Source organism: Pseudoduganella ginsengisoli (assembly GCF_009720865.1).
In the GTDB taxonomy this organism is placed as follows: domain Bacteria; phylum Pseudomonadota; class Gammaproteobacteria; order Burkholderiales; family Burkholderiaceae_D; genus Rugamonas; species Rugamonas ginsengisoli.
Genome location: NZ_WNLA01000023.1, coordinates 1 through 91376, shown reverse-complemented (window position 1 = coordinate 91376; position 91376 = coordinate 1). Strand labels below are relative to the sequence as shown.

General features: G+C 59.9%; 79 protein-coding genes. 29 read left to right on the top strand and 50 right to left on the bottom strand.

Annotated features, from left to right (window positions below; translation table 11 throughout):
- From GM668_RS25195 to ndk, 4 genes are all read right to left on the bottom strand, one after another.
- Positions 1-770, bottom strand: a 770-nt coding sequence (locus GM668_RS25195) for a helix-turn-helix domain-containing protein (RefSeq protein WP_229499889.1), incomplete at its 3' end; no start/stop codon positions are given.
- Entirely contained in the window at positions 763-1521 is a 759-nt protein-coding gene (gene pilW, locus GM668_RS25190) for a type IV pilus biogenesis/stability protein PilW (protein ID WP_155441736.1), read from the bottom strand. The genes GM668_RS25195 and pilW, both read right to left, overlap by 8 nt.
- Positions 1522-1634: 113 nt before the next feature.
- Positions 1635-2807: a dual-specificity RNA methyltransferase RlmN gene (gene rlmN, locus GM668_RS25185; protein ID WP_155441730.1), complete on the bottom strand. Its 1173-nt coding sequence runs from the start codon at positions 2805-2807 to the stop codon at positions 1635-1637.
- Positions 2808-2927: 120 nt separating this feature from the next.
- Positions 2928-3353: a nucleoside-diphosphate kinase gene (gene ndk / locus GM668_RS25180; RefSeq protein ID WP_155441729.1), complete on the bottom strand. Its 426-nt coding sequence runs from the start codon at positions 3351-3353 to the stop codon at positions 2928-2930.
- Positions 3354-3593: 240 nt separating this feature from the next.
- Between ndk and GM668_RS25175 the strand changes: the two genes are divergently transcribed.
- A complete protein-coding gene (locus GM668_RS25175; protein WP_155441728.1) occupies positions 3594-4274 on the top strand; it encodes a Bax inhibitor-1/YccA family protein in 681 nt (226 codons plus the stop codon).
- Between the two features lie 146 nt (positions 4275-4420).
- Positions 4421-7132 (top strand): TonB-dependent receptor plug domain-containing protein, encoded by a 2712-nt coding sequence (locus GM668_RS25170; RefSeq protein ID WP_155441727.1) that lies wholly within the window; start codon positions 4421-4423, stop codon positions 7130-7132.
- Between the two features lie 88 nt (positions 7133-7220).
- Here the strand turns inward: GM668_RS25170 and rlmD are convergent, their stop codons facing one another.
- From rlmD to GM668_RS25135, 7 genes are all read right to left on the bottom strand, one after another.
- Entirely contained in the window at positions 7221-8618 is a 1398-nt protein-coding gene (rlmD, locus tag GM668_RS25165; protein ID WP_155441726.1) for a 23S rRNA (uracil(1939)-C(5))-methyltransferase RlmD, read from the bottom strand.
- Between the two features lie 111 nt (positions 8619-8729).
- Entirely contained in the window at positions 8730-9752 is a 1023-nt protein-coding gene (gene rpoS / locus GM668_RS25160; RefSeq protein ID WP_155441725.1) for an RNA polymerase sigma factor RpoS, read from the bottom strand.
- Between the two features lie 9 nt (positions 9753-9761).
- The gene (locus GM668_RS25155) at positions 9762-10703 is read right to left on the bottom strand and encodes a peptidoglycan DD-metalloendopeptidase family protein (RefSeq protein ID WP_155441735.1); all 942 of its coding nucleotides are present in this window, start codon (positions 10701-10703) and stop codon (positions 9762-9764) included.
- 54 nt (positions 10704-10757) lie between these two features.
- Positions 10758-11624: a protein-L-isoaspartate(D-aspartate) O-methyltransferase gene (locus GM668_RS25150; RefSeq protein ID WP_155441724.1), complete on the bottom strand. Its 867-nt coding sequence runs from the start codon at positions 11622-11624 to the stop codon at positions 10758-10760.
- Entirely contained in the window at positions 11621-12358 is a 738-nt protein-coding gene (gene surE, locus GM668_RS25145; RefSeq protein WP_155441723.1) for a 5'/3'-nucleotidase SurE, read from the bottom strand. Before surE ends, GM668_RS25150 begins: the two co-directional genes overlap by 4 nt.
- 78 nt (positions 12359-12436) lie before the next feature.
- A complete protein-coding gene (locus GM668_RS25140; RefSeq protein WP_155441722.1) occupies positions 12437-14305 on the bottom strand; it encodes a tetratricopeptide repeat protein in 1869 nt (622 codons plus the stop codon).
- Between the two features lie 24 nt (positions 14306-14329).
- Positions 14330-14935: a toll/interleukin-1 receptor domain-containing protein gene (locus GM668_RS25135; RefSeq protein ID WP_155441721.1), complete on the bottom strand. Its 606-nt coding sequence runs from the start codon at positions 14933-14935 to the stop codon at positions 14330-14332.
- Between the two features lie 145 nt (positions 14936-15080).
- On the opposite strand from GM668_RS25135, the gene GM668_RS25130 reads away from it, so the two are divergent.
- Complete coding sequence (locus GM668_RS25130) at positions 15081-16061, top strand: NADPH:quinone oxidoreductase family protein (RefSeq protein WP_155441720.1); 981 nt, start codon at positions 15081-15083, stop codon at positions 16059-16061.
- Positions 16062-16110: 49 nt separating this feature from the next.
- On the opposite strand, the gene GM668_RS25125 is transcribed toward GM668_RS25130, so the two are convergent.
- The 3 genes from GM668_RS25125 to GM668_RS25115 all read right to left on the bottom strand — a co-directional run bounded on the left by GM668_RS25125 (position 16111) and on the right by GM668_RS25115 (position 19125).
- Positions 16111-16773 carry a DUF6683 family protein gene (locus GM668_RS25125; RefSeq protein WP_155441719.1) on the bottom strand — a complete coding sequence of 221 codons (663 nt, stop codon included), beginning with the start codon at positions 16771-16773 and terminating at the stop codon, positions 16111-16113.
- Positions 16774-16854: 81 nt separating this feature from the next.
- The gene (gene yoaA, locus GM668_RS25120; protein ID WP_170305820.1) at positions 16855-18873 is read right to left on the bottom strand and encodes a DNA repair helicase YoaA; all 2019 of its coding nucleotides are present in this window, start codon (positions 18871-18873) and stop codon (positions 16855-16857) included.
- Between the two features lie 51 nt (positions 18874-18924).
- Complete coding sequence (locus GM668_RS25115; RefSeq protein WP_155441717.1) at positions 18925-19125, bottom strand: YdcH family protein; 201 nt, start codon at positions 19123-19125, stop codon at positions 18925-18927.
- A gap of 139 nt (positions 19126-19264) precedes the next feature.
- Here GM668_RS25115 and GM668_RS25110 point away from each other — a divergent pair, with 139 nt between their 5' ends.
- Positions 19265-20065, top strand: coding sequence for a PP2C family protein-serine/threonine phosphatase (locus tag GM668_RS25110; protein WP_155441716.1), 801 nt, complete (start codon positions 19265-19267; stop codon positions 20063-20065).
- Positions 20066-20112: 47 nt separating this feature from the next.
- On the opposite strand, the gene GM668_RS25105 is transcribed toward GM668_RS25110, so the two are convergent.
- From GM668_RS25105 to GM668_RS25080, 6 genes are all read right to left on the bottom strand, one after another.
- Positions 20113-20829, bottom strand: a complete 717-nt coding sequence (locus GM668_RS25105; RefSeq protein WP_155441715.1) for a hypothetical protein — start codon at positions 20827-20829, stop codon at positions 20113-20115.
- Positions 20830-20869: 40 nt separating this feature from the next.
- Complete coding sequence (gene zapE / locus GM668_RS25100; protein ID WP_155441714.1) at positions 20870-21967, bottom strand: cell division protein ZapE; 1098 nt, start codon at positions 21965-21967, stop codon at positions 20870-20872.
- Positions 21968-22040: 73 nt separating this feature from the next.
- Positions 22041-23474, bottom strand: a complete 1434-nt coding sequence (gene lpdA / locus GM668_RS25095; protein WP_155441713.1) for a dihydrolipoyl dehydrogenase — start codon at positions 23472-23474, stop codon at positions 22041-22043.
- A gap of 153 nt (positions 23475-23627) precedes the next feature.
- A complete protein-coding gene (odhB, locus tag GM668_RS25090; RefSeq protein ID WP_155441712.1) occupies positions 23628-24872 on the bottom strand; it encodes a 2-oxoglutarate dehydrogenase complex dihydrolipoyllysine-residue succinyltransferase in 1245 nt (414 codons plus the stop codon).
- An 86-nt stretch (positions 24873-24958) separates the two neighbouring features.
- Entirely contained in the window at positions 24959-27814 is a 2856-nt protein-coding gene (locus GM668_RS25085; protein WP_155441711.1) for a 2-oxoglutarate dehydrogenase E1 component, read from the bottom strand.
- A gap of 226 nt (positions 27815-28040) precedes the next feature.
- The gene (locus GM668_RS25080; RefSeq protein WP_155441710.1) at positions 28041-28952 is read right to left on the bottom strand and encodes a LysR family transcriptional regulator; all 912 of its coding nucleotides are present in this window, start codon (positions 28950-28952) and stop codon (positions 28041-28043) included.
- Between the two features lie 109 nt (positions 28953-29061).
- Between GM668_RS25080 and GM668_RS25075 the strand changes: the two genes are divergently transcribed.
- The 5 genes from GM668_RS25075 (at position 29062) to GM668_RS25055 (ending at position 34682) form a co-directional block, all read left to right on the top strand.
- Complete coding sequence (locus tag GM668_RS25075; RefSeq protein ID WP_155441709.1) at positions 29062-29928, top strand: MBL fold metallo-hydrolase; 867 nt, start codon at positions 29062-29064, stop codon at positions 29926-29928.
- A gap of 139 nt (positions 29929-30067) precedes the next feature.
- Positions 30068-30775 (top strand): YjjG family noncanonical pyrimidine nucleotidase, encoded by a 708-nt coding sequence (locus GM668_RS25070; RefSeq protein ID WP_155441708.1) that lies wholly within the window; start codon positions 30068-30070, stop codon positions 30773-30775.
- A 2-nt stretch (positions 30776-30777) separates the two neighbouring features.
- On the top strand, positions 30778-32106 hold the full coding sequence (locus GM668_RS25065; RefSeq protein WP_155441707.1) for a leucine-rich repeat-containing protein kinase family protein: 1329 nt from the start codon (positions 30778-30780) through the stop codon (positions 32104-32106).
- Between the two features lie 19 nt (positions 32107-32125).
- Positions 32126-32506, top strand: a complete 381-nt coding sequence (locus GM668_RS25060; RefSeq protein ID WP_155441706.1) for a BlaI/MecI/CopY family transcriptional regulator — start codon at positions 32126-32128, stop codon at positions 32504-32506.
- Positions 32507-32609: 103 nt separating this feature from the next.
- A complete protein-coding gene (locus tag GM668_RS25055; protein ID WP_155441705.1) occupies positions 32610-34682 on the top strand; it encodes a putative bifunctional diguanylate cyclase/phosphodiesterase in 2073 nt (690 codons plus the stop codon).
- On the opposite strand, the gene GM668_RS25050 is transcribed toward GM668_RS25055, so the two are convergent.
- From GM668_RS25050 to GM668_RS25015, 8 genes are all read right to left on the bottom strand, one after another.
- On the bottom strand, positions 34683-35177 hold the full coding sequence (locus tag GM668_RS25050; protein WP_155441704.1) for a DUF1444 domain-containing protein: 495 nt from the start codon (positions 35175-35177) through the stop codon (positions 34683-34685).
- Between the two features lie 99 nt (positions 35178-35276).
- Entirely contained in the window at positions 35277-36578 is a 1302-nt protein-coding gene (locus GM668_RS25045; protein WP_155441703.1) for a citrate synthase, read from the bottom strand.
- Positions 36579-36676: 98 nt separating this feature from the next.
- Positions 36677-36958, bottom strand: coding sequence for an FAD assembly factor SdhE (locus tag GM668_RS25040; RefSeq protein ID WP_155441702.1), 282 nt, complete (start codon positions 36956-36958; stop codon positions 36677-36679).
- A gap of 12 nt (positions 36959-36970) precedes the next feature.
- The gene (locus tag GM668_RS25035) at positions 36971-37681 is read right to left on the bottom strand and encodes a succinate dehydrogenase iron-sulfur subunit (RefSeq protein ID WP_155441701.1); all 711 of its coding nucleotides are present in this window, start codon (positions 37679-37681) and stop codon (positions 36971-36973) included.
- A gap of 16 nt (positions 37682-37697) precedes the next feature.
- A complete protein-coding gene (gene sdhA, locus GM668_RS25030; protein ID WP_170305817.1) occupies positions 37698-39476 on the bottom strand; it encodes a succinate dehydrogenase flavoprotein subunit in 1779 nt (592 codons plus the stop codon).
- A gap of 3 nt (positions 39477-39479) precedes the next feature.
- Positions 39480-39845 (bottom strand): succinate dehydrogenase, hydrophobic membrane anchor protein, encoded by a 366-nt coding sequence (gene sdhD, locus GM668_RS25025; protein ID WP_155441700.1) that lies wholly within the window; start codon positions 39843-39845, stop codon positions 39480-39482.
- Positions 39846-39847: 2 nt separating this feature from the next.
- Complete coding sequence (gene sdhC / locus GM668_RS25020) at positions 39848-40267, bottom strand: succinate dehydrogenase, cytochrome b556 subunit (RefSeq protein ID WP_155441699.1); 420 nt, start codon at positions 40265-40267, stop codon at positions 39848-39850.
- A 298-nt stretch (positions 40268-40565) separates the two neighbouring features.
- Positions 40566-41354 carry a GntR family transcriptional regulator gene (locus GM668_RS25015; protein WP_155441698.1) on the bottom strand — a complete coding sequence of 263 codons (789 nt, stop codon included), beginning with the start codon at positions 41352-41354 and terminating at the stop codon, positions 40566-40568.
- A 430-nt stretch (positions 41355-41784) separates the two neighbouring features.
- Here GM668_RS25015 and GM668_RS25010 point away from each other — a divergent pair, with 430 nt between their 5' ends.
- The 8 genes from GM668_RS25010 (at position 41785) to GM668_RS24975 (ending at position 52400) form a co-directional block, all read left to right on the top strand.
- Positions 41785-42774, top strand: a complete 990-nt coding sequence (locus GM668_RS25010) for a malate dehydrogenase (RefSeq protein ID WP_155441697.1) — start codon at positions 41785-41787, stop codon at positions 42772-42774.
- Positions 42775-42909: 135 nt separating this feature from the next.
- On the top strand, positions 42910-43905 hold the full coding sequence (locus tag GM668_RS25005; protein WP_155441734.1) for an HpcH/HpaI aldolase/citrate lyase family protein: 996 nt from the start codon (positions 42910-42912) through the stop codon (positions 43903-43905).
- Positions 43902-44393, top strand: a complete 492-nt coding sequence (locus GM668_RS25000) for a hypothetical protein (protein ID WP_155441696.1) — start codon at positions 43902-43904, stop codon at positions 44391-44393. Before GM668_RS25005 ends, GM668_RS25000 begins: the two co-directional genes overlap by 4 nt.
- Before the next feature lie 170 nt (positions 44394-44563).
- A complete protein-coding gene (acnA, locus tag GM668_RS24995; protein ID WP_155441695.1) occupies positions 44564-47272 on the top strand; it encodes an aconitate hydratase AcnA in 2709 nt (902 codons plus the stop codon).
- A gap of 130 nt (positions 47273-47402) precedes the next feature.
- Positions 47403-48671 (top strand): DUF2863 family protein, encoded by a 1269-nt coding sequence (locus GM668_RS24990; protein ID WP_155441694.1) that lies wholly within the window; start codon positions 47403-47405, stop codon positions 48669-48671.
- A gap of 141 nt (positions 48672-48812) precedes the next feature.
- Positions 48813-50276: an alkaline phosphatase gene (locus tag GM668_RS24985; RefSeq protein ID WP_155441693.1), complete on the top strand. Its 1464-nt coding sequence runs from the start codon at positions 48813-48815 to the stop codon at positions 50274-50276.
- A gap of 33 nt (positions 50277-50309) precedes the next feature.
- A complete protein-coding gene (locus GM668_RS24980) occupies positions 50310-51707 on the top strand; it encodes an alkaline phosphatase (protein WP_155441692.1) in 1398 nt (465 codons plus the stop codon).
- 27 nt (positions 51708-51734) lie between these two features.
- Positions 51735-52400, top strand: coding sequence for a hypothetical protein (locus GM668_RS24975; protein WP_229499886.1), 666 nt, complete (start codon positions 51735-51737; stop codon positions 52398-52400).
- Positions 52401-52528: 128 nt separating this feature from the next.
- On the opposite strand, the gene GM668_RS24970 is transcribed toward GM668_RS24975, so the two are convergent.
- From GM668_RS24970 to GM668_RS24955, 4 genes are read right to left on the bottom strand one after another with little or no spacing between them, the layout of a single operon-like run.
- Positions 52529-52987, bottom strand: a complete 459-nt coding sequence (locus GM668_RS24970) for a tetratricopeptide repeat protein (RefSeq protein WP_155441690.1) — start codon at positions 52985-52987, stop codon at positions 52529-52531.
- 35 nt (positions 52988-53022) lie between these two features.
- The gene (locus GM668_RS24965) at positions 53023-53832 is read right to left on the bottom strand and encodes an RHS repeat domain-containing protein (RefSeq protein ID WP_155441689.1); all 810 of its coding nucleotides are present in this window, start codon (positions 53830-53832) and stop codon (positions 53023-53025) included.
- 21 nt (positions 53833-53853) lie between these two features.
- Positions 53854-55242, bottom strand: a complete 1389-nt coding sequence (locus GM668_RS24960) for an RHS repeat domain-containing protein (protein WP_155441688.1) — start codon at positions 55240-55242, stop codon at positions 53854-53856.
- Positions 55239-57713, bottom strand: a complete 2475-nt coding sequence (locus GM668_RS24955) for a DUF6531 domain-containing protein (RefSeq protein WP_155441687.1) — start codon at positions 57711-57713, stop codon at positions 55239-55241. The genes GM668_RS24960 and GM668_RS24955 overlap by 4 nt, the downstream gene beginning before the upstream one ends.
- 382 nt (positions 57714-58095) lie before the next feature.
- Between GM668_RS24955 and GM668_RS24950 the strand changes: the two genes are divergently transcribed.
- A complete protein-coding gene (locus GM668_RS24950) occupies positions 58096-59397 on the top strand; it encodes an NHL domain-containing protein (protein WP_155441686.1) in 1302 nt (433 codons plus the stop codon).
- 37 nt (positions 59398-59434) lie between these two features.
- Here the strand turns inward: GM668_RS24950 and GM668_RS24945 are convergent, their stop codons facing one another.
- The 4 genes from GM668_RS24945 to GM668_RS24930 form a co-directional block, all read right to left on the bottom strand.
- A complete protein-coding gene (locus GM668_RS24945; protein WP_155441685.1) occupies positions 59435-59899 on the bottom strand; it encodes a CYTH domain-containing protein in 465 nt (154 codons plus the stop codon).
- A 3-nt stretch (positions 59900-59902) separates the two neighbouring features.
- Positions 59903-61027 (bottom strand): M14 family metallopeptidase, encoded by a 1125-nt coding sequence (locus tag GM668_RS24940; RefSeq protein WP_155441684.1) that lies wholly within the window; start codon positions 61025-61027, stop codon positions 59903-59905.
- A 67-nt stretch (positions 61028-61094) separates the two neighbouring features.
- Positions 61095-62561 (bottom strand): catalase, encoded by a 1467-nt coding sequence (locus tag GM668_RS24935; RefSeq protein ID WP_155441683.1) that lies wholly within the window; start codon positions 62559-62561, stop codon positions 61095-61097.
- A 104-nt stretch (positions 62562-62665) separates the two neighbouring features.
- On the bottom strand, positions 62666-63727 hold the full coding sequence (locus tag GM668_RS24930; RefSeq protein WP_155441682.1) for a patatin-like phospholipase family protein: 1062 nt from the start codon (positions 63725-63727) through the stop codon (positions 62666-62668).
- Positions 63728-63919: 192 nt separating this feature from the next.
- Between GM668_RS24930 and GM668_RS24925 the strand changes: the two genes are divergently transcribed.
- Together GM668_RS24925 and GM668_RS24920 are read left to right on the top strand one after the other, a co-directional pair.
- A complete protein-coding gene (locus GM668_RS24925) occupies positions 63920-64111 on the top strand; it encodes a hypothetical protein (protein ID WP_155441681.1) in 192 nt (63 codons plus the stop codon).
- A 79-nt stretch (positions 64112-64190) separates the two neighbouring features.
- Complete coding sequence (locus tag GM668_RS24920) at positions 64191-64484, top strand: PEP-CTERM sorting domain-containing protein (protein ID WP_155441680.1); 294 nt, start codon at positions 64191-64193, stop codon at positions 64482-64484.
- A 292-nt stretch (positions 64485-64776) separates the two neighbouring features.
- Here GM668_RS24920 and GM668_RS24915 read toward each other — a convergent pair whose 3' ends face one another.
- From GM668_RS24915 to GM668_RS24905, 3 genes are all read right to left on the bottom strand, one after another.
- On the bottom strand, positions 64777-65439 hold the full coding sequence (locus tag GM668_RS24915) for a PEP-CTERM sorting domain-containing protein (RefSeq protein WP_155441679.1): 663 nt from the start codon (positions 65437-65439) through the stop codon (positions 64777-64779).
- Between the two features lie 122 nt (positions 65440-65561).
- Entirely contained in the window at positions 65562-66446 is an 885-nt protein-coding gene (locus GM668_RS24910) for a dienelactone hydrolase family protein (protein ID WP_170305816.1), read from the bottom strand.
- A gap of 250 nt (positions 66447-66696) precedes the next feature.
- A complete protein-coding gene (locus GM668_RS24905; RefSeq protein ID WP_170305815.1) occupies positions 66697-67788 on the bottom strand; it encodes an AraC family transcriptional regulator in 1092 nt (363 codons plus the stop codon).
- Positions 67789-67888: 100 nt separating this feature from the next.
- Between GM668_RS24905 and GM668_RS24900 the strand changes: the two genes are divergently transcribed.
- The 4 genes from GM668_RS24900 to GM668_RS24885 all read left to right on the top strand — a co-directional run bounded on the left by GM668_RS24900 (position 67889) and on the right by GM668_RS24885 (position 71662).
- Positions 67889-68722 (top strand): SDR family NAD(P)-dependent oxidoreductase, encoded by an 834-nt coding sequence (locus GM668_RS24900; RefSeq protein WP_155441677.1) that lies wholly within the window; start codon positions 67889-67891, stop codon positions 68720-68722.
- 14 nt (positions 68723-68736) lie between these two features.
- On the top strand, positions 68737-69888 hold the full coding sequence (locus GM668_RS24895; RefSeq protein ID WP_155441676.1) for an acyl-CoA dehydrogenase family protein: 1152 nt from the start codon (positions 68737-68739) through the stop codon (positions 69886-69888).
- Position 69889: 1 nt separating this feature from the next.
- The gene (locus tag GM668_RS24890) at positions 69890-70942 is read left to right on the top strand and encodes a CaiB/BaiF CoA transferase family protein (protein WP_155441675.1); all 1053 of its coding nucleotides are present in this window, start codon (positions 69890-69892) and stop codon (positions 70940-70942) included.
- A gap of 75 nt (positions 70943-71017) precedes the next feature.
- Positions 71018-71662 (top strand): GntR family transcriptional regulator, encoded by a 645-nt coding sequence (locus GM668_RS24885; RefSeq protein WP_155441674.1) that lies wholly within the window; start codon positions 71018-71020, stop codon positions 71660-71662.
- A gap of 62 nt (positions 71663-71724) precedes the next feature.
- Here the strand turns inward: GM668_RS24885 and GM668_RS24880 are convergent, their stop codons facing one another.
- From GM668_RS24880 to GM668_RS24870, 3 genes are all read right to left on the bottom strand, one after another.
- The gene (locus GM668_RS24880; RefSeq protein WP_211923453.1) at positions 71725-72660 is read right to left on the bottom strand and encodes a hypothetical protein; all 936 of its coding nucleotides are present in this window, start codon (positions 72658-72660) and stop codon (positions 71725-71727) included.
- A gap of 2 nt (positions 72661-72662) precedes the next feature.
- Positions 72663-75299 (bottom strand): TonB-dependent receptor, encoded by a 2637-nt coding sequence (locus GM668_RS24875; protein ID WP_155441673.1) that lies wholly within the window; start codon positions 75297-75299, stop codon positions 72663-72665.
- A 207-nt stretch (positions 75300-75506) separates the two neighbouring features.
- A complete protein-coding gene (locus GM668_RS24870; protein ID WP_155441672.1) occupies positions 75507-76454 on the bottom strand; it encodes a helix-turn-helix domain-containing protein in 948 nt (315 codons plus the stop codon).
- 154 nt (positions 76455-76608) lie between these two features.
- Between GM668_RS24870 and GM668_RS24865 the strand changes: the two genes are divergently transcribed.
- Positions 76609-77238, top strand: coding sequence for a class I SAM-dependent rRNA methyltransferase (locus GM668_RS24865; RefSeq protein WP_155441671.1), 630 nt, complete (start codon positions 76609-76611; stop codon positions 77236-77238).
- Here GM668_RS24865 and GM668_RS24860 read toward each other — a convergent pair.
- Positions 77222-79294, bottom strand: coding sequence for a response regulator (locus GM668_RS24860; RefSeq protein ID WP_155441670.1), 2073 nt, complete (start codon positions 79292-79294; stop codon positions 77222-77224). The two genes, GM668_RS24865 and GM668_RS24860, sit on opposite strands and share 17 nt — an antisense overlap.
- A gap of 297 nt (positions 79295-79591) precedes the next feature.
- On the opposite strand from GM668_RS24860, the gene GM668_RS24855 reads away from it, so the two are divergent.
- Positions 79592-80356: a flagellar regulator YcgR PilZN domain-containing protein gene (locus tag GM668_RS24855; RefSeq protein WP_155441669.1), complete on the top strand. Its 765-nt coding sequence runs from the start codon at positions 79592-79594 to the stop codon at positions 80354-80356.
- Between the two features lie 67 nt (positions 80357-80423).
- On the opposite strand, the gene GM668_RS24850 is transcribed toward GM668_RS24855, so the two are convergent.
- Complete coding sequence (locus GM668_RS24850) at positions 80424-81398, bottom strand: SGNH/GDSL hydrolase family protein (RefSeq protein WP_155441668.1); 975 nt, start codon at positions 81396-81398, stop codon at positions 80424-80426.
- 94 nt (positions 81399-81492) lie between these two features.
- Between GM668_RS24850 and GM668_RS24845 the strand changes: the two genes are divergently transcribed.
- Positions 81493-83013, top strand: coding sequence for an alkaline phosphatase D family protein (locus GM668_RS24845; protein ID WP_155441667.1), 1521 nt, complete (start codon positions 81493-81495; stop codon positions 83011-83013).
- A gap of 137 nt (positions 83014-83150) precedes the next feature.
- Here the strand turns inward: GM668_RS24845 and GM668_RS24840 are convergent, their stop codons facing one another.
- From GM668_RS24840 to GM668_RS31345, 5 genes are all read right to left on the bottom strand, one after another.
- Positions 83151-83753, bottom strand: coding sequence for a DUF4231 domain-containing protein (locus tag GM668_RS24840; RefSeq protein WP_155441666.1), 603 nt, complete (start codon positions 83751-83753; stop codon positions 83151-83153).
- Positions 83754-83947: 194 nt separating this feature from the next.
- Complete coding sequence (locus GM668_RS24835; protein ID WP_155441665.1) at positions 83948-84166, bottom strand: hypothetical protein; 219 nt, start codon at positions 84164-84166, stop codon at positions 83948-83950.
- 121 nt (positions 84167-84287) lie between these two features.
- The gene (locus tag GM668_RS24830; RefSeq protein ID WP_229499884.1) at positions 84288-84827 is read right to left on the bottom strand and encodes a hypothetical protein; all 540 of its coding nucleotides are present in this window, start codon (positions 84825-84827) and stop codon (positions 84288-84290) included.
- Between the two features lie 123 nt (positions 84828-84950).
- Entirely contained in the window at positions 84951-85469 is a 519-nt protein-coding gene (locus GM668_RS24825) for a hypothetical protein (RefSeq protein WP_155441664.1), read from the bottom strand.
- Positions 85470-85528: 59 nt separating this feature from the next.
- Positions 85529-85852, bottom strand: a complete 324-nt coding sequence (locus GM668_RS31345; RefSeq protein ID WP_170305814.1) for a low molecular weight protein tyrosine phosphatase family protein — start codon at positions 85850-85852, stop codon at positions 85529-85531.
- Positions 85853-86409: 557 nt separating this feature from the next.
- Between GM668_RS31345 and GM668_RS24820 the strand changes: the two genes are divergently transcribed.
- Complete coding sequence (locus GM668_RS24820) at positions 86410-86751, top strand: TraK family protein (protein WP_155441663.1); 342 nt, start codon at positions 86410-86412, stop codon at positions 86749-86751.
- Positions 86752-87021: 270 nt separating this feature from the next.
- Positions 87022-90519, top strand: a complete 3498-nt coding sequence (locus GM668_RS24815; protein WP_155441662.1) for a PEP-CTERM sorting domain-containing protein — start codon at positions 87022-87024, stop codon at positions 90517-90519.
- Between the two features lie 127 nt (positions 90520-90646).
- Here the strand turns inward: GM668_RS24815 and GM668_RS24810 are convergent, their stop codons facing one another.
- Positions 90647-91171 (bottom strand): hypothetical protein, encoded by a 525-nt coding sequence (locus GM668_RS24810; protein WP_155441661.1) that lies wholly within the window; start codon positions 91169-91171, stop codon positions 90647-90649.
- Between the last annotated feature and the right edge of the window lie 205 nt (positions 91172-91376).

The following is a 91376-nucleotide window of genomic DNA, read 5'->3' as shown; positions in this document are numbered from 1 at the left end:
TCTGGTTTCGCCGCGGCGGCTGGCGCAGTGCCAGCAGTGGCTGGCGCCACCACAGGCTGCGTACCGGTGGCCGCAGGCGGCGCCGCCAGCGGCTGATTGACGGCAGGCGCAGCCACCGGCGCCGATGCGGCCGGCGCAACGCCCGTAGCCGGTGCGGAAGCCGGTGCATTCGGGTCAGGCTGCGGCGCCACGGACACCAGCGGCACATTGGTCGACTGGACCGGCGCGGAAGCCGCTACCGGCGGCGCCGCCACTACTGCCGGCGCGCTGGCGGCCGGCGCCGCTTCTTTCTGGCCCGCCGACAGGTGCGGGAACAGGCCCACGTAATACGCGCCGACTGCGGCCGCGATCACGGCAATCCCCGCTACGCCCAGCAGCCAGCCGCTCGGCTTGTTCGAACGCTCCGTCATGGTCGGGAAACGCGATTCCGTGAACGACGCGGAAATTTCGCGGCGCGCCGGTTGCGGATGTTCATGGCCTGCAATCGGGTTCACTTCAATCATGGCCACCAATGGGGCCGCATCCAGCTTCACCACCTTGGCATACGCGCGCACGAAACCGCGCGTCACCGCCATGTTCGGCAGCGAATCATAGTCGTCCGCTTCCAGCGCCACCACCTGGCGCGGCGCCAGTTTCAGCTGGTCAGCGATCTGTTCCACCGTCAAGCCCATGGCTTCGCGCTGGGCCGCCAGTTGCGCGCCGGGCAGCGCCTTCGTAGCCTTCGGCTGTTCCGCCCATTCGGAATTCATATTGGTACTCGTGTCACTCATCAAACGCCCCACGTTGATAGGCAGCATATTCAGGAGATCCGGCATGATGCCGGCGCAATTGCGTGGCCCAGGCGGCTTCCGCTGCGCTGTCGCCCAAATGATGCTGCACCCTGATCGCGAGCCAGAGGATGTCGGCGGACAGGCCATCCATCCTGGCTACCTTGCTTAGACGGGTAATGAAAAAACCGGCGCGCGCATAATCACGCCGCTCGAAGTAGATACGCGCCAGGCCGGCGTTGGTCACAGCCACGTCCGGCGCGGATTTCAGGGCCTGCAGTAAATACTTTTCGGCCGTATCGTAGTCTTTGCGTTTCAGCGCACAAGCGCCGGCATTGTTATTCGCACTCGCGGGCGACTGGTAAGCCGGGTTCGCCAATGCCGCGTCAAAATACTTGAACGCTTCCGCCTCGCGGCCGATGCCGCACAGGAAGGAACCATAGTTATTGCTGATGTCCGGGTTGCGCGGCGCCAGTTTCAATGCGCGTTGGAAATTATCTTCCGCCAATTCCCGCTCGCCCATCGTCATGTAAATCAGCGCCCGCATGCCATAGCCTTCCGCCATGTCGGGATCGGCCGCCAGCGCCAGCTTGACTTCATCAAGCGCCACGGTGTACTGGCCCTGCTGGAAATAGCCGACCGCCAGCTGCATGCGGATTTCCGCGCGCTTTTGCGCCGACGTCTGGTCCGACGCCGTCACCAGCTCTGCCTTGCCGGAACCTTGCGACGCACAGCCGCCGGCCAGCATGGCCATGCCCAGGCACGCCGCATAGACTGCAGCGCGCGTGCGCGCTGCCTTGCAGGCCCAATACGTAGCCGCCCGCGGGGCGGCGGCCAACGGGACGCGGCGGCCGGCCGTCCGTGTCATCAGGAACGGATCTCCACGATCTTGCCAAAATCAGCGCCAAACTTTTGCTGGTATTCAGCCATCTTGCCCATGCGCTCTTGCACGCGGGTGCGGTCTTGTACTTCGCCTGCCAGCTGGCCGCAAGCGGCATCGATATCGTCGCCGCGCGTCTTGCGGATGGTGGTGACGATGCCCGCGTCAATGAGGATTTGCGCAAATTCCTTGATGCGGGGATTTTTCGAGCGCAGCAAGCCCGATTCCGGGAACGGGTTAAATGGAATCAAATTGAATTTGCAATTGACGCCATAGTCGCGGTGGTTCACCAGCGCCACCAGTTCGCGCGCATGCTGGTCGGTGTCATTGACGCCGTCCAGCATGCAGTATTCAAACGTAATGAAGTCGCGTGGGGCGAACTCCAGGTACCGTTTGCAGGCGGCCATCAATTCCGCCAGCGGATATTTCTTGTTCAGCGGCACCAAGCCATTACGCAGCTCATCGTTCGATGCGTGCAGCGATACAGCCAGCGCCACCGGCACTTCCTGCGACAGCTTGTCCATCATCGGCACCACGCCCGACGTCGACAACGTCACGCGGCGGCGCGACAAGCCGTAGGCATTATCGTCCAGCATCATTTTCAGCGCGGTCGCGGTTGGCTCGAAGTTCAGCAGCGGCTCGCCCATGCCCATCATGACGACGTTGGTGATCTGGCGTTCGCCTTTCGGGCCCGGCTCGATGCCCTTGGTGCGGCGCAATTCGAATTCCGCCATCCACAGCTGGCCGATAATTTCACCCACCGTCAGGTTGCGCGAAAAGCCCTGCTTGCCCGTCGAGCAAAAACGGCAATTCACGGCGCAGCCGGCCTGGGTGGAAATGCACAGGGTGCCGCGATTTTCTTCAGGAATAAATACGGTTTCCACCGCGTTGCCATTGCCGACGTCCACCAGCCATTTGCGGGTACCGTCCGACGACGTGTGGTCGCTGATGATGGCAGGCGCATTGACACGCGCGCGGGTTTTCAGCTTTTCACGCAGCGATTTAGCCAGGTCCGTCATTTCATCGAAATCCGATGCGCCAAACTGGTGGATCCAGCGTTGCAGCTGTTTCGCGCGGAACGGCTTCTCACCCAACTCCGCACAGTAGGCGACCAGTTGCGCAGGATCGAAATCCAGCAAATTGGTGAGGGTCGTATCCATATTCATGCTCAAAGAAAATCAGTCCAGAAAAGGCCGTACCCCGGCCAATGGCCGGGGCGCGGGGTACTACATTTTGCAGTCTACTACTTGCCGCCACGAGTGGCCGGCAAATTAACGCGATTAACGCGAGTAAACGTTCAGTGCAGGGAAGAAGTAAGCGATTTCAACAGCTGCGGTTTCAGCAGCGTCGGAACCGTGCACGGCGTTTGCGTCGATGGAGTCAGCGAAGTCAGCGCGGATGGTGCCTTTTTCTGCTTTCTTCGGATCGGTAGCGCCCATCAGGTCGCGGTTTTTCAGGATCGCGCCTTCGCCTTCCAGAACCTGGATCATGACTGGACCGGAAACCATGAAGTCCACCAGATCCTTGAAGAATGGACGCTCGCGGTGCACAGCGTAGAAGCCTTCCGCTTCAGCACGGGACAGCTGGGTCATACGCGCAGCGATCACTTTCAGGCCAGCGCCTTCGAAACGGCTGTAGATTTGGCCGATGACGTTTTTAGCAACTGCGTCTGGTTTGATGATCGACAGGGTGCGTTCGATTGCCATTGAAAAACTCCAATAAAAAGAATGGTTTAAAACAAAATTGATGATTCAATCAACCCTTGATTTTACCATAGATCAAAGCACATAACGAATATCAGCTATGGCAGCCACGCAAGTTTTATGCTGTTTTCCCGTGCCTGCGGCTGGATTAAGCCGGGTTTAAGGCAATTTTTGCGCCACGTCATGACGGCGTGCTATGCTTTTAGCAAGCGGTTTTCCGCACTTTTTCACTATGGAGGCAACATGAGCAACTTGCAGAATACTTATGAGTGGGGCCACAGCAGCGCGGTGACCCGCCACAATGTGCTGCGCAATACGTACTGGCTGCTGGCGCTGTCGATGATTCCGACCGTGCTGGGCGCCGCCCTGGGCGTGATGATGCACATCCCGCTGCCACGCGGTTTCCTGGGTGCAATCCTGTTCCTGGGAGTCGCATACGGCTTTATCTGGGGCATTGAGAAGAACAAGAACAGTGGCGTGGGCGTGGCCCTGCTGCTGGGCTTCACGTTCATGATGGGGCTGATGCTGACGCCGCTCTTGCAGCGCACGCTGGGCTTCTCGAACGGCGGCCAGCTGATCATGATGGCGTTTGGCGGCACGTCGGCTGTGTTTGGCGTGATGGCGACCGTGGCCACCGTGTCCAAGCGCGATTTCTCCAACATGGGCAAGTGGCTGTTCGCCGGCGTGCTGGTGCTGATCGCCGCATCGCTGCTGAACGTCTTCTTCCAGATGCCGGCGCTGTACATCGTGATTTCCGTGATGGCCATCGCAATCTTCTCCGCATACATCCTGTATGACGTGCAGCAGATCATTAACGGCGGCGAAACCAACTACATCTCCGCGACCCTGGCGCTGTACCTGGACGTGTACAACATCTTCACCAACCTGCTGTCCCTGCTGGGCATGGGCGGCAGCCGCGATTAAACCATCGCAGCTTCAAGCACAAAGCCGGCTTCGCGCCGGCTTTTTTTGTATATACAAATCCTGTATAACAAAGCGCGAATCCATTCGTTCCGTCATCACATGCCCGCTTGTTAAGGTTGCGGCTTCCTTAACACCTGAGCATTTCAATGACATTGATCCCCGTCCGATTGAAACCGCTGCACGCCTGCCTGCTGGCAGCGCTGTGCAGTACGTCCTGGCAAGCGTCCGCCCAAACGCAGGCGCTTGTGGCAGGCCAGGCCGACGCGGCTACCACCGCTGTCACCATCACTGGCTCCCGCATCCCCCGCGCCAGCGTTGAAGGGCCGTCCCCTGTGACAGTCATCAGCGCGGAAGACATCACGCGCCAGGGCTACAAAAACGTGTTTGACGCACTGAACAGCCTGACGCAAAACAGCGGCTTCGTGCAGGGCGCCGACTTCGGCAACACCTTTACGCCGTCCGCCAACGCCATCAGCCTGCGCGGCCTGGGCCCCAACCATACGCTGGTGCTGCTCAATGGCCGCCGCCTGGCCGACTTCCCCATTGCCTACGAAGGCACGGTGAACTTCACCAACCTGGCCAATATTCCCGCTGCCGTCATTGAGCGCATCGAAGTCCTCAACGGCGGCGCGTCCGCTATTTATGGTTCGGATGCGATTGCCGGCGTCGTCAACGTCGTGTTGAAAAAACGCGCGGACGGCATCGAAGTCAATGCCAAGGCCGGCGCCACGTCGCGCGGTGGCGGCGGCGACCGCCGCGTGCAATTAGCGGGTGGCGCACAGCGCGGCCAGCTTGATACCGTGTTTGCCATTGAATTGTCGGAACGCGATCCGCTGTCCAGCCTGGAGCGTGATTTCATGGCGCGCCGTGGCGGCACGCCCACCAACATCCTGTCGCGCCGCGATATCAAGAGCAATAAGTATCTCGACCTGGGCAACACCTGCGCCAGCCTGTCCGATTTATTCGGCGGCAGCACCATCAGCTACACGGCGGGCAAGCGCGGCAGCTATTGCGCGTCACCGGCCGCCGCGCCGACGCATTGGACGGTGCAGACCGGCAACCGCAGCGCCAATGCCTATGGCAGCGCCAACTATGCCGCCGGCGACGACCATACGCTGTTTGCCGACTTCCTGCTGTCCCGCAATGACAGCTGGAACAATACGCGCGGGCCGAACTGGACGTCGGCATCGACCGGCAGCAGTTACTTTTACAACCGCAACCGGGGCGCATATGAAGCGTGGACGCGCTTCATCGCGCCGGAAGAATATGGCGGCGTGGACCGCTACAACCGCACGTGGGACGATGACGCCGTGGCTGTCACGTTGGGCGCGCGAGGCCGGCTGCCTGGCACCCGGTGGGATTACGAAGCCGCGTACAGCGCGTCGCTGTACCGCAGCAGCAACCATGTGCCGCGCGCACTGGCCAATATCGACAGCTTTTTCCTGGGACCGAAGCTGGGCGCCGATAGCGCCGGCATCCCGATTTACGCCCCCGATCCGGCCCGCCTGACCAGCCGCCTGACACCCGCGGAATTCGACAGCATCACGGGCCAGTCGGACAGCCGCGATGCATCGTGGACCAACACGCTGAGCTTTGCCGTCAATGGCGAATGGCTGCAACTGCCGGCAGGCCCCATCAAACTGGCGGCCATCGCCGAGGCGGGCCGCCAGGGCTATACCAACAAACCCGATGCGCGCATCAACCAGGGTTATTTCAATACCAATGTCCCTACCGTCGATACCGGCGGCACGCGCTCGCGGGCGGCTGTGGGCGTGGAAGCGAATATTCCGCTGATCAAGGAAGTTGCCGCCACGGTGGCGGGCCGCTACGACCGTTACGAGTTTGCCGGGCGCAGCGATGGCCGCTTTACGTACAACGGCGGCCTGGAATGGCGCCCTGCCCCGGCCTTGCTGGTGCGCGCCACGCACGCCACCAGTTTCCGCGCACCGGACATGAATTACATCTACAAGGCGCGCGGCACCGGCTATTACTCGTCCACCACGGATTACTACCGCTGCGCACTGGCGGGCCAGGCCATCGACCAGTGCGACTACGCCAACGTCTCGCCCGGCGCCGATTATGTGCAGATCGGCAGCCGCGATTTGAAATCTGAAAAAGGCAAATCGTCGGGACTGGGCCTCGTTTGGTCGCCATCGGCCGCGTTCGATACCTCGCTTGATTACTGGCGCTTCAAAATTGACGGCCTGGTGACGAATTTATCGGCCGATCAATTGCTGCGCGATGAAGCCAAATGCCGCCTGGGCCAGAGTGACATCACGTCGCCCACGTGCGTCGATACGCTGGCCCGCATCCAGCGCTACCCGCTGACGGCGCTGAATAAGCCGGGTGAAATCAAGGAAATCCGCGTCAACCCGATCAATGCCGCCAGCCAGGAAACCAGCGGCATGGACGCCACCGTGCGCTATGCGCTGCGCGGCACGGGCTGGGGCGACTTCACGTTGCGGGCGAATTACTCGAAGACGCTGGTGCAGCGCTATCAGCAATTCAATGGCGATCCGGTGGAAGACCGCTTGCACGCGCTGGACAGCACGGACTGGCCGGACAAGCTGGGCGCCAGCCTGGCGTGGACAGCGGGGCGGTGGACCAATACGCTGTCGGCCACGCGCTATGGCAAGATCCCGAACAGCGCGGGAACGGCGTACCTGTCGCCCACGACACTGGCGAACTGGTCCGCGGTGTACCGCTATAACGAGCGGCTGACGCTGTCGGCCATCGTCAACAACGTGTTCAACAAGATCAAGCGCGATGACACGGGCGGCTGGCCGTACTACCCGGTAGGCAATTACAGCCCGGTGGGACGTATCGGCTGGGTCGAAGTGAATTACCGCTTTAATTAAACCGGTCTCGCTCCCGTATCCTGGCCCCGCATCGCTATCGCAAGCCACCGAACGATAGCGCTATTGGGGCCAGGCCCCGAAATGTCGATTATTCGCCGACGGTTTCTTGCACGCGTGCCATCGGCAATTCGCTGACTTTGGCGTCCGGATCCAGGTTGAACACGGCCATCGATTCCACGTGCGACGTGTGCGGGAACATGTTCACCACGCCTGCCAGGTCCAGCTTGTAGCCGCACAAGTGCGTCAGCACGCCGGCGTCGCGCGCCAGCGTAGACGGGCTGCACGACACGTACACGATGCGCTTCGGCAGGTATTCCGGCGCATCTTTCTTCAATTCCGCCAGCGCCAGCGACAACGCCATCGCGCCATCGCGCGGCGGGTCGATCAGCATGCGGTCGAACTTGCCCAGCTTGATCAAGTCATCCTTGGTGATTTCAAACAGGTTGCGCGTCTGGAACGTGGTTTTTTCCGCCACGCCGTTGACTTTTGCATTGGCCAGCGCACGCTCCGTCAGCGCCGTCGAGCCTTCGATGCCTACCACTTCGCGCGCCTGCGTCGCCAGCGGCAACGTGAAGTTGCCCAGGCCGCAGAACAAGTCCGCCACGCGGTCTTCTTTTTGCACATCCAGCAGGCGCAAGGCTTTGGCCACCAGCACGCGGTTGATGTGGTGGTTGACCTGCGTGAAGTCGGTCGGCTTGAATGGCATTTTCACGCCGAATTCCGGCAGCAGGTAATACAGTTCTTTATCCAGCGGGTAGAACGGATACACGGTATCCGGGCCTTTCGGCTGCAGCCACCACTGGATCTGGTATTCGTCCGCAAACGCTTTCAGCTTGGTTTCATCGTCGGCCGTCAGCGGTTCCATGTTGCGCATCACCAGCACCGTGGTTTCTTCGCCGATGGCCAGTTCGATTTGCGGCACCTTGTCGAAAATCGACAGCGAATGAATCAGTGCGCGCAGCGGCATCATCATGTCCGACACATGCGGCGGCAAGATCTGGCAACTTTGAATATCGGCCACGTACACGGATTTCTTTTCATGGAAGCCCACCAGCACCGTGCCCTTCTTTGCCACGTAGCGCGACGACAGGCGCGCGCGGTAGCGGTAGCCCCACGTCGGGCCATACAGCGGGCGCATCATGTTGCCGGCTTTAACCTTCGACAGGTGCCACAGGTTATCTTCCAGCACGCGCTGCTTGATCGCCACCTGGGCGCTGGGCTCCAGGTGCTGCATCGAGCAGCCGCCACAATAATCGAAATGCACGCACTTCGGCTTTACGCGCATCGACGACTCTTTATGCAGCGCCGTCATGCGGGCCGCTTCCCAGTTTTTCTTTTTGCGGAAAGTTTCAAAGCTGACCTTTTCACCCGGCAGCGCGCCTTCGACAAACACCACCTTGCCCGGCGTGCCGTCTTCGTTTTCCAGGTGGCCGACGCCACGGGCGTCCATGTCGAGCGATTTGATTTCGATGATTTTGTCTTGCATAGCGGTCAACGTTTCAAGGGGAATAGGCCGGCTGGGCGGCTTGCGGAAGGGCGTAATGATAGCAGAAGCAGCCCGCCAATTGACATCGGCGGGCAGAGGACCATGGAGGGATTACAGCAGCGAGTCGCGCACCACGCCACGCGCCGCCATGGCGCGTTTCAATTTAACGAGGGCTTCCTGCTGGATTTGGCGCACCCGCTCGCGCGTGACGCCCATTTCCTCGGCCAGCGTTTCCAGGGTAGCGGGGTCGTCGTTATCGAGGCCGAAACGGCGCATGATGACGATGCGCTGCTTGTCCGGCAGCTTGGTCAGCCAGTCGCGCACCAATACCGTCATTTCATGGTGCTCGGCGCGCGCATCGGGACTGTCTTCCGTATCGCCCGGCAGCATGTCCATCAGCGATGACTGCGGATCATTGTCGAGCGGCGCATCGAGCGACGTCGCATGCTCGGACAGGGCCAGGATATCCTGCACTTCTTCCACCGGCCGCCCCACCAGTTCCGCAATATCTTCCGCCGTGGCGTCCTTGCCATTGTGGTGCTGCGCTTCCAGGTGGTATTTGCCGCGCAGGATCTGGTTCAATTCCCGCACCATGTGCACCGGCAGGCGCACCGTGCGCGCCTGGTTCATGATGGCCCGCTCGATACTCTGGCGTATCCACCACGTGGCATACGTGGAAAAGCGGAAGCCGCGCTCCGGCTCGAATTTATCGATGGCGCGCATCAGGCCGATATTGCCTTCCTCGATCATGTCGAGCAAGACCACGCCGCGGTTGATGTAGTGCTTGGCGATCGACACCACCAGACGCAGGTTGTGTTCGATCATGGTCTGCCGGGCACTGAAGTCGCCCTGCTTGGCCAGCGTGGCGTAGTGCACTTCCTGCTGGGCCGTCAGCAGCGGCCGCGTGCCAATCTGGTTCAGGTAGTGCTGCGTGGTGTCGGTGGACAGTTCCGCCGCCAGCACTTTCTTTAATTCGTCGACGCTTTCCAGCACCGTGCTGGCTTCGGCGACAGCGCCGCCATCTGCGCCGTCCACACCCTCACCCACATCGATTGCGACATCGTCGAGCTGTTCTTCCGAAAAATCTTCCGGCAGCGAATCGTCATCCAGTCGGTCGTGCGGCGAGTGTGTCATGGGCGGTAGCTAGCGGTTAGGCAAGAACTTCGATGGATCGACCGGTTTGCCCTGCTGCCTGATTTCAAAGTGCAGCTTCACGGCATCCGTATCGGAATCCCCCATTTCTGCGATCTGCTCGCCCTTCTTGACGCTCTGGCCTTCCTTCACGAGGATGGCCCGGTTGTGGGCATAAGCGGACAACAGGCTATTACTGTGTTTCACAATGACGAGATTACCATAACCACGGATGCCGCTGCCTGCATACATGACTTTTCCTGCACCGGCAGCCATCACATGTTGCCCCGGCTTGCCTGCAATGTCGATGCCTTTGTTCTTGCCTTCGTCAAAGGTGGCAATCACGCGGCCTTCCGATGGCCACATCCACGTCAATTCGCGGTCTTCCGCGCTCAGCTGCATGGCCGGTGCGGCGGGCGCCGGGGGCGTCACGGATGGCGCGACCGACGCCACCACGGCGGGTTTTTCAGGCCGTTCCGGCTTGTCGCTGTCCGGCTTTTGCATGTCCGCCAGCGCCCCTTCCGTGTAGGGCTTCTTGTCGCCGCGCGGCGACGTTTTGCGGGCCACGACCGGTTCCGGCTTCGGCGTGGTATTGCCCGGCGGCTCCACTTTGCCGATCACGACGCCATTTTCCGGCGGCAGCACGCGCAGCACCTGGTCCACCTTGATGTCATTCGGATTGGCCAGGTTGTTCCACGCGGCGATATCCATGTAATTTTGGCCGTGTTCCAGCGCAATCTTGATCAGGCTGTCGCCTTTTTTCACCGTGTATAAACCGCGTTCATCGCGGTCTTTGCGTGCATCTTCGCTGGGCGCAGGCGGTTTCACGACAGGATGCGGCGGCGCCGGCTTCAAATAGCGGTCCTCCACCGGCGCCTGCTGCGGCGGGGTGGTACAGGCGCTGAGCGCGCCAAGGGTGATGCTCAGCAATAACAGGGAACTCTTGTTAATCATATTCATTCTAAATTGTTCAACCCGGGGGCTTACCCCGTCCGCGCGGGCCTGTACTCAGACAGTGCCAGGGCGCAATGGCACAAAGTGGCAATCCTCCAGTGCTTCGCTGGTCCACTCGGCCTTGGCTACACGGGTAACCAGGTGTAAATGCTGGGTTCGGCCGCCAACGGGCGCCACCAGCCTGCCGCCTATCGCCAGCTGTTCCAGCAGCGCCTGCGGCACATCCATCCCCGCCGCGGCCAGGATAATGCCATCAAATGGCGCCGCCTGCGGCAACCCAAGCATACCATCTCCGTAATGCAAACGCAGGTTCGGCACCCGCATGGGCCGCAGATTCGCCTTGGCCAGCTCATGTAACGGCTTAATCCGCTCAATGGAATACACGTCTTGCGCAATACAGGCGAGCACGGCAGCCTGGTAGCCGCAACCGGTACCGATTTCCAGTACACGCTTCAATTGCCCGCCGTTGCGCATCACTTCGATCATGCGCGCCACGATATACGGCTGCGAAATAGTCTGGTGGTGGCCGATCGGCAGCGATGCATCGATATACGCCTGGGCGGCCAGCGCTTCATCGATGAAGTGGTGGCGCGGCACGCGGTCCAGCGCGCCCAGTACGACGGTATCTTTGACACCCTGCTTGGCCACCCGCGTGACCATGGCGCGGCGTACGGCCTCCGACACCAGCGGATTCTGGCGCGGCGCCGCCGCGGCGGCAATCAAATCCCGTTCCGCCTGCGCCCCGCGCAGCGGCGCCGGCGCTGCGGCCGGCGCAGGCTTTCCCGCATACGGCTGCGCACTGCGCGCATTTTGCGTTGCCGTCTGTGGCGTCGCAACCGGCCCCCGCACGGAGGCGTACGACGGCTTCTGGTCCACCACGGACGACAGCGGCAAGGGGAAGGAACGGGGTTTGTCGGTCATAGCAAAGCGTTGGCCAGCGAGGCGAGCTGGGTACGGTGGGTCAAGTCGATTTGCAGCGGCGTCAGCGATACCAGGCCATGGGACACGGCATGGAAATCCGTTCCCTCGCCGGCATCCTTGCACGCACCAGGCGGGCCGATCCAGTAAATTTCACGGCCACGGGGATCATGTGCGCGGATCACTGGTTCCGACTGGTGCCGCTTGCCGAGGCGGGTGGCCGCCATCGGGCCCATGTCGTCATATGCGCGGCACGGGATATTCACGTTCAGCAGGAAAGGCTGGTCCAGCGTTGCCACATGGCGCTCGACGATGTCGCGCGCCACGCGGGCCGCGTCATCAATATGCAGCCAGCCATATTCACCCTGTGAAAACGCGATGGCGGGAATGCCGAACAGATAGCCTTCCGTGGCGGCAGCCACGGTGCCGGAATACAGTGTGTCGTCCCCCATATTCGGGCCGTTATTAATGCCCGACACGACCAGATCCGGCTTTTCCGGCATCAGCGCCGTCAGCGCGATGTGCACGCAGTCGGTCGGCGTTCCATTGACAAAATAGAAACCATTAGCCGCCCGCTGCACGGACAGCGGACGGTCCAGGGTAAGGGAATTCGAAGCGCCGGAACGGTTGTTATCCGGGGCCACGACGGTGATGTCTGCGATGGCGGACAGCGCATTTGCCAGGGCAGTGATGCCGGGCGCCAGATAGCCATCGTCGTTACTAATAAGGATACGCATGCCGGGAATTTTACCTGAAGCAACGCCCGCGAAGCGCATGCCTGCGGCCGCTACAACAGATAAATTTCCGGCATGTCATTACGACAATTCTGCGCAGCCGGCACTGCCCTCCGGCTGGCCCTGCGGAGGCTTGCTGTCGCGCAGCGCGTAGACGTTGTCCGGGTGGCCGGCGCCTGCTGCAGCGACGGCTTCATAAGCGGGCACAGGCTGGCGTACGGCTTCCGGCTGTACGGGCTGGATCGGGGGCACGGGCGGCGCTTGCACGGACAGCAGCGCCACGGTGTGGGCCAGCGCGCCCGCCACCCGCAACGCCGCCGGGTGCTGCGCACCGGACAGCTTCGTGCGCGCCGCCAGCACTTGTTCCAGCAATTGGCGCGCCTGCTCCAGGTCGCCTGCCTGCAATAACAGTGCGGCACGCTGCGCCAGGCTATCGAGCGTATCCGTATGGTTGCCGCCCAGCGTACGCAATTGGATATCCAGCACCTCCAGCTGGCGCGCCAGCGCCGCCGTCACATAGCCCTGCCCTGCCAGCGCCTGCGCCTGCATCGCGCGGACTGCCAGCATCTCCGGGTGTTCCGGCCCCAGCGCCGCCGCACGGGCGTCGCCCGCTTGCCGCAGCAGCAGCCGCGCTTCATCCCACTGGCGGCGGCGCAACAGCAGCGCAGCCATTTGCGTCCTGGCCAATGCCGTGTCCAGGTGAGCGTCGCCCGCGTGGGCGGCGTACAGCGCGGCGCTTTCGCGGAAGGCATGCAGCGCGTGGGCATCGCGGCCGCTGTCGCGCTGTACGGCGCCCAGCCGGAACAGGCAATACGCCAGCTGGATGCACCGCGCAGCGCTGCCATCGAGCGCCATGCGCGCCTGCGCCACGTCAGCCAGCAGCGCCAGCTCGCTGCGGGCGCACCACGGCGGGTGTCCGGGTTCCAGCCAGGCCAGCAGCGCCTCATACGCCCGCCCGGGGGAGCAGCGGTCACCCTGGCCTTCTTCAGCGCCCGGGCCGGCGGAGGCAGCAGGCACGCCGCCGCCGGCGTCTGATGCGCAGTGGCCGCGGTGCCCGGCCAACTGTTCGCCGCCAGCCAGCTCGCGTGACTGCGGCAGCAGCACTTCACTGAAATAACTGTCCAGCGACAGATCCGCCACGCCATACGCGGCACTGAGCACGCGCTCAAACAATGGCTGGTAGCCCGGCAATCCGGCTGCCGGGTCGCCATGCCGCAGCCGGGCGCGCTGCACGCCGTCATCGGCCGCCATGCGCGCCGGCGCCGGATACATCATCAGCGCACGCGGCGCCGCGTCATGGCTGAGGCGGAACGCTGTGACCCGCTGCACCAGCGATTCCATCGCTTCCAGGCCGGGGCGGTTGGCGTCGAACAGCAGCACCAGCCGCTGCGGCAGCAATGCCGTGCAAATGCCCGCACCATCGCTGCGGCCATGGGGCGCATCGACCAGCACATGGCGGAAGTGGCGCGCCAATGTGGCGCCAAAACAGCGGAACAACGCGGGACACGCGTGAAACAGCGCTTCCCAGTCCAGGCCCGCCAGGCGCCCCGCATAGCCGTCATCAAACCGGCCCGCGCGCATCAGGAACAACGGGCGGCGCTGGTCCACGCGCACCACGCAGCGCTCCCAGTCCACCGCGGCCAGCACGGCGTGCGCCAGCGCTTCACCGCCATCGTCCGGCACGGCGCCGCCGCGGCGCTGCAGCTGGTCGCGGCACGCCATGAATAACTCGACCACGCCGGGCGCATCGTGGCCGGCCGGGAAATAATGGTGCAGCCCGGGTGCCTGCAAATCCCAATCCACCATCAATACCGGCGTGCCGGCCGCGCCCTGCCCGGCCAGCATGGCGGCAATCCGTGCCAGCGCCATCGTGCAGCCCGCGCCGCCCCGGTAGGAATAAAAGGTCGTGACGGCGCCGGATTCGGCAGCGGCCAGTTGTGGATGGTCCATGGTGTATCCCCTTCGTTCGCGCACTTAGCGCGGAAAATGCGGCGGTGGCGACGCGCGCCACTCGCCTGGAATGGGCGGCAGCTGGAAGTGGCTGCAATCGTGTCCGGGTGGAATGCAGCGCTTCAGGTAGTGGTAATGTGCGGCGATGCGCTCCACGATTTTTTCAATGGCGGGCAAGTAGTCCGGATTGGTTTTCAAGTCGCCCGTCGCCAATGTGTAGCGGGAAAAATCCACGTACATGCCCGGTTCCGTGATTTGCGGCGGCAAGCTGACAGGATGGCGCGTCATGATGACGGGGATGATCAAATGGCTGGGCAGCGGATACCACGCACGCCGTTCCGATTCAATCAATTGCATGGCCGCGAATTCGCGCCGCGTATAAGGATGCGCTTCGTACTTCGGCGTATAGATAACGATCATGCACACGCTTTCGCACAGCGCGGTGGCAATGCGGCGGTCCAGGTCGTCGCCGCCGCCCAGCTGTTCCGTATCGATGAACAGCTCGCGTTCCGTGTCGAAATGCGGTTCGAGGTAACATTTCAGCGCATCGGCAAGATCATTTTTGAACTTGCTCATATAGGCGTGCTGCCCGTGCGCATAACTGAAGAAACAGCCGTAACGGATGCCCATGGCAACCTCCACTACTGCCCTGCCGGCTCATGTTTACACTTTATTCGGCGGACTCCTCATGCATTTGCGGCAACGCAAAGCATAGACAAAGAGGCAGGATAGGCGCAAAATGGAACGGTCGTACTATTTTTAAAATTGGAGACCTATGAAAGCCATCGTATGCAAAGCGTGGGGCATGCCCGATACGCTGACCGTTGAAGACTTGCCGGATTTGCAGCCGGCCCCTGGCCACGTGGTGCTGGATGTCCAGGCCGCCGGCGTGAATTTCCCGGACGTGCTGATCATCCAGGGCAAATACCAGTACAAACCCGAGTTGCCGTTTACGCCGGGTAATGAAGTGGCCGGTACCGTGCGGGCCGTGGGCGAAGGCGTCACCAGCTTCAAGCCGGGCGACAAGGTCATCGCCTTTTCCTCACATGGTGGCTTTGCGCAGCAATTGGCCGTGCCCGCGCACGCGCTGATGCCGATGCCGCCCGGCATGGATTTCGATACGGCCGCGTCAATTACGCTGACGTATGGCACGTCGCACCATGCAGTGGTGGACCGCGCCGCGCTGCAGGCAGGCGAAACCATGCTGGTGCTGGGCGCGGCAGGCGGCGTCGGGCTGGCGGCCGTGGAAATCGGCAAGGCGCTGGGCGCACGCGTGATCGCGGCTGCATCGTCCGATGAAAAGCTCGCCGTGTGCAAAGAACACGGCGCCGACGTGCTGATCAATTACAGCCGCGAAGATTTGCGCGAAGCCATCAAGGCAGCCACGGGCGGCAAAGGACCCGATGTTGTGTATGACCCGGTGGGCGGCGATTTTGCGGAAGCCGCATTCCGTTCGATTGCCTGGCGTGGACGCTACCTGGTGGTGGGCTTTGCCAATGGCGAAATCCCGAAGCTGCCGCTGAACCTGGCCTTGCTGAAAGGCGCGTCGCTGGTGGGCGTGTTCTGGGGCGAATACGCCAAGCGCGAACCGAAAGCCAACCTGGCGGGCATGATGCAACTGCTGGGCTGGATGAAGGAAGGCAAAATCCGCCCGCACATTTCCGCCCGCTATGCGCTGGCAGATACGCCGCAGGCGCTGAACGATATGGCGGGGCGCAAAGTCACGGGCAAAGTCGTGATCCTGCCGCAGCAATAACCCCTTTAACCCCTTTAACCCGCAGCGTTGACGTAGGGCGGCCTGCGGATTAATGGATGCCTTTGTCATCGATCAGTAAGCTGTTGGGATCGGACCGCATCACCAGCTTCAAGTTTTCCACCGCCGCATTGCGCATGTTGTCATACACGGCAGGCGGCTGTGGCTGCTGCTGGTGGGATTTATAGGCCAGCGCCATGAACGCGCCAATCATGGCGCTCTGCTCGAACACATCGCGCACCTTGTCCGGGTCCTTGCTGTTGCCCAATTCCTGCACCTTGTCCTGCGCACGGAATTGCCGCGCCACGGCGGCAAACGCTTCATCAGATACGTCCGTATTTTTCAACACCATGTAATTGCCGACCACAAATGCCGCCATGCCGCCCGCCAGGTCGCGCGGCGTCCAGCCCATTTTCTTTTCCACTTTCAAGTAAATATCCATGCTTTGCACATAGATTTTTTCCATTTCCGCGCGCTTGTCAGCCGGGAAATGCATGGACAGTTTGCGGGCATTGGCCTGTATCGCCGGCTTGGCTTTGGCCACCGCCGGAGCCGGCGCCTTCTTTTTATCGGGGTAATGCGGTACCGGCACGCGCAAATCGGGCGCCGGCCACACGACGACATTGTCGTAGCTCATGCCAAAACCGCAGCATTGCGCAAAGCTCAGCGGCGCTGCGCCAGCCAGCAGTACGGCGCATAACAGGCGAAGTCTCATCACTATCCCCCTAGCTATTTTGAAGGGGAATAGTGAAGCACAGAACCCGCGCACGATACAGCACTTCGTGCCGCGTGCAAGTTACTCCGGCTTGCTGGTGAAAAAATCGATGACCACGTCGCGCTCGCGCGTACGCTTGAACGAAGGCAAGCTTTGCCAGATGCGGCGGCCATACGGCTTGGAAATCACGCGCGGATCGCACAGCATCAGCACGCCGCGATCGCCCTCGTCGCGGATCAAGCGCCCGGCGCCCTGCTTCAAGTTGATGATGGCTTCCGGCAAAGTATGGTGCATAAACCCGTTCAAGCCCTTCTTTTCCATCACTTCGATGCGGGCCGACAGCACGGGATCATCGGGCGGTGCAAAGGGCAATTTATCGATGATGACCAGCGACAGCGCTTCGCCCCGCACATCGACGCCTTCCCAGAAACTCTGGCTGCCAATCAGCACGCCATTGCCCGCCTTGCGGAACTGGTCCAGCAATTCCGTACGGCCCCGGTCGCCTTGCACGAACAGGGGGAAAGGCAAGCCGCGTTTTTCAAATTCATCGCGCAAGCGTTCCGCTGCCCGCTTGACTGCGCGCAAGGTCGTGCACAGCAGGAACGTGCGGCCACCCGCCGCCTCAATGATGGGCAGCGCCATGTCCAGCACGGCGTCCGTGTAGCCCATGGAATTGGGGTCCGGCAAGCCCGTCGGCACGTACAAAATGCCTTGCTGTTCATAATTGAACGGGCTCGGCCACGTACGCGACGGTTCGCCCGTCAGTCCCATTTGTTCGGCAAAGTGGTCGAAATTGTTTTTCACGGCCAAGGTCGCGGACGTGAAAATCCAGCTGCGCGGCACGCCTTCGCGCTGGCCATTGAAAATGGGCGCAATCGACAGCGGCGTCTTGTGCAATTGCAGTGAACTGGTGAACGCTTCCACCCAGTACACGGCTTCTTCGCCCGGCTTGACCTTGGCTTTCGGGTCAAACTTCCACGCGGCCAGCCGCTCCGCCAGTTCAAAGCCCCGCACGCGGCACTGTTCCAGTGTTTCCGCCCGCTCCGCCGTGGTTTCCAGCACGGCGTTCATGCTGTCCAGCGCTTGCTTCAATGTTTCCAGCGCGGGGAAAAAGTCGCTGGACGGCGCAATTTGCGGCAGCGATAAACGCACGATGTCTTGCGGGAACGTCAGGCGCAAATCGCGCGCGGCTTTTTCCACCGGCACCACGGTCTTGGCCCAGTCGGCGCCATCGCGGGCGTGGGCCAGCCCTTCGGCCAGCACATCGCGGCACAATTCCAGTACTTGCGACGTGGAAAACGTGTCGCCAAAGAACAAGGTCGCCGTATCGGGCAACTGGTGCGCTTCGTCAAAGATAATCGTGTTGGCCGATGGCAGCAGTTCCGCCACGCCCGTATCTTTCAGCGCCACGTCGGCAAAGAACAAGTGGTGGTTGACGACGACCACGTCGGCCTGCTGCGCTTCCTTGCGCGCCTTCATGACGAAGCAGTCCTGGTAGTACTGGCATTCCGCGCCCAGGCAATTTTCACGCGTGGACGTCACGAGGTTCCAGATCATGGCGTTTTCCGGCACCTGCGCCAGTTCCGCCTTGTCGCCGGAATTCGTCATTTTCAGGAAGCGGGAAATTTCACGCAGGTAGCCGACATCTTCGCGCGACGTCATGCGCCCGTTTTGCAGCGTGCGTTCAAGGTGGTAATGGCACACATAATTGGCGCGGCCTTTCAGCAGCGCCACGGATACGGGCGCCTGCAATGCCGCCCGCACGGTCGGGATATCCCTCAGGAACAGCTGGTCCTGCAAGTTCTTGGTCCCGGTCGATACGATGGTTTTGCCGCCCCACAGCAAGGCCGGCACCAGGTACGCAAAGGTTTTCCCCGTCCCCGTCCCCGCTTCCGCCAGCAGCGTGGTCTGCGTGGCAATGGCATCGGCCACGGCTTTCGCCATTTCCGTTTGCGACTGGCGCGGACGAAAACCGCCCACCGCCGGGCTCAATGGACCACCGGGACCGAACAGCCGTTCGATCTCAGCGTCATGGACACCTGGAGGGGGAAGCAGGTCGCCGCCGCCAGTTTGCTGGGCGGCGGGCGTGTTGTCAGGGATGGTCAAAATACGTCAGGAGAAAAGCGGAGAAACGGCTGCAAGCGGCTGCTTTTACGCAGGCACATCCGGAACGAGCTGCATTTTCAGCAGGGTGATATAGTCTTTCAGTTGCAATTTTCGTTTCTTTAAACGACGTAATTGTAACTGGTCGGAATGGCCGTCGCGGGTCAGCATCTCGATGACGGCGTCCAGGTCGCGGTGTTCCACATCGAGCTCGACGATGCGGCGCTTGATTTCTTCTACATCAGTCATTGTGTCCCGGGGAGATTGTGATTTTTGCCAACAGTTTCGCTGCAGAAACAACTGCACGCTTGCAACGAAACTATTTACCGGTGCATAGTTTAACTCAGTGCACCGACTCAAGCCAGTATTGATCAAGCCAAGCCCTCCTATGAGCGCCTATAAAATCGAAGCCGGTACTGCCCAGCATATCGGCAGCCGGCCGCTGCAAACCGACCGTGCCGCGCTGTACACGGCTGCCCGGTCGCCTGGCTACGTGATGGCCGTGCTGGCCGACGGCCTGGGTACGGCGGCGGCAGCCGAGCAGGTTTTACATACGAGTAAGCAGTTGCTGGATGAATACCGGGCCGGCGAAAAAGCCAACGTGCCCCGGCTGTACGATTTGCTGCGCACGGTGGCGCAGGAAGCGCATGACATTATCGCCATGAACCCGGTCGCCACGGCCGAGCCGCAAGCCACGATGCTGGTACTGATCCTGACACCGCAAGGCCAGGCCGTGTGGGCCCACGTGGGTGATTCGCGGCTTTACCGCTTTACCGGTGAACAATGTACCGGACGCACCAATGACGCCGACTATGTGCAGCACCTGGTGGACCACGACAAGCTGCCATTGGAAGCGGCAAAAAAACACCGCAGCACGCGCATGTTGATGAATGTGCTGGGCAACCGGCAAAAGCAGCCGTTTGTCACGCTGGGCGAACAGCAGGGTTTAAAAGCAGGCGATGCGTTCTTGCTGGCGTCGGATGGACTATGGCAATACTTCACGGATGCCGAGCTGGCCATGGTGATCAGCCGCGCAACGCCCCGGCAAGCGTCGGAAAAGCTCATCAACAAGGCTATTGAGCGGGCCAAGGGCAAGGGGGATAACTGCACCATGGCCATCATTAAGCTGGTGGCGCCGCCGGCGGAGGCGCCGACTTACAAGGTGCAGCAGATGGATAAGGCCGTCTAGGAGTTGGCTGTGGCTGCAGTGTGGGCGCTCAATCCTACGGCGTGACATTATTTGTTTTCTTTGGCGGCCGCTGCCTTGGCGGCTGCTGCGGCGGCTTCCGCCTTGGCGGCGGCCGCTTCGGCCTTCTTGCGGTTTTTTTCCGCCCGCTCCGCCATGCGCTGCGCGACACGGGTGCGGCGCTCTACGGATTCCCCCTGTTTCTTTTCATATTCCGCCACATTGGCGGCGCGCTTCGGCGCTTCCGCCGCTTCCTTGGCTTCGCGGCGGCGTTCTTTGGCGTCGTGTTCGGCCTGGCGCTGTTCCACGGACGGACCAGGTTTCAAGGTTGGCCCTGCCGCCGCGTGTTCCACATGGGGTTTCGGCGGCGCCACCGTGCGGCGCGCATCTTCTTCCGCATCTTTTTTCAGGCGCTCGGCCAGTTCCGCATCGCGCTTGTCGACGGCTGCCTGGCGCTTGAAACGGTTGGCTTCCACTTCCACTGCGCGCAGGCCGGACAGCGCCAGGCGGCGCTTTTCCTTGGCCTGGTCGATGCAGTAGGTGACGAAGAACTTGTTGTTGCAGACTTGCTCGTCCGCGGCAAATTCCTGGTTGACTTTGGCGCGGGCAGCCGCCACTTCAGCCAGCCGCGCATCGGCCTGCTCGACCGTGTGCGACGGCGGCACGTCCGGCGCGTGCAGCACGGGGCGGCTGCTATCCTGCGCGTGGGTAGCGCCAGCCATGGTCAACAGCATGGCCAGCGCCACGCGGGGGAAATACTTCGGCATTGTGATTGTCTCGGCTATTCGTAGCCGCACAGTATAACGGTTATGACAATGCTTCCGCAGCCCCGCGCTGTTCCTTGTCCATATATTCACGCGATTGCATTTCCACGATACGCGACACGGTCCGGTGGAATTCATTGGACAGCGTGCCGGCCGTGTACAGCTCTTCCGGCTCCACTTCGGCCGACATCAGCAGTTTGACCTTCTGGTCATAAAACACGTCGATCAGCCAAGTGAAGCGGCGCGCTTCGGACGACATGGCAGCCGACATCATCGGGATGCTGGACAAGATCACCGTGTGGAAGCGGCTGGCGATTTCCAGGTAATCGTTTTGCGAACGGGGGCCGCCGCACAGCGTCGCGAAGTCGAACCAGATGATGGAACCGGCGCGGCGCAGCGCGCGGATTTCCCTGTTTTCAATGGACACGACGGGGTTTTCATCGGCCGTCTCGGCGATCCGCGCATACGCATTGCGCAGCGCTTCGTCGGTGGCGGCGTTCAGCGGCGTGTAGTACGAATCCACCTGTTCCAGCGCCCTGCCCCGGTAATCGACGCCAGCATCCACGTTCAGCACGTCGAGCTTGTCCTTCAACAGCGCGATGGTGGGCAAGATGCGGTCGCGGTGCAGGCCGTCCGGATACAGGGTCGATGGTTCATAGTTCGACGTCATGATGAACGACACGCCATTGTCGAACAGCGCCGACAGCAGGTTGTACATGATCATCGCGTCAGCCACGTCGGAGATGTGGAACTCGTCGAAGCAGATCAGGCGGTATTTCTTGGCCACGCGGCGCGCCACTTCCTGCAGCGGGTCGGCCACGCCGCGCAATTCATCGAGCTGGCGGTGGATGTCGCGCATAAATTCGTGAAAGTGCAGGCGCGTCTTGCGCACCAGCGGGATCACGGAATAAAAGCTGTCCATCAGGAAGGACTTGCCGCGCCCTACGCCCCCCCACATGTACACGCCGCGCGGCGGCGTGGGACGGTTGATGAAACGCTTGAAACTGTTGGAACGCAGGGCTTTATACGCCACCCATTCGTCATAGCACGCTTGCAGGCGGTCGACAGCGCGCTGTTGCGCGGCATCTGCCTTGAAATCGCGCTGGGTCAGCGCGTGTTGGTAGAACTCTTGGACGTTCATGTATTGTCGCTATAAACAAAAAAGCCGGACGGGGTTGCAATGCGACCCGCGTCCGGCTTCAGGACAGCTCAGCTTAGAAATTCAGCGTGCGCTTGTCGACTGCCAGTGCGGCTTCCTTGGTCGCTTCCGACAGCGACGGGTGGGCGTGGCAAATGCGGGCGATGTCTTCCGCCGATGCCTTGAACTCCATCGCCACCACGGCTTCGGAAATCAGTTCCGATGCCATTGGGCCGATGATGTGCACACCCAGGATTTCGTCGGTGACAGCGTGCGCCAGGAATTTCACCATGCCCGACGTATCGCCCAGCGCGCGGGCGCGGCCGTTGGCCAGGAATGGGAAGGTGCCGGCCTTGTACTGCACGCCTTCCGCCTTCAGTTGCTGTTCGGTCTTGCCGACCCACGCGATTTCCGGCGACGTGTAGATCACCCAAGGAATCGTGTCGAAGTTGGTGTGGCCATGCTGGCCGGCGATACGCTCGGCCACGGCAACGCCTTCTTCTTCGGCTTTGTGCGCCAGCATCGGGCCGCGCACGACGTCGCCCACCGCCCACACGTTCGGCAGGTTGGTCTTGCAGTCGCCGTCAACAGCGATGAAGCCGCGCTCGTCCAGCGACAGGCCGACCTTGTCGGCGCCCAGGCCGTTGGTATTCGGGGTGCGGCCGATCGACACGATCAGCTTGTCGAACACGGCGGTCTGCGCTTCGCCTTTCGCGTCAGCGTATTCCACGGTGACGTTGTTGTCGCCCTTGGTCACGCTGTTGATCTTGCAGCCGAGCGAAATGGCCAGGCCCTGCTTGGTGAACAGCTTGTGCGCTTCTTTGGCGATTTGCTCATCGACTGCGCCCAGGAAAGCCGGCAAGCCTTCCAGCACGGTGACTTTCGAGCCCAGGCGGCGCCATACGGAACCCATTTCCAGGCCGATCACGCCGGCGCCGATGACGCCCAGGTTGGCTGGCACGGCATCGATCGACAACGCGCCGGTGTTCGACAGGATCAGTTTCTCGTCGAATTCCGCGCCTGGCAGTGCGCGGGCGTTGGAGCCGGTCGCGATGATGACTTGCTTGGCGGTGATGGTTTCTTCAGTCTTGCCGGTGATGGCGATCGGGTAGCCTTCGCTACCCGCGGCGCCGGCGAATGCGCCGCGGCCGTGGAAGAAGGTCACCTTGTTTTTCTTGAACAGGTACAGGATGCCGTCGTTGTTTTGCTTGACGACGTTGTCCTTGCGCTTGACCATCTGGCCCAGGTTCAGCGACAGGCCAGCCACGTCGATGCCGTGCTCTTTGAATGCATGGCCGGCGTGCTCGTAGTGTTCCGACGATTGCAGCAGCGCTTTCGAAGGAATGCAGCCCACGTTGGTGCAGGTGCCGCCTGGAGCAGGGCCGCCCTTTTCGTTGGTCCACTCATCGATACACGCAACCTGGAAGCCCAGCTGCGCTGCGCGGATAGCGGCGATGTAGCCGCCAGGACCGGCGCCGATCACGACGACGTCAAATTGTTTGTTGCTCATGCTATGTATTCCCTATCATTGCCCGCGGTGGGGCGTTCGATCAACGTTACCGGTGCGCGTGCAATGGCGGATCACGATCCGCCCTACCGCCAAAGGTCCGTAGGGCGGATTAGCCCAACGGGCGTAATCCGCCATGCACACCGCAAGCGTGAATTACAGGTCCAGCAGCAGGCGCGATGGATCTTCCAGCGCGTCTTTCATTGCCACCAGGCCCAGCACTGCTTCGCGGCCGTCGATGATACGGTGGTCGTACGACATGGCCAGGTAGTTCATTGGACGGATAACGATTTCACCGTTTTCCACCACGGCGCGGTCTTTGGTCGCGTGCACGCCCAGGATCGCCGATTGTGGCGGGTTGATGATCGGGGTCGACAGCATGGAGCCGAAGGTGCCGCCGTTCGAGATCGAGAAGGTGCCGCCGGTCAGGTCGTCCAGGGTCAGCTTGCCGTCCTTGGCTTTGGCGCCGAATTCACCGATTTTCTTTTCGATTTCAGCGATCGACATCTGGTCGGCGTTGCGCAGGATAGGCACCACCAGGCCGCGTGGCGAACCGACAGCGATACCGATGTCGAAGTAGCCGTGGTACACGATGTCGTTGCCGTCCACCGATGCGTTCAGGATCGGGTACTTCTTCAGTGCGGCAACAGCAGCCTTGACGAAGAACGACATGAAGCCCAGCTTGACGCCGTGCTCTTTCTCGAACTTGTCTTTGTACTTGTTACGCAGATCCATGACTGGCTTCATGTTGACTTCATTGAAGGTGGTCAGGATGGCGTTGGTCGATTGCGATTCCACCAGGCGCTCGGCGATACGTGCGCGCAGGCGCGACATCGGCACGCGCTCTTCCGGACGGTCGCCCAGGTTCAGGTTGCCGACAGGTGCGGCAACTTTTTGCAGCGCAGGCTTGGCAGCAGGTGCGGCGGCAGGCGCTGGTGCGGCTTTAGGTGCGGCGGCTGCGGCCAGGGCGTCGCCCTTGGTCACGCGGCCATCCTTGCCGGTGCCTGGCACGTTCGAAGCGGACAGGCCGGCTTCGGACAGGATCTTGGCAGCAGCTGGCATGGCCACGTCGCCTTTGTTGGCGGATGCAGCAGGAGCAGCAGCGGCTGGAGCGGCGGCCGGTGCAGCGGCAGCAGCTGGAGCGGACGCGCCTGCGGCAGCTTCGGTATCGATAATGGCGATCACTTCACCAGCGACCACGGTCGCGCCGTTGTCCTTCAGTACTTGCACGATCACGCCGGCGCCTGGCGCCGGCAATTCCAGCACGACTTTGTCGGTTTCGATGTCGATCATGTTTTCGTCGCGGGCCACTGCCTCGCCGACTTTCTTGTGCCAGGACAGCAGGGTCGCTTCAGCGACGGACTCGGACAGCTGGGGAACTTTAACTTCGATTTGTGCCATTTAAAAACTCCGTATCTTTCGTATCTATTTTTATGTGCGCCAGCACGCCGCCGCACTCGTGGCGGGCGGCGTGCTGCCAGTCGACATTACTTGGTCAGGATGAAGCCCTTCAGCTTCGAGAACGCCGTTTCCAGCAATTCTTTTTGCTGGGCGTAGTGCTTGTCGTAGTAGCCGACAGCCGGCGATGCCGATGCTGGACGGCCTGCATACGCCAGGCGCTGGCCTGCTTCCAGGCTCTCAAAGATGTTGTGCTGGATCTGGAACCATGGGCCCTGGTTTTGCGGCTCGTCCTGGGTCCACACGACTTCGGTCGCGTTCGGGAACTTCTTCAGTTCCGCAGCGAACGACTTGTGCGGGAATGGATACAGTTGTTCAACACGGATAATGGCGGTGTCAAGCTGGCCGCGCGCTTTGCGTGCATTGACGATGTCGTAGTAGACCTTGCCCGAGCAAGCGATGACGCGCTTGACTTTCTTGGCGTCGATCTTGTCGTCCACTTCACCGATCACGGTCTGGAACGCGCCCTTGGCCAGTTCGGTCAATGGCGAACCTGCATCCTTGTTACGCAGCAGCGACTTCGGCGTCAGGATCACCAGCGGCTTGCGGAACTGGCGCACCATCTGGCGGCGCAGCACGTGGAAGATCTGCGATGCGGTGGTCGGCTGCACCACTTGCATGTTGTTGTCAGCGCACAGCTGCAGGAAACGCTCTGGGCGGCACGACGAGTGCTCTGGGCCCTGGCCTTCGTAGCCGTGCGGCAGCATCATGACCAGGCCGGAAGCACGGCCCCACTTCACTTCGCCAGAGCTGATGAACTGGTCGATGACAACCTGCGCGCCGTTGACGAAGTCGCCGAACTGGGCTTCCCAGATCGTCAGCGTGTTAGGTTCTGCGGTCGAGTAGCCGTATTCGAAGCCCAACACGGCTTCTTCGGACAGCACGGAGTCGATCACGGTGAATGGCGCCTGGCCTTCTGCGATGTTTTGCAGAGGGATGTAGGTGCCGGCATCCCAGCGCTCGCGGTTCTGGTCGTGCAGCACGGCGTGGCGGTGGGTAAAGGTGCCGCGGCCGGCGTCCTGGCCGGTCAGGCGCACTGCGTAGCCGGACGATACCAGCGATGCAAACGCCAGGTGTTCGCCCATGCCCCAGTCCAGGTTCATCTCGCCTTTGCCCATGTTGGCGCGGTCGGCCAGCACTTTTTCCACCAGCGAGTGCACTTTGAAGCCTTCCGGCACGGTGGTGATACGGCCGGCCAGGCGCTTCAGTTCCGTCATCGGCACGGCGGTGTCGGCGGAATCGGTCCACTTGCGGTTCAGGAACGGCAGCCAGTCCACGGCGTACTTGTTCTTGAAGTTCGAGATCACTGGATCCACGGTGTGCTTGCCGGCGTCCATCGCGGCGCGGTAAGCCGCCACCATGGCGTCGCCGCCGTCGGCAGCAATCACGCCCTGGGTTGCCAGCTTGTCCGCGAACAGCTTGCGGGTGCCTGGGTGGGTCGCGATTTTCTTGTACATCAGCGGCTGGGTCAGTGCCGGCGTATCTTGCTCGTTGTGGCCCAGTTTGCGGTAGCAGATGATGTCGACAACGATGTCTTTCTTGAACTCCATGCGGTAGTCCAGCGCGATTTGCGACGCCAGGACAACGGCTTCAGGATCATCGGCGTTCACGTGCAGCACCGGCGCTTCGATCATTTTCACAACGTCGGAGCAATAGATGGTCGAGCGCGCATCGCGCGGGTCGGACGTGGTGAAGCCGATCTGGTTGTTGATGACGATGTGCACCGTGCCGCCCGTGCCGTAGCCGCGGGTCTGCGCCAGGTTCAGGGTTTCCATGACGACGCCCTGGCCTGCGAATGCCGCGTCGCCGTGCACCAGGATAGGCAGCACTTGCGCGCCTTCCTTGTCGCCGCGGCGGTCCATACGGGCTTTCACGGAACCTTCGACCACCGGGTTGACGATTTCGAGGTGCGATGGGTTGAACGCCAGCGACAGGTGCACTGGGCCGCCTGCGGTGGAGATGTCGGACGAGAAGCCCTGGTGGTATTTCACGTCGCCCGCTGGCAGGTCTTCAGCGTGCTTGCCTTCGAATTCTTCGAACAGGTCCTTGGGCGCTTTGCCCAGGGTGTTGACCAGCACGTTCAGGCGGCCGCGGTGGGCCATGCCGATGACGATTTCCTGCACGCCTTTTTCGCCGGCGCGCTGGATGATTTCATCGATCGACGCGATGAACGTTTCGCCGCCTTCCAGCGAGAAGCGCTTCTGCCCGACGTATTTGGTATGGAGGTAGCGTTCCAGGCCCTCAGCGGCCGTCAGGCGCTCCAGGATATGCTTTTTCTTTTCAGCCGTGAAATTCGGCGTCGAGCGGATCGATTCCAGGCGCTCCTGCAGCCAGCGCTTTTCTGCCGGGTCGGAAATGTACATGTATTCCGCGCCGATCGAGCGGGTGTACGTGTCGCGCAGGAAGTTGATCAGGTCGCGCAGCGAAGCGGTTTCCGGGCCAAAGTAGGTGTTGGAGATGTTGAACTTGGTGTCCAGGTCGGCGTCGGTGAAGCCGTAGAACGATGGTTCCAGTTCTGGAATGTTAGGACGTTCCTGGCGCTGCAGCGGGTCCAGGTTGGCCCAGCGCGAACCCAGGTAGCGGTAAGCGGCGATCAGCTGGGTGGCTGCCACGCGCTTGCGGCCCATGTCCGGGTCGGACGATGCCACCACGGTGCGGATCGGGCCGGCTTTCGCGCGTTCGGCGAAAGAAGCAATCACGGACGAGTGGACGACGTCAGGCTTGTTGGAACCGTCGACGGCAGGCACGTGCTGCATGGCGTCGAAGTAGGCGCGCCAATTGTCTGGCACGGAACCGGGGTTATCGAGGTACGCTTCGTACAGTTCTTCGACGTACGGCGCATTCCCACCGAACAGATAGGAGTTGGACTGGCTTTGTTGCATCATCTTGCTCACCTTTCTTCGCGCTTCGCGAGGAATTAGCGGGTTAATCTAACCTTCCGCGACACGGCCTGACCGGTTAGCGGATTGCATATCAAGTTGTGGGGGAAGGACCTGTAATTCGGTAATGCTATAAAACGGTCCCGTAGAATAGCACGCGGTCTTGATCCATAACAACCAGTAAACTAGCAAAATCGCTAGAAAAATTGCGGCTTTGCGGCCATGTCAATGTCTATTTTTCAATAAGTGGTATGCCCGCAACTCGCCATTCCGGGTCGGTGGCGAACCAGTCCAGCAGGTGGTCCAGCATGGCGCGCAGCGCGGGCGGCATGTGCTCGCGCGAGCTGTAGACGCCGTAAATACCCAGTTGCTGCGGGGTGAAATTTGGCAGCAGTTGCGTGAGTTTGCCGCCTTGAATGAAGGGCGCAGCGGCAAAGCTGGGCTGCATGGTGATACCAGTCCCCTCCACTGCTGCCGACAGCAGCGCCATCGATTCATTCGATGACAGGTTGCCGCCCACAGCCACCTGCGCATCGCCGAAACGCCAAAAACTCTTGCCGAAATAGGAATACGTCAGGCAGTTGTGGCGGGCGAGGTCGTCCGGTGTTTGCGGCGTGCCGGCACGCTCCAGATAGCCGGGCGCGGCAACAATGACGGAATCGCAATCGCCAAGGCGCCGCGCAATCAGCCCTGGGTCCAGTTCATTGGTGATGCGGATGGCCAGGTCGATACGCTGCTCGACAAGGTTGACGGCGCGGTTGTCGACTTGCAGGTCGACGCTGACGTTCGGGTATTGCTGCAAATACGTTGCCACGGCCCGGGCCAGCGCTGTCTGCGCGAGAAAGTGCGAACTGGCCAGTCTTAATAAACCATGCGGTGCGCTGGGGTCGCCCTGCCCGACTGCCGCCATTTCCTCGGCCATGGCCAGCATTTCGCGGCAGCGGTTCAATGTGAGTTCCCCGGCTGCCGTCAGGCTGATGCGGCGCGTAGTCCGGTGCAGCAGGCGGACGGCGCACCACTGTTCCATTTCCGCCAGGTAGCGCGTGACCATGGCGCGCGACATGTCCAGTGCGTCGGCGGCGGCAATCATGCTGCCGCGGTCGGCGATTTCCACGAACACTTTTGCAGCCGTCAGCCTGTCCATTTGATTTCATCGATTCATGCAATTAACCATTGCAATCTACACTGTTTTTCGCACGAATGCTGGGCGGCACAATGGCGTCATTCCAATCACGTTATGAAGGACCTTCGCCATGCTGCTCAAATCCGTTATTGCCGCTGCTGCTGCTGTTTCCGCTTCCGCCGTTGCTGCCGCCGCGCCCCTGTCGCTGGAAGTGTTCAACCCGGGCGAATCCGCCATTTTCCCCGTCGCTTCGGTGCTGGTGAAGGGCGACAAAGACGCCGTGCTGATCGATGCGCAATTCTCGCGCGCTGAAGCATTGAAACTCGTCGAGCAAATCCGCGCCAGCGGCAAGCGTTTGACCACCGTGTACGTCAGCCATGGCGACCCGGATTTCTATTTCGGCCTGGATGTCATCAAGGCGGCCTTCCCCGAAGCGCGCATCGTGGCCACGCCGGGCACGGTGGCGGCCATGCAGAAAAAGGCAGCGGCCAAGGTGGGTTACTGGGGGCCGATCCTGAAAGACAATGCACCACAAGGCATCGTCATGCCGGAAGTGTTGCCGGGCGATGAAATCGTGCTGGAAGGTGAAAAGCTGAAAATCGAAGGCTTGAATGGCGCCACACCGGACCGCACGTTTGTGTGGATTCCTTCGATCAAGGCGGTGGCGGGCGGCGTCGTGCTGTTCTCCGGGCTGCACGTGTGGGTGGCCGATACGCAAACGGTAGAATCGCGCAAACAGTGGCTGGCGACGCTGGACCATATCGCGGCACTGAAGCCGGTCACGGTGGTGCCGGGCCACTTCCAGCCGGGCGTGGCGTTCACGCCGGATGCGATCCGTTTCACGGCCGATTACCTGCGCCGCTTTGAAACCGAAACGCCGAAAGCAGGCGGCAGCGACGCGCTGATCGCGTCGATGAAGTCCGCTTATCCAAAGGCGGGGCTGGAATCGGCGCTGCAGATCAGTGCGAAGGTGGCCAAGGGCGAGATGAAGTGGTAAGCCGGCAGCGGGCGGCATGTCCCTAAAAAGCGGTTTTACTATCAGCCGATAGCAGCGGGTAGTAGAACCGTTTTTTGAGGGGTAGCCTTCCCCATGCCGTGGTAGCATAGCTGGCTGCATATACGGCGCCGCTTCACACATGAAACACAAGCTCTTCCTGTTCGACCTGGATGACACATTGCTGGACTTCCGGGCTTCTGAAAAACTCTCGTTTGAACGCACGTTGCGGGAACTCGGATTCGCAGCCCCGGTCGACGCGTTGTTCGCGCAATACCAGAAAATCAATATCGACTTGTGGCGCGCGTTTGAAGCAGGCACCGTCACCAAAGACTTCCTCAAAGTTGAACGCTTCCGGCAAACGTTCGAAGCCGGCCGGCTGGAACTGGACCCGTCGCAAGCCAGCGAGCGTTACCTCGAATCGCTGTCCGATACCGTGGTCCTGATCGACGGCGCACAACAGCTGTGCAAAACGCTGGCAGGCATCGGCGAAGTCGGCATCATCACCAATGGCGTGGCCCACATCCAGGGCCGCCGCATTGCCGCCTCCGGCCTGGGTGACTACATTTCGTTCATTGCCACATCCGAAGCGTGCGGCTTTGCCAAGCCGGACAGCCGCTTCTTTGACTACACCGTGAAAATGGCGCGTGCGTTTTCAAAAGCGGAAACGATCATCGTGGGCGACCGGCTCGACGCCGACATCCTGGGCGCAAACCGCTTTGGCATTGAAAGCTGCTGGTACAATCCCGGCCGCTTAGCCAATCATACGGAAGCCGTGCCGACGCTGGATGTGGCCCACCTCGACGAGGTGGCGCCATCGCTGTCAGGCATGGCTGCTTCGGCCCGATAACCATGCACACTCTTGAACAATTACGCGCCGGCGAACTGGCCGGCGTGCAGCGCCTGCAAATCAAAGCCGGCCTCACGGAATTCCCCAGCGAGATTTATGATCTGGCCGATTCGCTGGAAATCCTGGATTTATCGGGCAACGCGTTGTCCTGCCTGCCGGACGATCTGCCCCGCCTGCACAAGTTGCGCGTACTTTTCTGTTCCGATAACCAGTTCACGGCATTGCCGCCCGTGCTGGGCCGCTGCGAACAGTTGACGATGGTGGGCTTTAAAGCCAACCGCATCGTGCACGTTCCCGCCAGCGCCCTGCCGCCCAAGCTGCGCTGGCTGATCCTGACCGATAACGCTGTCGAAACGCTGCCGCCGGAAATCGGCCGCTGCACGGACATGCAAAAGCTGATGCTGGCCGGGAACCGCCTGACTGCACTGCCCGACGAACTCGCGCATTGCCACAAGCTGGAATTGCTGCGCATCGCGGCCAACCGGCTCACGGCGCTGCCGGACTGGCTGGCGGACTTGCCCCGCCTGTCTTGGCTGGCCTTTGCCGGCAATCCATTCAGCACACCGCTGGAACTGCAGGCACTGGAACGCTCGCCCGTGCCATTGGTGGCATGGACGTCGCTGACACTGGGCCGCAAGCTGGGCGAAGGCGCGTCCGGCGTGATTTACCAGGCCACGCAGCAAAGAGCAGGCGACGTGGCCGCGCATGTGGCAATTAAGTTATTCAAAGGCGCCGTCACCAGCGATGGCTTGCCGCAATCGGAAATGGCGGCCTGCATCGCGGCAGGCAAGCACCCGGATTTGATCCCCGTGCTGGGCCGCATCCACGGCCACCCGGACCATGCGCAAGGTCTCGTCATGCCGCTGATCGATCCGGACTATGGCAACCTGGCCGGCCCGCCCAGCCTGCAAAGCTGCACGCGCGACATCTACGACGACACCAAACGGTTTGACGCCGGCACGGCGCTGCGCATTGCCTACGGCATCGCTTCGGCTGCCGCACATTTGCACCGCCAGGGCATCTTGCACGGCGACCTGTATGGCCACAACACGCTGCACTGCCCCCGCGGCCGCTCCTTGCTGGGCGACTTCGGCGCCGCGTCGTTCTTTGACCCGGCCGGCCCGCTGGCCATCGGCTTGCAGCGCATCGAAACCCGCGCCTTCGGCTGCCTGCTGGAAGAGTTGCTGCAGCGGTGCGATGGCTTGCGTCCGGAACTGGCAGCCCGCCTGCACGCATGGGCGGCAGCCTGCCTGGACAGCACGCCGCAAGCGCGCCCGCCACTCATCTATATCGCCCGCCAGCTGGAACAAATACTAGACAATCCGTTCTAGATATTTTATTCTACTTTGCATGAGCACCTTACCGAAACCCACCGCGTCTGAACTGGAAATGCTGCGCCTGCTGTATGCGCTGGGCCCGTCCACGGCCAAGCAAGTGCATGCAGCCGCGCTGGAAACCCGGCCCGACATGAATTACGCGACGGTGCTGCGGCTGCTGCAAGTGATGCACACCAAGGGCTTGCTGAACCGCGATGAAAGCGCCCGCGCCCATATCTATGCGCCGGTGCAGGAACAGGAATCCGTGCAGACGTCGCTGCTGAAAGACTTGATCCAGAAAGCGTTTGCCGGTTCCGGCAAGGCGCTGGTTCTCGCTGCGCTGCGCGGCGGCCACGTCACGGCGAAGGAACGCGCTGAAATCCAGGCCCTGCTGGACGGCGAACCGCCGAAATAACGCTCCCCCTATCGAGCGCCATGGTTTTTTGCGCAGACTAAACTGTAAAGCTCCAATAAAAATGCAAGTTTAGCAACCTCGACAAGAAGAACGCAGGGGAACCATGGACGATAGCGTGAAGGATCCGGCCAGCCAGGTCGGCGCCTCGCTGCTGTGCGACGTAATGGATGTGCTGCCAGGCACCTTTTACGTGCTCAACGAAGCGGGGCATTTTGTGCTCTGGAACCAGCAAGTCGAGCGCATTACCGGCCGTGAGGCCGCGCAGTTGCGTGCCATTCACATGCTGGAACTATTCCCGCCAGCCGACCGCCCCGCCATTGCGCAAGCGTTTTGCGATGTCTTTGAACGGCAAGGCATGGTGCAGGTGGAAGCGCATTTGCTGGTGCACGGGCGCCAGATCCCGTTTTTGTTTTGCGGCTCGCGGCTGGAAGCCGACGGGCAGTTATTCCTGCTGGGCTGCGGCATTGATTTGTCCAGCCATTACGAGCAAAAAGACACGCTGGAATTGCGCGAACGGGCGCTCCATGCCGTGAACAATGGCGTCGTCATTACGCGCTGCGACGGCGCCGACAATCCCATTGTGTACGTCAACCCCGCGTTCGAACGCATCACGGGCTACTCACTGCAGGAAGCGTTGGGACGCGACTCGCGCTTCATGGCTGCGCCTGGCCACGACAACGTCACGCGCGCGCACCTGGCGGCCGCCATTGCCGCGCGCCGTCCGCTGACGGTGGTGCTGCGCAACCGCCGCAAGAACGGCGAACTGTACTGGAACCATTTATCCATTACGCCCGTGCGCGACCGGCACCACAAAGTGTCGCATTACGTCGGCATTATTGAAGACGTGACGGAACAGCGGCAGCGCATGGCGCAGCTGGAACACCAGGTCACGCACGATGCGCTGACGGGGCTGGCCAACCGCACGTTGCTGCGCGACCGCATCGAGCACGCGATCACGTCGGCGCGGCGCAGCGGCCTCAGCGCCGCCGTGATTTTGCTGGACTTGAACAAGTTCAAAGAAATCAATGACACACTGGGCCATGATGCGGGCGACCAGGTGCTGTGCACGGTTGCGCAGCGTTTGCAGGATGCCGTGCGCGACAGCGATACCGTGGCGCGGCTGGGCGGCGATGAATTCGTACTCGTGTTGCCGGACCAGCCGGATTTGCGCTACACGCTGGGCATGATCAGCCGCATCCGCCGCGAATTGACGGCGCGGTTCGACATCGACGGGCATCCGGTGCCCATCGATGGCAGCATGGGCGTGGCGATTTACCCGAACGATGCGGACAACTTTGCCGCCCTGCTGCGCGCGGCCGACGCCGCCATGTATGAAGGCAAGCGCGGCGGCGCCGGCGCCGTGCACTTTTATTCCCCCGAAATGACGACGGCATCGGCGTCGCGGGTGCGCATGGAGCAGGCGCTGCGCGAAGCGTTGCGGCACGATGAAATCCACCTGGCGCTGCAACCGAACGTCAGCGTGGCCGATGGCAAATTGCTGGGGCTGGAGGCGCTGCTGCGCTGGCGCCATCCGGAGCTGGGGGAACTGTTGCCGGGTGAATTTTTGCCGGATGCGGAATCGAATGGCTTGATTGTCGAGCTGGGGCGGCGTGTGGTGGAGCGTGCGTGCAGCTTGCTGAACCGGCTCGACGACCTGGGCTACCGCAACCTGCCCGTGTCCATCAATGTATCGCGGCGCGAATTTGCGCGGGCGGATTATCTGCCTTATTTGGCGGGCAAGATGGCGCAGCATGGTGTCGACCCCACGCGCCTGAAGCTGGAAGTACGGGAAGCGCAATTGATGCATGACCCGGAGCAGGCCCGCAAATTGTGCGCGGGGGTGCGCAAGCTGGGATTGCGGCTGTCGGTTGACCAGTTTGGCGGGGGCATCACGGATTTGTATTGCTTGCGGTCGCTGACGGTGGACCAGTTAAAGATGGCGCCCGCATCCGTGCAGGAAATTTGTCCGCATGGACAGCATGGGGCGCTGGCCAAGACCATGCTCGACATCGGGCACAACCTCAATATCCCTGTGGTGGCGACGGCAGTGGAAACGCAGGCGCAGCGCGACTTCCTGGCCGCGCATGGCTGTCCCGGCATGCAGGGGCGCTATGTCAGCGACCCGATGACGCCGGGCGCGCTGGAGCGGTGGCTGGAAATGCGCGGCGTGCATTGATCAGGATTGCTTGCGGATGCGGAACAGCTCGCGGCTGAGCAAATGGTCGCCGCCGTTCCATACGCGCTCGACCATGCGCTTCAGCTCGGCAATGCCTTCGGCGGAATCCATATCGCAAAACGCCAGCACATCGCGCGCCGGGGCGGCGATGGCATAGCCTTTATTGACGAGGTTGGCGAAATCCTGTTGCCACAGGCGCTGCAGCAAGAACATCGATGCTTCGAATTTTCCGTCAATAAAGACACCGAAGATGGCGCCGTATTGCTGGACTTTGATGTGGCGGGCGCACAGGGTGAGCAGGTTATCCATCGCTTGCTTGTGCACGTCAGCCAGCGTGACGCCGGATGTGGATAAATGGTGCTGGCGCACCCAGTCGTTATCCACCGCATAGGCCACCATGAAGCCATTGCCGATCCCGCGCACCAGCCGGGTATCGCCCTCTTCCAGAGCGGAAGGCAGCAGGCAGGCAATTGAGCGCGCAAGGAAAGTATCCATACGGCCATTGTATCGCCTTGATCGGTGCCAGGCACCAAGCGGATTTGCAACAAAAAAGCGGGCCGCAGCCCGCTTTGTGATCCGTGATGATTAACCGGATTAACGCTTGTCCAGAGGTGGCACGTCGCGCTGGGTAGCGCCAACGAACAGCTGGCGTGGACGGCCAATTTTCTGCTCTGGGTCGGCAATCATTTCGTTCCACTGGGCGATCCAGCCGATGGTACGGGCCATCGCGAAGATACCGGTGAACAGCGACACTGGAATGCCCAGCGCCGACTGCACGATGCCCGAGTAGAAGTCCACGTTCGGGTACAGCTTGCGCGACACGAAGTATTCGTCGTTCAGGGCGATCTTTTCCAGTTCCATTGCCAGCTTGAACAGTGGATCGTCTTGCAGGCCCAGTTCGTTCAGCACTTCGTGGCAGGTTTCACGCATCAGTTTTGCGCGTGGGTCGAAGTTCTTGTACACGCGGTGACCGAAGCCCATCAGCTTCACGCCGGAGTTCTTGTCTTTCACTTGCGCGATGAACTCAGGGATCTTGTCGACGGTGCCGATTTCTTTCAGCATGTTCAGTGCCGCTTCGTTCGCGCCGCCGTGGGCAGGGCCCCACAGGCAAGCGATACCGGCAGCGATACAGGCGAACGGGTTGGCGCCCGACGAACCGGCCAGACGCACGGTCGAGGTCGATGCATTTTGCTCGTGGTCAGCGTGCAGGATCAGGATGCGGTCCAGCGCGCGCACCAGCACGTCGTTGACTTTGTATTCTTCGCATGGGTTGCCGAACATCATGCGCATGAAGTTGGCGCTGTACGACAGGTCATTGCGTGGGTACACGAACGGCTGGCCGATCGAGTATTTGTAAGCCATCGCCACCAGGGTTGGCATCTTCGCGATCAGGCGGATCGCCGACACTTCGCGGTGGTGCGGGTCGTTGATGTCCAGCGAGTCGTGGTAGAACGATGCCAGCGCGCCGACGGTGCCAACCAGCACGGACATCGGGTGCGCGTCGCGGCGGAAGCCACGGAAGAAGAATTGCATCTGTTCGTGCACCATCGTGTGCTTGGTCACGGTGTCAACGAACTTTTTCTTCTGGTCTGCATTCGGCAGTTCGCCGTTCAACAGCAGGTAGCACGACTCCATGAAGTCGGCATTCACCGCCAGCTGTTCGATCGGGTAGCCGCGGTACAGCAGCTCGCCCTTGTCGCCGTCGATGTAGGTGATCGACGAGTTGCATGCCGCGGTCGACATGAAGCCCGGGTCATACGTGAATTTGCCGGTAGCGCCGTACAGTTTGCGGATATCGATGACGTCCGGGCCAATCGTGCCTTTGTAGATCGGGAATTCGACCGCCTGGCTACCATCGGAGAACGACAGTGTTGCTTTGTTGTCAGAGGTGTTCATGGACTCTTCCTTCCTGGAGAGATGCAGCTTTATTAAAAAAACCTTTGGTACTACCAGCGGCGTAAAGGGGGCCGGGATCGGGTATCCGGCCCGCCCAGTCACGCAAGACGCAAACGTTGCAGCAGTGCGCGCACATGCGGCAGATCGATCTCGCCTTCCGGCTCGGTTCGAGCCAGCACCAGATCCATCAGCGCATTGTCCGACAAGTCGAGGAGCCGCGTGAACGCGTCCACTTCCTCGTCGGTCAATTCTTGTTCATGCGCATCGAGAAAACGAGTCAGGATGAGGTCGTTTTCCAGCAGGCCGCGGCGTGCGCGCCAGCGGAGGCGCGCACGGTTCGCTGGATCTGCCTGATGCGCAGTTTTATCCAGATGCGTCATCGTCGTTACGACTTAGATAGCGCGGCGGACCATCAATTCCTTGATCTTGCCAATCGCCTTGTTCGGATTCAGGCCTTTCGGGCAAACATCAACGCAATTCATGATCGAGTGGCAGCGGAACAGACGATATGGGTCTTCCAGATTGTCCAGACGGGCACCGGTGGCTTCGTCGCGCGAGTCGGCGATGAAGCGGTACGCCTGCAGCAGGCCGGCCGGGCCGACGAACTTGTCCGGGTTCCACCAGAACGACGGGCACGACGTCGAGCAGCACGCGCACAGGATGCACTCGTACAGGCCGTCCAGTTCTTCGCGTTCCGCAGGCGACTGCAGGCGCTCGGTTTCCGGCGGAATCGAGTCGTTGATCAGGAATGGCTTGATCGAATGGTACTGCTTGAAGAACTGGGTCATGTCGACGATCAGGTCGCGGATGACTGGCAGGCCAGGCAGCGGACGCAGCACGATAGGTTCCGTCAGTTCGTTCAGGTTGGTGGTGCAGGCCAGGCCGTTTTTGCCGTTGATGTTCATCGCGTCGGAGCCGCAAACGCCTTCACGGCACGAGCGGCGCAGGGCCAGCGAGTCATCCACGTCCGACTTGATGCGCTGCAGCGCGTCCAGCAGCATCTTGTCGGTGTCTTTCAGTTCCACCGTCAAGTCTTGCATGTAAGGCTTGGCGTCGCGGTCCGGGTCGTAGCGGTAAATCTTGAATTTGAGAGTGCGTGGCATGTTCTTGAGCCCTTGCTTAGAAAGTACGTGCTTTTGGCTTGAAGGTTTCAACCGTCAGCGGCTTGGTGACGACAGCTTTGTATTCCAGGCGGTTGCCTTCGGAGAACCACAGCGTGTGCTTCATCCAGTTGTCGTCGTCGCGTTGCGGGTAATCGTTGTGCGCATGGGCGCCGCGCGATTCCTTGCGTGCCGCAGCCGAGGTAATGGTTGCCTTGGCGGTTTCGATCAGGTTGTCCAGTTCCAGCGCTTCCACGCGGGCCGTGTTGAACACTTTCGACTTGTCCTTGAACGATACGTGCTTGCGGCGTTCGTCCAGTTCCATGATGGCTTTCACGCCGGCGTTCAGTGCCTCGTCGGTACGGAACACGCCGCAGAACTTTTGCATCGACGCGCGGATGTCGTTGGCGACGTCCTGCACTTTTTCCGAACCGGTCGACGTTTCCAGCTTGTTCAGGCGGTTCAGCGCGAAGTCCGCTGCGTCTTTCGGCAGAGGCTTGTTTTCTTTTTGCTTCAGGTTTTGTGCCACCACGTGGTTACCGGCTGCGCGGCCGAAGACCACCAGGTCCAGCAGCGAGTTGGTGCCCAGGCGGTTCGCGCCGTGTACGGAGACGCAAGCGCATTCGCCGATTGCGTACAGGCCGTTGACGACCTTTTGCGTGCCATCGCCGGCAGGCGTCACCACCTGGCCGTGGATGTTGGTCGGAATACCGCCCATCTGGTAGTGGATGGTTGGCACGACCGGGATTGGTTCCTTGGTCGCATCGACGTTGGCGAACTTGTGGCCGATTTCCAGAATCGACGGCAGGCGCTTTTCAATGGTTTCCTTGCCGATGTGGCGCAGGTCCAGCAGCACGTGGTCCTTGTTCGGACCGCAGCCACGGCCTTCCTTGATTTCCTGGTCCATCGAACGGGACACGAAGTCGCGCGGCGCCAGGTCTTTCAAGGTCGGCGCATAGCGCTCCATGAAACGCTCGCCTTGCGAGTTGATCAGGATACCGCCTTCACCGCGCACGCCTTCCGTGATCAAGACGCCCGCGCCGGACACGCCGGTCGGGTGGAACTGCCAGAATTCCATGTCTTGCAGCGGCAGGCCGGCACGCGCCGCCATACCCATGCCGTCGCCGGTGTTGATGAATGCATTGGTCGATGCGGCGAAAATACGGCCTGCACCGCCGGTGGCGAAGATCGTGGTCTTCGCTTCCAGCATCATGACGTCGCCGGTTTCCATTTCCAGGGCCACTACGCCGACCACGTCGCCGTCCGCGTCGCGGATCAGGTCCAAAGCCATCCATTCAACGAAGAAGTGGGTGCGGGCGCGCACATTGCGCTGGTACAGCGTGTGCAGCAGTGCGTGGCCGGTACGGTCAGCCGCGGCGCAGGCGCGCTGCACGGCTTTCTCGCCGAAGTTCGCGGTGTGGCCGCCGAATGGACGCTGGTAAATGGTGCCGTCCGGGTTGCGGTCGAATGGCATGCCGAAGTGTTCCAGTTCGTACACGACTTTCGGTGCTTCGCGGCACATGAATTCAATCGCGTCCTGGTCGCCCAGGTAGTCGCCACCCTTGACGGTGTCAAACATGTGCCAGAACCAGTTGTCTTCAGCCATGTTGCCCAGCGATGCGCCGATGCCGCCCTGCGCTGCCACGGTGTGCGAGCGGGTTGGGAAGACTTTCGACAGCACGGCCACGTTCAGGCCGGCTTCTGCCAGTTGCAGGGAGGCGCGCATGCCGGAACCGCCGGCGCCGACGATCACCGCGTCAAAGCGGCGGGAAGGAATTGCAGATTTGATTGCTGCCACGATTTATACGCTCCACAGAATTTGAACCGACCAGGCGGCGCAGCCGACCAGCCACAGGATGGTTGCGATTTGCAGCGCCAGGCGCACACCAACCGGCTTCACATAGTCCATCCAGATATCACGCACGCCAACCCAGGCGTGGTAGAACAGGCCAAACAACGTCACTGCGGAGAACAGCTTGAACCATTGTTTTGCGAACAGACCGGCCCAGCCTTCATACGTGAAGTTGCTGCCAGTCAAGAAAGAAATCAGCAGGACGGCGGTGTAGACCACCATCAGCACGGCGGTCACGCGCTGTGCCAGCCAGTCCTTGACGCCGTAACCGGCGCCGACAACCAGGCGTTTTGGTCCGATATTATTGTTTGCCATTTTCAGAACACTCCAAACAGTTTCAGGGCGACCAGCACGGTCAGAGCCAGGCTGATGGTCAGCACAGTCGCGGACGATTTACGCGCCGAATCCTTGTCCAGGCCCACATGCATGTCCATGACCAGGTGGCGTACGCCGGCGCAGAAGTGGTGGAAATAACCCCAAACCAGAGCCAGGATGACCAGCTTGGTGATTGGCTGCTGGGCGATGCCCTGCAGATAGCCAAACGAGATTTCCGAACGGATGCTCAATTCCAGCAGATACAGCACGACTGGCAACAAAGCGAACATCATGAAACCGCTGATGCGGTGCAAAATCGACACAATCGCCGCCAATGGCATGCGGTAGTTGGACAATTCCGTCACATGAATGTTGGTGAACTTCGGCCGTTCTTTTCTTGCTTCCCTTACGGCTTCTGACATGTCAAGACCTCCCTATCTATAACTAAAATTTTGCAGGACAGCGATTTTCGCCTATTTTCACTGTCCAGACCAATATCTATTGTTACATATAACGATAATTATGTTTTATCGCCCAGTTTGCCGTTATCGGGTCATGCCATTTCGACATGCCACTTTTTTATTGGCGCAGGTCTTGCCCCGCTGGCACGGGACTGCGCGTCTCCTGAATCAAATCGGTTCGACTACTTTCCTGCGGCTGACGATACACCGTTGTTAATATTAGCTAGCCGCATCATGCTATTTCCGTGTGTTTAGAGGATCAGCTCAAATCGTTCTGGTAATGGTGGCGCGCGGTGGAATACAGCCCGCGGCGCAGCTCAACCGGCTTGTCGCCATACGTGAACGACACACGTTCAGACATCAGCAGTGGAGTACCGGCAGCCAGCTGCAGCAATTCCGCTTCGGAATCGCCTGCACACACAGCGCGGATCTTTTCCTGCGCGCGGATCATGCGGGTGCCAAACTCAGATTCGAACAGGCCATACATCGGCCCTTTGTATTCATTGAGACGCTCGGCTGTCAGGCCTTTGAAGATCAAGCCGGGCAACCACAGCTCTTCCACGATGGTGGGAATGCCGTCAAACGATTGCACGCGCTTGATGAAGACAACCGCATCGCCGGATTTCAATTCCAGCAGGCGCGCCACGTCGGCGGGCGCGCGCATGCGCTTGACTTCGATAAATTTGGATTCGGGATAGTGCGGCACGCCCTCGTCAGGCATCAGCCGCAGGAAGCGGAAATGGGCGCGCGCTTCGTGGTGGGTCGACACGAACGTGCCCTTGCCCTGCTTGCGCACCACCAGGTTTTCCGCCGCCAGCTCGTCGATCGCCTTGCGCACAGTGCCCTGGCTGACCTTGAACCGGCCGGCCAATTCCACTTCGCTGGGGATCAGTTCGCCCGGCTTCCATTCGCCGGACTGCAAGCTTTGCGTGATCAGCGCCTTGATCTGCTGGTACAGCGGCGAAAACGTTGGCGATGGGCCGCCGGCCTGGGAGCCGGATGCACTTTGCAAGTTCGCGGTATTCAGATTGGACGAGGCGTTGTTCATGGGCTGGCATTTCACCACAAAACCCCACTGCCGTCCAGAAAAAACGTCAACTTATCTGTCTTATATAAGACATAAGATAGCGTTGACAGAAAGTCCAGGGAAGCCTACACTCAGGAGTTGTGCTTATTTGGCCAGCCTGGTTGACACCTGGATCAGAAAAGCATAGTCGCACTACCGGTGAAAGGCAAATTGAACTTTGCGGTCTTGTATCATTTAAATGATAGTGGCCGCCCGTCATCCTCGCGAATGCGAGGATCCATGCTGAGCAACTCCGGCCAACAGCCTATGGAATCCCGCCTGCGCGGGACTGACGAGTCTGCCGCGATGACGAGGTTGGCGCAATTTTCCCGACCGCTTTTGGTATCATTACATTTTTCCCCGAACCGGGCCCATAGCTTCCGTTTTCATTCCATCACTTTGGAGATTCATCATGGCTAAAACCCCAATGCGTGTTGCCGTCACTGGCGCTGCCGGCCAAATCGGCTATTCCCTGCTGTTCCGCATCGCCAACGGCGACATGCTGGGCAAAGACCAGCCAGTCATCCTGCAACTGCTCGAAATCCCTGACGAAAAAGCGCAAAAAGCGCTGAAAGGCGTCATGATGGAAATCGACGACTGCGCATTCCCGCTGCTGGCAGGCATGACCGCTCACTCCGACCCTATGACCGCGTTCAAAGACGCTGACGTTGCCCTGCTGGTTGGCGCCCGTCCACGCGGCCCAGGCATGGAGCGTAAAGACCTGCTGGAAGCTAACGCCCAGATCTTCACGGTGCAAGGCAAGGCGCTGGACGCCGTTGCTTCGCGCAACGTGAAAGTGCTGGTGGTCGGCAACCCAGCCAACACCAACGCTTACATCGCCATGAAATCGGCTCCTTCGCTGCCAGCGAAGAACTTCACCGCCATGCTGCGCCTGGACCACAACCGCGCGCTGTCGCAAGTGGCTGCCAAGACCGGCACCCAGGTGAAAGACATCGAGAAGCTGACCGTGTGGGGCAACCACTCGCCAACCATGTACGCCGACTACCGCTTCGCCACCGTGAACGGCAAGTCCGTCAAGGACCTGATCAACGACCAGGAATGGAACGCCAACGTGTTCCTGCCAACCGTGGGCAAGCGCGGCGCCGCCATCATCGAAGCACGCGGCCTGTCGTCGGCAGCGTCGGCAGCCAACGCGGCAATCGATCACGTGCGTGACTGGGTACTGGGCACCAACGGCAAGTGGACCACCATGGGTGTGCCATCGGATGGTTCCTACGGCATCCCGGAAGGCACCATGTTCGGCTTCCCAGTGACCTGCGAAAACGGCGAATACAAAATCGTCCAGGGCCTGGAAATCGACGCATTCTCGCAAGAGCGCATCAACATCACGCTGAAGGAACTGACCGAAGAGCGTGAAGGCGTAAAACACCTGCTGCCATAATCCGGCACACGCGGCGACATGGAACCGGTTAAACCAGCCATCAGCCGCACGCGCCGCCCTGCTTCCGGATCAGCCGGTGGCAAGGCGGCGCTTCCGCATACCCAGCCCGTCCCCGCATCCCCCATCCCGACATCCATGCATCCTTCCGAGGTCTTATTCCAGGGCACACGCCAGCCGCTGCTACTCCCCTCCTGCGACCATTACGCGGGTTCTGAAAAGCTGATGCGCAAGTCGATTGCCTTGCAACAAGAAATTGGTCCCCTGTTCGACATCACATTTGATTGCGAAGATGGCGCCGCCGCCGGCGCCGAAGTGGCGCACGCCGAACTGGTGGCAACCATGCTGCGCGACGAAGGCAACAAATTCAACCGCATTGGCGCGCGCGTGCATGATTTGCACAGCCAGCACTTCGAGCGCGACATTGAAATCATAGTCGGCCAGGCTGCCAAACAGTTGGCTTACGTCGTGCTGCCGAAACCGGACAGCCTGGCGGAAGTCAAAAAAGCCGTGGACCTGGTCAACCACCACGCCAACAAGGCCGGCCGCCAGGCGCTGCCCGTGCACGTGCTGATTGAAACGCACGGCGCGCTGCGCGACGTGCATGACATCGCCGCCCTGCCGCAAGTCGAATGCCTGTCGTTCGGCATCATGGATTTCGTGTCGTCGCATTATGGCGCCGTGCCGGGCAATGCCATGCGCACGCCGGGCCAGTTCACGCATCCGCTGGTAGTGCGCGCGAAACTGGAAATCGCCGCCGCCTGCCATGCGCACGGCAAAGTGCCGTCGCATAACGTGACGACGGAAATCAAGGACCCGGCCGTCGTCGCCAACGATGCCCAGCGTGCCGCCGCCGAGTTCGGCTATACGCGCATGTGGAGCATCCACCCGAACCAGATCAAGCCTGTCATCAAGGCATTCACGCCGCGCCTGTCGGAAGTGAATGAGGCGGCCCACATCCTGCACGACGCTGCGCAGGCACAATGGGGCCCAATTTCCCATGGCGGCCGCCTGCACGACCGCGCCAGCTACCGGTATTATTGGACTGTGCTGCAACGCGCGCGTCTTGCCGGACTGACATTGCCGGAATCGGCTTCGGCCCTGCTTAACACCTCTGTATCGGAAGTATCATGAAGACTGTCTCCCATTTGTTCCTGGCCTGCGCACTGGCGCTGGGCTCGTTTGCCGGCGCCGCCCATGCGGAAGTCGATACCCACGCCAAAGCGGCCAAGAAAGCCGCCGTCAAAGGCAAGAAAGCGGCCAAGCCATCGGAAACCGGCGCCGCCCCTGCCGTGTCGCCGGCCGACAAGGAAGAAGCCGACGAACCTTCCGTGACCGACTCCTCCGTCACGGAATTCAACTGTGAACTCGGCAACAAGATTGCCATTTATACCAACGCTGGCGACGATGACCATATCGCGCTGCGCTGGAAAAAGCGTTTGCACCGTCTGACGCGCGTCGGCACCACGACGGGCGCCCACCGCTTTGAAAACAAGCTGTACGGCTTGATCTGGATCGGTATTCCAGCCAAGGGCATGCTGCTCGATTCCAAACAAAACCGCCAGCTGGCCAATGAGTGCAAGAGCCCGGAACAATTGAATCCGGCACCGGCGCAAGGTTAATCGCAGTTGTAGCTGTAGGGCGGATTAGCGCTTAGCGCGTAATCCGCCATGCGCCGCCAACCGCATGCAAGGCGGATCATGATCCGCCCTACATCCGGCGACACGATTTAAGCACGCCTCACCTGTAGCAAGAATATTAATAATTGACGATACCCACTGAAGGAGATCTCATGTCCCGCAACACTTTCAACACGCTGAAGGAATTCGATATCGCCGGCAAGCCAGGCAAGTTTTACTCGCTGCCGGCCTTGGAAAAGAGCCTGGGTGTCAAACTCTCGCGCCTGCCGGTATCGATCCGCGTGGTGCTGGAGTCCGTGCTGCGCAATTGCGACGGCAAGAAAGTGACTGAAGAACACGTCAAGCAACTGGCGAACTGGGGCGCGACCGCCGAGCGCGTCGATGAAATCCCGTTTGTCGTGGCCCGCGTCGTGCTGCAAGACTTCACCGGCGTGCCGCTGCTGGCCGACCTGGCTGCGATGCGCAACGTCGCGTCGAAAATGGGCGTGAATCCAAAGAAAATCGAGCCGCTGGTGCCGGTGGACCTGGTGGTCGACCACTCCGTGACGATCGACCACTTCCGCGAGAAAAAAGCGCTGGACTTGAACATGAAGCTGGAATTCTCGCGCAATAACGAGCGCTATGAGTTCATGAAATGGGGCATGCAGGCGTTCGACACGTTCGGCGTCGTGCCGCCGGGCTTCGGCATCGTGCACCAGGTGAACCTGGAATACCTGGCGCGCGGCGTCCATAAAACCAATGAATCCGTGTACTACCCTGACACGCTGGTCGGCACCGACTCGCACACGACGATGATCAACGGTATCGGCGTGGTGGGCTGGGGCGTGGGCGGCATCGAGGCGGAAGCCGGCATGCTGGGCCAGCCCGTGTACTTCCTGACCCCGGACGTGATCGGCGTGAACCTGACCGGCGTGCTGCGCGAAGGCTGCACCGCGACCGACCTGGTGCTGACCATTACGGAAATGCTGCGCAAGGAAAAAGTCGTCGGCAAGTTCGTGGAATTCTTCGGCGAAGGCACCGAGACGCTGTCGCTGACCGACCGCGCCACCATCGCCAACATGGCGCCGGAATATGGCGCGACCATGGGCTTCTTCCCGGTCGACGACGCCACCATTGAATACTTCAAGGGCACCGGCCGCACCAAGCAGGAAATCGACGCGTTCGAAGCATACTTCAAGGCGCAAAACCTGTTCGGCGTGCCGAAAGCGGGCGACATCGATTACACCCGCGTGGTTTCGCTGGACCTGTCGACCGTGGCGCCATCGCTGGCCGGTCCGAAGCGTCCGCAGGACCGCATTGAAATCGGCAATGTCAAAGCCACGTTCACCGACCTGTTCTCGAAACCGGTATCGGAAAACGGCTTCAACAAGCGCGCCGACGACTTGACCACCGAGTATGAAACGTCGAACGGCGTCAAGGTGCACAATGGCGACGTGCTGATTGCCGCCATTACGTCGTGCACCAACACGTCGAATCCATCCGTGCTGCTGGCGGCCGGCCTGCTGGCCAAGAAAGCCGTGGAAGCGGGCCTGCAAGTGGCGCCGCACATTAAGACGTCGCTGGCGCCCGGCTCGCGCGTGGTGACGGAATACCTGACCGCCGCCGGCCTGCTGCCTTACCTGGAAAAACTGGGCTTCGGCGTGGCGGCTTATGGCTGCACCACGTGCATCGGCAACGCGGGCGACCTGACGCCGGAATTGAATGCGGCGATCACGTCGAACGATATCGTGGCGTCCGCCGTGCTGTCGGGCAACCGCAACTTCGAAGCGCGTATCCACCCGAACATCCGTTCGAACTTCCTGGCTTCGCCACCGCTGGTCGTGGCCTACGCCATTGCCGGCAACGTGACGCGCGACCTGATGACGGAACCCGTGGGCAAAGGCACTGGCGGCAAAGACGTGTACCTGGGCGACATCTGGCCGACGTCGGCTGAGATCCAGGCGCTGATGAAGCACGCGATGAATTCCAAGCTGTTCAAGGATAACTACGCCGATGTCAAGGGCAACCCAGGCAAGCTGTGGGAAGCCGTGTCGTCCACCGAAGGCCAGGTCTACAACTGGCCGGATTCCACCTACATCGCCGAACCGCCATTCTTCGACGGCTTTACGATGGAACCGGCCGCTGCCGCCTCCGGCATTACCGGTGCGCGCGCATTGGGCGTGTTTGGCGACTCGATCACCACCGACCACATTTCGCCGGCCGGTTCGATCAAGGAAGACGGCCCAGCCGGTAAATGGCTGAAAGAACACGGCGTACAAAAGGCCGACTTCAACTCGTACGGTTCGCGCCGCGGCAACCATGAAATCATGATGCGCGGCACCTTCGCCAACGTGCGGATCAAGAACAAGATGATTCCACCGAAGGCCGACGGTTCCGCAGTGGAAGGCGGCATCACGATCCACCAGCCTAGCGGCGAACAAATGTCGATTTACGACGCAGCCATGAAGTACGTGGCTGACGGCACGCCGACCATGGTGTTCGGCGGCGAAGAGTACGGCACCGGCTCGTCGCGCGACTGGGCCGCCAAGGGTACCCAGTTGCTGGGCGTGAAAGCCGTGATTTGCCGTTCGTTCGAGCGTATCCACCGTTCCAACCTGGTGGGCATGGGCGTGCTGCCGCTGCAATTCATCGGCAACGATTCCGTTGAATCGCTGGGCATCACCGGCAAGGAAACGTATGACTTGACCGGCCTGGAAGGCGAAATCAAGCCACAGCAGCTGTGCACGCTGGTGATCAACCGTGAAGACGGTTCGAAGCAGGAAGTCAAAGTCTTGCTGCGTATCGATACGCCGATCGAAGTGGATTACTACAAGCACGGCGGCATCCTGCCATTCGTGCTGCGCCAGCTGCTGGCAGCATAATCCGGCCAGCATTTGCGCTTGCCAAGGAACGCCGGATTCGTCCGGCGTTTTTTATTGCCCGCCGCATGCCGCCGAATCCACTACAATATGCCTAACGTGAATTTTCCTACAGAGAGAAACTGTAAGCGCTATGCGTCGACCATCTAAAGATTCAACACCCAAACTTACTGCCGACAGCCAGCGCCTCGTCACCCTTGCCCAAGCCGTGGGCCAGTCCGCCAGCCGGCTCGAAGAGCGCAACTGGGAAGCATCGCTGGACCAGCACATCCACAAATTGCTGAAGTCCGGCCACCAGGACACGATCGATGCGTCGCTGAACACGCTGTTCCGCGACGACTTGACGGCCTACGACGTGCTGATGGATGGCGTCGAAGCCGTCAGTGAATCCGCCACCATCACGGTGGAGGCTGACGGCGTTTCCACCAAGTACGACGTGTTGCTGGTGGCAGCCCCGATCCTTGCGTGGACCCGCTTTTCCATTGCATCCGGCCCGATTCCTGCCGACGTGCTCAATACGCTGTCCGCACACTTCTCCGCCCACTTGCTGGCCGATGGCACGCACATGGCGATGGCGTCGACCTTGTATTCGATCGACCAGTTGCCGCGCACCCATGCGGAAGCGTATGGCAAAGTGCAAAAGCTGGCGCAGGCGGCATTGAAAGGTGTCGCGTACAAAACCGAAACCAAAGTGCCGGAAACCGCGCCGTTCCTGGCCGACACCCGCTACTTGCTGGCAGCCGTGGTGGCGCCCCATGGCGGCCCCCTGTTCCGCTGGCAAATGCCGTCGGCCGCCGCGCACTATGCGGATGAGCGCAAGAATGCGCTGGAACAGTGGCGCACGCAGGCGCTGCCGACCGTGAACCGCCTGCTGCCGGGCTGCGGCGTGGAATTGCTGCTGCCGGAAGCGTATTACATGGCATGCCGCGAAGCCGATAAATTGATCCGTCCCGTATCGATCCGCGCCGCCGTGCACTACCTGACCCATACCTTGGCTGTCGAGCCATCGGACTTGCGCGCCGTGATTGCCGCGTTTGGCGAAGAGGCCGGCAATGGCCAGGTCGATGAATACCGCGTGGCCTTCACGCCGCGCCAGAGCACGGATGTCGTGTATGGCGTCGTGTGGCCGCTGTATGGCCAGGAAGATGAAGAAGGCACGCCGCCGGAAGGCCCGATTTCGGGCGGTAACCTGGCGGAATTGCTGAAGCCGCGTACGCCGGTGGAAGAAATCGTTGAACACTTGAACGCGGCCGGCGTCACCACCGTCAAGAAGCTCGGTGAACGCTACGTGTCCGAGTATTGCGACGATTGCGGCGCGCCCTTGTTTGCCGATCCTGCGGGCGAACTGGTGCACGCGGAAATGCCGGAAGATGCACCGGCGGGGAATGAACACTTCCACTGATCCAGCGGTGGAGTGGACAAAAAACGGGCGCCCGCAAGCGCCCGTTTTGCATTTACGTTATTCAATTTAAATATCTTTTCGTCATGAGCCGGTCATACAGCGTTGCTATCGTGCCGTTTTTTAACAGCCGGACCAACTCTCATGTCGATCAAACCTTTGCGCGCCGCTGCTGGCGTATTCGTCGCCCTGGCGCTTGCCGCCTGCGGTAAAACTTCGCCTGGCCCGGACGCCCCCGGCACGCCATCCACGCCGGCGCCTGCGCCGAAAAACGTCATCTTCTTCCTCGGCGACGGCATGGGCCTGGCCACCATGACGGCTGCCCGCATTTATTCCGTGGGCGAAGACGGCGAGCTGACGATGGACACCTTGCCGGAAACCGCGTTCGTGAAAACCTTCTCGAACGATGCGCAAGTGACGGACAGCGCGCCATCGATGTCGGCCTACATGACCGGCATAAAGATGAATAACGAAGTCATCTCGATGTCGTCCAATACCACCGCCGTCGCGCCGATCGCCGATGCCAACGGCAACAAGCTGGGCAACAATTGCGGCACGAACAATGGGACGCCAGCCACCACCTTGCTGGAATTGGCCAAGGCCAAGGGATATGCAGCCGGCGTCGTCACCACGACCCGCATCACGCACGCCACGCCTGCTGCAACGTATGCACACATTTGCCACCGCGACCTGGAAAACGATATTGCTGCGGCGATGGTGCCCGGCGGCGCAGGCTACAACAGCGCGCTGGGTACGAACGGCATCGACGTGGTGCTGGGCGGCGGCAGCCAGTTCTTCATTCCCTTCAAGGATGGCGGCAAGCGTGCGGACGGCCGCAACCTGATCAATGAAATGAAAGCCAAGAACTACACGGTCGCCAGCAACGCGGCCGAGTTCAACGCGATTGACGGCGCCAAGACCGACCGCCTGTTCGGCCTGTTCACGTCCAGCCACATGAGCTACGACCTGGACCGCGATCCAGCCAAAGAACCGAGCCTGGCCGACATGACCACCAAGGCCATGGACGTGCTGTCGAAAAATACCAAGGGTTATTTCCTGATGGTGGAAGGCGGCCGTATCGACCACGCGCTGCATGAAACCACTGCCAAGAAAGCGCTGCAAGACACGGTGGCGTTCGACAACGCCATCAAGGCCGCCATTGCAAAAGCCAAGCTGACCGATCCTGACTTGAAAAACACCTTGATCGTCGTCACGGCCGACCATGACCACACGCTGGTATTGAACGGCTACGCCAAGCGCACGGGGAAAACTTCCGCATCCAACGCAGGCGTGCTGGGCACCGTGAAAAACTACGTGACGGGCGCCACCGAAAAAGACCTGGACGGCGCACCGTATTCCATCATCGGCTTCGGCAATGGCGAAAACCGCACGCAAGGCAACCGCTCGGCCATGGCCAGCCTGGATGACAGCGTCACCAGCGCCAACACGTACCACCAGGAAGCCATCGTGCGCGTCACGGCCGGCAATGAAACCCACGGCGGCACCGACGTGTTCCTCGGCGCCATCGGCATGGGTTCGGACACCTTCCTCGGCACCATCGACAACACCCGCGTCAACGCCCTCGTGAAATCCGCCGCCGGCCTGTAACGCTATACCACCTTATTCGAACTGGACTTGATCATGACCCGCAATTTGCACCGCTCCCTGCTGGCCCTCGCGGTTGGCGCCGCTTTCACGCAGGCCGCTATTGCCGCTGACGCGAAAAACATTATCTTCTTCCTCGGCGACGGCATGGGCCCATCGACCGTGACGGCCGCCCGCATCTTCAAATACGGCGAAGACGGCAGCCTGAACATGGACAAGCTGGAGCGCACGGCCCGTATCAAGACATACTCCAACGATGCGCAAACCACCGATAGCGCGCCGTCGATGGCTGCTTACATGACGGGCGTAAAGATGAACAATGAAGTCATCTCGATGTCGTCCGACACGGTGGCCACGGAGCCAGGCAAAGATGCCAACGGCAACCTGGGCGTCAACAACTGCGCCGCGTCCAACGGCAAATCCGTGCCGACCATCCTGGAACTGGCAAAAGCCAAGGGCAAGGCAGTCGGCTCCATCACGACGACGGAACTGACGCACGCGACGCCAGCGGCCACGTTCTCGCACATTTGCAACCGCAACGCGCAATATGCGATTGCCGCGCAAATCGTCCCGGGCGGCGCTGGCTATAACGCGGCGCTGGGCGACGGCGTCGACGTGCTGATGGGCGGCGGCCGCAACCACTTCACGCCATTCGACAGCGCCAGCAACAAGGCGGGCCGCGCTGACGGCCGCGACTTGCTGAAGGAAATGGCAGCCAAAGGCTACACGGTGGCGGCCACGAAAACCGATATGGCCAATGCCCCGCTGAACAAGAAATTCATCGGCCTGTACAGTGCCAAGAGCCACCTGCAATATGAACTGGACCGCACCACGACAGCCGAAGGCGCTACGCAGCCGAGCCTGGCCGAAATGACCGTGAAAGCCATGGACATCCTTTCGCAAAACCAGAATGGCTATTTCCTGATGGTCGAAGGTGGCCGCATCGACCACGCGCTGCACGGCATCAACGCCAAGCGCGCACTGGTCGACACGATTGCCTTCGACGACGCCATCAAAGCCGCGCTGGACAAGGCCCGCGCCACCGATCCAACCCTGGCCAACACGCTGATTGTCGTCACCGCCGACCACGACCATACGCTGGCCATCAACGGCTATGCGAAACGCGGCAACCCGATCCTGGACATTAACCGCAACTACACGGACAACCAGCCGGGCAAGGATGCGGATGGCAATACCTACACGACCCTGGTGTTCGGCAACGGCCCGAACCGCCCTAACGTGCGCACCAGCATCGACAGCGCCACGGCGCTGGGCGACAACTACCTGCAAGAAACCGGGGTGCGCCTGGCCAGCGAGACGCACGGCGGCGGCGACGTGAAACTGTTCGCCACCGGCGCCGGCGCGAAGCCGTTCAAGGGGACGCTCGACAACACCAAAGTGTTCTCGCTGTTGAAATCGGCATTCGGGTTTTAAGCGATGAAGGCATTGCAGTCATTACTGATGCGTGCCCTGCTGCTGCCGGCCATCCTGGGTGCAGTGGTTGCCCAGGCCGCGCCGGCTGCTGCTGATCTCGACTTTGGTGTCAGCTATTACACCAAAGTCGTGACGGACGAAGGCGTCACGCGTGAAAGCCGCTACGAAGAAAAATGGCAGCGCCGCGCCGGCCACGTGTGGGTCGAACGCGTCTTGCCGGCACAAGTGGCGCATGAAAAAGCCACGCCGGGCCAGCATAAGCATTTCAATCCTGTGCGCCTGGCGCGCCACGTGATGCTGGAGGGCGGCAAGGTCAAGCTGGAGTACATCGACCAGCAAGCGCGCGAGCGTGTGGCGGTGCCGCCGGGGGAATACGACAACGTCAGCTTCAATGGGGCGTGGGATGCGAATTTCTATCTGGTATCGCCGAAGTCCGTGGCGGAAATGCCGCTGTCTTCCCGTGCGTCCAATGTGCAAGGCGCCCGCTGGCGCGAGCGGGAAAAAAACGGGCGGTTCCAGCGCGTGCTGTGGGATGAGCAGCGGCAAGTGGCGCTGGTGATTGAAGCGGGTGACCGCGCGGGGCAGGAATTCCAGCGGATTGAAGTGCAGCCGCTGGCCAAGGCGAATGCGGTGTTGCCTTGGACGCGGCTGGCGGGGTTTAGCCAGAGGGAGTATGCGGATTTTCTGGATTAAGCCGTAACGTTTTTTAACGACGCCATCTGCAAGCAGCACTGGAGATGGCGCTTGTTGGGTGAGCAAGGCAACTGCCCACAGCAGTACTCTGCGGCGCCACCTTCATGCAATGCAGTTCAGACCGACATCTACCCTATTTTTGCCAGCCAGTTCTGAACCTCTTTAGCAGTCTCTTCGGACAAATCTCCGGCACTCACGGCCAAAAGCAAGTATTTTTTGATTAAGGGAGAATTCTCATCTTCAAGCTTGTACAGCTTTGCCAATTCAAATGCTGCCTCACCATCTCCCTGCTCAAGAGCCTTCTCAAACCATTTTTGGGCGTCGCCATTTTTTCCAAGACTTCTATACGTCAAGCCTAAATTCAAAATCGATGACCGGCTACCTGCAGCAATTGCTTTTAGGTCCCATTCGATTGACTTCGATAAGTCAGCAGGCACGCCTTCGCCCAACTCATACATTGTGGCTAGACGGGTCATCGCATGACAATCCCCTCCATTAGCTGCATGAGTAAAAATAGCAAATGCCTCCGTAAAATCTCCCTTTTCATAAGCAGCATTAGCTTGGCGAAATAGCTCGTCTGTATCCATAAAGCCTCCAAAGTCGGAATTCACAACGGTATTATTTATCGGACCACCTCGCAAATCTCTTTCTTAAATGGCCATCCTGGAGGCGCTGGTTTAGGAATCCACTTCCCGCTCTTCTTGTCCTTGCATTCGATCCACCCAGGACGCCCCTTGAGGTCTCGGCAATGCTTATATGGAGTATTCGTACCAATTCCTGAAGAATTGCCGACGCCACCATTGCCAGCAATTAATACGTTGGGTGGTAAAACCATAGTAGGATCGCCAAATGCCCAACTTGTTGCTTTGCTAATCTGTGGTTCAAAGTTGTCGTAGATCAGTGTACCAACGTAAGCTCCACCCAGCCCTGCTGCGATAACCCAACCAACCGGGTTGGAACTTAGCGCAGCACCCTCACTAGCTGTAGCGGCAGCAGCGGCTGGTGCTAGAACACCGACTTCACCAGTCGGGTCTATTGTATTCAAAGGACTCCCATTTACGTAGGCATATGTGTTAATCCCGCCCCCGAGCCCAATCGGGTCGCTTTGCATATATCGCCCGGCCTGAGGATCGTAATCCCTATAGTAGTTGTAGTAGAGGTTGCTTTCCCGATCAAAATACTGCCCCGCAAACCGTGGATTGAATACGAACGCCTGCGCCGTCCCCGGCTGCTCGTTCGGCGGTATTGAACCAAACCCATCACTCTCCCACTTCCACACCACAGCCTGGCTCTGGTCTGTAATCACCCGCGGCGTATTCAGCTGGTCGGTCTGGAGATAGTACACAGCCGCCTCCCCCGCAGCGCGCACGCCTGTCATGCATCCCAGCCAGACCAACAGCAACGCCAGGCATTTCATCATCTGCTTATTCACTTGATTATCCTTCCCTGTTGATCACTTCAGCACCGCCACCGGCATATCGTCGAGCCACACATATTCCGTGACCGTCCCGTCGCTGCTCTCGGCAATCAACTTGCCCCCTCTGTCATAATGAAACACCGTCGATGAGGCCGGCGTGGTTTTCACCACCCGCTGTCCCAGCGCATTGATTTTGTACGTCACCACGCCAATCGCCGTGGTGGCCGACACCATGCGTCCCCGTGCGTCATAGCTGAACTGGCTCCCGGCGCCATTGTTCGTGGTGCTGCCATTGGCATCCATACCGATCGTGCTGCCACCGGCTTGCGCCAGGCGGTTGCTGGTTGAGCCATAGGTGTAGTTGGTAGCAGCTGCATTCAGCATGGATTGGGTACGGTTGCCTACCGCGTCATAGATATAGCTGCGGCTGCTGTTCGGATACTGCTCGCTGGTCAGCCGGTCCAGTTGGTCGTATCCATACGTACGGCTATTGTTGGCGTTGCCGCCATCCGTCACACCAGTGATACGGCTGGCAGCATCATACGCAATGGTTTGCACCTGACCATTTAATGTATAGCTGCCCATGCGCCCATCGAGGTCATAGGTACGGCTATACACCTGACCATTGCCAAACGTCATCGATTTCAGTCCGCCAAATGGCTGGTACTGCACGCCGCTGACCAGCGTCATGCTGACACCGCCAATCGTCGTGGTCACCGTTGCGATTCGCCCCATGCTGTCGCGCGTATAGTCAACGCTGCGCCCGCTCGGGTAGGTCATGCCTGACAGCCGTCCGCCCGTGTCATACCGATAGGCAGTCGCATACGCCACGCCGGCAATCGTGCGGGTTTCCAGGATCACCCGACCATGCTGGTCGTAGCTGTATTGCGTGATGCCGCTGACGTCCGTAATCTGGCTCAGACGGCCTAGCGCATAGTCTCCCTGGTCATATACGTAAGACGCACTGGTGCCGTCGCTATAGCTGGCCGAGATGACACGGTTTAACAAGTCGTACGCGTAGCTTGTAACCTGCCCTTTCGCGTCAGTACTGGTGGCGAGGTTACCCGCGTCGTCGTAGGCGCGGCTGGTGATGCCGGTATCCGGACTAGTGGTCTTGCTCAAGTTACCCAGGCCGTCAATGGTGTAGGTCGTCACCAGATTGCGTGCATCGGTCACCTTGTTCAGCTGATCCAGGCCGTCATAGCCAAACTGGGTAATGCCGTTTTTCGCATCCGTGGTTTTGATACGGCGGTTCAAAGCATCGTAATCATGCTTGGTGATCTGGTTCAACGCATCGGTCACCTGCTTCAGGTTGCCCACCGTGTCATACGTGTACGTGGTGGTCGTATTCTGCACCTGAGCCGTGGCCGAACTGCCCAGCGAAGCCAGTACTACGGCAAGGAGTGTAGGGAACGTGCGCTTCATTGCAGGGCTCCGGTAATCTGGGTCAGGCGGTTCAACGTGTTGTACGTACGGCTAATCTGCCGCGCCAGTGCACCACCGCTGTCTTTGACTTGCTCGTTGATGCGGTTCCCCGCCAGGTCCAACGTATACGTGATGCTATTGCCGGTGCGGTCAGTGATGGCGGTCAAACGGTGCGCTGCATCGTAGGTGTATGACACCCAGGCGCCGTCAGGCTGCGTGGCTTTAATGAGCTGCCCTACGCCGTCATATTCATATACAGTGCTCTCGCCTCCCGTGGTGCTGGACGCTATCCAGCCGCGCGGTGTATACGTCATGTCGGTAACCAATCCGTTGGGATCCGTGATCCGGCCCACCCTGCCGTTGACATCGTAATTGCTTAGTGTCGTAACGTGGCCTACCGCATTGGTGACGCTGGCCAATCGCCCTTCGCTGTCATAGCTGTAAGTGGTGATTGCATTGCGCGGAGCCGTCACAGTGGTCACTTGCCCCAGTTCGTTATAGGTATAGGTCCAGTTGCGTGGCGTGCCGTCGGCAGTAGCGTTGAAACCCTGCGCGCCCGAAGTATCTGTCGTTGCCTGCACCGACTTGGTCAGCACGTTGCCGTTGGCGTCGTAGGTGTAGGTGGTAATGCGCAGCGGCTCGGCGATTCTTGCCGGCAGGCGTTGCGTCGCATGCCACTCGGTCTTGATGGTCCGGGCCACGCTGCTGCCCACGGCTTCCGTCCGGCTGGTTTCCAGATTGCGGGCCATGTCATAGGTGTAGTTGGTCTGGTTGCCGTTCCAGTCCTTTGCAGTCAGCACGTTGCCGTTGACATCATAGGTACGGGCCATCATGTTGTCGCAGCCGGCGCAAGGCTGGTCCAGCGTATCGACTTTGGCAACGCCCAGAATGATCTTGAAGTGATAGTTGCGCACCAGCGTGACAGGATTGGCCAGCGTACCGAGATAAGACGTGACGGTATTAGTTCGCGAGCCATCGGCAGCCGGCGTTCCATACGCAACCCGGACTTTTTCCACCGCGCCCGCATGCTCGGAACCAATCACCGCGCCTTTGCAGTTATAGTCCCAGCTCGCATAACGGTCTCCCTTCTCGTCCGTGATACCGGTCAGCGCATTGAGCAGATAGCCATAAGTGGCGCTAACGGGCGCCACGCTGTTGTTGCAGGGCGAGCCACCATTGATCCGCGCCTTTTCGTTGTAGTGGTAGGTCCGCTTCTTCCCATCAGGGTAAGTCACTTGCGTCAAGTTGCCCGCTTCGCAAGCCTTGTTGTAGGTGCCGTTGAGTACACAGCCGGCAGTGCTGCCGTTGTAGGCATAGAGATATGCCTGATTGGCAGGGTCATAGGCTTTATTGACGCGCCCCTGCGCATCATATTCAAACTGGATTTGCCGGTTCCAGTTATCCGTCACACACAGCAGCAGGCCGGCCTTGTTGACGGCGCCAGGCTGCACATTCGGACATGCCGGCGCATCGGCAGGCATACGTCCCACATTGGTATCGTTGGTGACGCCATCGCTGTAGGTAAAGCGCTGGAAAGCGCCCGTACGTGCAGTCAGGCGAATCAATCTGCCGTTGGCGTCGTATTGCTCGACATCCCCGTCCGGTGACGTATACGTCCAGACTTCCGGTGTGATGCCGTCCGCTCCATACTGAGCGCTGACGCGGGCATTCACATCGGCATCGCCAACCCAGCCATCGCTGGAACGGTTGAAGTAATAGATGCGGCCATCCGGCCGGGTGACAGAAATGGCTTGCGGCGTGCTGGAGACGGGCGCGCTTTCACAAAACTGGGCACCACTGTCGCTGCGGATATAGCACTTGGTGACCACACGGTTCGGCAATAACTGGATCTTGCGGTCCACCGGATGGGTCCAATAGGTGCCGAAAGAACCGGCGATGCCCGATACCAGATTCTGGCCGTAGTTATACGTACGAATCAAGGACAATGGCAACCCGGCAGAACGGTCTTCGTAATCGATTTCCTGCTGTGTTTTGGTGCCGGAGCCGATGCCGATCGGGTTGCCGCAGGACGGCTGCCGGTCCTGCTGGTTCTGCGGGCAAGAAGGGCCATTGACTTTGGGATCAGACGGCGTCGGTGTCGTCACTTCCGTAATGGGGACGCACTGTTTGACGTCCGCAAAATAGCGAACCTTTTTACTGTCGGTGCAGGCATAGGCGGACAAGTAATAGTACGTCTTGGGCGCTCCCGATGGCAGCGTCTTGTCATAGATCCATCCACCAACGATACTCGCGAATCCATCAGGCGCAACATTCGGCGCACTGGCGCCGCACCATGTGGTGACATTCTCATGAACGCTGTTGACCAGGTTGGCGCAAGCCGAATACAACGCACCGCCCGTGACAAAATTGCCACCCCATTGGTAATGGGAATTGGCAATGACCACATCCATATCAGCATGCGCATGTGCGGCTGCAAAGAGGGTGGCTACGCAGATAAGCTTTTGCTTCATTGCTTGCCTCCGGCTTCTGACGCGCGGACCGGGCGGGCAACGTTGGCGCAGTTAGTTTGAAAAAGCATAGGGAACTCCTAAAAATCGTATTTCCACACAGAAATCCCCGCAACTTTAAACTGAAGTTCCACGCTGAATTCTCACCAAAAATCTCAAGCCTAAAATATTTTTCCTTTTAGATTCAAAAGGTTGCGATGTAGCCAAGATAAAATTCAACCCTTACAACGCTTTTCATCGAGCGCCTTACACCCCGCCAATTGCCAAGTATTTCCTGCCAACATTACACAAAATTACACTTATTACATGCCAAAGTGAGATTTTGTGAGATTGATCAACACCCCGTGCCGTTACAGTGCAGCTTTTTCCCTAACATCGGAACGACATGACCAAGTTTTCCCGCTTAGCCCTCCTCCCGCTGGCCGCCGCCCTGGCTGCCAGCTTGACCGCCTGCAACACAAACGACCTGAAGCCGCTGACCGTGCAGGCGACTTCGTCCACCGTCATGCAAGGCGGCAGTGGCGTCACATTAAACGCAAGCGGCGGCAGGAAGTCGGATAAGGTCACGTGGCGTTTGCTGCCGGGGGCAACGGGCACGCTGACGCCCAGCGGCGACACGCGCAGCGCGGTCTACACGCCGCCTGCCGACGTCACGGCCACAGCCACGACCACGTCCATCGAAGCGAAAATGGGGGATGAGACGCAAACCTTCGCGCTGAAATTGCAGCCGCCGCCCGCATCGGAACTGGTGGCCAGCCTGCCTGCGTGGTGGCAGGCGTACCCGAACGGTACGTCCGGCAAGCCCCTCATCCAGGGTGAACCACGCGGTTTCGCGCCGGATGGCAATGGCGGCTATTACGTGACCTATGCCGCACCGGTATTGAAATTCGTGCGCGTCAAAGCCGGCGCAGACGTTGCGGAAATCAATGGGCTGGGCAGCCAGGGCATCATTGGCGGACTTAAGGATGGCACGCTCTACCTGACGGAAGGCAGCGCCGCGCAAGGCTTGACCATCCGCAAGCGCACGCCAGATGGCAAATCAACGGTACTGACGCGCACGGCGGCGTATGACAGCAAGCAGGGGCCGGTGGACGGCGTGTCCGGCGCGGCCACCGCGTATTCGCCCCGCTTCGCCTTCGACAGCAATGGCAACCTGTATGCACTGGACGGCAGCAAAGTGCGCAAGATTGCCCAGGATGGTTCGTGGAGCACGCTGGCTGGCGATGGCTGCGACATGGCCAGCAGCGCGCCCAAATGCCCGGATGCGCCGGTCCCCGGCAAAGGCAGCAGCGCACGCCTGGCCATCCCGGTAGCCATCGCCAGTGATCCTGCCGGCACGCTGTATGTGATCGATGGCAGCTATATCCTGAAAGTCACGCAGGCTGGCGACGTCACGATCCTGGCCGGCGGCAAAGAAGACCGCAGTGTGGACGGCGACAGCGGCAGTGCGCGTTTTGAATTGCCGAATTCGCTGGCGGCCGACAGCGCAGGCAATGTGTACGTGATGGATGAAGGCAGGCTACGCCGCATCTCGTCGTCCGGCACGGTGACGACCTTGGCGGCAGGACTAGGCGCATTCCGCGACCTGGCGCATCCCGAGCTGTATGCGTCGAGGGTGCGCATGGGCGACAACGGCACGGTTGAATACTTGCGCGCGGTGGACATCCGCCGCGTGAAGGTGCAATAAGAAGGAATGCGGGGCGCAGGCTGCGCCCCGCAGCGCATCACCAGCTCGAATACGGATGGGTAATCAAGTTGGAGTTGAGGTAGCGCTTGTCGTGCGTGACTTCTTCGCCCACCCAGTCCGGCTTGTCAAATGCCTGGTCTTCGGACGGCAATTCGATTTCCGCCACCACCAGCCCGGCATTGATGCCGAGGAATTCATCGACTTCCCACACGAAGCCCGCATACGGAATGCGGCGGCGGTATTTCTCGATGATGGGCTGTTCGCACAGCTTGTCGAGGAATTCTTTAGCATCCTCCATCGGGATCGGGTATTCCCACTCGCCCCGGCTCGCGCCCACGTTCTTGCCCTTGATGGTCATAATCGCTTTGGTCCCGTCGATCCGCACGCGCACGACCCTTGACGGGTGCGACGACAGATAGCCCTGGCGCAGCAGGACGGGTTCGCCCTGCTGCATCCAGGCATCGGACGTGACGAGGAATTTACGCTCGATCTCGATGCCCATGGTTCAATCGTCCAGCGACAGCAGGATCGGCTGCAGGATCGCGCGGCCCAGCGCGGCGCTGCGCGCGCCATTCCAGCCCACGTGCGCATCCGGCAAGTCCGCATTGTCCTTGAACGGCATTTCCAGGGTCAGCGACAGGCACTGGAAGTGGTGGCCGATGTATTTCGACGCCAACGTCAGCATGTCTTCCTTGTACTTGGACGCGGCATAGCCATACGTGTCCTGGAAGTCCGGCGACGCATTCTTGTAGCGGTCAATGAAGGCTTTTTGCGCGGCGGCCTGTTCCGGCGTGAAGTTTTCCAGCATTTCATTGCCGGCCACGAAGTTGTACGGCAGCGCTTCATCACCGTGGATGTCGAAGAACATGTCGACACCGGTTTCGTGGATCTTCGTTTTCACGCACAGCACTTCCGGCGAACGTTCCAGCGTCGGCGTCATCCACTCGCGGTTCAAGTTGGCGCCCGCGGCATTGGTACGCAGGTTGCCGCGGATGGAGCCGTCCGGGTTCATGTTCGGCACGATGTAAAACGCGCAACGCTGCAGCAGCTTGCGGGCGATCGGGTTGGCGTCGTCCAGCAGCGCATCGATCATGCCTTCGACAAACCATTCCGCCATCGATTCGCCCGGATGCTGGCGCGCGATAACCCAGATTTTCTTTTCCGCTTCGGGTTCGCCGATGACCACCAGGTTCATGTCGCGGCCATCCACGGTCGAACCGATATCGAGCACGCGGGCAATCGGGTTTTCCGCCACTTCGCCCAGCAGGCGCAGGTGGCGTTCCCACGAATACGGCTCGAAGTACGCGTAATAGACGCTGTCGAGGTCCGGCGTGTGCTTGACAGTCATGACTTCGCCGTCAAACGTGGTCGGAACACGGAACCAGTTTTCCGTGTCATAGCTGGCCACGGCGTGGTAGCCCTCGTAGCCTTTGGCGTACGTGGCCTGGCCCGCATTGAGGAAGCGCATCGTCACGGCCTGGCCGCGCGCGCCCTGCAGGCGGAAGTGGAACCACTGGCGGATATCGGCGGCGTTATCGTCGCGCAGCTTCAGTTCGATGGTAGCCGGGGTATCGGCACGCACCACTTCGATGGCGCCGGAATCGAAGTTTTGGCTGATTTTGATGGTCATGGGGGTGTCCCGTGTTGTTCTCCAGGACCGCTATTTTAACGGTCCTTGGCCCCCATGTTGTAATTGCTTAGTCCACGTTTTTGCCGAGGACCTTCAACGCGGCCCGTACCCCTGCGCCATAGGCGGCATCGGCCTTGTCGAAATGCCCCAGTTGCCGCTGGATGATGTCATCGCTGACCTGGCTCAGCGGCCTGGCCAGGTTGGCAAACAGGTTTTGCTTTTCCGCCGCCGTCATCAAGCGGAACAGGTTGCCGGCCTGCGTGTAATCGTCTTCCTGGCCCCGGCCATCGTAGCGCCCGGCCGCCCCGTGCAGCGCCAGCGGACCTTCGCCATGGCCCATGCCCGTGTTGCCATGGCCGCCGGCGTTCACCGTGTCATAGTTTGGCGCATCGCCGCCATTGTGGATGGCCATCGCACCGTCGCGCTGCTGGTTGTGGAATGGGCAGCGCGGCGCATTGACAGGCAAATGCTGGTGGTTGGTGCCCACGCGGTACAGCTGCGCATCGTGATAGGCAAACATGCGGCCCTGCAGCATCTTGTCCGGCGAATAGCCCATGCCCGGCACGGCGTTGGCTGGAGAAAACGCTACCTGCTCGACTTCCGCATGGTAGTTGACCGGGTTGCGGTTCAATTCCAGCACACCGACGGCGCGCAGCGGGAAGTCCGCATGCGGCCATACCTTGGTCAAATCAAACGGGTTCCAGCCGGTGCGCGCGCTCCATGCATCGAGTTCCTGTTCCGTTGCGATCTGCACTTTGACATCCCAGCGGGGGAATTCGCCTTGATCGATGGCGTTGACCAGGTCGCGCTGCGCATAGTCAGGGTCTTGCCCGGCCAACCGCACAGCATCGGCTGCCGATAAATTCTTGATGCCCTGCTGCGTCTTCAAATGCCACTTCACGTATACGCGCTCGCCCTTGCCGTTGATCAGGCTATACGTGTGGCTGCCAAAGCCGTCCATGTGGCGGTAGCCGTCCGGCGTGCCGCGGTCCGAGAACAGCATCGTCACCTGGTGCAGGCTTTCCGGCGCCTTGCTCCAGAAATCAAACATCATCGTGGCGGATTTCAAATTCGTGCGCGGGCAGCGTTTTTGCGTGTGCACGAAGTCGGGGAACTTGATCGGGTCCTTGATGAAGAACATCGGCGTGTTATTGCCCACCAGGTCCCAATTGCCCTCTTCCGTATAAAAACGGATGGCAAAGCCCCGTGGGTCGCGTTCCGTGTCGGCACTGCCGCGCTCGCCGCCGACTGTCGAAAAGCGCACAAAGGTTTCCGTCTGTTTGCCGATTTGATTGAACAGCTTGGCTTTTGTGTATTGCGTGATGTCGTGCGTGACGGTGAACGTGCCATAGGCGCCGGAACCCTTGGCATGCACGACGCGCTCAGGAATACGCTCGCGGTTGAAATGCTGCAGTTTTTCAATCAGGTGGAAGTCTTGCAGCAATAACGGGCCGCGCGGGCCGGCGCTGAGCGAATTCTGGTTATCGGAAACGGGAATGCCGGATGCGGTGGTCAGTTGCGGCTGCTGGCTCATGGTCTCTCCTGGGATGATTGCTGAACAGTGAGGCTAGTCTACGGATTCCTGCGCTATAAATAAATTTGATTAATTTAATCGAATCAATAGGATTATTCTAAAGCTCAGATTTCATGAATGGCAATCCCTTCAATGGGGGATGCGGGACTCACCCAGGGCTTCGATTCCAGCGCTTTTTTCATGTCGGCGTAGCCAGCCTGCCACCGGGTGTGGATACCGAGCGCCGTGAAATCAATGTCTTTCGTGTGGTCTTCACTGTCGAGCCGGGGCGCTTTCAGCAGCACCACGTGCATATCGGTGCCGCAGCCCCATGACGCCAGATCGCGCACTTCCGGCAACGCCGCCACATCGGGCGGCAAGCGGTGCGACAATTCACGGATCACATGCCGCAGCCGGTGCAGCCGTTTTTGCTGTTCGATATGGCTGGCGCGGCTCGCATACTGGATTTCCTTGTGTTTTTCCAGCACGTCCAGCACGCTTTGCGGTTCCTTGCCGTCCGGGTTCCATACCTGCACGGAGAAAATCAGCGAACTGCGGCGCGGTTCATCGTCGAGCACGGCTTCAATCGGCGTGTTTGAATAAATGCCGCCATCCCAATAGGGTTCGCCATCGATTTTCACGGCGGGAAAGGCCGGCGGGATGGCGCCGGACGCCACCACATGTTCGACGCACAATGCCTCCTTCTTCGTATCAAAATAGCGCATGTGGCCGGTGCGGGCGCTGACAGCGCCCACTGTCAGGCGCAAGCCGTCGCGGTTCAGGTAATCGAAATCAACCAGCATGCCCAGGGTTTTCAGCAACGGCCCGGTACGGTAAAACGCAGCGTTTTCCACGCCGACCGCCGCATCCGGGTTGAACCACGTGGACGGATTGATGGCAAAGAAGGCGGGGATACCCTGCGTTAACGTCAGTGCATTGGCAAACGCGCGGGGCATGCCCGGATACAGGGCGGAATGGTGTTCCATCAGGGTCCAGAACTGGCGCAAGCGGTCCAGCCGCCGCGCCGGTGGATTGCCCGCGATAATCGCGCCATTCAGTGCGCCGATCGACGTGCCGATCACCCAGTCCGGCTCCATGCCCGCTTCATGCATGGCCTGATACACGCCCAGCTGGTACGCGCCCAGCGCACCGCCGCCCTGCAACACCAGCACCACCTGGTCGTGCATGAAATCCTCCTGTTGGCCGTAACGCATTTCATTTTAGCCAATCAGCGGCGCGCGCAAGGTAAGTGTGAATTTGCAATATTGTCTGTTGCGAAAATTTAACAAGATGCCATAGCCGCAAAAGGAAATTCAGTGCAAACTAGCAATCTGGGATCACCCAGCCCGCCCCCATTACAACAATAACGAGGATGTACGATGGATCAACATCAACCCGACCGGCAAAACCATGTCATGGCCAATGACGTCGACACGGCACTGAATATTGAAAAAACCAGTGGCGCCGCCAATGCGTGGGTCTACATGACACACAAGGCAGTACCGCGCGGCGTTATCAAGCGGGTGCTGGCGTTCCCTAAGTTGCGCAGAAATATTATTAAAATTAAATGATTGAGTAATGCGCCACATTGGTGGCGAACCGTGCTAGGCTAGCAATCTGTCAGTCACGGTTCAGCCTTCAGGAGGCGCCATGCATACTGTGTTGAAAAAAGCGTTGCTGCTGGCGACGCTGTTAGCTGCGGCGCGCCATGCCGCCGCAGTTGAAATCCTGGCTGCACCCGCGCAGCCGTCAACGGACGACACTTATCTTCTAGCCCTGGCCGATGCGGCCGTCACGGCCAGCCCGGCGCCGCCGGATATCTCCAACCCCAGCCCGGTTCCGGAACCGCCTGTCTACATCATGCTGCTGGTGGGCGTGGGCTTGCTGGGGCTGGTGGCGCGGCGTGAAACTGTTCCGCCAGTATTCAGAGCCGATCCAGACTGATCCCTACCGCGCCATGGCGGTAGCGTCCAGGACAATAAATATTGTTGTGGGGAAGCCTTACGTAATTGCGTTCGAGCAAGCTCCGGCATACACTTCAGTTACTTCAAAAAAACTGAAGCCTGCCACTGCGCTGCCCCGTCCATGCACGCAACCTGATGCCACCCGAACACCTGGTGAGCCATTTGCGAGGGCGCGATGTCCCACACCTTATACCCCTTTGAGAACCTGGAAGCCGTGAAAACGTACGCCATCTTGCTGGACCGGCAAGTCGGCGTACTGGCAGCCTGGAAATTTATGCTGGAACGTGGCTTTGCTCCGGAAGATATTGTGCTGACCCTGGCGCCGCTGCCAGAACCGGCTGCGCTGGAAGAATCGCAGAGCTGACTTTACGCCGCGCAGCCAGCCATCCAGCCAGCCCCGCCAGCAACAGCCCTGCCGTATGCGGTTCCGGTATCTGGACCGGCAAACGCTCCGCCAGGAAATACCCGGTGACGCCGCTGCAATAGCCCGGTCCGCCGCACTGCGTCCCGATATACGGGTCGCCCCGCAGTAAATCGACGGTCCACAGCGCCTGGCCGGACATGGCCAATTCCACTTCCGTCGTGTTGTAGCTAAGACTGCCCGCCACGCCACCCACGCGATCGAATTGCAAATCAAACTTGTCGTACACGCCTGCTGCCAGCGGCGGCCGGTGGCCGTCACTGCCCTGCGCAAATGAATACCCCATGTACACGATACCGGCATCGATGGCCGTCATCGCGCACGCCACTCCGGCGCAGCCGGAATAGTCCAGGAAAGCGCTGCCGCGCCAATACGCGTCGTCGGTAATGCGCAGCACAGCATCGAAACCCGGCAACTCGGCAGACGGCGTCACGGTATGCCAGCGGTAAATCACTTCGGCCGTGGCAGGCAACGCGGATAACAGCCCCAGCAAGAGCAAACTGTAATGTTTCATTATTTTCTCCTTATTCGGACAAGATTAATGAAATTACAATTTTTACGCCGCGCGATTGGATGCGGTTTGATGCGGATTGAGAAGCACGTCCGCACAAGGTGCGGACGCTCAGGCAGGAATCGTTACGCGAGTTTGGCTTTGAAGAAGTCGATGGTACGCTGCCACGCCAGCTTGGCGGCGGCTGCATCGAAACGCGGCGTCGTGTCGTTGTTGAAGCCATGCTCGACACCAGGGTACGTGTAGTGCTCGTACTTGACGCCCGCCTCCTTCAGCGCAGCTTCATACGCAGGCCAGCCGGCCAGGATGCGCTGGTCATTGCCGGCATCGTGGATCAGCAGCGGCGCCTTGATGCGCGCCACGTCGGTAGCAGGCGGCTGCGCGCCATAGAACGGCACGGCGGCCGCCAGTTCCGGCAGTTGCGTGGCCAGGTAATTGGCCACGCCGCCGCCAAAGCAGAAACCCACCACGCCCAGCTTGCCATTGCCGCCCGGCTGCGCTTCCAGCCATTTGGCGGCCGCCACGAAGTCGGCGCGGGTCTTGGCAGGATCGAGCTTGGCAAATTCCGCGCGCGCCTTGTCTTCATCGCCCGGATAGCCGCCCAGCGGGGTCAGCGCATCTGGCGCAAACGCGATAAAGCCGTCTGCAGCCAGGCGGCGGGCGATATCTTCGATGTGCGGGTTCAAACCGCGGTTTTCATGCACGACCAGCACCAGCGGCAATTTACCTTTGGCATTGGCAGGCGTCACCAGGTAGCCGCGTACCGTGCCATAGCCTTGCGGCGACGGGTATTCGACGAACTTGGCATTGATGCGCTTGTCATCCTTTTCCACCACGGGTGCGGCAAAGCTGGGGCTCAGGGCCGCCAGCAAGCCTGCCGCGGTGGCGCCGCCCACCGCATAGCGGCTGGCGCTGGACAAGAATTCGCGGCGGTCGATGCCGCCGTGGACGTACTGGTCAAACAGTTTCAATACTTCGGGATCGAAGTCGGCTGCGGTTTTACGGGTCACGAAACGTCTCCTTTCAGTCTGCGGTGGGCGCCAGTGTAGCGCACGGCCCCCTTAAAGTTGATCTACTTTTGTTGCATATGCTTACACATTTACAAAAAATATTGCCTGTTAAACCATTCATACGGGGAATATCTATGATCAGCACAAAAAATTGGACTTGTTAGCGATACCACCGTACCATTCACTTGTCTCCTCCATTTCTTCCCAAAGAATTGGATTCAGCCCGCTCCCTGAGCGGGCTTTTTTTTATTCAACGCGCGCGCCGGTATTCGCCACATGGCTTGCCCGTCCACTGCTTGAAGGCGCGCTGGAACGCGCCACTGTCGGAAAAGCCCAGGTCAGCGGCAATCGCCGCCAGTCCCGCATCGGACGTCGACAGGCGTGAGATGGCCAGGTCGCGCCGCAAATGGTCCTTGATACGCTGCAAATTCGTCCCTTCGGCCGCCAATTGCCGCTGCAGCGTGGCGCGCGACCGGTGCAATTGCCTGGCCACCGCATGCACGTCCGGCCACTCCGGGTAAGCGCGCAGCAGCGCGTTGCGCGCTTCCTGGCTGACCTGCCCCAGCACGCGCGGCGGCGCAATGATCTGGCCAAAGGAATCCGACAGGAATGCGCGCAGCGCCATTTCATCGTGCAGCACAGGTGTCTGCACTTGCGCCAGGTCGAACCAGAATCCCGTCTCAGCCTGCCCGTAGCGGCGCTCGGCGGGAAACGCCACCGCATAGCCATCCGCATCGTCCGGCGCGGCAATGGCGAAGTCGAAATGCCGCACCCGCAGCGAGCCGCCGATCAGCCACGCTGCCAGCCGCCAGAACACACGTACCAGCGTATGCAACAGGAACGGTTGCGGTGGCCGGTCGCTGCGCAGCCAATGCATTTGCAGGCCAGCCTCATGCCGGCTTTCCTGCAGCGTGAATTGCAAATCGTCTTGCAGCAAATTGACGGCGGCCGCCATGCGCTTCAAGGCCGTCCGCAAATCCGGCGCCCACATGCCCACCCGCGCCACAAGGCCGAAACTGCCCTGCTTGAATGGACGGGAAAACATGCCCAGCCCTTCATCTTGCAAATCCAGCGCAATGGCGTAAAACAGGGCAATGAACTGGCCCGTGGTCACGCCCGGATGGTTGCTTTGCTCCAGCGCGTCGGCGGCAATGCCGGCGCGCTCCAGGTAAGGCGCAATGTTTTGGCCTTTTTCCTGCAGGGCCGCCAGCATGCCCCGCACGAACGTAAATTGCAGCAGCGGTTCAGCAGAGGGAATCAGCGTGGTTTGATGGGGCATTCCAAGGCTGGCAATCGGGTGAATGACGGAGCAGTGTACGCCAACAATGAGGCGAAATGCCATCAACTTGATGTGCCTCGCCATTGCCCGGCTGTGGCCCGTTTTTTACACTGGCGTCAGGCCGTCGCCTTGCACGGCAAAAAACTGGGTTGAGAGGAGACTAATGATGGGTAGGCTGGACGGTAAGGTAGCACTGGTAACGGGTTCAGGCCGGGGCATCGGCCGCAGCGTGGCGCTGCAATTGGCGGCGCAAGGTGCGCGCGTGGTGGTCAATGACCTCGATGCGGATCCTGCAAACGCCGTGGTGGAAGAAATCAAGGCGGCCGGTGGCGAAGCGGTTGCATGCTTTGGCAGCGTGACGGCCACGGACTTCGCGGAACGCTTCATCAAGACGGCGGTCGACCACTATCAAGGCATCGACATCATCGTCAACAACGCGGGCTACACGTGGGACAACGTGATCCAGAAAATGACGGATGAACAGTGGTACGCCATCATTGACTGCCACCTGACGGCGCCATTCCGCATCCTGCGCGCCGCGTATCCTGTGCTGTCCGCGCAGACCAAGCTCGAAGCTGCCGAAGGCCGCGAAGTGTTCCGCAAAGTCGTCAACGTGTCATCGATTGCCGCCAATGGCAATGCGGGCCAGGCCAACTGCTCCGCCGCGAAAGCCGGTATTGTCGGCCTGACCAAGACCCTGTCTAAAGAATGGGGGCGCCTGAAAGTCAACGTCAATTGCGTGGCGTTCGGCCACATTGAAACCCGCTTGACGGAACCGCTGTCCGGCACGGAAAGCAAGACCGTCAACATTGAAGGCCGTGAAATCAAGGTCGGCATCGGCGAGCAGGTGGTGGAAATGTCGAAGAAGATGATTCCACTGGGCCGTCCCGGCAAGCCGGATGAAGCAGCGGGGGCGATCCTGATGCTGTGCGGTCCGGAATCGGATTATGTATCGGGCCAGCTGGTGGTCTGCGGCGGCGGCCTCAACGGCCTGTGAAAGGAACCATGAACATGCTGCCGCAACTGCATCAACACGCATGGATGGACGCCGATATCGAAGCGTTCCGCGACCAGGTCCGCCGCTACGTCAGCGCGGAGATGGTCCCGCATCTGGAAGGCTGGCGCAAGCAAGGCTACATCCCCCGCGAAGTCTGGCGTCCATTTGGCGAACTGGGTTTCATGTTGCCGGAACTGGCCGAAGAATATGGCGGCCCTGGCGCCACGCTGGCCTACCAGCTGGTGGTTCAGGATGAACTGGCGAAGGCCGAGGTGCCGGCCAACACCGCCGTGCACACGATTGCCGCCCACTACATCCTCGATTACGGCACGGAAGAACAAAAGCAGCGCTGGCTGCCGAAGCTGGCCAGCGGCGAAATGCTGGCCGGTATCGCGATGACGGAACCGGGCTGCGGCTCCGACCTGAAGGCCGTGCGCACGCGCGCCAGGCTGGAAGGCGGTCATTACGTGGTCGATGGCGCCAAGACTTTCATCACCAATGGCTACACGGCCAACTTGCTGGTGCTGGTCGTGCGTACCGGCGACGCGGGCGCGAAAGGCGTGTCGCTGCTGGTGGTCGAGACGGAAAATTTGCCGGGCTTTTCAGTGGGCCGCCGCCTGTCGAAAATCGGCATGCATGCATCCGATACGGCGGAGCTGGCGTTTGAAGGCATGCGTGTCCCCGCCGCCAACTTGCTGGGCGGTGAAGAAGGCCGCGGCTTTGGCCAGTTGATGAGCCAACTGGCGTATGAGCGCATGCTGCTGTGCGTACCCGCTGCCGCCGTCATTGAACGGGCGGTGGAACTGACGGTCGAATACACGAAAGAGCGCAAGGCGTTCGGCAAGTCAATTGCCGACTTCCAGAACACGCAATTCAAGCTGGCCGAATGCGCCACCTTGGCCCACGTGGTGCGTTCATTCGTCAACGATTGCGTCCAGCGCCTGCTCGATGGCAAACTCGATCCGGAAGCCGCATACATGGCCAAGTGGTGGTGCACCGAACAGCAGTGCAAAGTCACGGACGAATGCCTGCAGCTGTTCGGCGGCTATGGCTACATGGAGGAATACCCGATTGCCCGCCTGTACGCCGATTCCCGCATCCAGAAAATCTATGGCGGCACCAATGAAATCATGAAAGACTTGATTGCCCGTAAGGTACTGGCCTGACATGACTACCTCCCCCACTTTGTCCATCCAGCCGCTGGCCGGCGTCCGCATTGTTGAATTCGAAGGCATCGGACCCGGCCCGCTGTGCGGCGCGATCCTGGCCGGCATGGGCGCCGCCATCACGCTGGTCACGCGTCCGCAAAAAGGCTTGGCGGACATGCTGGCGGGCGGCGCCGCCAACCCGCTGCGGGAAGGCAAGCACGAAGTGCAGCTGGACTTGAAAGACCCGCAGCAGTTGCGGCAGGCGCTGGACATCGTCGCGCAGGCCGATGCGCTGATCGAAGGCAACCGGCCCGGCGTGATGGAGCGGCTCGGCCTGGGGCCCGCGCATTGCGCCGCCGTCAATCCCCGCATCGTCTATGGCCGCATGACGGGCTGGGGCCAGGATGGTCCACTGGCGCAGGCGGCCGGCCATGACATCAATTACGTGGCGCTGACGGGCATGCTGTCGCTGGGCTGGCGGGATGGCGAGCGGCCGGTCCCGGTGCCGACCATGATGGGCGACGCCCCCGGTGCGCTGGGCCTGGCATTTGGCATGGTGTCGGCCATCCTGCATGCGCGCACCACGGGAAAAGGCAGCGTGGTCGATGGCGCCATCGTCGATACCGTGGCCATGCTGGGCGGGATTGCGCAACTGGTCATGGCAGGCGGCCAGCTGGGCGGGCCCGCGCCCAGCCCGTTCCACGATTCACCGTTCTATGACAGCTACCGCTGCGCCGATGGCCGCTGGATCACCATCGGTGCGCTGGAACCGCAATTCTATGCGCTGCTGCTGCAAAAACTGGGGCTGCACGACGTCGATCCGAAGCGGCAGTACGACACCGCCGCCTGGCCGGCCTTGAAGGCGCGCTTCGCGGCGCTGTTCCTGTCGCAGCCGTGCAGCCATTGGTGCGAACTGATGGAGGGTACCGATGTATGCTTCGCGCCCGTGCTGACCGTGGCGGAAGCGCGCCGGCATCCGCACAATGCTGCCCGCGGCATTTTTAACGCCGATGGCAGTGCCCGCGCGGCGCCGCGCGTGACTGCTTTGCCGGAGGCATCGGACGGCCGGTAAAGCCGGTTTCCCGCTTGCCTTTACCCATGCCATATGCGTTAATTCGTATACTTTATCTGCACTAAAGGTAACGGCATGGCCCTGGTAGTTCAGACCCTTTCCGAGCAAATTTTCACGCTGGTGCGCGACCGCATCATTGCCGGCCACATCCCGCCGGATACGCCGATCCGGCAAGATGCGCTGGCCGCAGAACTGGGTGTCAGCAAAATTCCGCTGCGCGAAGCGCTGGCCCGGCTGGAACAGGAATGCCTGCTGGTGTCCCACGCCAACCGGGGTTTCTTCGTGCGGCCGTTGAGCGCGGAAGAAGCGGAAGAAGTCTATGCATTGCGCCTGCAACTGGAACCGGACGCCGTCAGCGCAGCGTGCAAGGTGGCCACGCAAGACGACAAGGCTGCGGCGAAGCTGGCATTAAAGGCGCTCGATAAAGCCATGGTGGGAAACAAGGAACTGGTGGGCAGCTTGAACCGCGCGTTCCACATGTCGCTGGTGCAGCCGCTGGGGCGCCCGCTGACGATACAGATCATTGAACGGCTGAACATCATGTCGGAGCGCTACGTGCGCAAACACCTGGAGCCGGCCGGCCGCGACGACCGCGCGCACAAGGAACACCTGGCCATGCTGGAGTTATGGTCGGAGGGGAAAGCCAAGGCCGTGGCGTCGATGATGCATGACCATATTGCCTCGACCCTGGAAGATTTGCGGCGGGAATTCAGGAATTAAAAAAGCGGGGCTCATCTGAAATGAACCCCGCCTTTTCTCCCTCTTTCGCCCTTAAGGGGCTGTCACGAATAGCAGTCGTTCTTCGCCTTCCCCGACGCATCCAGCGACACGCGCGCACTGTCCATCCGCGCCGCGTGCATGTAAAACACGTCCGCCTTGATGTGGTGGTTGTCGCCATAGACTTCCGCCAGCAGCGCGTAGATCTCCGGGTCATGCGCCTGCAAATCCTGCGCATTGACGACTGTCAGCGTATCGGTAATGTAAGCCTTGTTGGAATTGAACCAGAACTGCGTCCCTTCCGCCCAATACTCTTCCAGCGTGTTGGCCATATACGCGCCCTGCCACAAGCGCTTTTCGCGCGCATGGGCGTACGCCTTTTCCAGGCGCGCGATCAAGGCCGGATCCGTCGTGCGCAATGCCCACATGATGTTGTGCGAGAACTCGTGCACCATGATGTTTTCGCCAAAGTAGCGCGTCTTCGGCACACCCATGATGTTTTCCTCGGCCCCCGTCGTGAACAGGCCGCCCATGCCGCGCGAACGCGCATTCCAGTATTCGCGGTCCGTCATCAGGGCGATGGTTTTCGCATAGTCGCGCACTTCGCACTTGGTCAGGCGGGGATCGTCGATGGCCGGCTTTTTCCAGTCGCGCTGTTCGGGCAAATCCATCGTTCCTTCCGAGACCGCCATGACGCCGACACGGGCGCCCTGCCGCACCAGTTCATCGCGCACGTCGGGACGGTGCGCCAGCATGGCGTTGACGATGTCGCGCGTTGCCAGCAGCGCTTCGTCCGGCACCAGGCTGGAACTGGTCACCGGGATACCCTGCGCGTCGGCATACTTGGTGTAAAACGGATCGAGGTGCAGGCGCGCAGGCGGCGCTGAAACGCCCGCCACGTCAGGAGGCACAACGGGCGCCACATTGGCGCACGCCGACAAGCCGATGGCCAGGACCGTGGCAGACAATGCCAAGGCCGGGCTGAATGTATATTTCTTCATGGTCAGAATTTATAAGTCACACGAGCGTAGTAGGCACGGCCGATCGGGTCCGACAGGCGCGGGTCATAGCCGGTCTGCGGGTTGGCGTTCTGGTTGGAGAATGGCGGGTCCGTGTTCAGCAGGTTTTTCACGCCGGCCGTGATGGTCATGTTCCTGAAGCCCGTATAGGCAGCCGACAGCGCCCACACGGAATTGGGCTTCACGTCGCGCACGTACTGCGCCGCCACGGCATTCTGGTCCGTGTAGCCGGACGTATAGCGCTGCGACAAGGTCGCGCTCCATGCGCCGTCGAGCCAGCGCACCGAGAAATTATGCTTCCAGCGCGTGGCGCCGTTGTATACGCCGATGCTTTCAAACGGCTCGCTGTCCGGCGTGGTTTGCCACACGTTGCCGGTGACGTAGGTGCCGTTGAACCACGTATCGAACGAACCAATCTGCGTCGCCGGGAAGCGGTATTGCATCGTCACGTCGATGCCGCTGCTCTGGCGGATGCCCAGGTTCGCCAGCGACGACAGGTTCACATAATCGAGCGCCGTGCCGCCGGCGTTGTAGTGGAAGCGGTCGCGGTATTTATCGAAGTCGGCAAACAGTTCGGCTTCCGTCAGCGATGAACCGATACCGTCCGTGACTTTGATGCGCCAGTAATCAATCGACGCCGTCAAATCCTTGACCGGTTCGAAGACCACGCCATACGAGTACGAGCGCGACTTTTCCGGCTGCAAGTCCGGGTTGCCGCCGCTCTTGCCCGGCTGGACCGAATGGCATGCCGTCAGCGGGTTGACGCCAGCCTTGGCCACGCCGTTAGGGCACAGCAGCGGATCGTCATACGCGCCCACCGTGTTGGTGTCGTATGCGGGCGAATGCAATTCATACAGCGACGGTGCGCGGAAGCCCGTGCTGGCCGAGCCGCGGAACATCAGCGACTTCATGGGCTGGAAGCGGATGCCGACCTTGGGGTTGAACGTATTGCCCGCATCGCTGTAGCGGTCCGAACGCGCTGCCAGCTGCAATTCCAGCGTCTTGTGCAACGGCGCAGACAATTCCGCATAGAAGGCCGACAGGCTGCGCGACGTGTCTTTATCCTTCACGCCAAACAAGCCGGTGGCGCGGTAGATCGACGCCTGGTCGACGATTGGATGGTTGACGGTATAGCTGGAGTGTTCCGTGCGGTGTTCGGCGCCGATGGCCAGCGCCAGCGGGCCGCCCGGCAGCGCCATCAGCTCGCGCGTAGCGCGCGCATCGATGCCCGCGTTGCGCGCACGGGCCGTCAGCGCATTGCCGATCAACAGCGCATCGCGCAGGTAGGCGGCGCCCTTCGCGTCCTGCAAGCCAAACGGATTCAGCGTGCCGGAATCGATGCCTGGCTGGATCAGTGCATCCTTGACATAGCCGCCGGTGAAATCCTGCGTGACTTTGGTTTTCGCGTAGCTGGCGCCGCCCGTCAGGTCCCATCCAAACGCGGAGCCTTCCACGTTCAGTACGAAGCGGTCAGACAGCGCCAGGTTGGTCGATGTGCGCTGCCCTGCTTCCAGCGGCCGCCAGTTGACCGTCAAGTCTTCGCCCGTCAAAGCGCTGACGGCGGGATTGCCGCCGGCGCCGCCCGGATACCATTTGTTATCGGCGCGCATTTTCAAGCCCGTCAGCGGCGGCGGTGCGATGCGGCTGATGTTTTCACTTTCCGAGTGCAGGTAATCCAGCGTGGCCAGGCCATATTCGCCGAAGCGCAGCGCTCCTTTGGCGTACGCCGTAGTCTGCTTGGTATCGGGAATGTCGTCCACCAGGCGCGCATAATCCTGGCGGCACGTGCCCATGTCTTTCACGCCATTACCGGCCTGCGGTACCGTATCCGGAGCAAAGCAGCCGGACGCGAAGCGCGGGTTGCCCGTGATGCCTTTGGCGGAAAAAAAGTTCGCGGGGAACGTGGTGCCGCTGGTTTTATTGATGCCGTATGCCGGCTGGATGCCGGTGGACGAATACGGCCGGTCGATGGAACGCACGCGCGACTGGTCATGGTGGTCGATGATGCCGAAAACGTTGTAGCCATCCTTGTCCAGGTTGCCGAAGCCGGCCGTCACATTGGCGCGCTTTTCATTGCCGCCGGTCTGCTGCGGCGCGATGGCTTCGGCCGTCGCGGACACGCCGTTGAAGGAACGCTTGGTAATGAAGTTGATGACGCCCGCCACTGCATCGGTGCCGTAAATGTGCGACGCGCCGTCACGCAGCACTTCCACGCGGTCCAGCGCGGCGAATGGAATCGCATACAAGTCGACGCTGCTGCCATCGAACGGGTGGTTGGCCAGGCGGCGGCCATTGAGCAGCACCAGCGTGCGGTCGTCCCCCAAGCCGCGCAAATTGGCGGACGATTTGCCGCCGCCGTCAAAGCCGATGCTGGTGCTGCTGACGGTGACTTGCTGGTTGGCCGAGACCGAGTTCAATACTTCTTCAACGGTCGTCATGCCTTTGCTGACGAATTCCTCGGCCTTGATGACGGTGACGGGCAACGCGGATTCGCCATCGATACGCTTGATGGACGAACCGGTCACGGTCACGCGCTGTACTGCCTGATCCTGCGCCAGCGCGGGGGCTGCGCTGCCGAAGGCCAGCAAGATGGCCAAGTGAATGCGATTCTTTTGCAACATGGTGTCTCCCTGAATATGACGTCTTATAAAAAGCTGCTGGATTCAATCTTGAAATCTTCAAGGGAACCCTGCGCGTCAAATCCTGCGGAAGGAGCAAAAAACCGCTTCAGGCTGACATACACCACGTTTCATCATCTTCTCGGGCGCGAATTCGGCATGCTGCCTATGGATTCCCGCCTGCGCGGGAACGCCGAGCTTAGTGCGGGCTCATGCCGCAATGGAGCACAATTCGTCAGAGGAATGGCGGGCCAATTGGCGGAATGCTGCAGGTGCGACGCCAAAGCGGCGTGCAAAGGCCCGGGCGAAATGGCTGGCACTGGTAAAACCCAGCTCCAACGCCACGTCGATGACGCGCGCATTGCTGTCGATCAGCGCTTCGCGTGCCCGTTCAAGGCGCAGCTTCATCAGGTACTGGTGCGGCGGCATGCCGACCGACTTTGAAAACTCCCGCGAGAAGTGCGATTCGCTCATGGCGCACGCATCGGCCAGTTCCACGACTGAAATTTCATCCGCCAGCCGTTCCGCCATATACGCGAGGATTTTTTGCAGCCGCGAACCGGCCAGGCTGCTGTTGGCGGACGCCTCGGGCAATTGCGCGTGCTGCTGCAACAGGTAAGCCACCAGCGCCGACGTCAAATGGTCGCGGAATTGCGGCGCCCAGCCACCGGCCAGCGTGTCGGCTTCCAGCAGCTTTTGCGTGAGGTCCATGACGATGCGGTCCGGCGCAAACCAGTTGTTGCTCAACATCTCCAAGTCCTGGCCGCACGTGGCCGCCATCGTGTGCACGGTCGCGGTGGGAATGAAAATATTGACGATGTCGCAGCCGCTCATGCGATGCCAGCGCCCTTTCGCTCCCGGCATGCAAATGCGGAAGCGGTTGGCGCCGATCACGCCGCTCCATACGGGAGCATTGTCTTTCCAGATTTCCGACTGCACCGGCTCCAGCTGGATCGCAATGCGGTAACTGTCCGGATGCGGCACCAGCGTGCGCACCTGCGTATCGGGGCGGTCTGCTGTCCAGCGCACGATCACGGCGCCAGACGTGGGCAGCGGCCCGATACAGGCGCGCAGCGGTTCGGTCGCGCCGCTGAGCCTGAACCATTCCTTGAGCGCGTCGGGGGTATCCCATCCGAATGCATCCGTGAGCTGAGCCATGCTTATTCCCCCGAAAAAATCACCCGAAAAATTCACGCAAAAAATTCATCCAAATCGTATACCGTATATTAAAGTAACAATTTAAGCTCAACAAGACACCTTCGGCAGAAAGGCAACACTGCGGCATGCGGTATTGCATGCGGTATCATGGCGCATGCTTATCATCACCATTAAACAGGGGAAGGAAAAAAGCCTCCTTTCCGGCGACCCGTGGATTTATGTCTCCGCCATTGAAAAAGTGGACGGCAGGGATCGCAACAAGCCCGGCGTGACAGCGCTGGTTCAAACATCGTCGCGCCAATTTCTGGCGCGCGCGGCGTACAACGCCAAATCGCAGATCGCGGCCCGCATCTGGACCTTGCGCGAAGACGAGCCGGTCGACCATGCGATGATCAAACGGCGCGTGCAGGCTGCCTTTGCCGAGCGCGAACCGGCGTGGCGCGGTGCTGATCCGCAGGCGCTGGTGCAGCTGATCGACGGCGACAAGAGCGGTTTGCCGGGCCTGCTGGTGCACAGCTATGGCGGAGCAAGCGGCTATCTGGTGTGCCAGTTCAATTCCGCCGCCGTCGAACTGTGGAAAGTGGCGATTGTGCAGGCACTGATCAAAGCCACGGGCTGCAACAATGTTTATGAGCGCTGCGACAAATTGCTGCGCGAAGGCGAGGGCCTGGCGCTGTTCCCCCGTGCGCTGGCCGGCGAAGAACCGCCGCAGCGCATGATGGTGCTGGACGGCGGCAAACTGAAGCCGATGGATATCCGGACCGGTTTTACGTATCCGAAGTAAGCGCCGCCATATAAGGCGTGTGCTGCATGATTTGCTGCGTCACCAGCTGCAGCGAGTCTTTCAATTGCGCCACTTTGGCGCCGGCAAAGGCGGCTTCACTGGCCGCCTCGCCCTGCGCGAGGAATTCCAGGTCCTGGCATACGTCCGCCATGCGGAAAGCGCCGACACTGCGCGCCGCCGACTTGATGCGGTGCCCCAGTTCGCGGACCGCCTGCACTTCGCCGCGCGCCAGCGCCGCTTCCATATCGCGCAAGCCTTCCTGTGAACTGAGCAGGAATTTATAGGCGAATTTGCGCACCTTTTGCACATCGTCGCCCAGCAGCCCCGCCAGCACGGAAAAGTCGAATACCGCGGCTTCGCTACCGGCTGCCGCCTGCGTAACAGGCACCGGCTGCGCCGGCACAGCGCCCTGCGGCGCGCATTGCGGCAGCCACTTGGCGACGGTCCGGTACATCAGCGCCGGCTGGACCGGCTTGGAAATGAAGTCGTTCATGCCCGCGTCAATGCAGCGCATGCGCGCCTCGGTGGTGGCGGTGGCAGTCATGGCCAGCACGGGAATGTTCGCCAGCTGCGCATCAGCGCGGATGCGGCGCGTCGTTTCCAGCCCATCCATCAGCGGCATCTGCAAATCCATCAATATGCAATCGAAATCCGTCTGCCGCAGCAATTCCAGCGCTTCCACGCCATTGCTGGCAAGGCACACGGTGGCGCCGGTTCCTTCCAGGATTTCCTGGCCGATTTGCTGGTTGAACTGGTTGTCTTCCACCAGCAGGATGCGGGCCGTCTTCAGCGCCCCCATCAGGGCTGACGTGTGGGCGCTGGCCAGCAGCTCGCCCGCCGCGTCGCCGATCTGGTCGATCAGCGCCGGCAAGGTCTTGTACGACACGCCCAGGTGGGCAGTGAACCAGAACGTGCTGCCGACGCCGGGCACGCTGTGCACGCCGACGTCGCCGCCCATCAGCTGGGCCAGCTCTTTGCATATCGCCAGGCCCAGTCCCGTGCCGCCATATTCGCGCGTGGTTGACGCGTCGGCTTGCTGGAACGAGACAAACAATTTCGCCATTTCCTCTTGCGTCAGGCCGATACCCTGGTCGCTGACTTCGAAGCGCACCAGGCAGTCATTGGCGTCGCCAAACATCTTGCGCGCGCGGATTTCAATGCGGCCCTGCTCACTGAACTTGATGGCGTTGTTGGCGTAGTTAATCAGCACTTGCCCCAGCCGCAGCGGGTCGCCGACCAGCATCGGCGGCAACGTGGGGTCGAGGTCGAACACCAGTTCCAGGTTACGCGACGCGGCCTTCGGCGCCACCACCGTGGTCAATGTCTGCACCACCTGGTCCAGTGAAAAGTCGACATGCTGGATTTCCATTTTGCCGGCTTCGATCTTGGAAATATCGAGAATGTCGTCAATGATGCCCAGCACGTGTTCGCCGGCGAAGCGGATCTTTTCCAGGTAGTCGCGCTGGCGCGGATCGAGTTCCGTCTTCAGCGCCAGATACGCCATGCCGATCACGCAGTTCAGCGGCGTGCGGATTTCATGGCTCATATTCGACAGGAACTGGCCTTTGGCGACGCTGGCGGCCTCGGCCAGCTTCTTCGCGTGTTCCAGCTCCTTGTTCTTGGCTTCCAGCTGTTCTTCGTAACGCCGCTCGGATGTCACGTCGTGGTAAATCGTGACGAAACCGCTGACGGCGCCGTCGATGCCATACGTCGGACGGCCGACAATATTCATCACGACGCCTTCGGCACTGGTACGCGTGAAATTGTGCGGCTCGAATTTCAGGCACAGCGCCACACGGTCCGCCACGTGGTCTTCGATGTCACCCGGCCCATAATCGCCGCGTGCGGCGATGTAGCGGAACACTTCCGCCATCGTGATACCGGGACGCATCACACCGTCGGGAAAGCCCTGCAATTGGCAAAACGCGGGATTCCAGAAGCGGATCGTCAGGTCGCTATCAACGATGGTCACGCCGACAGGCATGTACTCCAGCGCGGCAGCCAGCCTGGGGAAATTCAACCTGATGAATTCTTCACTTTGCACGGTCGATTCCATTAGTCGATGATCCAGCTGCACTGATTGCTTCCTATTCCATGGTTCTGCGCCCACGCCCTACCACCGGGGCTGCTATCGCGCATTGATACATCATAAATCATCGCGCGATTCTGCACTGACGGGCCGTTGCATACCAGTCAATTCTTAACGAAGTACTTGGACTGCAAGGCTGCTGCGGAACGAACAGCCCTTTCTCAGATTGCAAAAATGATTGCCTTCCGGAAATTGCGACCTATAATAAAGTTGTGCACAGACTGAATAAACGTCTAACGCAACATCACCAGATGGAGGCGCGATATGCAGCTCAATGAGCCCATTTCCGTCCTGACACGTAAAGGACCGCCCAGGCCACAAGATGCGGTAACTCCGATCCCGGCCACGGCCAATTCGTTCGAGATGACGAGCGAAGATGACATCGGCGACACGCTGACCTTCCTTGCGGCGAGCGGCGAAGCCATCTCAATGTATGCGCCCGGCAACCGCGAAGCAATACTAGGCCGCATCCTGTCGGTGGACCCGGAGCAGCCGCATTTCGTGATGGAGTTGAACGAAGAAGTCGCGCTACCTTCCGGCAAGATCACCTTCGTTGCCTGCCTGCCGAACGCGAAGCTGCAATTCCGTCTGTCGAACCTGGACTGGAACTCGCTGCCGGATAGGCCGCGGCTGATCCCGATGGTCTTTCCCGAAACCTGCGCGGTGCTGAACCGGCGCGCATCGGATCGTGTGGAAACGCCGCTGGGGTCGAATTACACGGCGTCGTTTGTGATGAATGGCGTACCGCATGAGATGTCGATTTACGATTTCTCGCTGGGCGGGCTTGGCCTGCGCTGTGGCAAGCTGCAGGCAAAGGGTTTGCTCAAGGGGCGCAAGATGCGCGACGTCGTGCTGGACCTGGGGACGGAAACCATCACCGTCGCGGAAATGGAAATCCGGTTTACGCGTTCGTTCCGTTCATTCCTGCTGGGCGAGCAAGTGCACCTGGGGTGCATGTTTGTGAATTTGGAGAGTGCGACGGCGAGCAGGATCAAAAGCATTCTGGGGCAATTAGGGCATGCCTCGTAGCGGCGGGACAGCTGAATGCCGCTGAAGGGGACGACATCCCTTCAGCGTATGCAGATTGAGTGCACAGTCAGGGCTTGCTCAAAGGCGTTACCACTTGCAGCATCGCCGATAAATATTGCTGGGCGCCAATGTCATTCGGATGGCCCGCGGACGCGCAATAGCAGACAGGAAGTCTCAAGAGGTTTTTCTCATCGATGTTACAGGCCGCAAACCGGTTAACACGCTCCGGATCCTGTGCAATTGGCGGCGTCAGATCGACTCCCCACAACCACGCATCACTTGCCAATGCAGCGTTCTCGTCCTTAAACGGGACACTGGCGAACCGCACCCGGTGACCACCAAGGACAGTGTTCACGTCATTCACTGCACGCCGCAAGCAGACTGTCGACTTGTCAAAGAATAGATGGCAGTTGGCAATGACCTTGCTCCAAAGATGGCCATGTAACAGGGGAGGGTTTAACAGTGCCGGATTAAGCTGCAAGTTAACGCCAAAATTCAGCCCCAGGCCCAGCATATGGCTGATGTCCAGGCCGACCGCGGCACTGAGAAAGTGCGGCAGCCGTGCCGGATCGCTTTTCGCGCTCAATATGGGGAAATACCCAGGAACGACGATCTGCACCTTGTCCCCCTTGAATTTTTTCGCGACTTGGGTCAGCAAGGTCACCATGTCTTTATAGCAGCGCTCTTCGATCATGTCATCCAACCTGGCAGAAGACGTGCGCGGGTCAACAATGTTGAATGGATCGATATCATTGATGCCGCCGTTGACGATCACAATCGCTTCCTCGGCAAGCTGGCCCTTGAACATATCACACTGCGTCAATATCGACGGGTAGGGGCTCGGCACTTCACCATGTGCCTGCTTTCTGTTCGGGGCGCCGTCCACTCCGATGATAGCGCCGGAATGCGCCAGGATCGCCATATCGCGATTCAGAACTGGGGCCCGCTTATACCGGGCTTGATATAGCAGCGTGCAAAACTTCTGATCCAGAGCCAAGCCCTGCCCCCAAGTCACTGAATCGCCCAGCACCAGCATATCCATTTTGCCTCCTGCAGAAGTGATAATTAGAGAGATTTTAAAATTAAAAACTCGTGTAACCTTGAAAATACGACCAACGCACATAAAAGGCGGCATCATGGCTCTAAATCTTGGCCCTATTCTTCAATTCAGGGGAAATACCGAGGAATATCTGGTGAGCGCCCTTGTTATTCTTGATGCAGCGGATAAAGAGCCGAGATGTACTGCTGCCGGAGCCAAAGAGGTAACTTGCAAGGCGATTGCCACAATTCCATTTGCATTACCCACCATGACTGCATGGCGCATCGAATTCCATATAATACCTGGGCAGGCGCGCCAAATCGACTATGAAATTGAAGGTGAACGTGGCAGCTTTCTGGTCCCTGCCGCCGGGGAGACTCCTCGCATAGCGTATGGATCTTGCAATGGGTATTCCGACGCCAAGTTAATGAAAGCCGGCGATGATCATTATGAACGCTGGCGCCATTTGACCGACACCCATGCAAAGCAGCCTTATCATTTGCTTTTAATGGGCGGAGATCAGGTTTATTCGGACGGGATGTGGAAAGAAATCAAGGAAATGGCCGATTGGCTCGACCTGCCTGCGGACGAGCGCTTCCAGACGCCCTTAACCAGTTCCATGGCAGCGGAACTGGATCAGTATTTTTGCAAGATATATGTGGAGCGCTGGAATAAAGCAAAAATCGCCCAGGCGTTCCGCTCTATTCCCACTGTGATGATGTGGGATGACCATGACATCATGGATGGCTGGGGTTCCTATCCTTATAATTGGCACAATTCACCGGTATACCAAGGCATATTTGAAATTGCACGAAGATATTTCAGGCTTTTTCAATTGCAGTGCGATGCGAATGAATTGCATCCCGCAAGCATTAAAGGGGCAAATGGTTTTCATCTTGGCTTTCAGCGCCTGGGAAAAATGTCGCTGCTGGTTCCCGACCTGCGTTCGGAACGGCAACCGAAACCGGATCAAATTATTTCGCTGGCAAGTTGGGACGCCATTTACGACTGGATGGCAAACTGCCCGGATGAGCCGGCACGCCATTTATTGGTGATGTCCAGCATTCCTGTCGCCTACCAGGACTTGGGCACCATTGAAAAACTGCTGGGAGTATTGCCTGGTCAACAGGAACTGGAGGATGATTTACGCGATCATTGGTCTAGCCCGGCGCATATCCAGGAAAGAAAGCGTCTGGTCCATCGGCTGTTTTCCCATGCAAAAAGCAAAAGGGCCCGGGTTACCATCCTCTCCGGCGACGTGCACGTGGGAGCATTGTCTGTCATCGAGTCCACCCGTGATGCGGAAGCAGAGCGAGGTGAGGCTGTCATCAATCAGCTGATTTCCACCGGCATCGTCCACCCGCCGCCTCCAGCGCTTGTCCGGTACGTATTGGAAACCAATGCATCCAGTGTCGAACAAGTTGACCAAGGGATCACCGCTACCATGCAACCTTTGGCTGGCCGCAATCATTACTTAATCGGCGCCCGGAACTGGCTGGCAATCGAGCCGGATCCACAGAACCGGCTTTGGTGTAATTGGCATGTGGAAGGCGTTGAGACTCCACACACGAAAGTCATACATCCAGTCAAGGTCACCGCTGCGCCAGGGGAGAAATAGGATGACGGAAGAAGAACGCGCCTTTTTGAACCAGCAAACTGAGAAATGGCATTAAGCCAGTCAGCGCTCGGTTCGCCCCGTCAAAACAGCGCGTTCAGGAACAGAATTATCGGACCGAACTTGCGCTGCGAATACTGTCAATTCCCGCCCTGCCTCTGGATCATGGGGCTGCTTGCAGCCCGCTGCCGTACTTCGCCTTCTTCCGGCATACCGATGATCGATAGATGCCGCTGCATCAAGATCGAGCTCAACTTTGTTAGATATGTCCCTGCCTGGTCGCCGTTCTTGCTGGCAAAGTCATACCCAAGCTGTTCTATCTGAGCCGCGGCAGCGCGGTTTGTTCGCCACTTGCGCTGAAAATCACCACCCGTCGATACGGTGATCATGATCGCCGCTGTTACCGTGAATAGGGCCGCGATATCCTTGCGGATCTTGTCATCACTCAGGAATGATTCAAGTTTTAGTATCAGTCCCGATAACGCTCCCAATACTGCCGCAGCCCAGGTGAAGCCCCAATATAGGCTGCTCCATAGCGCCGCGATCTGCCGCGTCTCGTTGTAATTGCCAATCAACGCCAACGCAACCATTTTCTTTTCGGTGTCCGAGCTCTTTGTATACGGTAGCAAGAGTTCCTTCACAGGTTCTCCTCGCAGATGTCCGTTTGTCTCGCTGAAATACACTAATCCCATCGCCACGACGACAATCAGCGCTACCGCTATCGTTACATTTCGCCATTGCATTTCATTCCTCAACAGGGTACGGAGAATCCCGCCTAATTGTTATCATTTTGCTCTTGATCATCTACCAAATCTTCACGAAATGTAACAGTGGAAAAATTACCACATTGCCATTAGTTTAGGGCTACCGGCCTGAAACGAACGCCGCCACAGATTGTGCAAGTGCGTGGCCACGCGCAAGCGCCAGCAATAACTGGTTAGCCTTCGGCGTCTGCTGTGCCAACGACCATATACCACACCCGAAGCCCTACATCGGACGAAGAAATTGCCATCGTCCCGGTAACGTTCCTCAGTGTTTCGATGTTCAACGGTTTGATACCAGTGCGTGCCAGCCATTGGTTGACTTCGACCAGTGCTCGATCAATTCCAGCAGACTGATCGGTTTGACGAGGCGAAAAATCTCGAAATGCAATCATGTATGTCCTTTTAGATTTATATATCAACAACTACTCAAGCTTGAAATGTTTTCGGCTACTCTGGGCCGAACTCAGCCGATGACCTGCTCAATTTACGTGTCCGCTTTTGGCCGAATTGGGCCTATCCGCGTACCGCATATCCGGGGTTTCTACATTTCGGTTGAGCCTGGAAGAACATGACTAGGTCACGAACAGTTTTAACCTTACCGAAATACGGATTTGAACTCGAGCTTTCCAGGCTTCTACCCGTGCGTTGTTCGACTTCTTGCGCAACGTCGATGTCCAAGTCGTCGTCATCAAGATGAAGATCCTCCTTCAGTCTATCTGATGCTCGCACGGGAAATGCTGGATGGACATGGTCCAGGTTAATTTGAAGTTGTTCGTACACGGCACGAATTATCCAGGCGTCGACTTGTCTCGCATCAAAGGCACGTGCGAACTCGCAGATCGACTCACCTTCCCGTTCTCTAACAAGGCAACGAAGTTGTTCTTCAACTTGCTTCGTTGATCTACGGGCCATCAAGAAAGCGCCATAAAGCAGCAGTGCGAAAACTAAAGTAACAACGGGAGCTGAAACGACGCAATAAAGGAACGCTGCGAAGAGGATAGCTAAATACATCCAAAGCGCACGGCCTGCTTTTTTGCGGATGTACTTCGGCATATGTCGGGATGCGATTCGCATGCTGTTCAAATTAACGGGTTGCGTCGGTGGTGCGGTTCATTTTCATCTCGACGGGTAACTAAAGTCAGAGGCAGTTCTTGTCCGATTGTCGAAGTGATCGATTCAGCGACTGTTTTGGGCGCTGATGTTTCCATAATTAGCTTCTTCGGCCTTGATATTTGGCGGGAGCTCCCCCCACAGTTCTCGTCCGCGTATGAACATAACGCGCATTGAAAAGCCGCCTTGATAATTGCCAGGATTCTTCATGTACACCCAGTCCCTTAGCTCGCCTATCGGGTGACGATGAATTCGCTCCAGATATCCCGTGTGTGTGACCGGTGGTGTAAGGTACTTGACCTCCATGTCCTCTGCCGTGATGGCAAGGAGCTCCCCCCATAAGAATTCGGTAGTACCACTACTTGTCACGAATGGGACCTTCACTTGTACATGCTCAGCTGACTCAACAAAATGGCCGCGTAATTCTGTTATTGATTCACGCGCCTTCTCAACGGCTTCAAGCATCAAGGGGTCATCATCAGCGATATTCAGCGGAGGTACAATAGGTCGATTGCGGCCGATAAACCACCAATACGCCGCTGTGAGTCCTGCGACAGCTGCTATGGTGAATAGGAAGATTGTCATTAGCTAATCCAATGTGTTCTTACAAGTGTCCGCTTGTGGCCGTAAGCTGCCTTTGAATCTCAAAGCAAAAACCTGCCAGCCTTCACCTCAAGCAATTTGATTAATTCCGGCTGCATATACTCATACTCATCAGGGATATCCAGGCAAATGACGCGCTTTCCGTTCAGAAATTTACGAAACTTGGACGACAGCCGATTCCGGTGCGTTTTTTCCATTACGAATATGATGTTCGCCCATGCTATCTGTTCGGATGAAAGCGGCACCGTAGCATCGTTACCGAGCCCGGCCGAATCGGTCTCAACATCTGGCCAACTCGCAAATATGTGTTCAGCTGTTGGGCTTCTCAGCCGATTTTGGGTACAAATAAATAGAGCTCGCTTCATTGGAACTTCACATGGTCAAAGTCCGTTTACTGTCGGCAACCAGTGGCCGCTGCCATTGGGCTCTCTGAGGTTCGCCATAAACCACTGCCCGCACTGAGAGCTACTGTTAGTTGCAGCATAGCATCTTTACAATAGTTCACACCACCATTCCTATGACATTTTGTCAGTGAAATCCACCCGGTGCTCCTGAGCGGAGTCGGTCCGCTACAGGATCTCCGTTGAGCACCGCAGGCGCGAATAAGGAACGTGAAGATAGCAACCTGAAAAGTTAGCTAACTTCACCTATCCTGCCCGCGTTTTAAATGCTTTTACGCCAAGGCTGAACAACGACTTCGGCACGATTTTCTGCTTGGCCCACCTCAACGCACTCCGGCCACCTTCGCCGAACATGAAGAAAGCATGCCCCGGCATGCATTCAAAAGCGCACAGCAGCGAAGAAACTGCACCAACAGCGGATAAACGCACGCCACGGCATCGAGCGGCATACAACTGCAAAAAACAGCGGGACAAAAGCGCTACAGCCACGCTAAAACATGCAAAGAAATAGGACAAACGCCATGAATAAGCGCTTCACTGATCAGATCGGCGAGTGGGTCAAGCAACACGAGGAATGCCGGCGCGACGGCAACCTGGTTGCCTTCCTGGCCGTGAGGAATGACGTCGGCGCCGCCAGACGGGCGAGCTACACGGTCAAGATCATTTGGAAGCACATGCAGGCCCACCAGCGCATCGATTTCAGCTACGACACGTTCCGGCGCTACGTCCACTGCCTGATACGGGACACCGACCAGTTCAGCCAGCACGCCACCGAGGACAAAGCCAGCCCACAACCACCGCAGCAGCCAGCAATGAGAAATGCCTATGGCCCCTCCGTCAATGCAGAACCGCTGAATTTTTAAAACGAAAACAATATCATATTTGCAATACCAGAACCCGCACAGTACGGTGCATGACTTGGTACGCGGCAGTGAAAGCACTGGCTGGCAATGCTGGTCGCCGCCGACACATGGCAACTTACTTAAAAACGTCGGTAGATCTGACAGTGAACACCTCATTCGCCGCTCAATTCACCGGCACGCCGCAGTCTAGCTTGCTTTCACAGGCTGGCACTGGAATTGCAGAGGCTGAGTTAGTTTTCCCCATGTCGAGTCACGTATTCAGGAGGAACGATGCCTTTCACATTGCCACTACGTGCCTTGCGATACGCCTTCTCGTTATTCAGGCGCCAGGCGCTCCTCGCGGCGCTACTGCTAGTGCAGTCGCACGCCATGTCCACCGCGATACGCTTCCAGGTCGATACCACCGCGATTGCCAGTGCCGGCACGGTTCTGGCAATCGACCTGATCGGAAGCGGCATGCCCGCCAACAGCGTGACCATCACGGGTTTCGATGCACACGGGCCGACCGGCACCGCTTCGGCGCTTGGCGGCGTGGCCGGCCTGCTGCCCGGCGCCGTCACGCTGCGCGACGACACCGACTTCTTCAGCGAAGCCAGCCTCGTCATACCGGCGCTCTCGCCTATACTCGCCTTCGACCTCGTTACAACCGATAATCATTCGCCGGGTGGCTCTCCAGATTCCCTGTCCCTGCACCTGCTCGACATCAACGCACTAGCACCGCTATTTTCCACCTCCGATCCAACGGGTTCCGACGCGCTGTTCGTGCTGGCATTGGATGGCAGCGGATTCGGTGGGCTGTCTGTTTATTCGGCGCTGGGCGGCGAGGTCATCGTCAGCGCGGAATCACTGCAACAAAGCGTGCCCGAGCCGGGTACGTTTGCGCTGGTGATACTGGGACTGGCCATGCTGGCGCTGCGCCGCCGCATGCCGATGATTCTTGCTCTGGCCCTTTATGCAACGGGCACGGCACAGGCTGCTGAGCGCCTGGACGCATCGTTTACCTTCGCCAAAGGACCGGTGGTCTATAACCGGGTGACGGACACGTTTGACACGACCGTAACACTTACCAACCGCGGCGGAGAGCCGGTCACCGGACCATTGCAACTGGCCGTGCGTGATATCGCCACACCAGGTGCGACCGTCTATAACGCGGCAACCGTCGACAGCGAGGCTAATGCATGGGTGGACGTTCCTCTCGACACTGGTATCGTGCCTCCTGGCGCCAGCGCCACGGCAGTCGTCAAATTTATCGACCCGCAGCGCCTGCCGATCACGTACGGCCTAAGCGTACGCGGTACGGTCCTGTTGCCGTCGGCACGTGGTCAGTTACGGGTGCGCCCGGTCAATGGCGAAGGCAGAGAAACGCGCCCGGCAGGTCCTGGCGTCGAAGTACTTGTCAACGGAGTGCCGCGTGGCAAGACCGGTCCAGACGGCACACTTACCGTACTATGCGCCAGCGGAACGGCGGACGTCATCGCCCGGCTAGCACCGACAGCGGTAGGGGTGGCCACGTTAGAGGTACCTGTCGGGGACTTGGCGAATGTCGATGTCATCCTGGACAGCGACAAGGAAGTCTATTCCCCGGCGCAATTACGGATCGACCAGGTGCAGCAACGGCTGCTCGATGCGTCGTTTGCCACATGGAGCATGCGCTTCATGCTGCCAGGCGAACGCACAGCCCTCCTGCGCGACCTGGCTGGTGCAGACCTGTATGACAGAACCGGCAAGAGGCTACTCAGCCTTCAATCCCTGCTCAAACTCGACCAGGACGGCGTCGTACGGCCAACCAATCCTGAAGCACTGCGAAAGGTCCTATCGTCCCTACCCGGCGGCGTGGAACTGGAAGTGCGCGGCGCAGACAGCATGGGCACTGCCTTTTATGGGCGCCAGTCCTTCCACATGGGGCGCTACCATGTGTCGGGGCGCTTGACAGCACCGGCCTCCGTTCCGGGCCTGCCGCTGGGTGGCGTGCGGGTGATCGCGACCGTGCTCAATACGGACATTGTCCTCTCGACCGTCACTGCATCTGACGGCAGCTTCGTTCTGCCGGCCCTGCCCGGAGGGAACCTGCGACTGGAGGCACGCACGTTACAAGGAGGCCACACGTATCGGGGCGCGGGCGTTTTCACCGTGGTGAAGGACCTCTCCATAACATTGCCCCTGTTGTCACCCAATGACCCGATCTCAAAAAGCACGCCAGCCGCCACGGGCACCATCATGGCGAAAGCGGCTGCCACCGGCAACGCACGCGAGGACGCCACAACGACCGAGCAACGGCGAGAGCGCCAAGCCCAGTCGGCTGGACGCCAGCGCCAGCAATTACTGTCAAAAAATGTGACAACGTCCGCCGCAAACGAGGTGGCCGTGAATGTGACAGCCGGCGCCGAGGGTGCCGCCATTTTGGACAGCGCAACGCTGACAGTGCCAAAGGGAACGAAGCAGGTGACATTGACGTATATTGTTTCAAGCAGGGAATATCCCGACTACGTCACCGCCCAAAGCAAATTCAACGACATTTGGGGCGTAACAGTGCGGGCCGATGCCGATGGGTCGATCCTGTTCGACCAAACGATGCAGGTCAATTCGCAACTCGAAACACCTCCAGTATGGCAAGCCGACGGGACGACGGGCGAACTGACGCGCAGCTTTGACGTAACCCAACTTGCCAAGGAAGACTCTACCAAACTGACGCTGTCCGCCTTTGCCACCAACATCGGCGACGAAATTCTGCCGACCTCCGTGTATGCGAAGCTGGCTCCCAGCGCGCACATCGACATCAACGCCGTAAGCCCGGCGCCTGATGCCTGGGTTTCGCACAACAACGGCAGCTACTACAGCGTACCGCCTACGGGCCAAAACAGCACCTTCCAGCGCCGCTTCAACCTGGATGTCGTCAAGCCGGATGACGTGACAGTCGAAAACGTCAAGGTCGAGATGCTGGGCGCGGGCGACGATGCGCTCGTTCTTGACGAGGCGGTCGGCATGGACGCGAACTGGGTCGATGACCACACGCTGCGTGTCATTGGCACCTTCAAGAGCCACGCCTCCACAGTAACAGCGGCTCCGCCACCGACGAGTGCAACGCGCTACCGATTCACACTCAAGGCCAAGGACGGCGAAGGCAACACATTGGACGCGTCGAAAACCGATGTCGACAAACATCCACTATGGCGCATGCCATCCTCGCTGCCGCGGTTTGGCGGGCGGGACGCGGGTGGAGACGACTGGTGCTCCAAGGGCGCATACGAGTGGATGCAAGAGAACGCCGCAATGCTTGAGCCCGTCAACGACGTCTCGGGCGAGCATGGCAAAGATCTTGGGCACGCCAGCCATGCCAAGGGAACCGACATCGACATGTATCATTTTTACCTGTTCGCTGGCGCCAATGCGGATAGCGGCACGTCCAACTACGAAAAACTGGTCCAGCGCCTGCTTGACCTGCCCAAGCTCACCAGCACCAATGCGGCCACGCGCGCACAGGGCCAGGCGGCAAAGGCCGAAATCCAGTCCTGGATCGCTGCCACGCGTGCCGGAATCGACAAGCTCGCAGCTCTGGGATCGGTTACCCAAGTCGGCTATATCCGCAGCGGTCCCGGATCAGGCGCCATTTCCGGCGCTGACTGGGGGGCAGTCTTGCTGCGCACGGGGACGGTGACAGTCAACGGCAGCCCGTTCGACTTGGAAGTGGGCACATGGGACAACAGCAAATACTTCCCTTGGCCAAATCACCACCACCACGTCCACGTTACCTTGAATTTGGCGGACTAATGCGTGAGGTCTCTGCGCGCCATGCAAGCCATCGCAACGGCGCGCGCAGTTGGATTTGTGCAGGCATTACAACTCAGCTTCAGTTGCTTGTGACATACCTGCCCAAGAGCAGCAGCGATTATTGATGCTACCGCGACCGGCGCAGTTCCTTGTAGTGCGCTGCCACCATGCCGCAGGACAGCAACCCACCAAGCGCCAGCATGCTCGCAACCAGCCACGCAAAGCCTTCCACGAGTTCGGAAAAACTCAGAAATCCCATGGGGCCATGGGCGGCCGTCCGAGCAGACTCGCCTATAACGTAGCCGGAACACGCAACGTCAATAGCTAACAACATGGTCAAGCCAACCGGAGCAAAAAAGAACTGCGGCAGCCTGAGCAACAATGCTGCGGGCAGCATGCAACTGACGCCACCACCGGCGGCTGCCAGCGCCCAGGGAGGCAGCGAGCGAATTAGTTCGTCGGTTCCCCTGAACAGCGCCCACAACAAGAGCGTGACTATAATCTGCAAAAAGAAGATGGGACCGCCGCCGAGTTCAGTAAGCAGCAGTTCCCCAATCACAGTAGCCTTTTCGATCCAGGTTAAGTCAGTAGTCGCCTCCTTTTGCTCCTCGTCGATATCTACCTGATGATCAGAAAATGGCTCTTGGCTCACGACAGAAACTCCCCTGAGTTAGGAAACTTGAATCGCCACGAGTATTGTAGACACTCCTGAGCCATAATTTAGGGCAAAGTGATCCGCTTGGATTTCATGGACACTTCGCTGCCGAGAATTTGGTCGGCTAAGGGCCCGTTCCCCCCCCTTCAGTGACCAGCCTCCGAGCGAAGTCTTTTGGAGTCTGGTCCTTGAGAGTCATGTG

What these genes read in the sequence shown, in the direction of transcription:
- GM668_RS24960 (WP_155441688.1), bottom strand. Translation starts at nt 55,242, where the DNA reads ATGAAGCGCACGTTCCCTACACTCCTTGCCGTAGTACTGGCTTCGCTG.
- rpoS (WP_155441725.1), bottom strand. Translation starts at nt 9,752, where the DNA reads ATGACACACTCGCCGCACGACCGACTGGATGACGATTCGCTGCCGGAA.
- GM668_RS24940 (WP_155441684.1), bottom strand. Translation starts at nt 61,027, where the DNA reads ATGACCATCAAAATCAGCCAAAACTTCGATTCCGGCGCCATCGAAGTG.
- GM668_RS24955 (WP_155441687.1), bottom strand. Translation starts at nt 57,713, where the DNA reads ATGAAGCAAAAGCTTATCTGCGTAGCCACCCTCTTTGCAGCCGCACAT.
- acnA (WP_155441695.1), top strand. Translation starts at nt 44,564, where the DNA reads ATGTCCCGCAACACTTTCAACACGCTGAAGGAATTCGATATCGCCGGC.
- GM668_RS25045 (WP_155441703.1), bottom strand. Translation starts at nt 36,578, where the DNA reads ATGAACACCTCTGACAACAAAGCAACACTGTCGTTCTCCGATGGTAGC.
- GM668_RS25015 (WP_155441698.1), bottom strand. Translation starts at nt 41,354, where the DNA reads ATGAACAACGCCTCGTCCAATCTGAATACCGCGAACTTGCAAAGTGCA.
- GM668_RS24945 (WP_155441685.1), bottom strand. Translation starts at nt 59,899, where the DNA reads ATGGGCATCGAGATCGAGCGTAAATTCCTCGTCACGTCCGATGCCTGG.
- lpdA (WP_155441713.1), bottom strand. Translation starts at nt 23,474, where the DNA reads ATGAGCAACAAACAATTTGACGTCGTCGTGATCGGCGCCGGTCCTGGC.
- GM668_RS25010 (WP_155441697.1), top strand. Translation starts at nt 41,785, where the DNA reads ATGGCTAAAACCCCAATGCGTGTTGCCGTCACTGGCGCTGCCGGCCAA.
- GM668_RS25115 (WP_155441717.1), bottom strand. Translation starts at nt 19,125, where the DNA reads ATGACTGATGTAGAAGAAATCAAGCGCCGCATCGTCGAGCTCGATGTG.
- GM668_RS24915 (WP_155441679.1), bottom strand. Translation starts at nt 65,439, where the DNA reads ATGAAACATTACAGTTTGCTCTTGCTGGGGCTGTTATCCGCGTTGCCT.
- GM668_RS25065 (WP_155441707.1), top strand. Translation starts at nt 30,778, where the DNA reads ATGCACACTCTTGAACAATTACGCGCCGGCGAACTGGCCGGCGTGCAG.
- GM668_RS24980 (WP_155441692.1), top strand. Translation starts at nt 50,310, where the DNA reads ATGACCCGCAATTTGCACCGCTCCCTGCTGGCCCTCGCGGTTGGCGCC.
- GM668_RS25005 (WP_155441734.1), top strand. Translation starts at nt 42,910, where the DNA reads ATGCATCCTTCCGAGGTCTTATTCCAGGGCACACGCCAGCCGCTGCTA.
- GM668_RS25105 (WP_155441715.1), bottom strand. Translation starts at nt 20,829, where the DNA reads ATGCCGAAGTATTTCCCCCGCGTGGCGCTGGCCATGCTGTTGACCATG.
- odhB (WP_155441712.1), bottom strand. Translation starts at nt 24,872, where the DNA reads ATGGCACAAATCGAAGTTAAAGTTCCCCAGCTGTCCGAGTCCGTCGCT.
- GM668_RS24925 (WP_155441681.1), top strand. Translation starts at nt 63,920, where the DNA reads ATGGATCAACATCAACCCGACCGGCAAAACCATGTCATGGCCAATGAC.
- ndk (WP_155441729.1), bottom strand. Translation starts at nt 3,353, where the DNA reads ATGGCAATCGAACGCACCCTGTCGATCATCAAACCAGACGCAGTTGCT.
- GM668_RS25050 (WP_155441704.1), bottom strand. Translation starts at nt 35,177, where the DNA reads ATGGATACTTTCCTTGCGCGCTCAATTGCCTGCCTGCTGCCTTCCGCT.
- GM668_RS24990 (WP_155441694.1), top strand. Translation starts at nt 47,403, where the DNA reads ATGCGTCGACCATCTAAAGATTCAACACCCAAACTTACTGCCGACAGC.
- GM668_RS25125 (WP_155441719.1), bottom strand. Translation starts at nt 16,773, where the DNA reads ATGAGACTTCGCCTGTTATGCGCCGTACTGCTGGCTGGCGCAGCGCCG.
- GM668_RS25175 (WP_155441728.1), top strand. Translation starts at nt 3,594, where the DNA reads ATGAGCAACTTGCAGAATACTTATGAGTGGGGCCACAGCAGCGCGGTG.
- surE (WP_155441723.1), bottom strand. Translation starts at nt 12,358, where the DNA reads ATGCGTATCCTTATTAGTAACGACGATGGCTATCTGGCGCCCGGCATC.
- GM668_RS24815 (WP_155441662.1), top strand. Translation starts at nt 87,022, where the DNA reads ATGCCTTTCACATTGCCACTACGTGCCTTGCGATACGCCTTCTCGTTA.
- GM668_RS24905 (WP_170305815.1), bottom strand. Translation starts at nt 67,788, where the DNA reads ATGGCATTTCGCCTCATTGTTGGCGTACACTGCTCCGTCATTCACCCG.
- GM668_RS24820 (WP_155441663.1), top strand. Translation starts at nt 86,410, where the DNA reads ATGAATAAGCGCTTCACTGATCAGATCGGCGAGTGGGTCAAGCAACAC.
- GM668_RS25110 (WP_155441716.1), top strand. Translation starts at nt 19,265, where the DNA reads ATGAGCGCCTATAAAATCGAAGCCGGTACTGCCCAGCATATCGGCAGC.
- pilW (WP_155441736.1), bottom strand. Translation starts at nt 1,521, where the DNA reads ATGGCCATGCTGGCCGGCGGCTGTGCGTCGCAAGGTTCCGGCAAGGCA.
- GM668_RS24885 (WP_155441674.1), top strand. Translation starts at nt 71,018, where the DNA reads ATGGCCCTGGTAGTTCAGACCCTTTCCGAGCAAATTTTCACGCTGGTG.
- GM668_RS24875 (WP_155441673.1), bottom strand. Translation starts at nt 75,299, where the DNA reads ATGTTGCAAAAGAATCGCATTCACTTGGCCATCTTGCTGGCCTTCGGC.
- GM668_RS24855 (WP_155441669.1), top strand. Translation starts at nt 79,592, where the DNA reads ATGCAGCTCAATGAGCCCATTTCCGTCCTGACACGTAAAGGACCGCCC.
- sdhC (WP_155441699.1), bottom strand. Translation starts at nt 40,267, where the DNA reads ATGTCAGAAGCCGTAAGGGAAGCAAGAAAAGAACGGCCGAAGTTCACC.
- GM668_RS24825 (WP_155441664.1), bottom strand. Translation starts at nt 85,469, where the DNA reads ATGACAATCTTCCTATTCACCATAGCAGCTGTCGCAGGACTCACAGCG.
- GM668_RS25080 (WP_155441710.1), bottom strand. Translation starts at nt 28,952, where the DNA reads ATGGACAGGCTGACGGCTGCAAAAGTGTTCGTGGAAATCGCCGACCGC.
- GM668_RS24900 (WP_155441677.1), top strand. Translation starts at nt 67,889, where the DNA reads ATGATGGGTAGGCTGGACGGTAAGGTAGCACTGGTAACGGGTTCAGGC.
- GM668_RS25155 (WP_155441735.1), bottom strand. Translation starts at nt 10,703, where the DNA reads ATGATTAACAAGAGTTCCCTGTTATTGCTGAGCATCACCCTTGGCGCG.
- GM668_RS25035 (WP_155441701.1), bottom strand. Translation starts at nt 37,681, where the DNA reads ATGCCACGCACTCTCAAATTCAAGATTTACCGCTACGACCCGGACCGC.
- GM668_RS24835 (WP_155441665.1), bottom strand. Translation starts at nt 84,166, where the DNA reads ATGATTGCATTTCGAGATTTTTCGCCTCGTCAAACCGATCAGTCTGCT.
- GM668_RS25000 (WP_155441696.1), top strand. Translation starts at nt 43,902, where the DNA reads ATGAAGACTGTCTCCCATTTGTTCCTGGCCTGCGCACTGGCGCTGGGC.
- GM668_RS24860 (WP_155441670.1), bottom strand. Translation starts at nt 79,294, where the DNA reads ATGGAATCGACCGTGCAAAGTGAAGAATTCATCAGGTTGAATTTCCCC.
- GM668_RS31345 (WP_170305814.1), bottom strand. Translation starts at nt 85,852, where the DNA reads ATGAAGCGAGCTCTATTTATTTGTACCCAAAATCGGCTGAGAAGCCCA.
- GM668_RS24920 (WP_155441680.1), top strand. Translation starts at nt 64,191, where the DNA reads ATGCATACTGTGTTGAAAAAAGCGTTGCTGCTGGCGACGCTGTTAGCT.
- GM668_RS24935 (WP_155441683.1), bottom strand. Translation starts at nt 62,561, where the DNA reads ATGAGCCAGCAGCCGCAACTGACCACCGCATCCGGCATTCCCGTTTCC.
- rlmN (WP_155441730.1), bottom strand. Translation starts at nt 2,807, where the DNA reads ATGGATACGACCCTCACCAATTTGCTGGATTTCGATCCTGCGCAACTG.
- GM668_RS24950 (WP_155441686.1), top strand. Translation starts at nt 58,096, where the DNA reads ATGACCAAGTTTTCCCGCTTAGCCCTCCTCCCGCTGGCCGCCGCCCTG.
- GM668_RS25135 (WP_155441721.1), bottom strand. Translation starts at nt 14,935, where the DNA reads ATGGGCATCCGTTACGGCTGTTTCTTCAGTTATGCGCACGGGCAGCAC.
- GM668_RS25075 (WP_155441709.1), top strand. Translation starts at nt 29,062, where the DNA reads ATGCTGCTCAAATCCGTTATTGCCGCTGCTGCTGCTGTTTCCGCTTCC.
- GM668_RS24970 (WP_155441690.1), bottom strand. Translation starts at nt 52,987, where the DNA reads ATGGATACAGACGAGCTATTTCGCCAAGCTAATGCTGCTTATGAAAAG.
- GM668_RS24845 (WP_155441667.1), top strand. Translation starts at nt 81,493, where the DNA reads ATGGCTCTAAATCTTGGCCCTATTCTTCAATTCAGGGGAAATACCGAG.
- GM668_RS25055 (WP_155441705.1), top strand. Translation starts at nt 32,610, where the DNA reads ATGGACGATAGCGTGAAGGATCCGGCCAGCCAGGTCGGCGCCTCGCTG.
- GM668_RS25170 (WP_155441727.1), top strand. Translation starts at nt 4,421, where the DNA reads ATGACATTGATCCCCGTCCGATTGAAACCGCTGCACGCCTGCCTGCTG.
- GM668_RS24895 (WP_155441676.1), top strand. Translation starts at nt 68,737, where the DNA reads ATGCTGCCGCAACTGCATCAACACGCATGGATGGACGCCGATATCGAA.
- GM668_RS24880 (WP_211923453.1), bottom strand. Translation starts at nt 72,660, where the DNA reads ATGAAGAAATATACATTCAGCCCGGCCTTGGCATTGTCTGCCACGGTC.
- GM668_RS24975 (WP_229499886.1), top strand. Translation starts at nt 51,735, where the DNA reads ATGCGTGCCCTGCTGCTGCCGGCCATCCTGGGTGCAGTGGTTGCCCAG.
- GM668_RS25140 (WP_155441722.1), bottom strand. Translation starts at nt 14,305, where the DNA reads ATGGACCATCCACAACTGGCCGCTGCCGAATCCGGCGCCGTCACGACC.
- GM668_RS24930 (WP_155441682.1), bottom strand. Translation starts at nt 63,727, where the DNA reads ATGCACGACCAGGTGGTGCTGGTGTTGCAGGGCGGCGGTGCGCTGGGC.
- zapE (WP_155441714.1), bottom strand. Translation starts at nt 21,967, where the DNA reads ATGAACGTCCAAGAGTTCTACCAACACGCGCTGACCCAGCGCGATTTC.
- GM668_RS24840 (WP_155441666.1), bottom strand. Translation starts at nt 83,753, where the DNA reads ATGCAATGGCGAAATGTAACGATAGCGGTAGCGCTGATTGTCGTCGTG.
- GM668_RS24850 (WP_155441668.1), bottom strand. Translation starts at nt 81,398, where the DNA reads ATGGATATGCTGGTGCTGGGCGATTCAGTGACTTGGGGGCAGGGCTTG.
- GM668_RS25070 (WP_155441708.1), top strand. Translation starts at nt 30,068, where the DNA reads ATGAAACACAAGCTCTTCCTGTTCGACCTGGATGACACATTGCTGGAC.
- GM668_RS25150 (WP_155441724.1), bottom strand. Translation starts at nt 11,624, where the DNA reads ATGACCGACAAACCCCGTTCCTTCCCCTTGCCGCTGTCGTCCGTGGTG.
- GM668_RS24870 (WP_155441672.1), bottom strand. Translation starts at nt 76,454, where the DNA reads ATGGCTCAGCTCACGGATGCATTCGGATGGGATACCCCCGACGCGCTC.
- GM668_RS24830 (WP_229499884.1), bottom strand. Translation starts at nt 84,827, where the DNA reads ATGCCGAAGTACATCCGCAAAAAAGCAGGCCGTGCGCTTTGGATGTAT.
- GM668_RS24890 (WP_155441675.1), top strand. Translation starts at nt 69,890, where the DNA reads ATGACTACCTCCCCCACTTTGTCCATCCAGCCGCTGGCCGGCGTCCGC.
- GM668_RS24865 (WP_155441671.1), top strand. Translation starts at nt 76,609, where the DNA reads ATGCTTATCATCACCATTAAACAGGGGAAGGAAAAAAGCCTCCTTTCC.
- GM668_RS25085 (WP_155441711.1), bottom strand. Translation starts at nt 27,814, where the DNA reads ATGATGCAACAAAGCCAGTCCAACTCCTATCTGTTCGGTGGGAATGCG.
- GM668_RS25130 (WP_155441720.1), top strand. Translation starts at nt 15,081, where the DNA reads ATGAAAGCCATCGTATGCAAAGCGTGGGGCATGCCCGATACGCTGACC.
- sdhD (WP_155441700.1), bottom strand. Translation starts at nt 39,845, where the DNA reads ATGGCAAACAATAATATCGGACCAAAACGCCTGGTTGTCGGCGCCGGT.
- GM668_RS25040 (WP_155441702.1), bottom strand. Translation starts at nt 36,958, where the DNA reads ATGACGCATCTGGATAAAACTGCGCATCAGGCAGATCCAGCGAACCGT.
- GM668_RS25060 (WP_155441706.1), top strand. Translation starts at nt 32,126, where the DNA reads ATGAGCACCTTACCGAAACCCACCGCGTCTGAACTGGAAATGCTGCGC.
- GM668_RS24985 (WP_155441693.1), top strand. Translation starts at nt 48,813, where the DNA reads ATGTCGATCAAACCTTTGCGCGCCGCTGCTGGCGTATTCGTCGCCCTG.
- rlmD (WP_155441726.1), bottom strand. Translation starts at nt 8,618, where the DNA reads ATGCAAGACAAAATCATCGAAATCAAATCGCTCGACATGGACGCCCGT.